Origin of the sequence: Herbiconiux daphne, assembly GCF_024979295.1 — a bacterium.
GTDB classification, from domain to species: domain Bacteria; phylum Actinomycetota; class Actinomycetes; order Actinomycetales; family Microbacteriaceae; genus Herbiconiux; species Herbiconiux daphnes.
Window position 1 is genome coordinate 171,154 of sequence record NZ_JANLCJ010000005.1, and the last position, 111,582, is coordinate 282,735.

Annotated in this window: 114 protein-coding genes, 2 tRNA genes and 2 pseudogenes (2 of these 118 cut by a window edge); 68 read left to right on the forward strand and 50 right to left on the reverse strand. The window is 68.4% G+C overall.

Going from position 1 to position 111,582, the window contains the following annotated elements; translation table 11 throughout:
- A protein-coding gene (locus tag N1032_RS14445; RefSeq protein ID WP_259539853.1) for a sensor histidine kinase crosses the window boundary here: on the forward strand, positions 1-558 show its end. Its footprint begins 936 nt before the window's first position; only the last 558 of its 1,494 coding nucleotides appear in the window; the start codon falls outside the window, past its left edge; the stop codon is at positions 556-558.
- 95 nt (positions 559-653) lie between these two features.
- On the opposite strand, the gene N1032_RS14450 is transcribed toward N1032_RS14445, so the two are convergent.
- Complete coding sequence (locus tag N1032_RS14450; RefSeq protein ID WP_077055322.1) at positions 654-902, reverse strand: WhiB family transcriptional regulator; 249 nt, start codon at positions 900-902, stop codon at positions 654-656.
- Positions 903-1,092: 190 nt separating this feature from the next.
- On the opposite strand from N1032_RS14450, the gene N1032_RS14455 reads away from it, so the two are divergent.
- Positions 1,093-1,542, forward strand: coding sequence for a hypothetical protein (locus N1032_RS14455; protein WP_259539854.1), 450 nt, complete (start codon positions 1,093-1,095; stop codon positions 1,540-1,542).
- A gap of 44 nt (positions 1,543-1,586) precedes the next feature.
- Here the strand turns inward: N1032_RS14455 and bcp are convergent, their stop codons facing one another.
- Entirely contained in the window at positions 1,587-2,069 is a 483-nt protein-coding gene (gene bcp / locus N1032_RS14460) for a thioredoxin-dependent thiol peroxidase (RefSeq protein WP_259539855.1), read from the reverse strand.
- Between the two features lie 94 nt (positions 2,070-2,163).
- On the opposite strand from bcp, the gene N1032_RS14465 reads away from it, so the two are divergent.
- Positions 2,164-2,236: transfer RNA gene (locus N1032_RS14465), tRNA-Lys, on the forward strand.
- Between the two features lie 100 nt (positions 2,237-2,336).
- Here N1032_RS14465 and N1032_RS14470 read toward each other — a convergent pair.
- From N1032_RS14470 to N1032_RS14490, 5 genes are all read right to left on the reverse strand, one after another.
- The gene (locus tag N1032_RS14470) at positions 2,337-3,473 is read right to left on the reverse strand and encodes a site-specific integrase (RefSeq protein WP_259539856.1); all 1,137 of its coding nucleotides are present in this window, start codon (positions 3,471-3,473) and stop codon (positions 2,337-2,339) included.
- 701 nt (positions 3,474-4,174) lie between these two features.
- A complete protein-coding gene (locus tag N1032_RS14475) occupies positions 4,175-7,738 on the reverse strand; it encodes an SIR2 family protein (RefSeq protein ID WP_259539857.1) in 3,564 nt (1,187 codons plus the stop codon).
- A 34-nt stretch (positions 7,739-7,772) separates the two neighbouring features.
- Positions 7,773-9,065, reverse strand: coding sequence for an ApeA N-terminal domain 1-containing protein (locus tag N1032_RS14480; RefSeq protein WP_259539858.1), 1,293 nt, complete (start codon positions 9,063-9,065; stop codon positions 7,773-7,775).
- Positions 9,062-9,349, reverse strand: a complete 288-nt coding sequence (locus N1032_RS14485) for a hypothetical protein (RefSeq protein WP_259539859.1) — start codon at positions 9,347-9,349, stop codon at positions 9,062-9,064. Before N1032_RS14485 ends, N1032_RS14480 begins: the two co-directional genes overlap by 4 nt.
- A 15-nt stretch (positions 9,350-9,364) precedes the next feature.
- Positions 9,365-10,120: a hypothetical protein gene (locus N1032_RS14490; protein ID WP_259539860.1), complete on the reverse strand. Its 756-nt coding sequence runs from the start codon at positions 10,118-10,120 to the stop codon at positions 9,365-9,367.
- A 1,103-nt stretch (positions 10,121-11,223) separates the two neighbouring features.
- Between N1032_RS14490 and N1032_RS14495 the strand changes: the two genes are divergently transcribed.
- The 5 genes from N1032_RS14495 to N1032_RS14515 all read left to right on the forward strand — a co-directional run bounded on the left by N1032_RS14495 (position 11,224) and on the right by N1032_RS14515 (position 20,210).
- Entirely contained in the window at positions 11,224-12,678 is a 1,455-nt protein-coding gene (locus N1032_RS14495) for an Hsp70 family protein (protein ID WP_259539861.1), read from the forward strand.
- A 168-nt stretch (positions 12,679-12,846) separates the two neighbouring features.
- Entirely contained in the window at positions 12,847-14,292 is a 1,446-nt protein-coding gene (locus tag N1032_RS14500) for a flavin monoamine oxidase family protein (protein WP_259539862.1), read from the forward strand.
- Positions 14,293-14,344: 52 nt separating this feature from the next.
- The gene (locus N1032_RS14505; RefSeq protein WP_259539863.1) at positions 14,345-15,727 is read left to right on the forward strand and encodes an NAD-dependent succinate-semialdehyde dehydrogenase; all 1,383 of its coding nucleotides are present in this window, start codon (positions 14,345-14,347) and stop codon (positions 15,725-15,727) included.
- Positions 15,728-15,916: 189 nt separating this feature from the next.
- Positions 15,917-18,616 carry a helix-turn-helix transcriptional regulator gene (locus N1032_RS14510; protein WP_259539864.1) on the forward strand — a complete coding sequence of 900 codons (2,700 nt, stop codon included), beginning with the start codon at positions 15,917-15,919 and terminating at the stop codon, positions 18,614-18,616.
- Between the two features lie 217 nt (positions 18,617-18,833).
- Positions 18,834-20,210, forward strand: coding sequence for a glucose-6-phosphate dehydrogenase (locus N1032_RS14515; protein WP_259539865.1), 1,377 nt, complete (start codon positions 18,834-18,836; stop codon positions 20,208-20,210).
- A 51-nt stretch (positions 20,211-20,261) separates the two neighbouring features.
- Here N1032_RS14515 and N1032_RS14520 read toward each other — a convergent pair whose 3' ends face one another.
- Positions 20,262-20,822 (reverse strand): hypothetical protein, encoded by a 561-nt coding sequence (locus tag N1032_RS14520; RefSeq protein WP_259539866.1) that lies wholly within the window; start codon positions 20,820-20,822, stop codon positions 20,262-20,264.
- A gap of 161 nt (positions 20,823-20,983) precedes the next feature.
- On the opposite strand from N1032_RS14520, the gene N1032_RS14525 reads away from it, so the two are divergent.
- Positions 20,984-22,195, forward strand: a complete 1,212-nt coding sequence (locus N1032_RS14525) for a mechanosensitive ion channel family protein (RefSeq protein WP_259539867.1) — start codon at positions 20,984-20,986, stop codon at positions 22,193-22,195.
- A 27-nt stretch (positions 22,196-22,222) separates the two neighbouring features.
- Here the strand turns inward: N1032_RS14525 and N1032_RS14530 are convergent, their stop codons facing one another.
- Both N1032_RS14530 and N1032_RS14535 read right to left on the reverse strand, forming a co-directional pair.
- Complete coding sequence (locus N1032_RS14530) at positions 22,223-22,708, reverse strand: hypothetical protein (RefSeq protein WP_259539868.1); 486 nt, start codon at positions 22,706-22,708, stop codon at positions 22,223-22,225.
- Positions 22,708-22,902 carry a hypothetical protein gene (locus N1032_RS14535; protein ID WP_259539869.1) on the reverse strand — a complete coding sequence of 65 codons (195 nt, stop codon included), beginning with the start codon at positions 22,900-22,902 and terminating at the stop codon, positions 22,708-22,710. Before N1032_RS14535 ends, N1032_RS14530 begins: the two co-directional genes overlap by 1 nt.
- A 136-nt stretch (positions 22,903-23,038) precedes the next feature.
- Between N1032_RS14535 and otsA the strand changes: the two genes are divergently transcribed.
- From otsA to ilvC, 6 genes are all read left to right on the forward strand, one after another.
- Positions 23,039-24,643: an alpha,alpha-trehalose-phosphate synthase (UDP-forming) gene (gene otsA / locus N1032_RS14540; RefSeq protein WP_259539870.1), complete on the forward strand. Its 1,605-nt coding sequence runs from the start codon at positions 23,039-23,041 to the stop codon at positions 24,641-24,643.
- A complete protein-coding gene (otsB, locus tag N1032_RS14545; protein ID WP_259539871.1) occupies positions 24,640-25,422 on the forward strand; it encodes a trehalose-phosphatase in 783 nt (260 codons plus the stop codon). Before otsA ends, otsB begins: the two co-directional genes overlap by 4 nt.
- A gap of 1 nt (position 25,423) precedes the next feature.
- A complete protein-coding gene (ilvD, locus tag N1032_RS14550) occupies positions 25,424-27,118 on the forward strand; it encodes a dihydroxy-acid dehydratase (RefSeq protein WP_259539872.1) in 1,695 nt (564 codons plus the stop codon).
- 68 nt (positions 27,119-27,186) lie between these two features.
- Positions 27,187-28,986 (forward strand): acetolactate synthase large subunit, encoded by a 1,800-nt coding sequence (locus tag N1032_RS14555; protein WP_259539873.1) that lies wholly within the window; start codon positions 27,187-27,189, stop codon positions 28,984-28,986.
- Positions 28,987-28,989: 3 nt separating this feature from the next.
- Positions 28,990-29,499, forward strand: a complete 510-nt coding sequence (gene ilvN / locus N1032_RS14560) for an acetolactate synthase small subunit (RefSeq protein ID WP_259539874.1) — start codon at positions 28,990-28,992, stop codon at positions 29,497-29,499.
- 22 nt (positions 29,500-29,521) lie between these two features.
- A complete protein-coding gene (gene ilvC / locus N1032_RS14565) occupies positions 29,522-30,580 on the forward strand; it encodes a ketol-acid reductoisomerase (RefSeq protein ID WP_259540177.1) in 1,059 nt (352 codons plus the stop codon).
- A 55-nt stretch (positions 30,581-30,635) separates the two neighbouring features.
- Here ilvC and N1032_RS14570 read toward each other — a convergent pair whose 3' ends face one another.
- Positions 30,636-31,010, reverse strand: coding sequence for a hypothetical protein (locus N1032_RS14570; protein ID WP_259539875.1), 375 nt, complete (start codon positions 31,008-31,010; stop codon positions 30,636-30,638).
- Positions 31,011-31,093: 83 nt separating this feature from the next.
- On the opposite strand from N1032_RS14570, the gene N1032_RS14575 reads away from it, so the two are divergent.
- Positions 31,094-31,609: a hypothetical protein gene (locus tag N1032_RS14575; protein WP_259539876.1), complete on the forward strand. Its 516-nt coding sequence runs from the start codon at positions 31,094-31,096 to the stop codon at positions 31,607-31,609.
- A complete protein-coding gene (locus tag N1032_RS14580) occupies positions 31,606-31,935 on the forward strand; it encodes a hypothetical protein (protein ID WP_259539877.1) in 330 nt (109 codons plus the stop codon). The genes N1032_RS14575 and N1032_RS14580 overlap by 4 nt, the downstream gene beginning before the upstream one ends.
- A gap of 114 nt (positions 31,936-32,049) precedes the next feature.
- Here N1032_RS14580 and N1032_RS14585 read toward each other — a convergent pair whose 3' ends face one another.
- Positions 32,050-32,448: a DoxX family protein gene (locus N1032_RS14585; RefSeq protein ID WP_259539878.1), complete on the reverse strand. Its 399-nt coding sequence runs from the start codon at positions 32,446-32,448 to the stop codon at positions 32,050-32,052.
- 63 nt (positions 32,449-32,511) lie between these two features.
- On the opposite strand from N1032_RS14585, the gene serA reads away from it, so the two are divergent.
- The 6 genes from serA (at position 32,512) to N1032_RS14615 (ending at position 38,982) form a co-directional block, all read left to right on the forward strand.
- Complete coding sequence (gene serA / locus N1032_RS14590) at positions 32,512-34,104, forward strand: phosphoglycerate dehydrogenase (protein WP_259539879.1); 1,593 nt, start codon at positions 32,512-32,514, stop codon at positions 34,102-34,104.
- A gap of 95 nt (positions 34,105-34,199) precedes the next feature.
- The gene (locus N1032_RS14595; protein ID WP_259539880.1) at positions 34,200-34,577 is read left to right on the forward strand and encodes a YciI family protein; all 378 of its coding nucleotides are present in this window, start codon (positions 34,200-34,202) and stop codon (positions 34,575-34,577) included.
- On the forward strand, positions 34,577-35,929 hold the full coding sequence (locus N1032_RS14600; RefSeq protein ID WP_259539881.1) for an RNA polymerase sigma factor: 1,353 nt from the start codon (positions 34,577-34,579) through the stop codon (positions 35,927-35,929). Before N1032_RS14595 ends, N1032_RS14600 begins: the two co-directional genes overlap by 1 nt.
- A 69-nt stretch (positions 35,930-35,998) precedes the next feature.
- The gene (locus tag N1032_RS14605; RefSeq protein ID WP_259539882.1) at positions 35,999-37,072 is read left to right on the forward strand and encodes a 3-isopropylmalate dehydrogenase; all 1,074 of its coding nucleotides are present in this window, start codon (positions 35,999-36,001) and stop codon (positions 37,070-37,072) included.
- 13 nt (positions 37,073-37,085) lie between these two features.
- Positions 37,086-38,198, forward strand: a complete 1,113-nt coding sequence (locus N1032_RS14610) for a branched-chain amino acid aminotransferase (RefSeq protein WP_259539883.1) — start codon at positions 37,086-37,088, stop codon at positions 38,196-38,198.
- 7 nt (positions 38,199-38,205) lie between these two features.
- The gene (locus N1032_RS14615) at positions 38,206-38,982 is read left to right on the forward strand and encodes a fumarylacetoacetate hydrolase family protein (RefSeq protein WP_259539884.1); all 777 of its coding nucleotides are present in this window, start codon (positions 38,206-38,208) and stop codon (positions 38,980-38,982) included.
- Between the two features lie 33 nt (positions 38,983-39,015).
- On the opposite strand, the gene N1032_RS14620 is transcribed toward N1032_RS14615, so the two are convergent.
- A complete protein-coding gene (locus tag N1032_RS14620) occupies positions 39,016-39,471 on the reverse strand; it encodes a MarR family winged helix-turn-helix transcriptional regulator (RefSeq protein WP_259539885.1) in 456 nt (151 codons plus the stop codon).
- A 98-nt stretch (positions 39,472-39,569) separates the two neighbouring features.
- Positions 39,570-40,421, reverse strand: coding sequence for an alpha/beta hydrolase (locus N1032_RS14625; RefSeq protein ID WP_259539886.1), 852 nt, complete (start codon positions 40,419-40,421; stop codon positions 39,570-39,572).
- A 157-nt stretch (positions 40,422-40,578) separates the two neighbouring features.
- Between N1032_RS14625 and N1032_RS14630 the strand changes: the two genes are divergently transcribed.
- Positions 40,579-41,022 (forward strand): SRPBCC domain-containing protein, encoded by a 444-nt coding sequence (locus tag N1032_RS14630; RefSeq protein WP_259539887.1) that lies wholly within the window; start codon positions 40,579-40,581, stop codon positions 41,020-41,022.
- A 154-nt stretch (positions 41,023-41,176) separates the two neighbouring features.
- On the forward strand, positions 41,177-42,721 hold the full coding sequence (locus N1032_RS14635) for an MDR family MFS transporter (protein ID WP_407933040.1): 1,545 nt from the start codon (positions 41,177-41,179) through the stop codon (positions 42,719-42,721).
- A gap of 167 nt (positions 42,722-42,888) precedes the next feature.
- Here the strand turns inward: N1032_RS14635 and N1032_RS14640 are convergent, their stop codons facing one another.
- On the reverse strand, positions 42,889-43,617 hold the full coding sequence (locus tag N1032_RS14640) for a response regulator (RefSeq protein ID WP_259539888.1): 729 nt from the start codon (positions 43,615-43,617) through the stop codon (positions 42,889-42,891).
- Positions 43,614-44,639 (reverse strand): sensor histidine kinase, encoded by a 1,026-nt coding sequence (locus N1032_RS14645; protein WP_259539889.1) that lies wholly within the window; start codon positions 44,637-44,639, stop codon positions 43,614-43,616. The genes N1032_RS14640 and N1032_RS14645 overlap by 4 nt, the downstream gene beginning before the upstream one ends.
- Before the next feature lie 191 nt (positions 44,640-44,830).
- Between N1032_RS14645 and N1032_RS14650 the strand changes: the two genes are divergently transcribed.
- Entirely contained in the window at positions 44,831-44,959 is a 129-nt protein-coding gene (locus N1032_RS14650) for a hypothetical protein (RefSeq protein WP_259539890.1), read from the forward strand.
- On the opposite strand, the pseudogene N1032_RS28415 reads toward N1032_RS14650, so the two are convergent.
- Positions 44,902-45,336: pseudogene (locus tag N1032_RS28415) on the reverse strand (histidine kinase); the annotation flags it as partial. The gene N1032_RS14650 and the pseudogene N1032_RS28415 sit on opposite strands and share 58 nt — an antisense overlap.
- A gap of 191 nt (positions 45,337-45,527) precedes the next feature.
- Here N1032_RS28415 and N1032_RS14660 point away from each other — a divergent pair.
- From N1032_RS14660 to N1032_RS14670, 3 genes are read left to right on the forward strand one after another with little or no spacing between them, the layout of a single operon-like run.
- Positions 45,528-47,021 carry a cation:dicarboxylate symporter family transporter gene (locus N1032_RS14660; RefSeq protein WP_259539892.1) on the forward strand — a complete coding sequence of 498 codons (1,494 nt, stop codon included), beginning with the start codon at positions 45,528-45,530 and terminating at the stop codon, positions 47,019-47,021.
- Positions 47,022-47,056: 35 nt separating this feature from the next.
- Complete coding sequence (locus N1032_RS14665; protein ID WP_259539893.1) at positions 47,057-47,410, forward strand: MmcQ/YjbR family DNA-binding protein; 354 nt, start codon at positions 47,057-47,059, stop codon at positions 47,408-47,410.
- Positions 47,411-47,467: 57 nt separating this feature from the next.
- Complete coding sequence (locus N1032_RS14670) at positions 47,468-47,752, forward strand: hypothetical protein (RefSeq protein WP_259539894.1); 285 nt, start codon at positions 47,468-47,470, stop codon at positions 47,750-47,752.
- Here the strand turns inward: N1032_RS14670 and N1032_RS14675 are convergent.
- Positions 47,731-49,221 (reverse strand): MFS transporter, encoded by a 1,491-nt coding sequence (locus N1032_RS14675; RefSeq protein WP_259539895.1) that lies wholly within the window; start codon positions 49,219-49,221, stop codon positions 47,731-47,733. The two genes, N1032_RS14670 and N1032_RS14675, sit on opposite strands and share 22 nt — an antisense overlap.
- Before the next feature lie 138 nt (positions 49,222-49,359).
- Between N1032_RS14675 and nadE the strand changes: the two genes are divergently transcribed.
- A complete protein-coding gene (gene nadE, locus N1032_RS14680) occupies positions 49,360-50,190 on the forward strand; it encodes an ammonia-dependent NAD(+) synthetase (RefSeq protein WP_259539896.1) in 831 nt (276 codons plus the stop codon).
- An 11-nt stretch (positions 50,191-50,201) separates the two neighbouring features.
- Here the strand turns inward: nadE and N1032_RS14685 are convergent, their stop codons facing one another.
- The 6 genes from N1032_RS14685 to N1032_RS14710 form a co-directional block, all read right to left on the reverse strand.
- The gene (locus N1032_RS14685; protein ID WP_259539897.1) at positions 50,202-51,272 is read right to left on the reverse strand and encodes a BMP family lipoprotein; all 1,071 of its coding nucleotides are present in this window, start codon (positions 51,270-51,272) and stop codon (positions 50,202-50,204) included.
- Between the two features lie 271 nt (positions 51,273-51,543).
- Entirely contained in the window at positions 51,544-52,350 is an 807-nt protein-coding gene (locus N1032_RS14690) for a VOC family protein (RefSeq protein ID WP_259539898.1), read from the reverse strand.
- Positions 52,347-54,011, reverse strand: a complete 1,665-nt coding sequence (locus N1032_RS14695; protein WP_259539899.1) for an amidohydrolase family protein — start codon at positions 54,009-54,011, stop codon at positions 52,347-52,349. The genes N1032_RS14690 and N1032_RS14695 overlap by 4 nt, the downstream gene beginning before the upstream one ends.
- A 549-nt stretch (positions 54,012-54,560) precedes the next feature.
- Positions 54,561-54,938, reverse strand: a complete 378-nt coding sequence (locus N1032_RS14700; RefSeq protein WP_259539900.1) for a hypothetical protein — start codon at positions 54,936-54,938, stop codon at positions 54,561-54,563.
- 75 nt (positions 54,939-55,013) lie between these two features.
- A complete protein-coding gene (locus N1032_RS14705) occupies positions 55,014-55,682 on the reverse strand; it encodes a hypothetical protein (protein WP_259539901.1) in 669 nt (222 codons plus the stop codon).
- 93 nt (positions 55,683-55,775) lie between these two features.
- Complete coding sequence (locus tag N1032_RS14710) at positions 55,776-56,237, reverse strand: winged helix-turn-helix transcriptional regulator (RefSeq protein WP_259539902.1); 462 nt, start codon at positions 56,235-56,237, stop codon at positions 55,776-55,778.
- 131 nt (positions 56,238-56,368) lie between these two features.
- On the opposite strand from N1032_RS14710, the gene N1032_RS14715 reads away from it, so the two are divergent.
- Positions 56,369-56,971 carry an NADPH-dependent FMN reductase gene (locus N1032_RS14715; protein ID WP_259539903.1) on the forward strand — a complete coding sequence of 201 codons (603 nt, stop codon included), beginning with the start codon at positions 56,369-56,371 and terminating at the stop codon, positions 56,969-56,971.
- 34 nt (positions 56,972-57,005) lie between these two features.
- On the opposite strand, the gene N1032_RS14720 is transcribed toward N1032_RS14715, so the two are convergent.
- Positions 57,006-57,971, reverse strand: coding sequence for an oxygenase MpaB family protein (locus N1032_RS14720; RefSeq protein WP_259539904.1), 966 nt, complete (start codon positions 57,969-57,971; stop codon positions 57,006-57,008).
- 184 nt (positions 57,972-58,155) lie between these two features.
- On the opposite strand from N1032_RS14720, the gene N1032_RS14725 reads away from it, so the two are divergent.
- Positions 58,156-58,929 (forward strand): ABC transporter ATP-binding protein, encoded by a 774-nt coding sequence (locus N1032_RS14725; protein WP_259539905.1) that lies wholly within the window; start codon positions 58,156-58,158, stop codon positions 58,927-58,929.
- Positions 58,914-60,494 carry a transporter gene (locus tag N1032_RS14730; protein WP_259539906.1) on the forward strand — a complete coding sequence of 527 codons (1,581 nt, stop codon included), beginning with the start codon at positions 58,914-58,916 and terminating at the stop codon, positions 60,492-60,494. The genes N1032_RS14725 and N1032_RS14730 overlap by 16 nt, the downstream gene beginning before the upstream one ends.
- A 9-nt stretch (positions 60,495-60,503) precedes the next feature.
- On the opposite strand, the gene N1032_RS14735 is transcribed toward N1032_RS14730, so the two are convergent.
- Both N1032_RS14735 and N1032_RS14740 read right to left on the reverse strand, forming a co-directional pair.
- Positions 60,504-60,959: a DUF1801 domain-containing protein gene (locus N1032_RS14735; protein ID WP_259539907.1), complete on the reverse strand. Its 456-nt coding sequence runs from the start codon at positions 60,957-60,959 to the stop codon at positions 60,504-60,506.
- Complete coding sequence (locus N1032_RS14740) at positions 60,956-61,765, reverse strand: DUF1206 domain-containing protein (RefSeq protein ID WP_259539908.1); 810 nt, start codon at positions 61,763-61,765, stop codon at positions 60,956-60,958. The genes N1032_RS14735 and N1032_RS14740 overlap by 4 nt, the downstream gene beginning before the upstream one ends.
- A 70-nt stretch (positions 61,766-61,835) precedes the next feature.
- Here N1032_RS14740 and gltX point away from each other — a divergent pair, with 70 nt between their 5' ends.
- Positions 61,836-63,350 (forward strand): glutamate--tRNA ligase, encoded by a 1,515-nt coding sequence (gene gltX / locus N1032_RS14745; RefSeq protein WP_259539909.1) that lies wholly within the window; start codon positions 61,836-61,838, stop codon positions 63,348-63,350.
- 11 nt (positions 63,351-63,361) lie between these two features.
- A complete protein-coding gene (locus tag N1032_RS14750; RefSeq protein ID WP_259540179.1) occupies positions 63,362-64,321 on the forward strand; it encodes an NAD(P)/FAD-dependent oxidoreductase in 960 nt (319 codons plus the stop codon).
- Between the two features lie 55 nt (positions 64,322-64,376).
- On the opposite strand, the gene N1032_RS14755 is transcribed toward N1032_RS14750, so the two are convergent.
- On the reverse strand, positions 64,377-65,051 hold the full coding sequence (locus N1032_RS14755; protein ID WP_259539910.1) for a hypothetical protein: 675 nt from the start codon (positions 65,049-65,051) through the stop codon (positions 64,377-64,379).
- A gap of 41 nt (positions 65,052-65,092) precedes the next feature.
- Here N1032_RS14755 and N1032_RS14760 point away from each other — a divergent pair, with 41 nt between their 5' ends.
- The 3 genes from N1032_RS14760 (at position 65,093) to N1032_RS14770 (ending at position 67,276) form a co-directional block, all read left to right on the forward strand.
- Positions 65,093-65,809 carry a DedA family protein gene (locus tag N1032_RS14760; protein ID WP_259539911.1) on the forward strand — a complete coding sequence of 239 codons (717 nt, stop codon included), beginning with the start codon at positions 65,093-65,095 and terminating at the stop codon, positions 65,807-65,809.
- An 83-nt stretch (positions 65,810-65,892) separates the two neighbouring features.
- A complete protein-coding gene (locus N1032_RS14765) occupies positions 65,893-66,411 on the forward strand; it encodes a hypothetical protein (protein WP_259539912.1) in 519 nt (172 codons plus the stop codon).
- A 25-nt stretch (positions 66,412-66,436) separates the two neighbouring features.
- Positions 66,437-67,276: an aldo/keto reductase gene (locus N1032_RS14770; RefSeq protein WP_259539913.1), complete on the forward strand. Its 840-nt coding sequence runs from the start codon at positions 66,437-66,439 to the stop codon at positions 67,274-67,276.
- A 23-nt stretch (positions 67,277-67,299) separates the two neighbouring features.
- Here the strand turns inward: N1032_RS14770 and N1032_RS14775 are convergent, their stop codons facing one another.
- Positions 67,300-68,493, reverse strand: a complete 1,194-nt coding sequence (locus N1032_RS14775) for an ROK family protein (protein WP_259539914.1) — start codon at positions 68,491-68,493, stop codon at positions 67,300-67,302.
- A gap of 179 nt (positions 68,494-68,672) precedes the next feature.
- Here N1032_RS14775 and N1032_RS14780 point away from each other — a divergent pair, with 179 nt between their 5' ends.
- From N1032_RS14780 to N1032_RS14855, 16 genes are all read left to right on the forward strand, one after another.
- Positions 68,673-69,833 carry a Gfo/Idh/MocA family protein gene (locus tag N1032_RS14780; RefSeq protein ID WP_259539915.1) on the forward strand — a complete coding sequence of 387 codons (1,161 nt, stop codon included), beginning with the start codon at positions 68,673-68,675 and terminating at the stop codon, positions 69,831-69,833.
- Positions 69,830-70,879, forward strand: a complete 1,050-nt coding sequence (locus tag N1032_RS14785; protein WP_259539916.1) for a Gfo/Idh/MocA family protein — start codon at positions 69,830-69,832, stop codon at positions 70,877-70,879. Before N1032_RS14780 ends, N1032_RS14785 begins: the two co-directional genes overlap by 4 nt.
- Before the next feature lie 28 nt (positions 70,880-70,907).
- Positions 70,908-72,458: a sugar ABC transporter ATP-binding protein gene (locus N1032_RS14790; RefSeq protein WP_259539917.1), complete on the forward strand. Its 1,551-nt coding sequence runs from the start codon at positions 70,908-70,910 to the stop codon at positions 72,456-72,458.
- Positions 72,442-73,479 carry an ABC transporter permease gene (locus tag N1032_RS14795; RefSeq protein WP_259539918.1) on the forward strand — a complete coding sequence of 346 codons (1,038 nt, stop codon included), beginning with the start codon at positions 72,442-72,444 and terminating at the stop codon, positions 73,477-73,479. The genes N1032_RS14790 and N1032_RS14795 overlap by 17 nt, the downstream gene beginning before the upstream one ends.
- Entirely contained in the window at positions 73,476-74,507 is a 1,032-nt protein-coding gene (locus tag N1032_RS14800) for an ABC transporter permease (protein WP_259539919.1), read from the forward strand. The genes N1032_RS14795 and N1032_RS14800 overlap by 4 nt, the downstream gene beginning before the upstream one ends.
- 81 nt (positions 74,508-74,588) lie before the next feature.
- Positions 74,589-75,644 (forward strand): substrate-binding domain-containing protein, encoded by a 1,056-nt coding sequence (locus N1032_RS14805; protein WP_259539920.1) that lies wholly within the window; start codon positions 74,589-74,591, stop codon positions 75,642-75,644.
- 68 nt (positions 75,645-75,712) lie between these two features.
- Positions 75,713-76,765 carry a substrate-binding domain-containing protein gene (locus tag N1032_RS14810; RefSeq protein ID WP_259539921.1) on the forward strand — a complete coding sequence of 351 codons (1,053 nt, stop codon included), beginning with the start codon at positions 75,713-75,715 and terminating at the stop codon, positions 76,763-76,765.
- A gap of 22 nt (positions 76,766-76,787) precedes the next feature.
- On the forward strand, positions 76,788-77,627 hold the full coding sequence (locus tag N1032_RS14815; RefSeq protein WP_259539922.1) for a sugar phosphate isomerase/epimerase family protein: 840 nt from the start codon (positions 76,788-76,790) through the stop codon (positions 77,625-77,627).
- Positions 77,628-78,497: a sugar phosphate isomerase/epimerase family protein gene (locus tag N1032_RS14820; RefSeq protein ID WP_259539923.1), complete on the forward strand. Its 870-nt coding sequence runs from the start codon at positions 77,628-77,630 to the stop codon at positions 78,495-78,497.
- Positions 78,494-79,501 (forward strand): sugar phosphate isomerase/epimerase family protein, encoded by a 1,008-nt coding sequence (locus N1032_RS14825; RefSeq protein WP_259539924.1) that lies wholly within the window; start codon positions 78,494-78,496, stop codon positions 79,499-79,501. Before N1032_RS14820 ends, N1032_RS14825 begins: the two co-directional genes overlap by 4 nt.
- A gap of 16 nt (positions 79,502-79,517) precedes the next feature.
- Positions 79,518-81,152, forward strand: coding sequence for a GMC family oxidoreductase (locus N1032_RS14830; protein WP_259539925.1), 1,635 nt, complete (start codon positions 79,518-79,520; stop codon positions 81,150-81,152).
- Positions 81,149-82,015, forward strand: a complete 867-nt coding sequence (locus N1032_RS14835) for a sugar phosphate isomerase/epimerase family protein (protein WP_259539926.1) — start codon at positions 81,149-81,151, stop codon at positions 82,013-82,015. The genes N1032_RS14830 and N1032_RS14835 overlap by 4 nt, the downstream gene beginning before the upstream one ends.
- Entirely contained in the window at positions 82,015-82,464 is a 450-nt protein-coding gene (locus N1032_RS14840; protein ID WP_259539927.1) for a GlcG/HbpS family heme-binding protein, read from the forward strand. The genes N1032_RS14835 and N1032_RS14840 overlap by 1 nt, the downstream gene beginning before the upstream one ends.
- Positions 82,465-82,554: 90 nt before the next feature.
- Entirely contained in the window at positions 82,555-83,391 is an 837-nt protein-coding gene (locus tag N1032_RS14845) for an aldo/keto reductase (RefSeq protein WP_259539928.1), read from the forward strand.
- 137 nt (positions 83,392-83,528) lie between these two features.
- Positions 83,529-83,732 carry a hypothetical protein gene (locus tag N1032_RS14850; protein ID WP_259539929.1) on the forward strand — a complete coding sequence of 68 codons (204 nt, stop codon included), beginning with the start codon at positions 83,529-83,531 and terminating at the stop codon, positions 83,730-83,732.
- Positions 83,729-84,406: a DUF1345 domain-containing protein gene (locus N1032_RS14855; RefSeq protein WP_259539930.1), complete on the forward strand. Its 678-nt coding sequence runs from the start codon at positions 83,729-83,731 to the stop codon at positions 84,404-84,406. Before N1032_RS14850 ends, N1032_RS14855 begins: the two co-directional genes overlap by 4 nt.
- 5 nt (positions 84,407-84,411) lie before the next feature.
- Here N1032_RS14855 and N1032_RS14860 read toward each other — a convergent pair whose 3' ends face one another.
- Together N1032_RS14860 and N1032_RS14865 are read right to left on the reverse strand one after the other, a co-directional pair.
- On the reverse strand, positions 84,412-84,978 hold the full coding sequence (locus tag N1032_RS14860) for a YbhB/YbcL family Raf kinase inhibitor-like protein (RefSeq protein WP_259539931.1): 567 nt from the start codon (positions 84,976-84,978) through the stop codon (positions 84,412-84,414).
- Positions 84,979-85,062: 84 nt separating this feature from the next.
- Positions 85,063-85,629: a TetR/AcrR family transcriptional regulator gene (locus tag N1032_RS14865; protein ID WP_259539932.1), complete on the reverse strand. Its 567-nt coding sequence runs from the start codon at positions 85,627-85,629 to the stop codon at positions 85,063-85,065.
- 99 nt (positions 85,630-85,728) lie between these two features.
- Here N1032_RS14865 and N1032_RS14870 point away from each other — a divergent pair, with 99 nt between their 5' ends.
- The 3 genes from N1032_RS14870 to N1032_RS14880 are packed head-to-tail and all read left to right on the forward strand — an operon-like array spanning position 85,729 to position 87,726.
- Positions 85,729-86,763 carry an alpha/beta hydrolase gene (locus tag N1032_RS14870; RefSeq protein WP_259539933.1) on the forward strand — a complete coding sequence of 345 codons (1,035 nt, stop codon included), beginning with the start codon at positions 85,729-85,731 and terminating at the stop codon, positions 86,761-86,763.
- Complete coding sequence (locus N1032_RS14875) at positions 86,760-86,933, forward strand: hypothetical protein (protein WP_259539934.1); 174 nt, start codon at positions 86,760-86,762, stop codon at positions 86,931-86,933. The genes N1032_RS14870 and N1032_RS14875 overlap by 4 nt, the downstream gene beginning before the upstream one ends.
- A gap of 1 nt (position 86,934) precedes the next feature.
- On the forward strand, positions 86,935-87,726 hold the full coding sequence (locus tag N1032_RS14880) for an SGNH/GDSL hydrolase family protein (RefSeq protein WP_259539935.1): 792 nt from the start codon (positions 86,935-86,937) through the stop codon (positions 87,724-87,726).
- On the opposite strand, the gene N1032_RS14885 is transcribed toward N1032_RS14880, so the two are convergent.
- On the reverse strand, positions 87,666-88,067 hold the full coding sequence (locus N1032_RS14885) for a VOC family protein (protein ID WP_259539936.1): 402 nt from the start codon (positions 88,065-88,067) through the stop codon (positions 87,666-87,668). The genes N1032_RS14880 and N1032_RS14885 overlap by 61 nt on opposite strands.
- Positions 88,068-88,126: 59 nt before the next feature.
- Between N1032_RS14885 and N1032_RS14890 the strand changes: the two genes are divergently transcribed.
- Entirely contained in the window at positions 88,127-89,377 is a 1,251-nt protein-coding gene (locus N1032_RS14890) for an MFS transporter (RefSeq protein WP_259539937.1), read from the forward strand.
- Here the strand turns inward: N1032_RS14890 and N1032_RS14895 are convergent.
- Positions 89,339-89,548: a hypothetical protein gene (locus N1032_RS14895; protein WP_259539938.1), complete on the reverse strand. Its 210-nt coding sequence runs from the start codon at positions 89,546-89,548 to the stop codon at positions 89,339-89,341. The two genes, N1032_RS14890 and N1032_RS14895, sit on opposite strands and share 39 nt — an antisense overlap.
- Positions 89,549-89,677: 129 nt before the next feature.
- On the opposite strand from N1032_RS14895, the gene N1032_RS14900 reads away from it, so the two are divergent.
- Together N1032_RS14900 and N1032_RS14905 are read left to right on the forward strand one after the other, a co-directional pair.
- Complete coding sequence (locus N1032_RS14900) at positions 89,678-89,902, forward strand: ribbon-helix-helix domain-containing protein (protein WP_259539939.1); 225 nt, start codon at positions 89,678-89,680, stop codon at positions 89,900-89,902.
- Positions 89,899-90,261, forward strand: a complete 363-nt coding sequence (locus N1032_RS14905; RefSeq protein ID WP_259539940.1) for a type II toxin-antitoxin system PemK/MazF family toxin — start codon at positions 89,899-89,901, stop codon at positions 90,259-90,261. The genes N1032_RS14900 and N1032_RS14905 overlap by 4 nt, the downstream gene beginning before the upstream one ends.
- Positions 90,262-90,364: 103 nt before the next feature.
- On the opposite strand, the gene N1032_RS14910 is transcribed toward N1032_RS14905, so the two are convergent.
- Positions 90,365-91,195 carry a helix-turn-helix domain-containing protein gene (locus N1032_RS14910; RefSeq protein ID WP_259539941.1) on the reverse strand — a complete coding sequence of 277 codons (831 nt, stop codon included), beginning with the start codon at positions 91,193-91,195 and terminating at the stop codon, positions 90,365-90,367.
- A gap of 100 nt (positions 91,196-91,295) precedes the next feature.
- Here N1032_RS14910 and N1032_RS14915 point away from each other — a divergent pair, with 100 nt between their 5' ends.
- Complete coding sequence (locus tag N1032_RS14915) at positions 91,296-91,688, forward strand: nuclear transport factor 2 family protein (RefSeq protein ID WP_259539942.1); 393 nt, start codon at positions 91,296-91,298, stop codon at positions 91,686-91,688.
- Here the strand turns inward: N1032_RS14915 and N1032_RS14920 are convergent.
- Positions 91,682-92,812, reverse strand: coding sequence for an epoxide hydrolase family protein (locus tag N1032_RS14920; RefSeq protein ID WP_259539943.1), 1,131 nt, complete (start codon positions 92,810-92,812; stop codon positions 91,682-91,684). The genes N1032_RS14915 and N1032_RS14920 overlap by 7 nt on opposite strands.
- A 7-nt stretch (positions 92,813-92,819) precedes the next feature.
- Positions 92,820-93,170, reverse strand: a complete 351-nt coding sequence (locus N1032_RS14925; protein ID WP_259539944.1) for a VOC family protein — start codon at positions 93,168-93,170, stop codon at positions 92,820-92,822.
- Positions 93,171-93,324: 154 nt separating this feature from the next.
- Between N1032_RS14925 and N1032_RS14930 the strand changes: the two genes are divergently transcribed.
- Positions 93,325-94,806 (forward strand): cell wall-binding repeat-containing protein, encoded by a 1,482-nt coding sequence (locus N1032_RS14930; RefSeq protein WP_259539945.1) that lies wholly within the window; start codon positions 93,325-93,327, stop codon positions 94,804-94,806.
- 124 nt (positions 94,807-94,930) lie between these two features.
- On the opposite strand, the gene N1032_RS14935 is transcribed toward N1032_RS14930, so the two are convergent.
- From N1032_RS14935 to N1032_RS14960, 6 genes are all read right to left on the reverse strand, one after another.
- Complete coding sequence (locus tag N1032_RS14935) at positions 94,931-95,059, reverse strand: hypothetical protein (RefSeq protein WP_259539946.1); 129 nt, start codon at positions 95,057-95,059, stop codon at positions 94,931-94,933.
- 229 nt (positions 95,060-95,288) lie between these two features.
- Positions 95,289-96,533: a sensor domain-containing phosphodiesterase gene (locus N1032_RS14940; RefSeq protein ID WP_259539947.1), complete on the reverse strand. Its 1,245-nt coding sequence runs from the start codon at positions 96,531-96,533 to the stop codon at positions 95,289-95,291.
- 156 nt (positions 96,534-96,689) lie between these two features.
- On the reverse strand, positions 96,690-97,529 hold the full coding sequence (locus tag N1032_RS14945) for an alpha/beta fold hydrolase (RefSeq protein ID WP_259539948.1): 840 nt from the start codon (positions 97,527-97,529) through the stop codon (positions 96,690-96,692).
- Positions 97,530-97,678: 149 nt separating this feature from the next.
- On the reverse strand, positions 97,679-98,650 hold the full coding sequence (locus tag N1032_RS14950) for an SDR family oxidoreductase (RefSeq protein WP_259539949.1): 972 nt from the start codon (positions 98,648-98,650) through the stop codon (positions 97,679-97,681).
- A 139-nt stretch (positions 98,651-98,789) separates the two neighbouring features.
- The gene (locus N1032_RS14955; protein WP_259539950.1) at positions 98,790-99,629 is read right to left on the reverse strand and encodes a helix-turn-helix transcriptional regulator; all 840 of its coding nucleotides are present in this window, start codon (positions 99,627-99,629) and stop codon (positions 98,790-98,792) included.
- A 96-nt stretch (positions 99,630-99,725) separates the two neighbouring features.
- On the reverse strand, positions 99,726-101,045 hold the full coding sequence (locus N1032_RS14960; protein WP_259539951.1) for an alpha/beta hydrolase family protein: 1,320 nt from the start codon (positions 101,043-101,045) through the stop codon (positions 99,726-99,728).
- Between the two features lie 118 nt (positions 101,046-101,163).
- Between N1032_RS14960 and N1032_RS14965 the strand changes: the two genes are divergently transcribed.
- The 4 genes from N1032_RS14965 (at position 101,164) to N1032_RS14980 (ending at position 102,907) form a co-directional block, all read left to right on the forward strand.
- On the forward strand, positions 101,164-101,403 hold the full coding sequence (locus N1032_RS14965) for a hypothetical protein (RefSeq protein WP_259539952.1): 240 nt from the start codon (positions 101,164-101,166) through the stop codon (positions 101,401-101,403).
- Positions 101,404-101,505: 102 nt separating this feature from the next.
- Positions 101,506-101,736 (forward strand): PLDc N-terminal domain-containing protein, encoded by a 231-nt coding sequence (locus N1032_RS14970; RefSeq protein WP_259539953.1) that lies wholly within the window; start codon positions 101,506-101,508, stop codon positions 101,734-101,736.
- Positions 101,737-101,808: 72 nt separating this feature from the next.
- Positions 101,809-102,378, forward strand: a complete 570-nt coding sequence (locus tag N1032_RS14975; protein ID WP_259539954.1) for an RNA polymerase sigma factor — start codon at positions 101,809-101,811, stop codon at positions 102,376-102,378.
- Positions 102,368-102,907, forward strand: a complete 540-nt coding sequence (locus tag N1032_RS14980) for a hypothetical protein (RefSeq protein WP_259539955.1) — start codon at positions 102,368-102,370, stop codon at positions 102,905-102,907. The genes N1032_RS14975 and N1032_RS14980 overlap by 11 nt, the downstream gene beginning before the upstream one ends.
- A gap of 82 nt (positions 102,908-102,989) precedes the next feature.
- On the opposite strand, the gene N1032_RS14985 is transcribed toward N1032_RS14980, so the two are convergent.
- Entirely contained in the window at positions 102,990-103,496 is a 507-nt protein-coding gene (locus N1032_RS14985) for a DUF2000 domain-containing protein (RefSeq protein ID WP_259539956.1), read from the reverse strand.
- 100 nt (positions 103,497-103,596) lie between these two features.
- On the opposite strand from N1032_RS14985, the gene N1032_RS14990 reads away from it, so the two are divergent.
- The gene (locus tag N1032_RS14990) at positions 103,597-104,052 is read left to right on the forward strand and encodes an Lrp/AsnC family transcriptional regulator (protein ID WP_259539957.1); all 456 of its coding nucleotides are present in this window, start codon (positions 103,597-103,599) and stop codon (positions 104,050-104,052) included.
- Between the two features lie 30 nt (positions 104,053-104,082).
- Here N1032_RS14990 and N1032_RS14995 read toward each other — a convergent pair whose 3' ends face one another.
- Positions 104,083-104,676 (reverse strand): DJ-1/PfpI family protein, encoded by a 594-nt coding sequence (locus N1032_RS14995; RefSeq protein WP_259539958.1) that lies wholly within the window; start codon positions 104,674-104,676, stop codon positions 104,083-104,085.
- A gap of 88 nt (positions 104,677-104,764) precedes the next feature.
- On the opposite strand from N1032_RS14995, the gene N1032_RS15000 reads away from it, so the two are divergent.
- Positions 104,765-104,839, forward strand: a tRNA-Gln gene (locus N1032_RS15000).
- 661 nt (positions 104,840-105,500) lie between these two features.
- On the opposite strand, the pseudogene N1032_RS28420 reads toward N1032_RS15000, so the two are convergent.
- From N1032_RS28420 to N1032_RS15030, 6 genes and pseudogenes are all read right to left on the reverse strand, one after another.
- Positions 105,501-106,751: pseudogene (locus N1032_RS28420) on the reverse strand (recombinase family protein); the annotation flags it as partial.
- A gap of 195 nt (positions 106,752-106,946) precedes the next feature.
- Positions 106,947-107,765, reverse strand: coding sequence for a replication-relaxation family protein (locus N1032_RS15010; protein ID WP_310795952.1), 819 nt, complete (start codon positions 107,763-107,765; stop codon positions 106,947-106,949).
- A 178-nt stretch (positions 107,766-107,943) separates the two neighbouring features.
- Entirely contained in the window at positions 107,944-109,245 is a 1,302-nt protein-coding gene (locus tag N1032_RS15015) for a type IV secretory system conjugative DNA transfer family protein (RefSeq protein ID WP_259539960.1), read from the reverse strand.
- 1,217 nt (positions 109,246-110,462) lie between these two features.
- On the reverse strand, positions 110,463-110,657 hold the full coding sequence (locus N1032_RS15020) for a hypothetical protein (protein WP_259539961.1): 195 nt from the start codon (positions 110,655-110,657) through the stop codon (positions 110,463-110,465).
- Between the two features lie 15 nt (positions 110,658-110,672).
- Positions 110,673-111,239, reverse strand: a complete 567-nt coding sequence (locus N1032_RS15025; protein ID WP_259539962.1) for an MT-A70 family methyltransferase — start codon at positions 111,237-111,239, stop codon at positions 110,673-110,675.
- A 252-nt stretch (positions 111,240-111,491) separates the two neighbouring features.
- Positions 111,492-111,582 carry the final stretch of a hypothetical protein gene (locus N1032_RS15030; protein WP_259539963.1) on the reverse strand. It continues 656 nt past the right edge of the window, so 91 of the gene's 747 nt are visible here — the last part of the coding sequence; its start codon lies beyond the right edge, outside the window; it ends in the stop codon at positions 111,492-111,494.

A 111,582-nucleotide genomic window follows, 5' to 3' on the forward strand; every position in this document is an offset into this window, starting at 1 on the left:
ACCGTCGCGTCGCTGCTGCGCATCCAGGCCCGCCGCACGCACTCCGACGAGGCGCGCGAGGCGCTGACGCAGGCCATGCGCCGCGTGGCGGCCATCGCAGTGGTGCATGACACGCTCTCCGAGGGCCTCAACCAGCGGGTCGATTTCGACACCGTGTTCGACCGGGTGCTGCTGTTGGTCGCCGAGGTCGCCTCGGCGCACAACACGACTGTGCACCCGAAGTCGTCGGGCAGCTTCGGTGTGCTGCCGAGCGAATACGCGACGCCGCTCGCCCTCGCGCTCACCGAGCTGGTCACGAACGCCGTCGAGCACGGCCTCGCCGGTCAGGAGGGTGAGGTCGAGATCGTGGCCACCCGTTCCGAGGAGACGCTGACGGTCGAGGTGCGCGACAGCGGCACCGGTCTGCCCGAGGGCAAGGTCGGCTCAGGGCTGGGCACGCAGATCGTGCGCACGCTCATCCAGGGCGAACTCGGCGGCACGATCGACTGGCACACCATGGTCGGCAGCGGAACGGTCGTGACGATCGAGATCCCGTTCCGCTGGCTCAAGAAGCCATGACGAAGGCGGGAGTCGACGATCGTCGACCGTGGGTGACGGCGGGTAAGTCCGTGGGTAAGCGGTTTGCTAGGGGTGTCTCGAGAGTCGGGGGAGTCTCAGGAGGCGCGGCGCGCGCGCGCGGCACGGCGCTTCAGCGCACGACGCTCGTCTTCGCTCAGGCCACCCCACACTCCGGAATCCTGACCGGTCTCCAGTGCGTACTGGAGGCAGACCTCGGTGACGGAGCATCGGGCGCAGACGGCCTTTGCCTTATCGATCTGATCGACGGCCGGGCCGGTGTTTCCTACGGGGAAGAAAAGTTCCGGGTCAGCGGTCAGGCAGGCGGCTTTGTCGCGCCAATCCATAGCGGGAGCTCCTTAAATAGCAGGGTGCTTTGGTCGAACGACCTAAAGGATTCGGGTGAAGGTCAATGGCACGGTGGACGCTGCAACCAGACTTGGGTTGCACCCGCTCACGTCACTGTGAGCAACATTGACCTCAAATATGGTCGCATACTGGTATTTGCAAATCAAGGCTTTTGTATGGAGTGCTGCAGTGACTGACGATCTGAACGACCGGCGAACAGCAGCTGAACGCGCGGCAGACCGCCGGCGCGAGTTGCCGAGGCGCCCGGCGCTGCTCGTTCTGCTCGCCGCGATCGTCGGCGCCGAGGCGCTCGTGATGGCCGGCGTCGTGGTGTGGCTGACCGTCGAGTTGCTCACCGAGCGCCCGGCCTCTTACGAAACGGCGCTCGCCATTCTGGTGCTGTCGGCCATCGCCGCCGTCTTCCTGGCGTTCGTGGCCGTGCACACGCTCCGCGCGCGCCCCTGGACCCGCGCGGCGACGTTCACCTGGCAGCTGCTGCAGGCCGTCATCGCGATCGGCTGCTTCCAGGGGATCGTCGCCACGCCGACTATCGGCTGGTACCTGCTGGTGCCCGCGGTGCTGGCGCTCGTGCTGCTGTTCGCGCCCTCGGTGGTGGCGGCGACCCGTCGCGAGGTGTGAGTCGCAAGGTGTGACCGGGGCCGAGCGGATGCCGCCCCTCGCGCTCAGGCGTCGATCTTGAGCTTCTTGCGCAACGAGGCCACGTGCCCCGTGGCCTTGACGTTGTAGAGCGCGAGTGTGACGACGCCCTCTTCGTCGATGACGAAGGTGGAGCGCAGCACCCCGATCACGGTCTTGCCGTAGAGCGACTTCTCGCCCCAGGCGCCGTAGAGCCCGTGCACGGCGGCATCCGGGTCGGACAGCAGGGTGAAGTTGAGCCCCTGCTCGTCGACGAAGCCGCGGAGCTTCGCGGGCTGATCGCGCGAGACGCCGAGCACCGTGTAGCCGGCGCTCCTCAGCGAGTTGAGGTTGTCGCGGAAGTCGCACGCCTCGGTGGTGCACCCCGGCGTGCCGGCCTCGGGATAGAAGTAGAGGATGACGCGCTCACCGCGGTAGTCCGACAGCGATCGTGACTCGCCGTCCTGGTCGAGCAGGGTGAAATCGGGGGCGGTCCGGCCCGCTTCGATGCGGTCGCTCGTGTCTGTCATGGCTCCAGTATTTCGCATCCTCACGGCTCCGCGCCCGTGTTCGCGAGACGCCGACGAGCATGCTAATGTTGACGACTGGCTCGCCAAGAGCCATGCACCTCTAGCTCAATCGGCAGAGCAACTGACTCTTAATCAGTGGGTTCAGGGTTCAAGTCCCTGGGGGTGCACCCATCGGCGAAGGCCCTTGGCCCTGCGTAACTGCTGGGATCGGGGGCCTTTCTCAATTACCGGGTCAGAGCGTTTGCCCACACTTTGCCCACAAATGATCTACGCGACTGCCTCGAGGAGCTTCCGCTCCCATTCCGGATCGGCCGCCGCCGACCGGGCCGCCTCGTCGAGCTTGGCGGCCACCGACTCGAGGTCGTCGTCGAAGAGGTCGGCGTAGGTGTCGAGAGTCATCGAGGCAGACTGGTGGCCGAGCATACGTTGCAGCACCTTAACGTTCGCGCCTGCCCGCACAGCGAGGCTGGCGGCCGTGTGGCGCAGATCGTGGGGTGTGACCCGGGGGAAGGTCGGATCGATCATCTGAGCGCGGGAGACGGCGCCCTCGAACCAACCCGTGCCGTTCTCTACACGGCGTAGGTGGGCGCCATGGGGGCCGGGGAAGAGCAGCGTCGCGGTTTCACGCGCGCCGGCCGCCTGGGCGATCTCAGGCTCAATGAACGCGGGATAGGGCACCCAGCGGTCTTCGGCGCCCTTGAGAGTCCCGACGTGGACGATTCCGTTGACCGTGACCGCGTTCTCCTCGGCGTGAAGGCGGCGACGCAACTGGTCGACATCTCGAATGCGGAGCGCGGTCGCTTCTCCCCATCGGAGGCCTGTCAGGCCGAGGACGCGAACGAGCGTGGGTCGGCTTGAACAGCGGGCCAGGAGTTCGAGCTGCTGGAAGGTCAGGTACGAGCGACCCGCCTTCTTCTTCGGCTTGCTCGGCCGGTTTTTGACGTTTCGGGCAGGGTTGCGTTTGATTCGTCCATCGTTGACCGCCATGTCGAGGATGCCGGCGAGGACACCGAGTGCGCGAAGAGTCGTCGCTGCCGAGCGAAGCGCATGAATCTCGGCGACCCACTCCTGCACTTCTGAGGGTTCGATCGAGCGGATCTCGCGAGACGCCCACCGAGGTGCGACATGGTTCCTCCACGCTCGCGGCAGCGGATCATAGGCGGAAGGCTTCAAAACCTTCTTCCCGGCGAGCCAACGATCGACCAGCTGTCCGACAGCGACCTTCGACAGCGCCGGGTCGATGTACTCCCCGGTCGCCTTCGCGATCTCGACTGTCGCCGCGAACAGCTCGGCTTCGCGCTTGGTTTTGAACCCACGTTTATCCGTTTGCGAGTGGTCCGGCTTGCGATACCTCACCCGGTATCGCTTCCCAGCGTTCGTCTCGTACGGCGTGATCGTTGCCATATGTGCTGTCGTCCCTTCCCCTGCTATCGATTCCATTTTCCACCGGCTAGGGGTCCACAGAATGGTCCCCGTAGGGGGCGAGTCTTTGACCCCCTAAGGGGACCAAAAACTTGTCAATCAGGGGACCACTCAGTTGCCCCCTTAACAAGAAGAGAACAGGAAGGAGCAGAACAGGAGCAGTACGCGCGACGCGCGTTAGCGTCAGATTTGAGCACGATATGCGGGCGTCAACACCTCGCTGAGCGGGTATTCCGTTGACTCTTCCCTAGGCGGGAATGGGTAACGGAAGGGTTTGTCCATCTCATTGCCTGCGCCACCGCCACCCCCGAGCGGTGCTCGCTTTCCAACCTCCCCCAAAATTCGTTGCAGTCTGGCGGAGGTTGGAAAGTAAAGGGGTGGCGGTGGCGCAGGCAAGAAGAAGGACAGACAAGAAGCGCGAGAATAGAGGGCCGATAGGACAGGGGCGCGTGAGTTGCCCGATGAACTTGACGAGCAAAAGGCGATCGGGGCGACCAGGGGTAACGCGGCGGGATGGTGATTCGAACGAGCCGCTGAATCCGGTCGATGGCTACGCGCGGGAGTGTCACAGGCAGCCAGCCTCGTGGTGCAACTACCCGCCTCCTGGCTCGATATCGGGTTCGTGCATCCTCACGCGGCCGAGCTCCTCGAGGAGAGCGAGATCCCTCTATTCGAGGTTGTCTTCAATCTGCGAGAAATCCCTTCTCTGTCGCCGCTTCGACCAGCGGCTTGGCGATAGTGTCGCCGACCGCTCCTCGTATCGTCTCGACCAATTTCCGCACGCGGTAACTCACCATATGGTCCGGGCCCATCGTGCTCCGGACCCGCTCGGCAAAAAAAGTAACGAGTTCAGGGCCATAGGCGGCAAGGACGCCGTCCGGAAACTCCCGATTGAAGAACCGCTCGCCGAGACCGATGCTGTGCCCGCCGAGAAGAGTCGCCGCGGCGGGGACAAACTCACCGACGACAGGGACAACGTCCGCCCAGCGTGAAAGCTCCTCGGCGGATGCGACTCGAGGCCGTCCGCCGAGGCGGCGTTCCAAGTGCTTGCCGAGCCACCGGCGCCACACCTCGGCACCATCTACGCCGTCCTCACGCAGGAAGCGGGCCACGGCCTCAGCGAAGCCGGCGGCATGCGAGCCACCTGACGCGAGCACCGTGTGATCGAGCAGACGCCTCCGGTCGGCACTCGTAATGCCGGCGTATGACACCACGGATGTAGTGAACCCAAGAAAGATGTGACGCAGATTCTGGTCTGACAACTCGTCGAGACGGCTGAGCTCGGCGACCAAGCTGTCGAACAGCCCGGCCGCGAGGATCCGGTCATTCCACCTGGCATGGTGCAGGAAGGGGTTCCAGCCAAAGGCATGCCGCCGCGGGTCGTTGAAGAGCGGCAGCAGGTGTGCTGCCGCGAAGACTGCATCTGCGGCGAAGTGGAAGAACAGCTCTCCGGCAATCGCAGGTTGAGTAGCATCTAGCGCATGTTCGCTGCCGTTCAGCAGCGCGACGAGCGCATCCGACTCCTCGTCACTTAGTCCAGCCCACTCCGCACGCGAGTGCCGCCAGCGACGATCGACCTCACTGTTCCAGTACTGAGCCAAGAACCCCGGCCACGAGTTCATGTACAGCGGCGCGAGCGACAAGGGGGTCGAGTCCTCCGGGTGCGTGAATCCTGTGCCCTGCTCTCGCCAGAGTGCTCGCGCCAGTTCGCGCATGGACGCGAGCACCGGCGATTCATGTGCGTCGATCTGCTGTCGAATCTGATCGAGCAGGAAACGCCCGATCGCATGGGCGGAGCCCTTGTCCCGCGGCAGCGTGCTGAGGCGCTGGACAGCCCCGAGTCCCGAATCACCGAGTTCGGCTTTCCCCCAGCCTTCCGCGATCGCCCGCCATAGGTCGAACTGCTTGTCGTCAGTTTCGTCGCGGTCGAGGATGGCGTCCCAGAGCAGCACGCCTAGGTTTGGGCGGCGCTCTGCGGCCTGCTGCACGAGCCCGAGCGCATCTCGCCACTGAGGCTGATCGAAGTGGCGTTCGGAGTAGTCGTGGGCCAGCAGGTCATCGAGTGCAGCGCTCGGGTTCTGAGCGAGCGCCTGAATGAACTCCTCGAAGTCCATCGGCGGTTGACCACCCCAGGTTCCACTCGTCATCCAGCTATCGAAGTCAGGATGCTCTCGCACCTCGAAGTCGGGGTTCTCAGCTTGAGCCGCGTCGAACGCGAGCTGCGCCTCAGCCCAGTCAGGGTCGGCCTGCGTCAGCCATGCGAGCAAGTTGTACTTCGCGTACGCGAAGTGGCCGTCACGATCAGGAACCTCTTCGGGGTAGTCGGGTCCAGCGGCGGCGGCGTCCAAGATCCGCTGTTTTAGCGACGGCGCCGCGGTACCGACCGCGGCGGCTAGCACCTGATAGGTTTCGTGCTTCAGATGGTCTGCATAGAGCCCCGTGCGATCGAGGAGCCACGAGAGCTTGTCGTCCGCACTCCGTGCCGGATCGTCGGATACCAGATGCACGGCCAGCCGTTGCATTAGTGCTCGGCCAAGGCTCCACCATCGATCAGGCAGGCCCGGCCAAACGGGCAGCGCCTTCATCCCGTATTCCCGGAGGCCATCGATGATCGCATCGAGCGGCTCCCGCATTTCGTCCTGGGCGTGCGGCTCGATCGCAGATCGGTGATGCGCGAGCGGATCCCAGCCTCGGTCGCCGTGATACGCGCCGAGCAGGTCGTACGCCGCGACGATGGCTTCCTCAAGGACGCCCCCGAGCGAGCGATCCCCGGGGTCGGATGCCTGTATGACGAGCTGAACATGTTGCGTCAGCGTGTATTCCTCGGAGTTCCAGGTGACCTTCGCATCGGGATAGTTCGTGCGCTCCTCGGGCTCCTCGCGGAACCAGCGCCGTTCCAGCTTGAGGAAAGGGCGCAGCGCCGTCCGCAGCACAGCCACGCTGCGCACCGTTGATTCGGGTAAGAACGGCATGAGGAGGTCGGTTTCTAACGGCGCCGACTGTCCATAGATCGAGGTAGCGAGGAGCGCCTGCCACCTTTCTCCGGCAGACGCATCGTGCTTGCCTAGGTCGTTGGCGAGCCAGGTGGCCGTCCGATAGAGCGAGGGCGTCATCGACTGCCCGAGTCGTTGCATGGTCTGGAGCGCTGCACCGTTCAGGGTCGTCGACTCGATGAAGATTCTTGCGAACCAGTTGCCTAGGACCGCCGTCGCGTCCGGCACCTCATGGAGCGAGAACAGAGCCTTGAACTCCGGGAAATCCTCCAGCCATGTCAGCCATTCGAGTTTGTCTTTGTCGGGCAGCGATCCAGTCGCAACCGCGAAGTCGCGGGTGCCGTCCGTAGTCCGGAGACGAGCATGGAGGTAGTCGCGGTCGGGCAGTGGCATCGCGGTTCCGCCGCCGATGATCGCCTGTACGCGCGATTGGTGGTCGGTCTGTCCCATCTTCGCGCGGTCCGCCCACACGGTAAGAGCCGCCACAAGCGCTTGATGATCACGCCTGACGACCGGGTAGGTGATCGGCTGGATCCCTAGGTAGCCCCACTTGCTGTTCGACGGGTCGTTTGTGAACGCGAACCGTTTGGGGCCAACGGCCTTGCCGCTCGACGGCAGCCCGAGCGCGAGGTATCGCATGATCACGTCGTCGTGGCTGTAGCCGATGAACACTACGGTGTATCGATCGAACATGGGGAGGAGGAACCGTGCTGCCCAGGCATCGGTGATGTATGCGTGGCCGAAGTCTCGGTCAGTGAGAATCATCTCCTCCTTCCGGCGCTGTACTGAGCCATGCAGGTGGACGAGTCCAGCGAAGTCGCGCCCGAGTGGCAACGCCGGGGCGTACCAGATGTCCGGGACCGCGATCGATCCGCTGCGCGCAGCAGAAGCAAGGTGATCGTCGTAATTGGTCGTCACAACACGGAATGCCCCTCCGATCCCCGCGAGGTCAACAATCGCATCATGGAGTGAATTGAATTTCGACTTCGGATTGGAGATCAGGGTGTGTGCGTGGTGATGCGCGTCAAACCCCTGTGGCAGCGACTCCAGCTGCCCGATGAAGAAGTCCAGTCCGCCGCGCTTCGAGAATGGGTGCGACGCCAGTCGAGCAAGCTTCCTCGCGAGGCTGTCAAATAGGGGAAGATTCGAAGGCTTACCCAGCGAAGCCCCTGCGCCGACAAAGAACACGAGCTCGCCGCGCTCGTGGGCATCGAGGATTTCGTCGGGTAGCTCGACGTCGCCAGTGATCCACATCAGGCCGCGCCCTCGGTACGGCCGTTTGGTGTCTTCACCGACGCGCCCCCGTCCGCACCTCGTCAAGTCGCTTGCGCAGCAATGTCTTGCTGACCCCAAGCTCCAGCGCAAGCCAACACCGAATGAGGACGAACCCCTGCCGCGCCCGCTCGATCGCCTCGTTCGACGTGACTGCAGCGTTATCGGCGTGCTTCGCGCCCTTGAATGCTCGATTGAAGCGATCGCGCCACAGATCGGCGCGCTTCGCCTTTCCGTACGTAGCGGCACTCGCGATTCCGACCGCATCGGTCACGACCTTCAACAGGTCGGGATAGCTCGGTGCCTTCTTTGAGGTCGGATGCGCCTGCCGCCAGATTGCATAGCCCAGCGCCTCCAGTGCCACCCCGATCTGCAACAACTGGGATTCGACGGTCGAGTTACGTTGGAACAGCGTGGTGACTGCGATCCAGGTAGGACGCGACCACTTCTGAAATCCAGTGAGCCACGCGGAGACCCGGGCCGGGTCAGTTTCGTCGAGGTAGAACAACGGCTCGCGATCATCGAGTGAGTCGTGCAGGCCGTCGCCGCGCCCGAACGTTGGCTCGAAGGCGTCTGGCCACCAGCGTCGCTTATCTTTCCTGATGTCCATTGGCTGATCGTCGTGGCGCATCGCCGACCTCATCACTGCAGCGCACGGGAACGCGTAGGCGAGACTCATGAGGTCCTGGATCATTCGATGTTGAGCGGAGTGATCATTCCAGGAACGCCTGCTGCGAGTGCGGGTCTCCACCGTCAGCCGGTCGGTAATGGTGAAGACACCATTCTTCGGTTGTGGCTGATGTGAGTATGACGTAGTGAGCCGGAGGTCGAAGGCGCCGCCAAGGACGTGATCGGGCTGGTTCTTCGCCAACAGCTCCAGACCGGTCACTCCTTCCCCGTCTTTGAAGTGGAGTCGAGTTTCCACGCTCGTCATCCTCGTCCAGCGGGCAAGGCCCTCGACTTCAGTGCGTAGGCCGTTGATCTTCGAGTAGTCCACATCGTTCGACCCGGCTGCGATCGCGAAGCGATAGCGAATGCATTGCTCAGAGTGGGCCAGCGTTGAGGCGGAAGCGCCGGCTGACCGCCCCTCCTGCAATGTTACCCAGCCCTGTCCGTCCCGAGCGACGAGGGGATCGGGTAGCGGCAGCTTCGAGTTGAGATCGAACGCATCGGCGAAACCCAGCGCTCGCGGCCAAGTCACTTCAGCACCGCGGTCGTCGAGTGCGACGACAATCACCTCGTCCGTCCCAGCCGTTCCCGACCGGCTGTGCATGATGCGGGTCACGCCTAGCGCCAGCTTCTCCGTCATGCCATCGCCTCCATGGTTTCTCTGAGGAGGACGAAGTTGGACATGGGTAGTTGGACGAGGTCGTCCCGAGAGCCGGACAATTTGGCCATCTCCCTTCGTATAGCGACGATTGCCTTCCAGACCGCCTCGAAGCCGGCATCGAGCGCAGGGCGCGCATTCGCAGGCGAAACCTCGGCTGGAAAGGCGGCGACGTGCTCCCACGAGGCGCAGGTCATCATGGCGCCCCCGTTGCTTTCAACGGCAAACTCCGTGAAGTCGGGCCGGCCCACGATCCCACGGCGCATCGTCCAATTTCGGCCTCAAGTTTCCTCGTCCGTGAGCATCAGTTCGCCAGCATAGATGGGGCATTGCTCGATGCGGTCGGAGATTTGGCTGTGCTCCCGGAGCCACGACTCGAGGTCCTTATTGAGAAAGCCGGCGAGCTCGATGATCGAGGCATGTGCGGTCATCAGGGGGAGACGGAGAGGCTCACCATCTGCGGTGGACCCTCCAGCAATCGGAACGCCCCAAACAATGTGTTCGTGGTGTGCAATGCGGTTTCGCAAGGCCTGCACACGCCGCGCGACGCCCTCAACTCGCTGGCGATCGAGGTCGTTCACTTGAGGGAAGGCGCGGCGCACAGCAGCCTTCCAGATGACGGTGTCGTAAATGCGACGCTGACGTTCTCCGTCGACCTCGGCATATTGTCCGCGACCAAGCAACTTGACCCAGAAGCCGAAGGTCAGCGATGCAACAAGTTTCCCATGAACGACCTGTGGGTCATCGGGCAGGCTCCCAAGACGGGTTCGACTCATTGCTTCCTCGACCAGATGAGTCGCCTGCTGATCGAGGATGGTTCGATCTCTGTACCAGACGAGCCCGTACGAACTTGCAAGCTCTCTCGCCATGGCGGACCGCATCGCAACCTCCACATGGGCAAGGTCATCGAAAACGGCGAGAGCGACGGCACTTGCCCACCGGTAGAGCTCAATCCCATCGACATCTGGGTCGAAGCGGCAGGCGGCGTCGTACCTCTGCATACGAGCCTCTGGGATGTTTGCTCGAAGACGGTCCATGTGGCTCCTAATTGCATGGCAACAGTATTGGATCTAGACTAGGAGACAGCCCCCGACGCAGCGCACCCAGTGTGACGGTCGGGGTTCCTTTTTTATCCTCCGGCGCGAACGTGAAGGCTGTGCAGAGACGCTCTGCGGCACGACGTTCGCCCCCTACGGCAAAGCGGTGTCGGATGCCACTGCGACAATGTAGCTGCGCCGACATGGAGCCTGCGCTAGTCGGGCCTCCAGATGTGGTCACCGTGCTGCTTGCTGACCGCGATAGGCGAATCTACTCGGCATAGCATCGCGCAAATCCCGCGTCAACAGCGAGATGTTGCGCGTGTATGGCAGATCGGGCGTGCATCCTCGACAGGCAGACGCAGTAGGGACAGTGTTTCAGGGAGATTGAACGGCTCGCGCATGATCCCCAGCGGTCGTTCCCCAATCTCAGTGATTCACGTGCCAACTTCAATGACATGAGGGATTTCGCCGGAACCTGGGACGATGCAATTGTCCAACAGGCTGTTGGCCAATTGCTGTGGGGTCCTAGTATCGTGCTCTTGTCAACACTCAAGGACGCGGAGACAGTCAGCCGCTCGGCATAGCGAGTTTCAGCTTCCGGAGGCGCTGCCGGACCAGTTGCAGACGGCGCTGCCGACCATCGAGCAGATCGAGCGCGAACTCGGGGAGGCTGCCGAGTGACGGGGCATCAGCGATAGCCCACTCGCCTCTTCTGAGTGCGTCAAGGGTGAGTTCAGACGGGTACCCGTGCCCACACTTTGCCCACACTTGGGCGCCAGGGATCATGATTCACCACCGTCTGTGTGATCGAAGAGTCTCGGAAATATGCGGGACTCGCGACTTCGCACCGGCCTTCTCGACCGGGAAAGCGGGTTCAAGTCCCCGGGGGTGCACCACGAAGAGGGCTCCTGCCCAGCGATTGCGCTGAACAGGGGCCCTTTCCCATTGGCCGACCCGAGTGGTACCCTCAGCCAGGGGCGAGCGCGGAATGGGGCCTTCCGTCGTTCAGAACTCCTAGCAGTGCGACTCTTTCACCTGGAAGGTGCGGCTGCGGCGCGCCAGGGCGCGCGCGATCGATGACGACTGCTGCTAGGGGACTCATGTCATACGTTATTGCGATCGACCTCGGCGAAGGAATCGCGGCGGCGGCGGTCATCGATCTCGTCGACGGATCGTCGCACCGCAACGGCGACGTGCGCTCCGTGGCCCTGTCGCGCACGGAGCCCGCCGACGGCACCGTCTGGATCGGTGACGACGGCTACGCCTACTTCGGCGACGAAGCCGCCGAGCGCAGCCTGGCGCAACCCGAACGCGCGCTACGCGGCGTGCTCGACCGGGTCGGCGAACCCGAGCCGGAAGCGGAACCGGGCACGACGCCGGAGATCCGGCCCGAAGAGGTCGTCGCCGCGCAGGTGGCGTGGATCGTCGACGTCGCCATCGAGCAGGAGGGCCACGAGCCCGAGGCCGTGGCGCTCGTGCATCCCGACACCTGGGGGAGTCGCGAGATCGAGCTGATGACCGCGGCGCTCGCCGTGGAGGGGCTCGACGACGTCGAGCTCTACAGCGAGCAGGAGGCGTTCGCGGCATCCGAGGCCTGGGAGGGCACCCCGGAGCACGGCGCCGGCCTGCTGCTGGCGTCGCTGTTCGTCATGAGCCCCGCCGTCGAGCCGGTCGCCGCGGTGACCGCGGTCGCTCCGATCGGGCGCGACGAAAGCCTCGCGCCCGGAAGCGCCGCCGCCGGGAAGGCCGCGTCGATCGCCGCGCCTGCCTCTGCCGTCGGCGTCGTGGGCGCGCAGTGGAACCGCATGATCCACGGCAGCCGGCGCCGGCTCGTGCTGGCCTCTGCCGTCGCCGCCGCGGTCGTGCTCGCCACCACCGCCGGCGCGGTGGGTCTCGGCGGCCTCATCCAGACCCGCGACCCCGCCTCGGCGACCTCGGCGAAGGCATCCGTCGGCGACTCGGCAAGCGGCTCAGGCTCCGCTAGCTCCGGAGATGCGGATGCCGCCAGCCGGGCCAAATCGCCGACCATCGAGAAGACCGGCGACACCACCGAAGCCCCCGTGGTCGGCACTCCGGCGCCGACCAACGGTTCGCAGACGCCGCCCACCGCCCCGGTCGCTCCCCGGAGCCCCTCGAACCCCTCGTCGCCCAGCCGGCCCGTCGCCCCCACCAATCCCGCGAATCCGCCCGCGCCCAGCAGGCCGGCCACGCCCGCGAACCCCACCACGCCGTCGCGCCCGACCACTCCCACCAGCCCGACCCGGCCCACGACACCGTCCACACCGTCGCCCACGCCCACGCCGACTCCCACACCCACCCAGCCGCCCGTCGTCACGCCGACGCCCGATCCGGTGCCCGTCGACCCTGCGCCAGTCGATCCCGCGCCGGTTGACCCGGCGCCGGTCGACCCCGCTCCGGTCGATCCCGCGCCGGTTGACCCGGCGCCGGTCGATCCTGCTCCGGTCGATCCCGCGCCGGTCGATCCGGCGCCGGTCGACCCCGCTCCAGTCGACCCCGCGCCGGTCGATCCGGCGCCGGTCGACCCCGTGCCCTGACCGTCGATCGAATCCGGCTCGGACGCGACATCCGGTCTGCACCCGCGAGACAGCGTGCGCTGATCGTGGGCCGCTCCGCCGCGCCGACTATCGAAAAGTGCCGCGCCAATGACACTATGGTTCTGACTTCCTCACTGCGAGGTCGATTCGGCCACGGAAAGAGTTGTTGTGGAACGGTTGGAGCGAGACGTCGTCATCGTCGGCGCCGGAGTGACGGGGCTGACCGCGGCGGTCACGCTGCGTGAGGCCGGATGCAGCGTGATCGTGCTCGAGGCGCGCGACCGCGTCGGCGGCCGGGTCTGGACCGATCACGTCGACGGCCAGCTCTACGAGATCGGCGGCCAATGGGTGTCGCCCGACCAGACGGCGTTGCTCGAGGTGCTCGACGATCTCGGCCTCGACACCTACGAGCGGTATCGCGACGGCGAGAGCGTCTACATCGGCGCCGACGGGGTCGCCAAGCGCTTCACGGGCGGCGTCGTGCCGACGAACCCGCACACCGAGGCCGAGATCGAACGGCTCATCGTGCTGCTCGACCAGCTCGTGGCCGAGACCGACCCGGCCGCGCCGTGGGAGCATCCGAACGCCGACGAGCTCGACCGCATCTCGTTCTCGGCCTGGCTGCGGCAGCAGAGCGACGACGCCGAGGCACGCGAGAACATCGCCCTGTTCATCGCCGACGCCATGCTGACCAAGCCCGCGCACTCCTTCTCGGCGCTTCAGGCACTGCTCATGGCCGCCAGCGCCGGCAGTTTCAGCCATCTGGTCGACGCCGACTTCATTCTCGACCGGCGCGTGGTCGGCGGGCTGCAGCGGGTGCCGCTCGCGCTGGCGGCGACGCTCGACCCGGTTGACCTGCGCCTCGGGCAGCCGGTGCGCGGCATCCGCTGGTCGTCGGCCGCGCTGCCCGTTGAGGCAGTGCCCGCCGACGCAGAGCCCGCCGACGCCGAGCCCGCCCGCGCCGAGCCCGCCGAGTCGGTCGAGGTCTCGACCGACGACCTCGTGGTCACCGCGAAGCGCGTGATCGTGGCCGTGCCGCCGAACCTCTACAACCGCATCGACTACGCACCCGCCCTGCCGCGCCTGCGCCAGCAGTTGTCGCAGCACCAGTCGCTCGGCCTCGTCATCAAGGTGCACGCCACCTACGACACCCCTTTCTGGCGCGAGGAGGGGCTGTCAGGCACCGCCTTCAGCCCTTACCGCGTCGTGCACGAGGCCTACGACAACTCGAATATCGGAGAGACCCGGGGCACGCTCGTGGGCTTCGTCTCCGACGAGAAGGCCGACGCCCTGCTCGCGCTGCCCGCCGCCGAGCGCCGGCATCGCATCCTCGAGTCGCTCGCTGCCTACTACGGGCCGAAGGCGCTCGAGCCGGTCGTCTACTTCGAGAGCGACTGGGCCGCCGAGGAGTGGACGCAGGGTGCCTACGCCGCGAGCTTCGACCTGGGGGGCCTCACCCGCTACGGGGCGCTGCAGCTCGAACCGGTGGGGCCCCTCCGCTTCGGATCGAGCGACCTCGCCGCCGAGGGCTACCAGCACGTCGACGGCGCCATTCGGGTGGGGCGCCGGCTCGCCGCCGAGACCATCGAGAGCATCGAGAGCCTCGGGGCGTAGGCTTCCGCGCATCCGGCCCGACCAACCCCCACACCGACCGAGGAGACACCGAATGACCAGCCACTACGCCGTCATCAACCCCGCCACGGGCGAGACCCTGGCCGAATACCCCACCATCACCGACGCCGAGCTGCAGGATGCGATCGGGTCGGCCGCGGCGGCCTTCGAAGGCTGGTCGCGACGCGTGCCGGTCGCCGACCGCACCGCGCTGATCGCGCGCGTGGCCGAACTGCACACCGAGCGGCGTGACGAGCTGGCCGAGATCGCGGTGCGCGAGATGGGCAAGCCGCTCGACCAGGCGCTCGGCGAGGTCGACTTCGCCGCCGCGATCTACCAGTACTACGTCGACAACGGTGCCGACTTCCTCGCCGACGAGCCGATCGACCTGGCCGAGGGCTCGGGCTCGGCGTTCATCCGCCGCGGCGGCCTCGGCGTACTGCTGGGCATCATGCCGTGGAACTTCCCCTACTACCAGGTGGCGCGGTTCGCCGGCCCGAACATCGTGGCGGGCAACACCATCCTGCTGAAGCACGCCCCGCAATGCCCCGAGTCGGCCGCGGCCATCGCCCGCATCTTCGACGAGGCGGCCGCGTCGGTGGGGGCACCCGCCGGCGTCTACGTCAACATCTTCGCCAGCAACGACCAGATCGCGACGGTCATCGCCGACCCGCGCCTGCAGGGCGTCTCGGTCACCGGTTCCGAGCGGGCCGGAGCCGCCGTCGCAGAGCTCGCCGGCAAGAACCTCAAGAAGGTCGTGCTCGAGCTCGGCGGCTCCGACCCGTTCATCCTGCTCTCGACCGACGACCTGGATGCCGCGGTGCAGGATGCCGTGAACGCGCGCCTCGACAACAACGGGCAGTCGTGCAACGCGGCCAAGCGCTTCATCGTGATCGACTCGCTCTACGACTCCTTCGCGTCGAAGTTCGTCGAGGTGTTCACCGCCGCGCAGCCGGCCGACCCGATGGCCGAGGGCACCCTGCTCGGGCCACTCTCGTCGGCGGCCGCCACCGAACGGCTCGAGGAGCAGCTCGGCCGAGCCCGCACACAGGGCGCGACCGTGCTGGCCTCCGGAACCCCGTCGGGCAACTTCTTTCCGCCCGCCGTGCTGGCCGACGTCACCGACGCGATGGATGCCTACCGCGAGGAGTTCTTCGGCCCGGTGGCCGCCCTCTACAAGGTGTCGTCGGAGGAGGAGGCCGTGCGGTTGGCGAACGACACGCCCTTCGGGCTGGGTTCCTACGTCTACACCACCGACGAGGAGCAGGCGCTGCGGGTGGCCGACGCGATCGACGCCGGCATGGTGTGGATCAACCTCGTGCTCGGCGACGCCGCGGAGCTGCCGTTCGGCGGTGTGAAGCGCTCGGGCTCCGGCCGCGAGATGGGCCGTTTCGCCATGGAGGAGTTCGTGAACAAGAAGCTCATCCGCGTCGCCTGAGCGGCACGCACTCCCTTCGGCGGGGGCTACGTACTCCTGCCGCCGTCACTACGTACATGTTCTTCAGTCGAGCGATTTCGACGTCGAGAGTGAGTAAAACCTACTCATGGCCACCCCGTGGCCGTAGACATCTTGGCCCGAGATGCCGCGACCCACCCCGTCGCGGCGTGAAGAGAAAGCACTCGACGAATGCCATCGCAGAAGAACAGTCCCACCCTGCCCGACGGCCGGCGCCTTCGCGGGCGCGACCGCCCGTTCAAGCAGGCACTCCTCCGGCTCGAGCTCGCCGAGCGGCGAACGCTCGTGCTCGTCACCGGCAAGCCCGGCTGCGGCCGCACGGCGTTCCTCGACGCCCTCTGCGCCGCTCTGCCGGCCGACCGCTGCGTCATCACCGTGCGGGGTCACGCCGACCTCACGGCCGTTCCCCTCGGAGCCCTCGCGCCGGTGATGGCGACCTTCCCCGGCGACGACGCCGGCGAGCCCGCCATCGTGCAGTTCCACCGCGCCGTCAACCGTCCCGGGGTCGTGCTCGTGGTCGACGACTCCGAGCTCCTCGACTCGGCGAGTCTCGGTGTGCTCGAGCAGGTGGCGCACGCGGGCGTCGCCACGATGCTCGTAGCACGGGCGATCCGGGGGGTGTCCGAGGGGCAGCCGGCCGCGGCATCCGGTCTCGCCCGACAGGCCTGCCTCGCGGTCGACCTGCCGACGCTCTCGGCCGCCGACGCCCACGCCCTCATCAAAGACCGCCTCGGCCCCAGCGTGGGCGAGCTCGCCGCCGACGAGATGGTGCGCCTCTCGGCCGGCAGCGTTCGCACGCTGGCCGAGATCGTCGAGGCCGCGATCGGCGCCACCGATCTCTGCGACGACGTCGGTCACTGGCGGGAGCGTTGGTCGTACGTCAGCGAGGGCATGGTCGCGTCGCTGCCGGCGAACCCCATCTCGGCTCCGCCGCTCGTGGCCGACCTGCTGACCGTGCTCGCGGTCGCGGGCGACCTGCCGGTCGAGCAGGCCGGCACCTCGGGCGTCTCCGAGGGCGCGACGCAACGCGCCGAGGCCGCCGGTTTCGTGACCACCCGCCGCCACGACGGCCGCATCTGGGTGTCGCTCGCGCATCCGCTCTACGCCGCCGTCATGCTCTCGACCGTCTCGAGCTCGTGGGAGTCGAGCTTCTGCGCCGCAGGCGCCGACATGCTCGACGGCTACCCCGACCACCGGGTGCGGCGCACGCTGCTGCAGCTGCGGGCCGGCCAGCAGGTGCAGCCGCGGGTGCTGCTCGACCTCGCCCGGCACGAGCTGAGCCGTCAGCGCTACAGCACGGCCATCACCCTCGGCGAGCACGCGGTGCGCGGAGCGGGCGCCGACGCGACCCTGCGCGCCGCGGGGGAGTACGTGCAGGCGCAGTCGCACTCGCAGGTGGGCCGCTCGGCCGCCGCCGGCCGGCACTTCGCCGCCGCGTGGGCCGCGGTCGACGACGTCACCGGAGCCGGTGGAGAGCCGGGCGACGACTTCGTGGCCGTGCTCGCGCAGGCCGAGGGCAACCACCTGGCGTTCCGCGAGCTGCGGCCTGACCTCGCGGTCGGCCGCGTGGCTCCCGTGCTCGACCGCATCGGCGACGACGGCATGCGCGCGCTCGTGGAGTCGGATCTCACGAAGTGGCGCCTGATGTCGGGCGAGGGGCTGCCCGTCGACCTCGACGAGCTCGTGTCGCTCGGCCCGGTCGAGACCGCGGGCGACCTCAACCTGCTCATCATGACGGCGATGCTGCACACCATGGGCGGCAACCTCGCGCTCGCCGATCGCGCCGTGCAACGCGGGCTGGCGGAATGCGACCGGTTCCGCGACGTGCTTCCGAACGCCCGCGATCTGCTGCAGCTCTCGGAGGTGCTGGTGCTGTCGTTCACCGGCCGGTTCGTCGAGGCCCGCGGCGCCGCGACCTGCAACCTCAGTCGCGCCGAGACCGCCAACCCCAGTGCTCGGGGCATCTGGAAGTTCGTGCTCGCCATGATCGAACTGCACGCCGGTTCTCCGTCGCGCGCCTGGAAGCTCATCTCCGAGGGGCGCCGCGATCTGGTGTGGCGGGATGTCGCGGGCCTGCTGGCCTCGGCCGATGCCCTGTCGGCGGCAATCGCCGCCCGCACCGGACGGTTCGCGATCGCGAGGAGCTGGCTCGACCAGCTGACTCCGGCCGAGGTGAGCGACCCGAAGGTCGAGCTGTATGCGTCGCTCGCCCGGGCCTGGGTGTCGGCGGCGTCGGGGCGGCCGGGTTTCGCCATCCGGAGCCTCGCACCGGCCTTGAAGACGGCGATCGACGGCGGGCACCTCTACCTGGCGGCCCTCACCGCCTACGAGGGACTGCGCATCGACCCGGCCATCGGCGCCTCGGTGATGCTGCCGCACCTGACCGCGGCGGCCCAGGCCTTTCCGCTCTGCGAGGCGCACGCGCGCGCGATCGTCGCGCGAGACGACGTGCTGCCCATCGCCCGGCAACTGGCCGAGGCCGGCCTCCTCGGGCCGGCGATCGACGCCGCCCGGTGGGTGGCCGACCAGTCGGGCGCCGACCTCGTTCGGGCCTCGCACGCGCACCGTCTGGCCGACTCGTGGACCGTGCGGGCCGGTGTGGCCATGGGCTCGCGACGGTCGCCGTCGCAGCCGCGGGTGATGCCACTGACCGATCGCGAGTGGCAACTGGCATCCGGGGCCGCAGCCCACCGCACGAGCGCCGAACTGGCCGACGAGTTCGGCATCTCGGTGCGCACGGTCGACAACCATCTGGCCCGCATCTACAAGAAGCTCGGCATCACCGGCCGCCGTGAGCTGTCGGCGGAACTGACCGAGCTGAGGCTCGCCAGCCCCTACGAGGGCTACGGGACCGAGTCGGCGAGCAAGTAGAAATTACTCATAACGCCCTGTGCCGGCAGTCGACCAGACTCGGTATCGGCACAGCGCCAGATCATCCACTGCGACGGTGTCAGTTCCACTGGTGTCTGTCACCAGAGCGGGTTCACTCGTCAGTTCCCGCTGCTGACACACGCGCGATGATCTCAGAACGGGAGCAGCCTTCGGGTGGCTGCTCCCGTTCTTTTCCCCTCCCAGTACTGTGATCCTTATGACCCAACGCGTCGACACGCTCATCATCCTCGGTGCCACCGGCGACCTCACCGCCCGCCTTCTTCTTCCCGGTCTCGGCCAGTTGCTCACCGAGCAGTCCGACCGGCGGCTCGAACTCATCGGGTCGGGCCGCATGGCCTGGAGCGACGAGGAGTGGCGCGCCGTGGTCACCAAGTCGTTCGGTGAGGTGTCGGCATCCGGAGCCGCCATCGACGCTCTGCTCGAGTCGACCCGTTACATCGCCGCGGATGTCACCGACCCCGACGATCTCGGCAAGGTGCTCGCGGCCGCGAAGGGCACTCCGGCCATCTACTTCGCGCTTCCGCCCGCCGTGGCCGTGAACGTGGTCGCCGCGCTCGGCAGCGTCGACTACCCGGCCGACATGGCGCTGGCCCTCGAGAAGCCGTTCGGAACGGATGTCGCCAGCGCCGAAGCCCTCAACGCGGCCCTCATCAAGCTCGTGCCCGAGAACCAGATCCACCGGGTCGACCACTTCCTCGGCCGCTCCACCGTGTTCAACATCATGGGCATGCGCTTCGCGAACCGCATCTTCGAGCCGGTGTGGAACTCCGACCACATCGCGTCGATCGACATCGTCTACGACGAGCAGCTCGCTCTCGAGGGCCGCGCGGGCTATTACGACCAGGCGGGGGCGCTGGTCGACATGATCCAGAGCCACCTGCTGCAGGTGATGGCGGTCGTGGCCATGGAGCCGCCGGCCACGCTCGGCCAAGACGACGTGCGCGACGCCAAGGAGCTCGCCCTGCGCGCCACCCACGTCTGGGCCGACGACCCGACGACGTCGAGCCGCCGCGCCCGCTACACGGCCGGCACGATCGACGGCAAGACCCTGCCGAGCTACGTCGACGAAGAGGGGGTCGACCCGGCCCGCAAGACCGACACGCTCGCCGAGGTCACGCTCGAGATCAGCACCTGGCGCTGGAAGGGCGTGCCGATCACCCTGCGCTCGGGCAAGGCGCTCGGCGCCCGCCGCCGCGAGATCGTGGTGACGTTCAAACCCGCCCAGCAGCTGCCGGTGGGGCTCAAGGGCGCGAACGAGCCGACCGTGCTGCGCATCTTCCTCGGCCCCGACGCCATGGCGCTCGAGATCGACATCAATGGCCCCGGCGACCCGTTCGAGCTCGAACGCGCGAGCCTCGAGGCGACGTTCGGCGAGGGCCAGCTGCTGGCCTACCGCGAGGTGCTCGCCGGCATCCTCGACGGTGACCCGAGCCTCAGCGTGCGCGGCGACTCGGCCGTGGAGGGCTGGCGCATCCTGGCTCCCGTCATCGCCGCGTGGGCGGCCGACGAGGTGCCGATCGACGACTACCCCGCTGGCAGCGAAGGCCCCGAGAGCTGGAAGCCGATCGGCTGAGCGCCGCCGCGCCTGGCAGCTCGCCCTGGCTCGGGCGGTTGACCCCTCGGGTCAGATCGCGATGCCGGCGCCGCCCGCGGCCTGGCGCTGCGCCACGGCCTCGGTGACCTCGGCGTGGTGTGCGACCAGGGCGCGGAGCGCGTCGTCGTCGCGCGGGTCGGGCCCGTCGATGACCGGTGCGGCACCGATGGCCACTCCGGCCGCGATCGACGGGTAGGCCGGAACCGGCACCGCGACGGGAAGGCGGACGGGACGGGTCACGGAACGCTCCACAGGAGCGGCGGGCGCGACCGCGGCCGACACCGCCCGCGCGAGCTGGCGGGAAACCGGCACCGACTCGACCGGGGCGAGGGGAGTCGTGCTCGCGTGGCCGACCGTGGAACGCACGGTGATGCCGTGCTCGGCGAGGTTCGTGACGATGTCGTGCGCCACCGAGCGGGCGAGCGCGGTGTGGAAGATGTCGTCGGTGTCGGCGGCGCTTCTGCGGGTGATCGCGAACGACCCGAGCGGCCCGAAATTCTCCATCAGGGTCTGGCTCACGAGCTCGTAGAGCCTCTCGGGGCTGACCGTGCTCTCTCGTGCCGCCTTGGCCCGCCGTCTCCAGCCGATCATCGCAATGTCCCTCCGCTGCCCCGTCGTGACAACAGTGTGCGTGCTGGGGCCGTGCAAGCGGCAATCGACACGCCGGGATGCGGGATGCAATGGGCTGATTAGGCTGGAATTTCGCACCCCCCGCCGAACCGCCGCCCGATCGGGCGCGAAAGAAGGACATCATGCCCGTCGAGAAGACCTGGCTCGCATTCGCGATCGCCGCCGTGCTCGCGCTGCTGATCGCCATCGCGGTGACCGCGATCGTCACCCTGATCATCCGTCTGGCCGCCCGGCGCCAGCAATGGCCGAAGGCCCTCGTGCGCCGGGCGCGCATCCCCTTCCGGGTGTTCCTCGTCGTGCTGCTGCTCTGGCTCGCGACGACTCTCACGATGCCCGAGGGCGACTGGCAGCCGCTCGTCGACCAGGCCTTCATGATCGTCGCCATCGCGACGGGGGCCTGGCTCGTGTGTGCTCTCGCCCTGTTCTTCGAAGACGTGGCGCTCGCCCGCTACACCATCGACCGCCCCGACAACCGCATCGCCCGGCGGCTGCGCACCCAGGTGCTCATCCTGCGGCGGCTGGCGATGGCGGTAGTGATCGTGGTCGCGCTCGGTGCCATCCTGCTCACGTTCCCGGGCGCCCAGGCGGTCGGCACGAGCGTGCTGGCGTCGGCCGGCGTGGTGTCGATCATCGCCGGTCTCGCTGCGCAGTCGACGCTGTCGAACGTGTTCGCCGGGATGCAGATCGCGTTCAGCGACGCGGTGAGGGTCGACGACGTCGTCATCGTCGAGAACGAGTGGGGCCGCATCGAGGAGATCACGCTGACCTACGTGGTCGTGCACATCTGGGACGACCGGCGCATGGTGGTGCCGAGCACCTACTTCACCTCGAAGCCGTTCCAGAACTGGACCAGGCGCAACTCCGAGCTGCTCGGTTCGGTCGAGTTCGACCTCGACTGGCGGGTGACGCCCGGCGAGATGCGGGCCGAACTCGAGCGGGTGCTCGCCCGCACCGATCTGTGGGACAAGCGCGTCTCGGTGCTGCAGGTGACCGACGCCGTGGGCGGCTACGTGCGCGTGCGCATCCTTGTCACCGCCATCGATGCGCCGACCCTCTTCGACCTGCGCTGCTTCATCCGCGAGGAGATGATCGCCTGGCTCTACCGCTCCAGCCCGCAGTCGATCCCACGCACCCGCGTGCGGGTGATCGACGAGGAACCGGATGTCTCGCACCGGGCGCGGCGAGGCGACCCCGAGGCGTCGGGGCTGTTCCACGGCGACAGCGGCGCCGAGGGGCGCGCGAGCCTGTTCACCGGCCCGATCGAGACCACGGACCGCGCGGCCGGCGGATTCGACGCGCCGCGCGCACCACGCGAGACCGACCGAGACCGGTAGCCGCGGGCGTCGGCTGCGGAGACGTGCTCAGACGGCCGGCGGCGACTTCGGCTTGCGCGGCGCCCGCGCGGGCGGCGGCGGGGGAACGGATGCCGCGTTCGGCAGCACCTCGGTAGCATTCGTGTCGCCGCTCACGGGCGCAGGCGCAGGCGCGGTCGTGTCGGGCGCAGCAGCGGCCGACTCGGGGGCGGGAGCCCACGACGCGGGCGCCGGGGCACCGGGAGCCGCGGCATCCGGAGCCGTGCCCTCCGGGGCCGTGCTGTCCTGAGCCGCACCCTCCGGCGCCGGCTCTTCCGGGCCCACCGGCCGCACCGGCCAGGTGAACCGGCCCGACTCGCCGTTCTTCACGAGGTAGACCTGCGCGGCGCGGGTGCCGAACCAGAGGAACCGCACGAGCAGGAAGAGCACGCCGAGCACCACGACGAGCACGATCGCGCCCGCGAGAACCGAGACGACGCTCGAGAGGATGCCGAGCAGGATCGGGAACAGGCCGCCGCCACCGCCGTAGAACATCAGGAGTCTCCGAGCTCGCGTGCTTCGTCGTCGTCTTGCAGCACGCTGCCGATGGCCAGAGCGAGCGTGATGCCCCAGCTGACCCACATGAGGATGAGCCGCCAGTCGCGCGGGCCCTTGCGCGTGGCCTGGATGGCCGAGAAGCCGCCGATGGCCGCGCTGATGATGCTGCTGTTCAGAATGAACTTGCGCACACTGTCCCCGTTCTGTTCTGTCGTGACGACTACGCTACCCGTTCCGGCCCGCACTCGCCCTGGTAGACTCGGGGCTGGAATTCCGGGCTGTATTCGAGCGAAGCCGAATGGTGGTCCGACTCAGCCGAACGGACCCATGCCTTCCTCAGACAGCACCTCTTCCCCTCGATTCGGCGAGTTCGAGTTCGTCGTCGTCTCGAACCGCCTTCCGGTCGACCGCGTCGTCGACGCCGACGGGAACCCCTCGTTCCGCACCTCGCCCGGTGGCCTCGTCACGGCGCTCGAGCCCGTGATGCGTGAGGCCGACGGAGCCTGGGTGGGCTGGACCGGCAGCCCAGACGACGAGCCGGAGCCGTTCGAGAACGACGGCATCCACCTCATTCCCGTGCCGCTCTCCAGCGACGACATCGAGCTCTACTACGAGGGCTTCTCGAACGACACGCTGTGGCCGCTCTACCACGACGTCATCGCACCGCCCGCCTACCACCGCGAGTGGTGGGAGCGATACGTCATCGTCAATCAGCGCTTCGCCGACCGGGCCGCCGAGATCTCGGCCGAAGGCGGCACCGTCTGGGTGCAGGACTACCAGTTGCAGCTGGTGCCGCGCATGCTCCGCGAGCAACGACCCGACCTCACCATCGGCTTCTTCAATCACATTCCGTTCCCGGCATACGGCATCTATTCGCAGCTGCCCTGGCGCACGCAGATCATCGAGGGCCTGCTCGGCGCCGACGTCATCGGCTTTCAGCGCACCGCGGATGCCGGCAACTTCTCGCGTGCCGTGCGCCGGCTCCTGGGCTACCAGGCCCGGGGCACCGTCATCGACGTGCCGATCGAGCAGGAGGCCGAGGTCGCCAGCGCCAAGCACCGCATCTCGACCGTGGGCGACAACAAGCTCGTGCGCACCGTGGTGGCGAAGGCGTTCCCCATCTCGATCGACGCGGCCAGCTACGAAGAACTCGCGCGGCGGCCCGACATCCAGGCCCGGGCGCGCGAGATCCGCGAGGGGCTCGGCAACCCGGCGGTCGTGATGCTCGGCGTCGACCGACTCGACTACACCAAGGGCATCGGCCACCGGCTCAAGGCCTTCGGCGAGCTGCTGGCCGACGGCACGATCGACGTCGAAGACGTCACCCTCGTGCAGGTCGCGAGCCCGAGCCGCGAGCGGGTGAGCGCCTACCAGCAGCTGCGCGACGAGATCGAGCTCACCGTCGGCCGCATCAACGGCGACTACGGCACGATCAGCCACACCGCCATCAGCTACCTGCACCACGGCTACCCGCGGGAGGAGATGGTGGCGCTCTACCTGGCGGCCGACGTCATGCTCGTCACGGCCCTCCGCGACGGCATGAATCTGGTGGCGAAGGAATACGTCGCCTCGCGGTTCGACAACGACGGCGTGCTGGTGCTCAGCGAGTTCGCGGGTGCCTCCGACGAACTGCGCACGGCGCTGCGCGTCAACCCGCACGACATCGAAGGCCTGAAAGAGGCGATCCTCAAGGCCAAGTCGATGCCCCGCAGCGAGCGCGCGCGCCGCATGCGCGCCATGCGCAAGCGGGTGCAGGAGAACGATGTCGCCCGCTGGTCGTCGTCGTTCCTGAAGGCCCTCACCACGCCGTCGCACGATCTCGCGCTGCCGAAGGCTAATGGTCCCCAAATCAACGGGTCCCAGAGCACTCGGCCGCAGATCACCCGCGCCGAGGCCCGCGCCGAGGAGCGCGCGACGGAGGAGGCCCGATGAGCGTCGTCGACCTCGACGCCGGCCTGCTGCAGGCGGTCGACCGTCTCGCGGCTGTTCCGAGCCTGCTCATCGCTCTCGACTTCGACGGCACCATCTCGCCCGTGGTCGACTCGCCCGAAGCGGCGCGTGCCCTTCCCGAGGCCGCCGACGCGCTCCGGCGGCTCGCGGCCCTGCCCGGCACCCGGGTGGCGCTCGTGTCGGGGCGCTCGCTCGAGAGCCTCGAACGGGTGTCGGATGCCGCCGCCGACACGCTGCTCGTGGGTTCGCACGGCGTCGAGGTGCGCCTCGACGGCGCGGCCGAACTCACCCTGACGCCCGAGGAACGGCAACGGGCCGATGAGCTCCGCGAGGCCTTGGAGCAGGCGGCCGACCCGTTCGACGACGTCTGGGTCGAGGTGAAACCGGCCGGGTCGGCGCTGCACACCCGGCGGGCGACCGACGACGTGCGCGAGCGCGCCGAACGGGCCGCCTCCGCCGCCGCCGAACGATTCGCCGGGCTCACCACGCGACGCGGCAAGAACGTGCTCGAGTTCGCGGTGCGCAGCGAGACCAAAGGCCAGGGCGTCGAGCGGTTGCGCGAGGTCACGGGAGCCGACGCCGTGCTCTTCGCCGGCGACGACGTCACCGACGAAGACGCCTTCCGGGTGCTGGGCGAGACCGACCTCGGGCTGAAGGTCGGCGAGGGCGACACGGCGGCCGCCTACCGCGTCGACGATCCGCAGAGCGTGGCCCGCGTGCTGGAGCGACTTGCAGACCGTCGGGCGGCTCTAAACTCGTAACATGCCCGAAATAGACATCAAGCCGCGGAGTCGCACCGTCACCGATGGAATCGAAGCCCTGACCTCTCGCGGAATGCTCCGCGGCGTCGGAATGGGCGACGGTGACTGGGAGAAACCCCAGATCGGCATTGCGAGCTCGTGGAACGAGATCACGCCCTGCAACCTGTCGCTCGAGCGCCTCGCGCGCGCGTCGAAGGAGGGGGTGCACTCGGGCGGCGGTTACCCGCTGCAGTTCGGCACCATCTCCGTCTCCGACGGCATCTCGATGGGCCACGAGGGCATGCACTTCTCGCTCGTCTCGCGCGAGGTCATCGCCGACTCCGTCGAGACCGTGATGATGGCCGAGCGGCTCGACGGCTCGGTGCTGCTGGCAGGCTGCGACAAGTCGCTGCCGGGCATGTTGATGGCGGCGGCCCGTCTCGACCTGGCATCCGTGTTCCTCTACGCCGGATCGATCGCGCCCGGCTGGGTGAAGCTCTCCGACGGCACGGAGAAGGACATCACCATCATCGACTCGTTCGAGGCCGTCGGCGCCGTGCGCGCCGGCCGCATGTCGATGGAAGACGCGCACCGCATCGAGTGCGCCTTCGCTCCGGGCGAGGGCTCGTGCGGTGGCATGTACACCGCGAACACCATGGCGAGCGCCGCCGAAGCCATGGGCATGAGCCTGCCGGGCTCCGCGAGCCCCGCTGCGGCCGACCGCCGCCGCGACTACTTCGCCCACCGCTCGGGCGAGGCCGTGGTGAACATGCTGCGTCTCGGCCTCACGGCACGCGACATCATCACCAAGAAGTCGCTCGAGAACGCGATCGCCGTGGGCATGGCCTTCGGCGGCTCGACCAACCTCGTGCTGCACCTGCTCGCCATCGCCGCCGAAGCGGAGGTCGACCTGACGCTCGCCGACTTCAATCGGGTGGGCGATAAAGTGCCGCACATCGGCGACCTCAAGCCGTTCGGCCGTTTCGTGATGAACGACGTCGACCGCCACGGCGGCGTGCCGGCCGTCATGAAGGCGCTGCTCGACGAGGGCCTGCTGCACGGCGACGCCATGACCGTCACCGGCAAGACGATCGAAGAGAACCTCGCCGAGATGGACATCGCGCCGCTCGACGGCGAGGTGCTGCGGCCGTTGTCGAACCCGATTCACGCGTCCGGAGGCATCACGATCCTCAGCGGTTCGATGGCTCCGGAGGGCGCGGTCGTGAAGTCGGCCGGCTTCGACGCCGACGTGTTCGAGGGCCCCGCGCGGGTGTTCGAGCGCGAGCGCGAGGCGATGGATGCCCTCACCGAGGGCCGCATCGACGCCGGTGACGTGGTGGTCATCCGCTATGAGGGCCCGAAGGGCGGCCCCGGCATGCGCGAGATGCTCGCCATCACCGCCGCCATCAAGGGGGCGGGGCTCGGCAAGGATGTACTACTATTGACCGACGGCAGATTCTCAGGCGGCACAACCGGCCTGTGCATCGGCCATATAGCACCCGAAGCGGTCGACGCTGGTCCGATCGCCTTCGTGCGCGATGGTGATCTAATACGGGTCGATATCGCAGCTCGCTCGATCGACCTACTTGTCGAACCCGCTGAGCTAGCAGCTCGCCGAGACGGCTGGGCTCCACTTCCTCCGCGCTATACCCGTGGCGTTCTCGCGAAGTACTCCAAACTGGTGCATTCCGCCGCTGTCGGCGCCATCACCGGGTAGTGCTCGCGCATCCATCAATCGCGCTCGATCTCTCGGCGCTCCACTCCTCTCCGTTCAAGGAAGCCCACATGTCCACGGAATCCATCCCCGTGCCAACCAAGAAGAGCCCACCGACGGCGCAGCCCGAGATCCTCACCGGCTCGGGAGCCGTGCTCCGCTCGCTCAAGCACCTCGGCGTCACCGATGTGTTCGGCCTGCCCGGCGGCGCCATCATCCCGTTCTACGACGAGCTGATGACGCAAGACGACATCCGTCACATCCTCGTGCGCCACGAGCAGGGCGCGGGTCACGCGGCCGAGGGCTACGCGGCCGCGACCGGCAAGGTCGGCGTCGCCATCGCGACCTCCGGCCCCGGGGCCACGAACCTCGTCACCGCGATCGCCGACGCCTACATGGACTCGGTGCCGCTGCTCGCGATCACCGGTCAGGTGTTCTCGCACCTGATGGGAACCGACGCCTTCCAGGAAGCCGACATCGTGGGCATCACGATGCCGATCACGAAGCACTCGTTCCTCGTCAAGCGCGCCGAAGACATCCCGGCCACCATCGCCGCGGCCTACCAGATCGCCTCGACCGGCCGGCCCGGCCCGGTGCTCGTCGACATCACGAAAGACGCGCAGCAGGGCTCCGCGCCGTTCATCTGGCCGCCGAAGGTCGACCTGCCCGGCTACCGCCCCATCACGAAGGCGCACGGCAAGCAGATCCAGGCCGCGGCGCAGCTGCTGGTGGAGTCGAAGAAGCCCGTCTTCTACGTCGGCGGCGGCGTCATCCGGGCCGAGGCCACCGAAGAGCTCGCGGCGCTCGCGGCGGCCACCGGCGTTCCGGTCGTCACGACCCTGATGGCCCGCGGCGCCTTCCCCGACTCGCACCCGCAGCACCTCGGCATGCCGGGCATGCACGGTACCGTTCCGGCGGTGCTCGCGCTGCAGGAGAGCGACCTGCTCATCTCGCTGGGCGCCCGCTTCGACGACCGCGTCACCGGCAAGGCGAGCGAGTTCGCGCCCAACGCCAAGGTCGTGCACGTCGACGTCGATCCGGCCGAGATCTCGAAGATCCGCATCGCCGACGTGCCGATCGTGGGCGACGCCAAAGACGTGATCGCCGACCTCCTCCGCGCCTACGCCGACGTGTCGGGCGGCTCGACCCTCGAGCTCGACGAGTGGTGGGCCTACCTGCGCGGCCTGCAGGAGAAGTTCCCGCTCGGCTACTCCGAACCCACCGACGGCCTGATGGCGCCGCAATACGTCATCAAGCGCATCGGCGAGCTCACCGGTCCCGAGGCGATCTACGCCGCCGGCGTGGGTCAGCACCAGATGTGGGCGGCCCAGTTCATCAAGTACGAGCGGCCGCACGCCTGGCTGAACTCCGGCGGCGCCGGCACCATGGGCTACGCGGTTCCCGCCGCCATGGGCGCCAAGGTGGCCGAGCCCGAGCGCACGGTGTGGGCGATCGACGGCGACGGATGCTTCCAGATGACCAACCAGGAGCTGGCGACCTGCACGATCAACAAGATCCCGATCAAGGTCGCCATCATCAACAACTCCTCGCTCGGCATGGTGCGCCAGTGGCAGACACTGTTCTACGACGGCCGCCACTCGTTCACCGACCTGAACACCGGGCACGAGACTCAGATGGTGCCCGACTTCGTGAAGATGGCCGACGCCTATGGTGCGCTGGGCATCCGGGTCACCCGTGCTGAAGACGTCGACGCGGCCATCAAGCTCGCCCTCGAGACCAACGACCGCCCGGTCGTGATCGACTTCGTGGTGTCGGCCGACGCGATGGTGTGGCCGATGGTTCCGCAGGGGGTCAGCAACAGCTTCGTGCAGTACGCGAAAGACCACGCGCCCGAGTGGGATGAGGAGTAGGCCATGTCGACACACGTTCTGAGCCTTCTCGTCGAAGACAAACCCGGTCTGCTCACCCGGGTCGCGGGCCTGTTCGCCCGTCGCGGGTTCAACATCGAATCGCTCGCCGTGGGGCACAGCGAGATCGACGGCCTGTCGCGCATCACGGTCGTGGTCGATGTCGAAGACCTCCCGCTCGAGCAGGTGACCAAGCAGCTCAACAAGCTCATCAACGTCATCAAGATCGTCGAGCTCGACCCGGCGCAGTCGGTGCAGCGCGAGCACCTGCTCGTCAAGGTGCGCGTCGACAACACGACCCGTTCGCCGGTGCTCGAGGCGGTCAACCTCTTCCGCGCCCGCGTGGTCGACGTGTCGACCGACGCCCTGGTGATCGAGGTCACCGGCGACTCCGGCAAGACGCAGGCGTTCCTGCGCGTTCTCGAGCCCTACGGCATCAAGGAGATCGCCCAGTCGGGTCTGCTCGCCATCGGCCGTGGCGGCAAGAGCATCACCGAGCGCGTTTTCAAGAACTGAGTGCGGGCATCCGTTCGCCTCGATCAGACAGCACAACAACAAGGAGAAAAATCACGTGACCGAGATCTTCTATGACCAGGACGCCGATCTGTCCCTGATCCAGTCCAAGAAGGTGGCCGTCATCGGCTACGGCTCGCAGGGCCACGCCCACGCGCTGAACCTTCGCGATTCCGGCGTCGAGGTCGTCGTGGCGCTAAAGGAGGGGTCGAAGTCGACCGCCAAGGCCGAGGAGGCGGGATTCACCGTTCTCTCCGTGGCCGAGGCCACCTCGTGGGCCGACGTCATCGTCATCCTGGCTCCCGACCAGCACCAGCGCGGCATCTACGCGCAGGACATCCAGCCCAACCTCAGCGATGGCAAGGCCCTGCTCTTCGGGCACGGCTTCAACATCCGCTTCGGGTACATCCAGGCGCCCGAGGGCGTCGACGTGATCATGGTCGCCCCGAAGGGCCCGGGTCACACCGTGCGCCGCGAGTACGAGGCCGGCCGTGGCGTTCCCGTCATCGTCGCCGTCGAGAACGACGCCACCGGCAGCGCCTGGGAGCTGGCCTGGAGCTACGCCAAGGGCATCGGCGGCCTGCGCGCCGGCGGCATCAAGACCACCTTCACCGAAGAGACCGAGACCGACCTGTTCGGCGAGCAGGCCGTGCTCTGCGGCGGCGTCTCGCAGCTGGTGCAGTACGGCTTCGAGACCCTCACCGAGGCCGGCTACCAGCCGCAGATCGCCTACTTCGAGGTGCTGCACGAGCTGAAGCTCATCGTCGACCTGATGTGGGAGGGCGGCATCGCCAAGCAGCGCTGGTCGGTCTCCGACACGGCCGAGTACGGCGACTACGTCTCGGGCCCGCGCGTCATCGACCCGCACGTGAAGGAGAACATGCAGGCCGTTCTCGCCGACATCCAGTCGGGTGCCTTCGCGAAGCGCTTCATCGACGACCAGGATGCCGGTGCGCCCGAGTTCTTCGCCCTGCGCGAGAAGGGCGCCTCGCACCCGATCGAGGCCACGGGCAAGGAGCTGCGCGCTCTGTTCGCCTGGAAGCAGCAGGACGAGGACTACACGGATGGCTCAGCTGCGCGCTGATCGACCGAACCACCGGAGGGGCCTCGCGGCGTGAGCTGCGGGGCCCTTCTGCCGTTCAGGCCGTGCGCACGGCGTCGGTGAGGATGCCGGCGGCCGCGAGTCGTGCCGACACCACGGTGTCGAGCTCGCCGAACACCGCGTTCGCGCGGTTGATGCCGATCGCTCCGCCCATGAGCCCGGTGCCGGGGTCGCGCGCGAACCGTGCCACCAGCCTTCCCTCGGCATCGAAGAAGCGCACGCCGTAGACGAGGCGCTGCCGGCTGCCGGCGAGGCCGCCGAAGAGCACGGTCATGGCCTGCGAGCCGCGCGCGACGGTCCACTGCCCGGTCGCCTCGGGCGTCACGGTGAAGCCCTGGCTCTGCAACGCCTCGGCGAGCAGTGACCGAGCGGCCTCATGGTCGCCCGAGAGGAAGTAGTCGACGCTGGGCATGCAGGCATCCTCTCGCTCGCGAACCGGCGTGAGCCGCTCGGAACGAAGCCTACTGGCCGCCGCACTCCGGATAGGGTGATGGCATGAGCGACTCCCGCGACGACGATGCCCTCGGCTGGGCGGGCGACGACGATCCGACGTTGTCGCCGGTCGGGGTTCCGGAGCGCGACGCGGCCCCCGCGGCGGCCCCCGGGCCTTCGCCCGCCTCCGCGCCCACCCCCGCCCGCCGCACCGTGCTCGACGAGGCCGAAGACGCCGAAGACCGCGCCGCCGAGAAAGAGCTCGCCGAGGCCGAGGCGGCCTCGAAGCAGCTCAGCTCGGCTGCGCTCATCGGTCTCGGCGTGCTCGGCGGCATCTATCTGCTCTACACGATCGGCTGGATCGTCAGCTTCGGGCGCTACGTGACCCCGGCGGAGATGTCGTTCGGCGTCTTCTCCGACCTGATCGCGCGAACGCTCGCGATCGCCGCGCCGCCGTTCTGGTTCGTGGCGACGCTGCTGATCACCCAGCGGCGCGACGTGCGCTACCGGTTCCTGTGGCTCGTGATCGGTGTGCTCGTCCTCGTGCCCTGGCCGTTCCTGCTGGGAGGCGGCGCATGACCGCGGTCGCGCCGGCGAAGCGCGGCTTCCGCCGCTACGGCAAGGGCGGCTGGACCGTCGCCATCGTGTTCGCGTTCCTCTACGCCTATCACCTGTGGGGCGGCATCGCGAACCTCATCGGCGTGGTCTCGCTGCTCAACATCTACGGCACGGCGCCCGACGGCGGGCTCTGGGCCCTGATCGTCGGCTACGCGATCGTGCCGGTCGTCGTGTATGCCGCGGCGCTGCTGGTCGGCCGCACCCTGCGCACCTGGGAGCGAGCCGTCGTCTTCGCGGTCGGCTTCGCCGTGGTGTCGACCATCTCGCTCAGCCTCCTCTCCCTCTAGCCCCTCACACCCCAAGCTCCCTCCCCACCTCTCGCCGAGTTGCGCCAAAGTGCCCCATAGGGGCCCCGGGGTGGTCACTTTGGCGCAACTCGGCGAGAGGGGAGAGAGAGGGGGTTAGAGGAAGGTGGCTGCCAGGACGAGGGCGGCCAGGGCGATCTGGGCGAGGAGGCGGGGGATGAAGGGGATCGCGAGGGAGCCGAACCGGTCGCGGCGGGTCGACGCGTAGGCGTTGGCCGGAAAGACGCAGGCCAGAAAGACCACGAGCGCGACACCCGCGATCACGCGGGTCGGCGGGAACAACAGCCCGAGGCCCCCGGCGATCTCGCACACCCCGGTGATGTACACCAGCGTCAGCGGGGTCACCCTCCCGTCGGGCCGCAACCACGGCGGGATCATCGCCGCCATGGTGCGCGCCGAGCGCGGCACGAAGTGGTTCACCCCCATGCCGATGAACACCACGGCGATCACGATGCGCAGAACCGTGATGATGACGGCAAGAGTCTCGGCGGGCATCCCTCCAGTCTGCCCTGCACTACAGTTGAGTGGTTCCCGCCCCAGAACCAAAGGACCCGATCCGTGTCGAAACCGGTCGTGCTGATCGCCGAAGAACTCTCTCCCGCCACCGTCGACGCTCTCGGGCCCGACTTCGATGTGCGCACCGTCGACGGCACCGATCGACCGGCTCTGCTGGCGGCGCTCGCCGACGCGAACGCGGTGCTCGTGCGCTCCGCGACGAAGGTCGACGCCGAGGCCATCGCCGCGGCTCCCCACCTGCAGGTCGTCGCCCGCGCGGGCGTCGGGCTCGACAACGTCGACATCAAGGCCGCGACGACCGCGGGCGTCATGGTGGTCAACGCCCCCACCTCGAACATCATCTCGGCCGCAGAGCTCACGGTCGGCCACATCCTGAGCCTCGCCCGTCACATCCCGGCCGCGCACGCGGCGCTCGCGCAGGGCCAGTGGAAGCGCTCCGCCTACACCGGCGTCGAGCTCTTCGAGAAGACCGTCGGCATCATCGGCCTCGGGCGCATCGGCGCGCTGATCACCGCTCGCCTGCAGGCCTTCGGCGTGAACGTCATCGCCTACGACCCCTACGTCACCAGCGCCCGCGCCCAGCAGCTCGGCGTCACCTTGGTGACCCTCGACGACCTGCTCGCCCAGGCCGACTTCGTCACCATCCACATGCCGAAGACCCCCGAGACCACGGGCATGATCAGCGACGAGCAGCTCGCGCTGATGAAGCCGACGGCGTTCATCGTCAACGTCGCCCGTGGCGGCCTGATCGACGAAGACGCGCTCTACCGCGCCCTCAGCGCCGGCGTGATCGCGGGCGCCGGGCTCGACGTGTTCGTGAGCGAACCGCCGAAGGAGTCGCCGCTGCTCGGCCTGCCGAACATCATCGTCACCCCGCACCTCGGCGCCTCGACCGACGAGGCGCAGGAGAAGGCGGGGGTCTCGGTGGCGAAGTCGGTGCGGCTCGCGCTGTCGGGCGAGTTGGTTCCGGATGCCGTGAACGTCGCCGGTGGGGTCATCGACCCCTACGTGCGCCCCGGCATCCCCCTGGTCGAGAAGCTCGGGCAGGTGTTCTCCGGTCTCGCGCAGAGCCCGCTCACGTCGATCGACGTGGTGGTGAAGGGCGAGCTCGCCGACTTCGACGTGAGCGTGCTGAAGCTCGCCGCGCTCAAGGGCGTGTTCACCAACGTCGTGAGCGAGAGCGTCTCCTACGTCAACGCGCCGCTGCTCGCCGAACAGCGCGGTGTGACGGTGCGGCTCATCACCGAGCCGGTGTCGGAGGAGTACCGCAACGTCGTCACCCTGAGCGGCGCCCTGAGCGACGGATCGCAGATCTCGGTCTCGGGCACCCTCACCGGCACGAAGCAGATCGAGAAGATCGTCGAGATCAACGGCTACGACGTCGAGGTGCCCTTCGCCCGGCACCTGATCGTGATGCTCTACACCGACCGGCCGGGCATCGTGGCGGTCTACGGCAAGGAGTTCGGCGAGGCATCCGTCAACATCGCCGGCATGCAGATCGCGCGCCACGAGGCCGGCGGCAAGGCGCTCAGCGTGCTGACCGTCGACTCGCCCGTGCCCGACGGCCTGCTCGAGAAGCTGCGCGTCGACATCGACGCCGACACGATGCTCGAGATCGACGTCACCGAGGAATAGGTCGAGAAAGTTTTCTTCGCGGCTGTCGATTCCGGCCGCTACCGTTCGTCGTAGGGATGTCGCATGACACACGTCGAACCGTAGGAGAAGACATCATGACCAAGGAATACATCATCCTCATCCGCGAGCCGGAGTGGGACTCGTCGCAGGTCAGCGAAGAGCAGTGGGCCGCGGCGATGCAGGAGCACGGCGCCTTCATGCAGGCCGTGGCCGCCGCCGGCGCGCAGCTGCTCGGCGGCGACGCGCTCGAGTCGAGCGCGAAGGCCGTGCGCATCCAGCCCGCGCGCGACGGACAGCCCGCGGTCTACACCGACGGCCCGTTCACCGAGACCAAAGAGGTGGTCAGCGGCTTCTACAAGATCGGCGCCGAGAGCGACGAGCAGGCCCGCGAGCTCGCGGCCCGCGTGCCCACCGGCGGCTGGGTCGAGCTGTTCCCGGTGATGGACACGAACGGCCAGGCCAACCCGTCCTGATGGGCGATCATCGCGAGCTGGAGGTCGCGTTCCGTGAGGAGTGGCCGCGCATCCTCGGAAGCGTGCTGCGGTTCACGGGCGACCTCCAGCTCGCGGAGGACTGCGTGCAGGAGGCGTTCGCCCGCGCGCTCACGGCCGCGCAGACCGAGACGCTGCGCAACCCGGCGTCGTGGATCACCACGACCGCCAAGCACCTCGCCGTCGACCAGCTGCGACGCGAAGCGAGCCTGGCCCGCAACTTCGGCAAGCTCGCCGCGGATGCCGCCGACGCCTCCGCCCGGGCCGCCGACGCCGTGGGCGCCGACTCGTTCGCGGTGTCGCTCGACGACGACCGCCTGCAGCTGATCTACCTCACCTGCCACCCCGGCCTGAGCGAGGAGGCGCGGCTCTGCACCGCCCTGCGCGCGGTCTGCGGTGTGCCGACGGCCGAGATCGCCGACCTCTTCCTCGTGAAAGAGGCCACCATGGCCGCGCGGCTCACCCGCGCGAAGAAGCGCATCCAGAACGGCGGAGCCCCTGGGGGAGTGGGCGATGCCGCGGGCGCTCCGCCGCGCATCCGCCTCGAGATGCCGGATGCCGCCGAGCTCGCCGCGCGCACAGACGACGTGCTCACGACCGTGTACCTGCTCTACACCACCGGGCACACCGCACCGGCGGGTCACGAGTTGAGCCGATCGGTCACGACCTCGGCGGCCCTCGGGCTCGCACGCTCGGTGGTGCGGCTCGCCCCGCGACACCTCGAGGCGCGCGGGCTGCTCGCGCTGCTGCTGCTCTCGGAGGCACGGGCACCCGGCCGCGTCGACGCCGACGGCGCCGCGGTCAGTCTCGAAGACGCCGACCGTTCGCTCTGGAACCGCGACCTGATCGAGGAGGGCCTCACCCAGGCCACGATCGCCCTCGCCGGGCGCGGCCGCTTCGCCCTGCAGGCCGGCATCTCGGGGCTGCACGCCGACGCCTCGGCCTGGGAGGCCACCGACTGGGTGTCGATCGTGTCGCTCTACGACGCTCTCGCCGCCCGCTGGCCCTCGCCGGCGGTGCTGCTCAACCGCATCGTCGCGCGCAGCTTCCTGCACTCCGTCGGGCCCGAGGCCGCGCTCGCCGAACTCGACGCCTTCGAGCGCGACTCGCCGCCCGCGGCTGCGCCGGCGTTCGCCGCGCAGCTCGCGGCCGCCCGCGCCGACCTGCTGCGCCGCGCCGATCGCCCCGCCGAGGCATCCGCCGCCTACCGCGTCGCCGTGGCACTCGAGGCCAACGGTGCCTTGCGGGCTTTCTTAACCCAAAAACTGGAGGCCCTGACACTCCCACAACCCCCTCGAGAAGTCACAGATCGGTCGAAAAAGGGCTCGGGATGACCCAAAAGTGACTTCTGGGGGTGAGAGAGCGAGCCAGACCAGGTGAGCCCGGGCGGCTAATGTTTATACATGGCACGCACGATCAAGCTCGCACTCATTCCCGGTGACGGGATCGGCCCCGAAGTCGTCACCGAGGCCGTCAAGGTGCTCGACGCGGTCACCGCGGGCAGCGACATCGAGTTCGCGAAGACGCACTTCTCGCTGGGCGCCACGCGCTATCTCGAGACCGGTGACGTGCTCACCGACGACGATCTCGCCGCGATCAGCGCCCACGACGTCATCCTGCTCGGCGCCGTCGGGGGAGTGCCGGGCGACCCGCGGCTCGCCAACGCGAACATCGAGCGCGGCCTGCTGCTGAAGCTGCGGTTCTCGCTCGACCACTACGTGAATCTGCGCCCCACCACCATCTACCCCGGTGTGCCGAGCCCGCTCGCGAGCCACGGCGACGTCGACTTCGTGGTCGTGCGCGAGGGAACCGAGGGCCCCTACGTCGGCAACGGCGGCGCCATCCGGGGCGGAACGCCGCACGAGATCGCGAACGAGGTGTCGGTCAACACCGCCTTCGGGGTGGAGCGGGTGGTGCGCTTCGCATTCGCCGCGGCATCCGCTCGTCGCAAGAAGCTGACCCTCGTGCACAAGACCAACGTGCTCACCTTCGCCGGCGGCCTCTGGAAGAGGCTCGTCGACGAGGTGGGGGCCACTTTCCCAGAAGTGGACGTCGACTACCTGCACGTCGATGCCGCGACCATCTTCTTGGTGACCGACCCTGCTAGATTTGACGTGATCGTCACAGACAACCTCTTCGGCGACATTCTCACCGACCTCGCCGGCGCAATCAGCGGCGGAATCGGATTGGCGGCCTCGGGCAACATCAACCCCGACGGCACCTACCCTTCGATGTTCGAACCGGTCCACGGATCCGCTCCCGACATCGCAGGCCAGCAGAAGGCCGATCCCACCGCAGCGATCCTCTCGGTCGCGATGCTGCTCGACCACCTCCAGCTGACCGACGCGGCCACCCGCGTTCGCGACGCCGTGGTGGCCGACATCGCCACCCGCACCGACTCTTCGCGCACCACGTCGCAGATCGGTGACGCGATCGCCTCCGCGCTGGCCGCACCGGCCCTCACTCAGACCCTTTGACGAAAGACAGACCATGACTCTCGCTCCGACCTCCACTTTTCCGCTGCAGTTCGACCTCACGCCGTCACAGGATGCGCGTGCCGAGGCCGAGCGCGAGGTCATCCTCGCCGACCCCGGCTTCGGCAAGCACTTCACCGACCACATGGTGAAGATCGACTGGACGGTCGACGAGGGCTGGCACGACGCGAGCGTCATTCCCTACGGCCCCCTGCTGCTCGACCCGTCGGCAGCCGTGCTGCACTACGCGCAGGAGATCTTCGAGGGGCTCAAGGCCTACCGTCACGCCGACGGCTCGATCTGGACCTTCCGGCCCGAGAAGAACGCCGAGCGCCTGCAGCGATCCGCCCGCCGCCTCGCGCTGCCCGAGCTCTCGGTGGAGGACTTCGTGGAGTCGCTGCGCCAGCTCGTCGCTGTCGACGGATCGTGGGTGCCGTCGGCGCCCGAGACGAGCCTCTACATCAGGCCGTTCATGATCGCGAACGAGTCGTTCCTCGGCGTGCGGCCCTCGCAGAAGGTCGGCTACTACGTGATCGCGAGCCCGGCGGGCGCCTACTTCAAGGGCGGCGTGGCACCGGTGTCGATCTGGCTGTCGACCGAGTACTCCCGCGCCGGCCGCGGGGGCACCGGGGCCGCGAAGTGCGGCGGCAACTACGCGGCCTCGCTGCTGCCGCAGCAGGAGGCCTACGAGAACGGATGCGCCCAGGTGCTCTTCCTCGACGGCGAGACCGGCGAGCACGTCGATGAGCTCGGCGGCATGAACGTGTTCTTCGTGCACCAGGGGGGCACGATCGTCACCCCGCGCCTCACGGGCACCATTCTCGAGGGCATCACGCGCGACAGCATCATCCAGCTCGCCCACGATCGCGGGCTGACCGTCGAGGAGCGTGACGTGACCATCGACGAGTGGCGCGACGGCATCGCCTCGGGCGAGATCACCGAGGTCTTCGCGTGCGGCACGGCCGCTGTGATCACGCCCATCTCGGCGCTCAAGTCGCCCGACTTCACGATCGGCGACGAGAACGCGCCGGCGGGCGAGCTGACGATGTCGATCCGGCAGGAGCTCACCGACATCCAGTACGGCCGGCGGCCCGACCGCCACGGCTGGCTGACCCGTCTGGACGCGTGAGCCGGCGATGAAGATCGCACGGTTCAGCCACAAGGGCGCCATCAACTTCGGCATCGTCGACCAGAGCGACACCGGCGCCACCGAACTGGTGGTGCTGAACGGCGACCCGATGTTCGCCGGCTTCGACACAACGGGCGAGCGGGTTCCGCTGGCCGACGCCCCCATTCTGGCCCCGGTCATTCCGCGGTCGAAGGTGGTGGCCGTGGGCAAGAACTACCGCGACCACGTGGCCGAGATGGGCGGTGGCGAGGCGCCGTCGGAGCCCCTGCTGTTCTTGAAGCCGAACACCTCGGTGATCGGGCCCGGCGACCGCATCGTGCGGCCACCCCAGTCGTCGCGGGTCGACTTCGAGGGCGAACTGGCGGTGGTGATCGGGTCGGTGGCGAAGAACGTCGCCGAGGCCGACGCCGCCGGCGTGATCTTCGGCTACACCATCGCCAATGACGTGACCGCACGCGACCTGCAGCGCAGCGACGGCCAGTGGGCCCGGGCGAAGGGGTTCGACACCTTCTGCCCGCTCGGCCCGGTGATCGAGACCGAGTTCGATCTCGCGGCGTCGAACCTCGAGACCCGTCTCAACGGGGTGCTGAAGCAGAGCGCGCCGCTGACCGACATGATCCACTCGGTGCCCGCGATCGTGGCCTACGCCTCAGCCGTGTTCACCCTGCTGCCGGGCGACGTCATCCTCACCGGAACGCCGGCCGGCATCGAGCAGATGGAGTCGGGCGACACCGTCGAGGTCGAGGTCTCGGGCATCGGCGTGCTGCGCAACACGGTGGTCTGAGCGCGACCGTCGTCTGAGCACCACAGGCGCGGGCTAGGCCCTCACGTCGGCCGCGGGCGAGAGCCCCGCGGCGGCGTCGAGCGCGTCGAGCGCCGCGGCCAGCGAGTCGATCTGCTCGTCGTCGAGCTCGTGAAACAGCTCGAGCACCCGCCGTGCCCGCTCGGAGCGCGCACGCAGAATGGCCTCGTCGCCCGCCTCGGTCGACTGCACGAAGAACGAGCGGCCGTCGTCGGGGTCTGACGTGCGCGACACGAGCTTGCGGGTCTCGAGATCGGCCAGCAGCCGGGTGATGGTGGGTGCCGCCACCCGCTCGACGCGCGCGAGGTCGCCGGGCCGGATGGGGCCGTCGCGCACGATCGTCGACAGCGCCGACACCTGCCCCGGCGTCAGGGTGTCGCTGGTGGCCCGGATGCGCCGGTTGAGGCGCCCCACGGCGAGAGCGAGGCGCGCGGCGACCTCGGAACGGTCGGGGCCGGAATGGTTCGTCATCGAGTTGGGCTCTCAGTCACCGGGTGGAAGGGTAGGGACGAGTCTTCCACATGCCGCTGACGTTCGCGCCGACCGAACGCGCGAGTGCGGCGAAGTCGTCAGTCGTTGCCCGTCTGCTTGGTGAGGAACACCAGCACCTCGTCGGCCACCTCGCGCCAGCCGTGATCGATCGTCAGCGAGTGCCCGCGATCGGGGATCTCGAGGTACTCGGTCGTGCCGGGGTTCTTCGACTGGATCTTGTAGGCCGCCTCGACCATCGCGGGCGGCACCGTGTTGTCGGCCGCGCCGGCGATCAGCAGCAGCGGGCCGCGCTCGGGGTTCTTCGAGTCGACCTTGGTCTGGGTGAACGGGTTGAAGTTCGCCGTGGCCGCCTGGAACAGGGGCACACCGGATGCCGCCACGTGATAGGTCTTCCACAGCTCCTCGGCCTCGTCGGCGTCGAGTGCGTTCGCCCACCCGAAGGTGAACTGCTCGAGCGTGAGCGAGACCGCGCGGCCGAAGTTGAGCGGGTTGGCCAGCACCGGAGCCGACGACTTGAGCGACGAGGCCGGCAACGGCAGCACACCCTGGAAGGGTGCCGGATCGATGGCGACGGTGGCCTCGCTCGCCCCTTCGCCGGCGATCTTCTGCGCGATCAGCCCGCCGAACGAGTGCCCGACGACAGCCGGGGTGAGGGTCAGGCCGTCGATGGCCTCGAGGTAGTGCTCGGTGACCTGTTTCACCATCTTGTGCGCGAAGACGTCGGGGTCTTTGCGGGCCTCGTCGACGCTCGCGGGGTCGTCGGGCCAGCCCGGGGCGATGGTGGTGAACCCGTTCTCTTCGAACAGGGCGCGCCAGGCGTCCCAGCTGCTGGAGAGCAGCCAGAGGCCGTGCACGAAGACGACGGGCTGCAGACCGGTGGCGTTCGCACGCTCGATCTGCTGGAGTTCGGTGTCGGTGAGGGTGGTCACGGGACGTCCTTTCCGGGGGAGGAGGCGAGACTGCGCGGTGATCCAGTCGGTTGTGATCGAGACGCTAGTGGGAACGCTCTCACGGGCGCAAGGGACATCCGTCGCGAATTCCGCCGCGTGCGTAGACCGGCCGGGCCGGAGCGCCCAGAATGAAGGCATGGAGTCGAACGAGACGGTCACGCGGGAGTTCACCATCGTCATCGAGGCCGAGCCGTCTCGGGTCTGGACGGCGCTCACCTCGCCCGAGTACACCACCGAGTGGTGGTTCGCGAACACGGTCGAGTCGACATGGCAGGTGGGGGCGCCGATCACCTTCGTCGACGAGCTCGGGCTGCCGAACATCCTCGGTGAGGTGCTGGTGTTCGAGCCGCCGTCACGGCTGTCGACGACCTTCCTGCCGGTGTGGTCGAACGAGGTGCAGCAGAGCGGGGCCACGCGCGTGGACTGGCAGCTCTCGGCCTTCGACGACATCGGCGACGCACAGAGCACCCGGGTGAACCTGACCCATTCCGGGGTCGAGCCGGGAAGCGTGCTCGACCGGGAGACGACCCCCGGGTGGGAATACCTGCTCGAGAGCTTGAAGAAGCTGCTCGAACGGTGACCGCCTGGCGGCGCCGGCCGCCAATGTGTACACTGTCTACATCGGTGTTCCGGTTCAGATGGAATACCACGCACCATCCTCGGTGTTCCCCTTGAGAACCTCTTCTCCTCGGCGTCGCCGCCAGCCCTCTCGCCTTCTTCTGAACAGGACTCTTGTGACCGACAGCTCATCGCCCGCGATCACCGACACCCCCGCGGCCTCGGTGCCGGCATCCGCCGCGCCCGGCCCCGACAGCGACCGGCTCGCACGGCGTAACCGCCTCGTCATCAACCTGCTGCTGGTGGCGACGTTCGTCGTCATCCTCAACGAGACCATCATGGGTGTCGCGATTCCGCACCTGGTGGTCGATCTCAACATCACTGAGGTCGCCGCCCAGTGGCTCTCGACCGCGTTCATGCTGACCATGGCCGTCGTGATTCCGATCACCGGGTTCCTGCTGCAGCGCTTCAACACGCGGCCGGTGTTCATCGTGGCGATGTCGTTGTTCTCACTCGGCACGCTGATCGCGGCGATGGCCCCCGGCTTCGAGGTGCTGCTCGTCGCCCGCGTGGTGCAGGCCAGCGGCACGGCCATCATGATGCCGCTGCTCATGACCACCGTGATGACTCTGGTGCCGCCCGCGACGCGCGGCCGCACCATGGGCAACATCTCGATCGTGATCTCGGTGGCGCCCGCCATCGGGCCGACGATCTCGGGCATCATCCTGAGCACCCTGACCTGGCGGTGGATGTTCATCCTCGTGCTTCCGATCGCCATAGGCGCCCTGGTGCTCGGGGCGATGCGGGTGCAGAACGTCACCGAGCCGCGAGCGGTTCCGATCGACGTGTTCTCGGTCATCCTGTCGGCGTTCGGTTTCGGCGGGCTGGTCTACGGCCTCAGCAACATCGGCGGGGCGAGCGCCACCTTCCTGTCGAGCTGGTTGCCGCTGATCGTGGGTATCGTGGCGCTCGGCGCCTTCGTGATGCGGCAGCTCGCGCTGCAGCGCACCGACCGCGCGCTACTCGACCTGCGCACGTTCCGCTCGCGCACCTTCACCGTGGCCATCATCCTCATGGCGATCAGCATGATGGCGCTGTTCGGCACCATCATCGTGCTGCCGTTCTTCATGCAGAACGTGCTGCAGCTCGACGCCCTCACCACGGGCCTGCTGCTGCTTCCGGGCGGCATCGTGATGGGAGTGCTCGCGCCGTTCGTGGGCCGCCTCTACGACCGCTTCGGGCCGACCGTGCTGCTGGTGCCCGGCGCCGTGATCGTGAGCGGGGTGCTCTGGGGCCTCACCATGGTGAACGAGAACACCTCGATGTGGTGGGTGCTGGCCGCCCACGTCACGCTGAGCATCGGCCTGGCGCTGATGTTCACGCCGCTGTTCACCGCCGGTCTCGGAGCGCTGCGGCCGCGGTTGTACTCACACGGCTCCGCCATCGTGGGCACGGTGCAGCAGCTCGCGGGCGCCAGCGGAACCGCCCTGTTCATCGCCGTGATGGCGGGCGTCACGCTGTCGCAGCAGACGGCGGGGGCGTCGGCCATCAGCGCCTCGGCCGCCGGCATCCAGGCCGCGTTCCTCTGCGGCGCGATCATCTCGACCTTCGGCATCGTCGCCGCGTTCTTCGTGCGGCGCCCCGCGGTGTCGCCCGAAGACGAGCAGCTGCTCGACGAGGAGGCCGGCGCCGCGTCGGAGGGCGCGGTGTTCGGGCACTGACCCGGGGCCTGGGCCCGATGACCCCGGATGCCGCTAGAACTGCGGCGGCTCCGGCGGCGCCTCGGGCGGATCGGTCGGTGCGCCGGGCGGGGGAGCGGGCTGCTCGGGCGGAACGTAGGGCGGTGGCTGAGTCGACATGCAGCCGACCCTACTCGCGTGACGCGGGATCAGGCACCTCGAGCGGGGCGGTACTCCACCTCGGGGCGGCCCGGCGCGCCGTGGCGCTGCACGCGATCGGCAGCTCCCGCGTCGCTGAGGTGCTCGAGGTAGCGGCGGGCGGTGACGCGCGAGAGCGAGAGGCGTTCGGCGAGCTCGCCCGCGGAGAGACCCGCCGGGGCGGCCGATCGCAGCGCCGAACGCACCCGGTCGAGGGTCTCGGTGGTCAGCCCCTTGGGCAACTGCGAACCCGACCCGCGGCGGAGAGCGGCGAACGAGGAGTCGACCTCCTGCTGGTCGGTCACCTGTGACCCCGCCAGGCGGTCGTGGAAGTCGCGATAGGCGCCGAGTTTCTCGGCGAACGCGGCGAAGCCGAACGGCTTGATCAGGTAGTGCACGATGCCGAGCGACACGGCCGAGCGCACGACCGCGGCGTCGCGCACCGCGGTCACGGCGATGACGTCGGTCTCGATGCCGGCCGCGCGCAGCCCGCGGCACAGATCGATGCCCGAGGTGTCGGGCAGGTTCATGTCGAGCAGAATGAGGTCGACTCCGGATGCCGGCCCCTCGCGCAGCACCCGGATGGCCTCGTGCCCCGAGTGGGCGATGGCCGCGACGGCGTAGCCGTCGAGCCGGCCGACGTAGGCGGCGTGCGCCTCGGCGGTGAGCGGCTCGTCGTCGACCACGAGCACCCGGATGGGCACGCGCGTCGGCGAACCGATGGACGCGGCGGCGGTCACGGCATCACTCCCGCCGTCGCCGTGCTCGCCGCCGCCACTCCCGCAGCCGCCGTGCCCGCCGCCGCCACTCCCGCAGCCGCCGAGCCCGTGGCGGCGACCGGCACCCGCACCGTGAAGCGCGACCTCTCGACCTCGATCGTGCCCCCGAGCCTCGCGACCGCCTGGCGCACGAGCGCGAGCCCGATGCCGTGGTGGCCCTCGGCCTTCGTGGTCACCCCGAACTCGAACAGCGACCGGGTGGCCTCCGCGCTCGGCCCCGGTCCGCTGTCGCCCACGGTGATGCGCAGAACGCCCCGCGCCCGGCGCCCATCGGCTTCGGCGGTCGCGGGTTCGGAGGGTGCCTCGAGGTCGACCTCGACCGTGACCCGTGCGGTGTCGGGCGACGCCGCGGTGGCGGCATCCAGGGCGTTGTCGAGCAGGTTGCCGACGATGGTGATGAGCTCTCGCGTCGGGATGGCATCGCCCGGCAGCCGCGACGGCAACGACACGTCGAGAACCGCGCCTCGCTCGGCGGCCTGGGCCGACTTACCGAGCAGCAGCGCGAGCAGCACCGGCTCGTCGACGGCGGTGAGCATGCGGTCGGCCAGCTGCTGGCTGAGCGTGAGCTCCGACGTGGCCAGCTCGGCGGCCTCGGCGGCGCGGCCGAGCTCGATCAGGGCGATCATCGTGTGCAGACGGTTCGCGAACTCGTGCGCCTGCGACCGCAGGGCGTCGGAGAGGGTGGTCAGGGTGGCCAGTTCGCCGGTCAGCTCCTGCAGCCGGGTGTGGTCGCGCAGGGTCGTCACCGTGCCGACGAAGTGCGAACCGCCGCGTCGGCCCTCGGGCCGCTGCGACACGATACGGTCGCGGTCGACCACGATGACGTGGGTCGGAGTGATCACGATCTCGTCGACCGTCACCTCGTCGCGGAACAGCACCGCCGCGGTGGCGGCCGGCACCCCCAGCTGCTCGAGCGACACCGGTTCGGTGGTGGCCGGCGCGGTGATGCCCAGCAGCTCGGCGGCGCGGTCGTTGTAGAGCACCACCCGGCGCCGGGTGTTGCAGCACGAGGCCTTCGCCGATGGAGTGCAGCACGCCCTCGTAGTAGGCGAACATGCGGCTCATCTCCTCGGCGCCGCGGCCCCGGGTGACCCGGCGCAGGTAGCGGCTGAGCGCCCACGAGGCGACGGCGCCGACGACGAGCGCGAGCCCCGCGGCCGCGAGCACGGTCGAGATGCGGGCGCCGAGCGCCACCTGCGTCGCCGACACGGTGATGCCCGCCGACACCAGGGCGGTCACCCGGCCGGCGGAATCCTCGATCGGCACCACGGCCCGCACGCTCGGCCCGAGGGTGCCCGTGTAGGTCTCGGTGAACGGCTCGCCAGCAAGCGCCCGGTCGATCGTGCCGAGGAACGTCTTGCCGATCTGCGCCGGGTCGCGGTGGGTGTATCGCACGCCGTCGGTCGACATGATCGTGATGAAATCGACCCCGGTGGCGTCCATGATCGCCACCGCGTAGGGCTGCAGCGTCGCGCTCGGGTCGTCGCCCGCCACCGCGCCGGCGACGAACGGATCCTGCGCGATCGTCTCGGCCACGGCGAGGCTGCGTGCGGCGGCGTCGCGTTCCACGTCGGCGCGGGCGTCGGCCCAGATGAGCAGCACGGCCGCGAGCGTGAGCGCCAGGATCACGATGAACTGCAGCGCGAAGAGTTTCGTGGCGATGCTCCACCGTCGAATCATCCGTCACCCCCGCTCCGTCGCCTGGCCCGTCGTCTCACTGTAGGCATTCGACCGGCCGGCCCCCAACCGTCGCCCGCGAACACTATGAACACAACGACGACGAACGGATGCCGCACCCGCAGGCTGTCGGCAATGCATCAGGTCGAGGCCACCCGGCGTTCGACCCGTCGATCTCACGGAAGAGGGCAGCAATGGCGCTCCAGACCCCCACGACCACCGGCCGCACACGGCGCCGGCGGCTCGAATCGTCGCACTATCTCTACATCGCCGTCATCGTGGCGGTTGTCTCGGGCGCCCTCGTGGGCCTGGCGGCTCCCGAGTTCGCGGTGAACCTCAAACCCGTCGGAGACGCGTTCGTGGCGCTGATCAAGATGATGATCGCCCCCATCATCTTCTGCACCATCGTGCTCGGCGTCGGCTCCATCGCCAAGGCCGCCACGGTCGGCAAGGTGGGCGGGCTCGCTCTGCTCTACTTCATCGTGATGTCGACCTTCGCCCTCGGCATCGGGCTCGTCGTGGGCAACCTCATCCACCCCGGGGAGGGGCTCGACATCGCGGCCTCGAGCTACGACGCGGCGAGCACCGAGGCCGCGACGCCCACGGAGTTCCTGTTGGGCATCATCCCCACGTCGCTGCTGTCGTCGCTCACGGCCGGCAACATCCTGCAGGTGCTGTTCGTGGCGCTGCTGGTCGGGTTCGCGCTGCAGAAGATGGGGGCCAAGGGCGCGCCCATCCTCGGGGCGATCCGCCAGATCCAGGCGCTGGTGTTCCGCATCCTCGCCATGATCATGTGGGTTGCACCGATCGGCGCCTTCGGCGCGATCGCCGCCGTGGTGGGCAACACCGGGTTCGCCGCGATCGTGAGTCTCGGCACCCTCATGGTGGCGTTCTACATCACCTGCGCCCTGTTCATCGTGGTCGTGCTCGGGTCGCTGCTCTGGGCGGTGGCCCGGGTGAACATCTTCCGGCTGATGAAGTACCTCGCCCGCGAATACCTGCTGATCGTGTCGACCTCGTCGAGCGAGGTGGTGCTGCCGCGGCTCATCGCCAAGATGGAGCACGTCGGCGTCTCGAAGCCCGTCGCCGGCATCACCATCCCCACCGGCTACTCGTTCAACCTCGACGGCACGGCGATCTATCTCACGATGGCGTCGCTGTTCATCGCCAGCGCGATGGGCACCCCGCTGGCGCTGGGCGAGCAGATCTCGCTGCTGGTGTTCATGATGATCGCCTCGAAGGGCGCCGCCGGCGTCACCGGCGCCGGCCTCGCCACCCTCGCGGGAGGCCTGCAGGCGCATCGACCCGACCTGGTCGACGGCGTCGGCGTGATCGTGGGCATCGACCGGTTCATGTCGGAGGCCCGGGCGCTCACGAACTTCACCGGCAACGCCGTCGCGACGCTGCTCGTGGGCACCTGGACGAGGCAGATCGACCGCGAGCAGGTCACCGAGGTGCTCGCCGGGCGGCGCCCCTTCGACGAGTCGACGATGAGCGTCGACGACCACCTGGGCGCCGACGAATCGGCCGAGATCGCCCGGGAGGCCGGCCCGACGGTGGCCCCGGCCCGCACCACGCCGAACGGCGACGGATCGCGCCCGTCGACCGCCGCGCTCGCCGCGATCGTCGGCGACCTCGACGACGACAGGGCTCCGGCGCCCCGCGGCGGCTCCCGTTCGGGGGCGTGACGGGCCGCCGGCTGCCGGCGGAGTAGCCTCGTGCCATGAAGACGACGCTGACCCGAGAACAGGTGTTCGAGGTGTGCGCGGGGTTGCCCGCGACCACCGACGAGCGGCCGTTCGGGCCCGAGACATCCGTGTTCAAGGTGGTGGGAAAGGTGTTCGCCCTCACGAATCTCGACGAGGAGCCGTGCACGGTGACCTTGAAGGCCGCGCCACCGCACGCCGAAGCGCTCGTGCGCGAGCACGACTGGATCATTCCGGGCTACCACATGAACAAGAAGCACTGGATCACGGTGACGCTCGGGCCCTCGACCGACGGCCGGCTGGTCGAAGACCTCGTGGTCAACTCCTACGACCTCGTGGTGGCCGGCCTGCCGCGCGCCAAGCGCCCCTGACCCGGGCTGCGACCCGCTAACGTGGTGGAGCCCACTTCGAGCAGCAAAGGACCGACCATGTCAGACGCCACCAGCCCCGACCACCTGAGCCAGCACCACCGCACCACGCTCGCCCACATCGAGGCCCACCCCACGTCGCACAACCTCGAGTGGAAAGACGTGATCGCCCTGCTCGACGAGGTGGCCGACGTCACCGAGGAGCACGACGGCAAGTTCGTCGTGAAGCTCGCCGACGACCGTCTCGTGCTCACGAAGCCCAAGCACAAAGACATCGACGAGCAGACCGTGGTGGACCTGCGGCGTCTGTTCACGAACGCCGGCTACATCCCCACCGGCAAGTAGTCGCCCTCTGATGCCGTGGTCTTCTCCGGCGCGGGCTTGCCCACCCGGATGAAGATCACGGCGATGGCGGCCGCGGCCACCATGGCGACCGCGGCCGCCACGAAGGTCGCCGAGTAACCGGCGGTGAAGGCCGAGAGCTGGGTGGCGGCATCCGTCACCGTCACCCCGGCGACCGCGGCGGCGTAGATGGCCGTGAACACCGACAGGCCGATCGAGCCGCCGATCTGCATGGCCGAGTTGGCGGTGGCGGATGCCGCGCCCGCGTCGTGCGGGGCCACCCCCGTGAGGGCGAGATTCTGCAGCGGCACGAACACCAGCGCCATGCCGACGCCCATGATGACGAGCCCGGGCAGCACCTGCACGAAATAGTCGCCGTCGGCGGTGATGCGGCTGAGGTAGAGCAGCCCTGCGGCGACGATCAACGGGCCGGCGATCATGAGCGGGCGCGGTCCGATGACCGGCAGCGCCTTGGTGGCGAACGGCGCCACGATCATGATGGCGACGGTGAGCGGCAGGTTGGCCAGGCCCGCCTCGAGCGGTGGCAGGCCGAGCACGATCTGCAGGTGGAAGGCGAGGTAGAGGGTCGCGCCGATCATCACGCTTCCGGCGATGGCCTGGATGAGGAACGCCCCGCCGCGCACGCGGTCGAGCACGACGCGAAGCGGCAGCAGCGGCTGCGCGACGCGGGTCTCGATGAACACGAACAGCACGAGCAGGCCCACGCCGAGTGCGAGGAAGCCGATGGTGTCGGGGCTGCCCCAGCCGTGCTCGGCGAGGCTGAAGCCGTAGACGAGCGAGCCGAGGCCGAGGGTCACGGTGATCGCGCCCAGCACGTCGTAGCGGTTGTCGCCCTCGGCCTTGCTCTCGGTCACCAGCAGCATGCCGCCGATGAGTCCGACGACGATGAAGAACACGTTCACCAGCAGGCACCAGCGCCAGTCGGCGTATTCGGTCAGCACCCCGCCGAGCACCAGTCCGACCGCCGCGCCGGCGCCCGCGATCGTGCCGAACACGGCGAAGGCGGTGTTGCGGTCACGGCCGTGGGTGAAGGTGACGGTCAGCAGGGCGAGTGCCGCGGGTGCGAGGAGCGCCGCGAACGCACCCTGCAGGCCCCGCGCGACGATGAGCTCGACACCGTTCTGCGCGAGGCCGCCGAACGCGGAGGCCACGCCGAAGCCGAGCATGCCCACGAGGTAGGTGCGTTTGCGGCCCCAGTAGTCGGCGATGCGGCCGCCGAGCAGCAGCAGCGCGCCGAAGGCCAGCGCGTAGGCCGTGACCACCCACTGCCGCTGGCCGTCGGTGAGGTCGAGCTCGAGCTGCGCCTGGGGAAGCGCGATGTTGACGATGGTGCCGTCGAGCACGACGACGAGTTGGGTGAGGGCCAGCACGCCGAGAGCGAGCCAGCGATTGGGTTTCGTGCGGGTGCGCGTGCGCGGCGGTCGCGCGGGGCGAGAAGGGGATGCAGACACGGGGAGACCTCCGGGCAGGAACGGGTGCCGGAGGTTTCCAGCCTCGGATCGACTGCGGCGCCGTGAGCGCGGGAGCCGACCACACCAACCGGGGGTTGGTCAGGGCTCGAGTTTAGCGCACGCGCTACGGTGAAGAGCATGCGAGACCTTCAGAGCCAGATCATCCGCGACCTCCATGTGCTCCCGAGCATCGACCCCGCCGAGGAGGTCGAGCGGCGCGTGAAGTTTCTCAAGGACTACCTGCGCCGGGCGGGGGCGCGCGGCTTCCTGCTCGCGGTGAGCGGGGGGCAGGATTCGTCGCTCGCCGGCAAGCTCGTGCAGCGGGCGGTCGACGAGCTGCGCGCCGAGGGCGATGACGCCGTGCTCTACGCCGTGCGGATGCCGCACCGCGTGCAGGCCGACGAAGACGACGCGCAGCTGGCACTCGAGTTCATCCAGCCCGATCTCCGCATCGTGTTCAACATCGCGCGTGCCGTCGACGGATTCGACGACGAGTTCACCGATGCGACAGGGGAGCCGATCCGCGACTTCACGCGCGGCAACGTGAAGGCGCGCTCGCGCATGGTCGGGCAGTACGCCATCGCCGGCCAGCACGGGCTGCTGGTGGTGGGCACCGACCACGCCGCCGAGGCGGTGATGGGGTTCTTCACGAAGTTCGGCGACGGCGGTGCCGACCTGCTTCCGCTCACGGGTCTCACCAAGCGGCAGGGGCGCGCGCTGCTCGAGCACCTGGGCGCCCCGGAGCGGCTCTGGCTGAAGGCGCCGACCGCCGATCTGCTCGACGAGGATCCGGGCCAGACCGACGAGGCGAACCTCGGCATCGGCTACCGCGACATCGACGACTTCCTCGAGGGCCGCGAGGTCGACCCCGCGATCGCCGAGCTCATCGAGCAGCGCTACCGCGCCACCGAGCACAAGCGGCAGCCGCCGGCGACCATGTTCGACGAATGGTGGCGCGCCGGCGACTGACCGCGGCCGGCCTAGGGGGCCGAGGGCGTGTCGATGGTGATGTCGCCGGCGATGATGCCGGCCTGGATGTCGTCGAGCTCGCCCTGCAGGGTGGGCGCGACCTTCGACTCGAAGTCGTGGAACGGGCTCATCAGCACGCCGCCGTTGTCGAGGGTTCCGACGTACTCCTCGTTCGAGAAGTCACCGGCTGCCGAGGCCTGGATGACCTCGGAGATCGACTTCGGCATGTCGCGGGCGATCGACGTGAACCAGATGTCGTCGTAGTCGGGGTCGCTGACGTACATGTCGGTGTCGACGCCCACCAGCGCGACCGGGTTGGCCGACTCGCGGATGGCCTGCGCGGCGCCCTGGTAGATCGGTCCGCCGACCGGCACGATCACGTCGACGCCCTGCTCGAGGATGCCCTGCGAGAGCACCTTCGCGGCGTTGATGTCGCTGAAGTTGCCGGTGAACTGGCCCTCCTGCGTGTCGGGGTTCCAGCCGACCACCTGCACGTCGGTGCCCTTCTGCTCGTTGTGGTAGTCGACGCCGCGGGCGAAGCCGTCCATGTAGAGCGTGACCGGCGGAATCTGCGCGCCACCGTAGGTGCCGACCTTGCCCGTGGTCGTGTAGTCGGCCGCCGCGTAACCCACGAGGAAGCCGGCCTGCGAGGTGTCCCACACCACGCCCTTCACGTTGTCGGCGGTGATGGTGTTGTCGTCGACCATGATGAAGTCGATGTCGGGGTTCGCCGTGGCGGCCTCCTCGGTCGCGGCGGCGAGCAGGTAGCCCATCGTCACGATCGTGGTGCAGCCCTGCTCGACGAGGCTCGCGATGTTCGGCGCGTAGTCGCTCTCGGTCTCGGACTGCACGTCGATGTGTTCGGTGCCGAGCGTCTCGGCGGCGTCGGTGACGCCCTCGAGGCCCAGTTGGTTGAACGACTGGTCGTCGAAACCGCCCTGGTCGCTGACGATGCAGGGCAGGAAATCGGATGTCGCGGCCGCCGTGTCTGACGACGTCGCGTCGCTCGGGGCGCTGGCACAGCTGACGAGCGCCAGTGTGCCGGCGAGAGCCAGGGCGCTCGCGGCGGCCAGGCGGCGCACGGGCCGGAGGCGCGGGGTGCGCGGGAGGGAACGGGGGAGGGGGACATGGGTGCTCCTTGATCGGTGGGACGTGGATGGGTGCGGGGTGGGGCGGTGGTGCCGGGTGGAACGGTGGTGCCGGTGGTGCGGGGTGGAACGTCGAGGGGCGCTCGCCATAGGCGAGACGCGGGGGAGGGGCGTGGGGGCTCGAGGCGTGGGGCCACGGTGCGTGCGGCGGCGGTGCGTGGGGGCCGGCCGGCCCGCTCGGCGCCGGGACCCGCGGTCGCGCGCGTCATCGCGGCTCCTCGACCCAGGCGTAGATCTCCCAGATGTAGCCGTCGGGGTCGACGAAGTAGGCCGAGCGGGCGCCCCACTCATAGAGGGCGGGCTCGCCGGAGTCGGCCAGGCCACGCGCCTTCAGATCGGCGTGCAGGGCGTCGACCGCCTCACCCGAGTCGAGTTCGATGGCGAGCATGAGGTGACCGCCGTTGCGGCTCCACGAGGCGAACTCGGCGGCCGAGACGGCGGGCGCCCCGCTCGCGTCGGCCGGCACGCTCGCGGCGGCTTGCACGGTCGCGTCGGCCTGCACGATCGTGAGCTTCACGTTGCCGCCGTCGAAGTGCAGCCGGCCGTCGGCCGCGACGGGCGTGAAGCCGAGCCGCTCGAGGAAGTCGTAGGTGCGCACCACGTCGGTGACCGCCAGCTCGATCTCGGCGATGCGCGGCCGGCCGGTGGCCGAGGCCACGAGCACGCTCGTGAACCCGTCCGGGTCGGTGACCGCGTAGGCCGCCGAACCCGAGGCCCGGCGGGGCGCCAGACGCACGGCACTCGGCACGCGAGCGGATGCCGCGTCGAGAGCGGCGGCATCCGGCAGCTCGATCGTGACCCGGAACGGCAGCCCCGGCGCCGAGGGGAACGCGGCGCCGACGGTCTCGGCGATGCTCGGTCGCATCCACATGGCCAGGCGTGGGCCGGTGCCGATGACGAAGTCGGCGAAGCGCACGTTGCGCATGCGCCGTTCGAGGCCCACGCCCTCGCGGTAGAAGTCGTCGGACGCCGTGACGTCGGCATTGACGAGGCAGATGTCGTCGAGTCTCATGGGGTGGTGTCCTCTCGGCGGGCGGCTCGGTGGTCGGTCTCGGGGTGCGGGGCGGATGCCGCCGCGGCGGCGGCGCGGGCGGCGGGAGGCTGGGTGGCCGGATCGGCCGACCAGGTGCGGCGGTAGGCGTCGCGCACGAAGGGCTCGAGCTCGTCGCGCAGGGCCTCCCACTGCGGCAGGTCGACCAGGTAGCGGGCCGCCTCGACCCGGAACTCGGCCAGCAGGGCGTCGGCATCGATCAGCGTGCACCGTCCGTCGCTCACCACCAGGCGGCCGTCGATCCAGACCTGGGCGATCGAGGCACCGTTCTCGGCGAACACGAGCTGCCGGGCGGCGTCGTTGAGCGGCGTGAAGCTCGTCGACGTGGTGAGGTCGAACACCACGAAGTCGGCCTTCAGACCCGGCGCGATCGAGCCCACCTCGCCCGCCCGTCCGGCCGCTCGGGCACCACCGGTGGTGGCCGCTCGCAGCACCTCCTCGACCCGCGGCCAGGCGCGGTAGTCGGGCTCGGTGAGCGTGTGCACGAGCGCCGCGGCCTTCATCACCTCGAGCATGCGCAGCGAGTCGTTGCTCGAGGCGCCGTCGGAGCCGAGCGCCACCCGCACACCCGCGTCGTGCATCGCCCGCCACGGCAGCACGCCCGAGCCGAGCTTGAGGTTCGACAGCGGATTGTGCACGACCGTCGCGCCCGACCGCGCGAGCAGCGCGAGGTCGTCGGCGGTGAGCCAGATGCCGTGGGCCAGGGTGACGTTCGGGCCGAGGACTCCCAGATCGTCGAGGTGCTGCACGATCGTGCGCCCGTCGTAGCGGGTGCGCGCCACCTCGGCCTGCAGCTTGGTCTCGAGCAGGTGCATGTGCAGCACCTCGCCGTGCCGACGGGCCTCGGATGACGCCCGCAGCAGCAGCTCGTCGGTCGACCGCTGGGGCGCACTCGGCGCCACGGCGAACCGGATGCGCCCGCTGCCGCCGGCATGCCGGCTCGCCGCGGTGCGGGCGGCGTCGCAGAACGCGAAGTACTCGTCGTGGATCTCGGCGGAGGGCCGCATCGCCTCGCGGCTCGCGGCCAGCACGTCGGCCGGCAGCACGTCGTCGGCGAACGGCAGGCGGTCGACCATCGGCACGTCGACGACGGTTCCCGTGCAGGTCGCGCGCAGCCCGGCGTCGTCGTAGGCCGCGAACACCGCATCGATGCTCTCGAGCGTCTGACGGGGCAGTTCGCCGACGTCGTCGAGCACCGTGGTGGTGCCGCCGAGCAGCGACTCGATCGCCGCCACCATCGTGCGCAGGTAGACGAGCCGCTGCGGCACCGGGGCGACCCCCACGGGCGGGTAGCTCAGCAGCGTCCAGACCTCGAGCGGCACCCGGTCGCTCGTGCCGCGCAGCAGCACCTCCCAGGAGTGGGTGTGCGCATTCACGAGGCCGGGCACGAGCAGCAGACCCGAGGCGTCGACGACCGTCGTCGTGTCGGCGGCGTCTCGTTCGTCGCCCGCGGAGGCGCCGATGTCCTCGGGGCCCGGGCCCGGTGCCGGGGCGGCGGCCTCGTCGACCGCGCGCACCGACACGAAGTGGTCGCCGTCGACGAGCACGTCGGCGCGGAACGGCTCGGCGCCGTGCGCGTCGTCCATGGCGATGACGAGGGCGTTCTGCCAGAGAGTGGCCACGAAGAAGACCTTCTGTTCGGAGCGCGAAGAGGCGCGGGAGAGGGCAGGTGAATGCGTTTCGCAGGGTCGCCGAAGGGATGCGGGTGCAGGGTCGGCGCCGCCGGCGCCGCCCGTGCTGGGTGATCCTCCACGGCCGACGGAGATCTTCGACGGCCGACGGAGGTCGCCGGCCGGCGCCGGAGGTCACCGCCGAGCGACTCCGAGGGTCACCGGATGCGCGGGTGGCGACATCCGGTCACCGTCGGTGCGGCGGCGCGCAATCGCGGAACGATGGAGGCCCGGGTCTGCCGGCCGTCGATGAGAGCCGGTCGAGCGGTCGACGCGCGCCGCCCATCAGGCGGTCGCAGACACACTCCTGCCCCGGAGCGGGGCGTGGCTACGAGTTGAAGGAGAAGACAGAGGTGTTGTGGTGGCCGCTCTGGCGGCGCAGGCAGAACCACTGGCAAAAGCCACTGGATTCGTGCGACAACCTCATGCTGACGACGTTACGTCAGTCGTGTGACGCTGATGTTTCGGCAACCGAACATCCGCGTTTCACGATCGCTGAGGTCAGCTGTACCAGACCTTGACCTTGCCGACCGTGGCGTAGAGCGGCGAGAGCAGTGCGACGAAGGGCACGAACATGCGCAAGAAGTAGACCAGCGCGGTGATCTCGAGAAAGTCGCCGAGCGCGAACAGCCCGAGCGCGAGAAACCCGAAGGCCAGGGTGTTGCGGAAGGGGCGCAGCCAGGTGATCGACTGCGCGGCGAAGCCGACCGACGCGAACACGATTCCCGAGTCGATGAGGAAGGCGCCCCAGCGCGGGTCGGTCATGTGCGGAGCGATGATCCAGAGTGCGAGGGCCACCAGCCAGAACAGCACGAACACGCCGCCCTTGAGGGGCTTGGCCAGCTCTTTGCCCGGCGACTCCGGCAGCACAACAGTCACGTCGAACGCTCCTTCTTCGATTGCGCGACCTGAGCGCGGTCACGCGTGTCTCACGAAACTCTACCGGCTGACGACTCAGCCCGTGGGCAGCACCTGCAGAACCGCACTCAGCACGCCGCCCGCATCGGAGGGCGCGGCGAACTGCGGCCCGGTGATCGACACCCAGTAGCCGTCGCTCGTGAAGATCTCGGCGTCGCCGACACCGTTGACCACGGTGAAGTAGCCCGAGCCGTCGACGGTGCGGCCGAAGTCGGAGGTGGGGTCGCTGGATGCCGCGATCGCGGCCTCGTAGGAGGCGAGGGAGGCGGCATCCGGTTCGCCGATCGCGACGGTGAGCCGATCGTCGTCGGCGTTCAGCCACCCGCACGCGGTGCCGTCGACGACGAGCACGTCGGCGGCCAAGGAGCCCGCGGCGGGCACGTAGCCGGCCTCGGGCGAGAAGCCCGGGGCGAGTGAGTCGAGCGCGGTGGGGTCGAGGATGCTCGTGCAGTCGTATTCGAGCGCCGTTCCGGTCGGCGACACCGGCGGCAGGGGAGCCGGGGCGGGGGAGGGCGCGGCCGGGGTGGCCGTCACCGTGACCGTCGCGGTCACCGTGGCCGCCGGAGCCGGCGAGCTCGCGCAGCCGGCCAGTGCCACGAGCAGGGCGCCGGCGCCGGCGAGCAGCGCGACGGATGCAGCCGGGCGGCGTGGGCCGGCGGGTGCGGTCATGACGTGTCCGATCTCGGCCCGGGGGCCGGCGTTCATCGATGACGCGCCCAGACGGTGCGCCCCCTCGTGAACTGTAGGGGGTGGCGGGAGCCGGCCGCATCCCCCGCTAACGAGGGTGGTGCGGCATCCTCACCCGTCGTAGCGGGCGCGGCTGACGATGATCTCGTGCTCGTGCTCGTGGGTCCATGCCACGAAGGCGCGCACGGGTTCGAGCAGCGTGACGCCGAGCGGGGTGAGCGCGTACTCCACGCGCGGTGGCGACTCGGGGTAGCTCGTGCGCGAGAGCATGCCGTCGCGCTGCAGGCCGCGCACCGTGCGGGTGAGCATGCGGTGTGAGACGCCGTCGACCGCCTTCATCAGGTCGGTGAACCGCAGCGGCCCGTCTTCGAGGGCGCGGATGACGAGCATCGACCACTTGTCGGCGGTCATCGTGAACAGGTCGCGCACGAGGCCGCGCGTCTCGGGAACGGAGCAGGCCTGCTCGATGCCGGCCCCGGTGTCGGCTCCGGAGCCGGGGCGGGCGTCGGAGCCGGCGTCGCGGCGGCTGTCGGAAAGGGCGTCGATCATGATCCGAGGAGGCACGGTCGTCATCGCGCAAGACTTCCCTTCGTGTTCGTGGGGCACATAGAAGTGCGTGGCCCGAGACGGGACTAAATCGGCGTCTGGACTGTTTCGCACTACTGACAACGCGCAAGACGCACGAAAAGTTCCTAAGGAGAACAATGACCAAGATCGGCATCATCCTCGGCAGCACGCGCCCCGGCCGCAACGGAGAAGCAGTCGCGAAATGGGTGCTCGAGATCGCATCGCGTCGCGACGACGCCCAGTTCGAGCTGATCGACCTCGCCGACTACCCGCTGCCGCACCTCGACGAGCCCGGCTCGGCCGCCTGGGGCAACTACCAGAACGACCACACCAAGGCCTGGTCGGCGAAGATCTCGGAGTTCGACGGCTTCGTGTTCGTGACCCCCGAATACAACCACTCCACCTCGGGCGTGCTGAAGAACGCGCTCGACTACCTCTACAAGGAGTGGAACAACAAGGCCGCCGCCTTCGTGAGCTACGGCGGTGTCGGCGGGGCCCGCGCCGTCGAGCACCTGCGCCTGATCGCCTCGGAGCTGCAGCTCGCCACCGTGCGCGCGCAGGTCGCGATCTCGCTCGTCACCGAGTTCGAGAACTTCTCGGTCTTCACCCCCGGCGACTACCTCGAGCCCATGGTCGACACCATGCTCGATCAGCTCGTGGCGTGGTCGAAGGCGCTCGAGCCGCTGCACGCCCCCAGCGTCAGCACCGAGGAGCTCGACGACGAGTCGGTCGCCGCGTAAGCGGAACCGAACCCGACCGTCGCGGCGAGCGACGTCACACGGATGCCGCCGGCTCGGTGGCCTTGCCCTCGGCCTCGAGCCGGCGCACCCGTGTCATGGCGGCATCCTCTGACGACGAGGCGCTGCCCATGAACCAGCGCACGACGGCGAGCACCCGCCCGGTGGCCCAGATCACCGGCAGGGGCGAGCGTCGCAGGCCCAGCAGGCGGCGGTACTCTCTAGGCAGCGACGCTACCGCCCCCGCGAACATCACCCGGTAGGCGGGCATCATGCCCCGCGCGAGCGGAGGGCGGCGGATGAAGCGCACCGCCTCGGCGACCCGCTCGTCGCTCACGAGGGTGCCGGCCCGCCGGAAGCCCTCGAGCTGCTCGTGCAGCTCGGCGGCACTGCGCGGCGGATTCGGCACGCCGATGAGGTCGCCGGCCACCGTCCACTCGCGCACGTAGGCGTCGGCGCCACCGGGAATCGGGGCGTCCCACAGGGTGTGGCTGGCGAGGAACGCGTCGGTGAACACCACGTGCACCCACGAGAGCAGCTCGGGGTCGCCGGCCTGATAGGCGCGCTCGACGCCGGAGGCGTCGGTGTAGGTGCCGCGAACCCGCTCGTGGAACCTCGCCACCCGCCCCGACTCGCGGCGGGCGATCGTGGTGTCGGCGAAGGTCACGGTGACCAGCCACCGGATGGTGCCCGAGAGCCGGCCGAGCGGGTCTTCGCGGTAGCGCGACCAGTCGTGCACGCCCGCCATCGCGCCGGGGTGCAGTGTCTGCATCAGCAGGGCCCGGATGCCGGCCACCATCGTCGCCATGCCCCCGTGCACCGCCCAGGCGGCCGACCCGGGGCCGAAGAACCCGACGTCGTCGCCGGTCACCATGTCGCCGACCCACTCCGGCCGCCCGTCGTCGCGACCCGAGAGCGTCGACAACAGGTGCGAGCGCCAGCGGGCGGCGAGCGTGCCGCGTTCGCGGCGTCGGTCACGCGTCACGGCGTCATCAGCGGTCATGCCCTCAGCTAACTCCTCGCGTGCGGCGCGGGCATTTCGCGCAGGGAGTTCACGGCGATTTGCGCGATTGCGGCGTGCACGGTTGTCGATCTGCGCGGCAGCCACCAGAGTGGAAGGGCGGTGACGGCATCGGTCAGGTCGTCGCCGCTCGTGACACACGACACACAGGTGAGGGGACATCCGCATGTCGATTCCAGCCGGCGAGACGCAGCCCGCGCTGCAACTCAACCGCCTGACGAAACGGTTCGGCGAGAAGGTCGCGGTCGACGACCTCAGCCTGACCGTTCCGGTCGGGTCGTTCTACGGCCTCGTGGGCCCGAACGGCGCCGGCAAGACGACGACGCTCTCGATGGCCACGGGACTGCTGCGACCGGATGCCGGTCAGTCGCTCGTGCACGGCGTCGACATGTGGCACGACCCGATCAAGGCGAAATCGCTGATCGGCAATCTCTCCGACGGGGTGAAGCTGTTCGACCGCCTGACCGGCGAGCAGCTCGTGACCTACAACGGCCTGCTGTTCGGCCTCGAGCGCGCCGAGGTGGCCGAGCGGGTGGCCGATCTGCTGAAGCTGCTCGACCTCGAGGAGGCGGCGGGAACGCTCGTGGTCGACTACTCGGCCGGCATGACGAAGAAGATCGCGCTCGCGTGCGCGCTCGTTCACGCTCCCCGCCTGCTCGTGCTCGACGAGCCGTTCGAGTCGGTCGACCCGGTGTCGGCGGCGAACATCCGCGACATCCTCACCGGCTACGTGCAGAACGGCGGCACCGTGATCGTGTCGAGCCACGTGATGGACCTCGTGCAGCGCATGTGCGACCACGTCGCCGTGGTGGCCGCCGGGCGCGTGCTCGTGGCCGGCACGGTCGACGAGGTGCGCGGTTCGTCGACCCTGGAAGACCGTTTCGTCGAGCTCGTCGGCGGTCGCACCCACGCGGAAGGGCCGGAATGGTTGCGACGCTGATCGCCCTTCGCTTCCTCGTTCTGCGCAACTCGCTGCGCCGGAGCACGTGGCAGCTGGTGGCCACGATCATCGGGGCGCTCTACGGGCTCGCCATCCTGGGGCTCGCGGTGGTCGGCCTGATCTTCCTCGGCTTCGCGCCGGTCGATTTGGCGTCGACGATCCTCATCCTCGCCGGGTCGGCGCTCATCCTGGGCTGGATCCTCGTGCCCCTCGTCGCCTTCGGCATCGAGCAGACGCTCGACCCGGCACGGCTGATGGTCTTCCCGCTGCCGATGAACAAGCTGCTGGTGGCGTTGACGCTGGCGGGCGTGCTCGGGGTGCCGGGCATCATCACGTCGATCGCCACCCTCGCGACCGTGGCCACCTGGCTGCGGTCGCCGGCCGCCGCCGTGGCCGCCGTGATCAGCGGGGCGGTGGCCGTGCTGATCTGCGTGGTCGGGTCGCGCACGGTCGCGGCGCTCTCGACGAGTCTGTCGTCGAAGCGGCGGTTCCGCGAGTTGAGCGGCATCCTGATCTTCATTCCGATCATTCTGCTGGGGCCCCTCATCGCGGGCCTGTCGCAGGGCATCGCGACCTCGGCCGACGCACTGCCCGGCCTCGCGCGGGGGCTCAGCTGGTCGCCGCTCGGGGCCGCGTGGTCGGTGCCGGCGGATGTCGCGATCGGTGACTGGGGGCCGGCCGCGGCGAAGTTCGCGATCGCGCTCGCGACGCTCGCGCTGCTCGTGGTGGTGTGGCGGTGGAGCCTCGGGGTGGCGCTTGTGACCCCTCCCTCGTCGTCGGCGAAGCGGGTGGCGAAGGGCAAGACCGGGCTGTTCGGCGTGCTGCCGGCGACGCCCGCCGGAGCCATCGCGGCGCGTTCGCTCACCTACTGGCGGCGCGACCCGCGCTATGCCCGGCAGCTCATCATCGTGCCCCTCGTGCCGGTGCTGCTGTGGTTCTATTCCAACAACATCGGCTCGCCCGTGCTGTTCAACCTCACCGGGCCCCTCATCGCCTTCTTCCTCGCGCTCGGCATCTACGCCGACATCTCCTACGACGGCACCGCGTTCGCGGCGCACATCGCCGATGGGGTGCGCGGCATCGACGACCGGCTGGGCCGCGTGTGGGCACTGGCCATCATCGCGGTGCCGCTCGTGGTGCTCGGCACGGTCGTGCCGGTGGCGCTGACCTCGTCGTGGAGCGTGCTGCCGCTGCTGTTCGGGCTCGCCGCCGCGGCGCTGCTCGGCGGCTTCGGCGTGGTGAGCATCTCGTCGGCGCGCATCATCATCCCGGTGCCGCAGGCGGGTGACAACCCGTTCAAGTCGGCGCCCGGAGCCGGGTTCACCACGGCGCTCTCGGGCTTCGCGACCTGGGGCGTGTCGCTGCTGCTGGTGCTGCCGGCCACGGTGCTCGCGGTGCTCAGCCTCGTGTTCGACTCCGCGCTGCTCGGCTGGCTCACCCTCGTGGTGGGCGTCGTGCTCGGCACCGTCTTTCTCGTGCTCGGCCTCCGCATCGGCGGCGCGCAGCTCGACCGTGCGGCCCCCGACCTGCTCGTGCGCCTCAAGTCGCAGCGCAGCGCCGCCTGAGCCTCCGAGCTACAACTGGGCGATCCACTGCCGCAGCACCGCGATGAAGTCGTCGCGCCCGGCGTCGATGTCGGCGAGCGTCGAGAAGGAGACGAGGGCGCGGTTGTGGCCGAGCCACGAGAGCAGGCCCGAGGGGTCGTCGATGGCGACATCCGGATGCCCCGGGTCGGCTTTCGCGCCCGTGTGCAGCACCACGCGCACCGCGGTGGGGCGCAGGTTCATCGTGGCGAAGTCTCCGCGCGCCGTGGCGTAGCTCGGCGAGTTCCACTTGACGCTCTCGGTGATGCGTGCGACGGGCTCGGCGCCTGTGTCCGTGTCGGCCCCGGCGTCGGCCCCGGCTCCCGCCGCTAGGATGATCGCGCGCAGCGCCTCGATCTCGGCCCGCCGCGGGTGCGCGAGCGCGTCGAGGTGCGCGTCGACCGAGGCGGAGGCGGCACCGGCCCACGGTGACCCGGCCGAGGTCACAACCGGGCCAGGCGTGCGCGGGCGAACAGGAACAGCCCGTAGGCGATGAAACCGATGCCCACCGCGATGAGGATGGCGATGCCGAACGGCAGATCGGCGAGGGCCTTAAGCGCACCGTCAAGCCCGGAGGCCTTCTCGGGGTCGACCGTCACGGCGGCCACGACGAACAGCACGCCCACCACCGCCATCGCCACGCCCTGCGCGATGTAGCCGGCCATGCCGAGCCCCACGACGGTGCGGCCCGCGGCGCCCGGCGGCACCGTGATCAGCTTGCGAAAGCGCTTTTGCGCGCCGATGAACACGAAGCCCACTCCGAAGCCGAACACGGCGAGCCCGACCGCGATCACGAGGAACACACCGCCCGGCGTGGCGAGCGCCTGCGCGCTGAACGACTGGCTCGAGTCGGACGAGTTCGTCGACCCGCCGAGCGCGAACACGAGCGCCGTGCCGCCCAGCACGAAGTAGACCGCACCCTTGCCGGCCTCGACGGCCCGCTTGCCCCACTTCTTCTTCGCGTCGGGATTCGAGACGAGAACGACGGTCACCACCTGCCAGAGGCCGAGGGCGAACAGCCCCACCACCGCGAGCCAGAGCACGATGAGGCCGCCCGGCGTCTGCGCCACCTGCCGCAGCGCGCCCGACTGGTCGGCCTCGCCGCCGGAGCCCCCGGCCACGCCGATGCCGATGGCGATGCCGCCGATGAGAATGTGCAGCAGCCCGTTCACGGCATAGCCCGAACGGGCGAGGGTGCGGAAGACGCGGCTCTGGCTGACGTCGCGCGCCGCCCGCTTCGGGGTCGTGGTCATGTCACAAGCGTGGCATGACCACGGGGCATCCGGGACGCCCGGGGCACACAGCCCCTAGAATTGGCGGGTCATGAGCGCAACTTCCCCGCATCCGTTTTCCTCCGCCACCGGCTCCGACGTTCGCGTGAGGTTCTGCCCGAGCCCCACCGGCACCCCGCACGTCGGCCTCGTGCGCACCGCCCTGTTCAACTGGGCCTACGCCCGTCACACCGGCGGCACGATGGTCTTCCGCATCGAAGACACGGATGCCGCCCGCGACTCCGAAGAGAGCTTCGAGCAGATCGTCGACGCGCTGACCTGGCTCGGCCTCGACTGGGACGAGGGGGTCGGCGTCGGCGGCCCGCACGCTCCCTACCGCCAGTCGGAGCGCTACGACATCTACCGCGAGATCATCCAGACCCTCCAAGACGCCGGCCACGTCTATGAGAGCTTCTCGTCGGCGGAAGAGATCGACGCCCGCAACGAGGCCGCGGGCCGCGCCAAGCAGCTCGGCTACGACAACGGCGACCGCGACCTCACCGACGCGCAGAAGGCGGCCTTCCGCGCCGAGGGCCGGCAGCCGGCCCTGCGCCTGCGCGTGCCCGACGACGACCTCTCGTTCGACGATCTCGTGCGCGGCGAGATCACCTTCCCGGCCGGCTCGTTCACCGACTTCGTGATCGTGCGGCCCAACGGGCATCCGCTCTACACGCTCGTCAACCCGCTCGACGACGCCCTGATGGGCATCACGCACGTGCTGCGTGGCGAAGACCTGCTCTCGTCGACACCGCGGCAGATCGCGCTCTACCACGCGCTCATCGACATCGGCGTCACCACCTTCGTGCCCCGCTTCGGGCACCTGCCCTACGTGATGGGCGACGGCAACAAGAAGCTCTCGAAGCGCGACCCGGAGTCGAACCTGTTCCACCACCGCGACCGCGGCTTCATTCCCGAGGGTCTCGTGAACTACCTCGCCCTGCTCGGCTGGTCGCTGGCGCCCGACCGCGACGTGTTCTCGCTCGACGAGATGGTGGCCGCGTTCGACGTCGAAGACGTGCTGCCGAACCCGGCGCGGTTCGACCTGAAGAAGGCCGAGTCGATCAACGGCGACCACATCCGCCTGCTCGCGGTCGACGATTTCGCCGCGCGGATGGTGCCCTACCTCGAGGCCGCCGGCGTCGTGACGGTGCCGCTCGACGACGGCCAGCTCGAGACCCTCGCGGCCGTGGCGCCGCTCGTGCAGACCCGCATGGCGTTGCTCGGCGAGGCCCCCGACCTGGTGGGCCCGTTCTTCGTGACGACCGAGGCGCTGACCTACACCGACGACGCCCTCGCCACCCTGCCCGACAACGTGGGGCTCGTGCTCAACGGCGCCATCAACGCGCTCGAGGAGATTCCGCTGTCGGAGTGGGCGCACGACGCGATCCAGACCGCGCTCGCCACGGCGCTCGTCGACGGCCTGGGCCTCAAGCCGCGCATCGCCTACGGCCCGCTGCGGGTGGCCGTGGCCGGCCGCAAGGTGTCGCCGCCGCTGTTCGAATCGATGGAGATCCTCGGCAAAGAGGAGACCATCGCGCGACTCGCCAAGCTCGTGAACCGCCGGTGAGCGACGATCGGATGAGTTCCGAGGTGCTGACGCCCTACGGCGGCGACCGGTTCGAGGCGATCATCATCGGGGGCGGCCCCGCGGGGCTCTCCGTGGGCCTCAACCTCGTGCGGGCGCGACGCCGGGTGCTGATTCTCGACAGCAACCGCCCCCGGCACTCGGCCACGCTCATCTCGCACGGCTTCCTCACCCGCGACGGCGTCTCGCCCCTCGAACTGCGGGCGCTCGGCCGCGAGGAGTTCTCGGCCTACCCCGACGCCGAGTTCCACCAGGGGCTCGTCGACTCGATCACGCCGCCGGAAGGGGATGACGCGGGCGGCGACTTCCTCGTCGTGTCGCGGGGGGTGCGCGGGTCGGCCGATCGCCGCGTGACCGCGCCGGTCGTGGTGCTGGCGAACGGGCTCAGCGAGACCCTCCCGGCGCTGCCCAGCATGCGCGCCTACTACGGCACGAGCCTGCACAGCTGCATCGAGTGCGATGCCTACGAGAAGGCCGGCGAGCCGCTCGCGCTGATCGGCGAGACCGCCGATCTGGCTGAGCGTGCGCTGCTCATCTCGCAGGTGACAGGCGACCTGATCGTGTTCACCAACGGGTCGGATGCCGTGACCGCAGCCGAAGAGGCCGGGCTCGGCGCCCGCGGGGTGGCGGTCGACCGCCGTGAGATCGCCGATGTCGTGGGCGACCGCTCGGGGCTCACCGGCGTCGCCCTCGCCGACGGCACCGTGGTGCCGCGCACCGGCGGATTCGTGCGGCCGATCTGGTCGGTGCCGCTCGGTTTCGCGTCGCAGCTCGACCTCGTGCTCGACGGCGACGGCTTCGTGGTGGTCTCCGACGGGGGAGCGACCTCCGTTCCCGGCGTGTTCGCCGCCGGAGACATCACGCCGCCCGGGCCGCAGCAGCTGATCGTGGCGGCCGGGGCGGGGGCACGCGTGGCGGCATCCGTGAACCGTCACCTGCTGGGCGCGCTGTAGCGGCATCCGGAATCCGGCGCGCGGCATCCGGCGCGCGGCTCGCGAATCGCCGTCGTCAGGCTTCGCCGCGCACGCGACGCAGCCAGGCGCGGCGGCCTTCGAGGTAGGGCTCGACGTCGGTGACCCGCCGGAAGGCCACGTCTTCGAAGGGCACGTCGCGCGCCGACACGGCGAGGGTGCGGCCGCCGAGCGTGGTGGCGGCCCACCAGACCGCGCCGCGCACCCACACCTCGAAGGGCTCGCGACGGCCGTCGACCTTGATGTCGACGATGCGGTCGGGCAGGTGCTCGGTGGGGTAGACCGGGCGGTACCAGGCGGTGTTGCGGGCCTCCAGGGCCGATTCGCGGCGGCGGAGCTGTTCGACGACGGCGCGGCTCTCGCCCACCCGCCAGTGCACGTGCACGTCGAACGGGTCGGGCACCGGGGGAGCGGGCGGGCGGTCGCGGGGGTCGAGCGCGGCGGCATCCGGAACCCCGTCGCCGACGGTCTCGGGGGCCGCGGTGGTAGCAAAGGGGGCCGTGCTGGCCGTCGGAATCGTGGCAGGCATCGCGCGGGCGAACGAGATGACGCGGGTGTGGCCGCTGTCGTCCCACTCGGTGACCATCGAGAACCCGGGCCAGCGGGCGAGCCCGTACGCCTCGATCGGAGCGAAGGTCGAGCGCAGGCGTTCGTCGGTGTCGTCGACGTGCTTCCAGAACTCGTCTGGGGTCAACCGGCGGTCGAACTGCATACGTCCAGAGTGCCACTCCGCGGGGCAGTAATGTCGACCCCATGGCCCCGACCGACATCTTCAACCTCGAGAGCACGATCGAGGGCGCAGGAGCGTGGGGGCTGCTGGTGGTGTGCGTCATCATCTTCGCCGAGACCGGGTTGCTGATCGGGTTCTTCCTGCCGGGCGACACGCTGCTGTTCTTCGCCGGGCTGCTCACCTACACGGGTGTCATCCCGTTTCCGTTGCCGGTGGTCATCCTGTGCGTGTTCGCGGCGGCTTTTCTCGGCGATCAGGTCGGGTTCCTGATCGGCCGGCGGGCGGGGCCCGCGATCTTCGAGCGGCGGGACTCGGGCTTCTTCAGCCGCAAGAACGTCGATCGCACGCAGGCGTTCTTCACCCGGTTCGGCGGCTGGGCGGTCACGATCGCCCGGTTCGTGGGGGTGGTGCGCACCTTCGCGCCGGTGGCGGCCGGGGTGGGCAAGATGAAGTACACGCACTTCATCGGCTACAACGCGCTGGGTGCGGCGATCTGGGCGTCCGTGATCATCGGTCTGGGCTATGCCCTGGGGTCGATTCCCGAGGTGGCGGATGTCGTGCAGCGCTACATGGAATGGGTGCTCATCGGCATCGTGGTGCTGACCGTGGGATCGGCGCTGGTGGCCTACCTGCGGCAGCGGGCGGCGGCGCGGCGCGAGGGCGCGGCGGATGCGTCCGCGGGTTCGGCGGCCTCATCGGGCGCGGGCTCGGGCTCGGGCTCGGGATCGAGCGACGAATAGTCGCCGTCAGGATTCGGGGCGCGGGCGTTCGCATTCCGTGAGGAGTGGTCGATCGACGCGGTGAGCGGCGTAGACCTCTAGTCGTGAGCATGATCCACAGCCTCAACTGGTATCGCCGGCACCACCTCGAGCACCCTGACCTCGCGTTGTGGCCGCGCGCTGCCGCGGTCACCCGCGACGACGTCACCATCGCCGGGGAGTCGATGGCCGGCATGGCGCGCGCAGTCGGCACGCCGTGCACGCGCGTGAGCGAATCCGCCGTCGGCTCGTGGTCTGCGGCCACGCGCGACCGGCACTGCGCCATCGTCGTGACCGCTGTCGAGGCCGTGACCGTCGCCCCGGATGGTGACGGGTACGACCTCTGGCTGGATGCGGAGCTCGACGGATGCGAGCCCCTCGAGAGCACGTTCCGCCTGATCGGCCGGGAATCGCGGGCGCAGGACGCCCTGTTCGTGGCGCGGCCGTGCCGCCGTTACGGCGACCTGCAGTGCGTGCTGCCCCTCGACATCCGGGCCGGCGACCTGGTCGCATTCGTGATCGCCCGGCCGGTGGCGCTGCACGACATCCGTCGCCGCTCGCAGCATCCGGAACGGCTCTCCTGAGGTCGACCGGAGTAGCGTAGGGCGCATGACTGAGCTTGCACCCGAACTCGCCCTGAATGACGGCCATCACATCCCGGCGCTGGGCTTCGGCACCTACCCACTTCGCGGCAACGACGGGGCTGACGCGATCGCCTCCGCCATCCGCATCGGCTACCGGTCTGTCGACACCGCGTTCAACTACGACAACGAAGGTGCCGTGGGCGAGGGCATCCGTCGTGCGGGAGTTCCCCGCGACGAACTGTTCGTCGCGTCGAAGCTGCCCGGCCGCTACCAAGGAGCGTTCACCCTCGACACGGTGCAGGAGTCGCTGTGGCGCCTGGGCCTGGACTACCTCGATCTCTACCTCATCCACTGGCCGAACCCGAGCGTGGGCGACTACGTCGAAACGTGGCAGCGCCTCGTGGATGCTCGCGAGCAGGGTCTGGTGCGTTCGATCGGCGTCAGCAACTTCACGGGTGCCCACCTCGCGGCCGTCATCGAAGCGACCGGTGTGACCCCCGCCGTCAACCAGATCGAGATGCATCCCTCATTTCCGCAGGTGGAGCAGCGAGCGATCAACGCTGAGCTCGGCATCCTCACGGAAGCGTGGAGCCCGCTGGGCAAAGGCAGCGCGCCCTACGAAGAACCGCCGGTCGTCGCCGCATCCCGCGCGCACGGTGTGACGCCTGCCCAGGTCATCTTGCGCTGGCACGTGCAGCTCGGCAGCGTGCCGATCCCGAAGAGCGGCACACCCTCGCGCCAGGCCGAGAACCTCGATGTGTTCGATTTCGAACTGAGCGACGACGAGGTCGTGGCCATCACCGCTCTCGGCCGCCCCGACGGCCGCCTCTTCGGCGGCGACCCCGACACGCACGAAGAGCAATAGCCGGCGCGTTCAGCGGGCCGGGATCACGCCGATCGCGATTGCTGTGAGGCGCCCACGAGCCGATCGATGTTCTCGGGCAGAAGGGCGTATTCGACGGCCATCGAACTCGCGCCGATGATCGCCGATTCCGGTCCGCTGCGGGACTGGGCGATGGTCAGATGCTGGGTAGCCAACGGCATCGCCCGGGAGTAGACGACCTCCCGGATGCCGGCGATGAGGTGTTCCCCGGCCTGCGAGATGGAGCCACCGATCACGATGACCTGTGGGTTGATGATGTTGACGCACATGTTGAGCATCTCGCCGATGTCGCGACCCGCCTGCCGGATCGTTCGAATCGCGTCGAGATCGCCGTCGGCGACCAAGGACACGACGTCGGCGCCGGTCTGTGCGTCGAGACCTTTGGCCCGCAACGCCGCGGCGATCGCCGGCCCGCTCGCCACGGCTTCGAGGCATCCGGTGTTGCCGCAATGGCAGACCACCCCGGCGCCACGCGACACCGGGATGTGCCCCACGTCGCCGGCCACGCCGTCGCTGCCGCGCTGGAGGACGCCGCCGCTGATGATTCCGGATCCGATGCCCGTTGCGACCTTCAGGAAGATGAAATGAGACACGTCGGGCCAGTTCAGTGAGCGCTCGCCGAGCGCCATGATGTTGACGTCGTTGTCGACGAGCACCGGCACGTCATAGGAGCGCCGCACGAATTCGGGCACGTCGAAGCCGTCCCAACCCTGCATCAACGGCGGCTTGACCGGAATTCCGCTCGAATGCTCGACCGGGCCGGGTAGCCCGATTCCGATGGCGACCAGATTTCCCCGCCCGCGGTCGACCTGCTCGAGAAGAGCGCCGATCGCACGGGTGAGGTATCCCAACACGACCTCTGGTCCGGAGTCGATGGTGATGGTCGAGCGGTCCTGAACCAGGATGTTGCCGGCCAGATCGGTGATGGCGACCGTCGCATGGGTGGCCCCGAGGTCGGCCGCGGCGACGAGTCGCGCGTTCGGATTCATCACCACGAGGGCAGACGGGCGTCCGCCGGTGGAGATGCCGTCGGCGAGCGGGAGCACGAGCCCGCTCTCGAGCAGGGCGTCGACTCTCAGCCCGATGGTCGAGCGCGAGATGCCGGTCATCGACGCCAGCTCCGCCCGCGTGCGAGGGTGTCCATCGCGAAGCAACTGGAACAACTCCACTGCGCCGAATCCGCTGGGTGCTTTCGGCACGATGACCTCACTCTCTCCTCGACCGCGATTGTCGCGAATCGTTGTGCTCAGATTCGGACGAGGCCAGGCATTAATCTCAATGCGACAACTTATCACGCCCCTACAGAGGGATATGTTGCGGAATCGTCGACTTAAACTTTTATTTGACAAAAGGTGTCGAGATGCGATCAGATTGCGACATGACAACGAACGTCAGCCGTTTCGGCGCAACGAAGCTCGGATCGGCATTCGTCGGTGGTGGGTTCATGGCCGAAGTGCACAGCCGAGCCGCCCGATCGGCGGGTGGACGTTTGGTGGGGGTCTCATCGTCCAGCCTGGCGAGCGCCGATCGCGCCGCGTCGAGGATCGGCGCCGAGAAGGCGTACGACTCGTTCGATGAACTGTTGTCCGACCCGGCCGTCGACGTCGTGCACATCTGCACCCCCAACACCACGCATGCATCGCTCGCCGCCGCGGCTCTCCGAGCCGGCAAGCACGTCATCTGCGAGAAGCCGCTGGCCACCAGTGTCGCCGACGCCCTCGCCCTGGTCGAACTGGCCGCCCTTTCGGACGCGGTCGCGACCGTGCCATTCGCCTACCGGTTCCACCCCATGGTCAGGGAAGCGCGGGCTCGGGTGCGCAGTGGCGCCTCGGGTCGGGTGCTCAGCGTGCAGGGCTCCTACCTGCAGGACTGGCTGCTGTCGAGCGATGACGACGACTGGCGGGTCGATGAGCGTCTCGGCGGCCCGTCGCGAGCGTTCGCCGACATCGGCTCGCACCTCTGCGACCTGATCGAGTTCGTGCTCGACGACCGCATCGCGAAGCTCGCGGCGCTGACGCGCACCGTCTTCGGTGACCGCGCCCATCACAAGGAGATCACCACCGAAGACATCGTGTCGGTGGTGTTCGAGACCCGGGCGGGTGTCGTCGGAACGCTGATGATCAGCCAGCTCGCCCCGGGCCGGAAGAACCGGCTGGCGATCGAGATCGGCGCCACCGTGGAGAGCCTGGTGTTCGATCAGGAGAACCCCGAATACCTGTGGATCGGCAAGCGCGTGGGCTCGCAACTCGCGCTGCGCGACGAGGCCGCGCTCGACCCCTCCGCCGCGCGGTACTCCGTCGTTCCCGCGGGGCACGCGCAGGGCTACCAGGATGCGTTCAACTCCTTCGTCTCCGACACCTACTGCGCGGTGCGAGGCGAAGAGGTCGACGGACTGCCCGTGTTCGCCGACGGACTCCGGGCGGCCGTGCTGACCAAGGCGATCCTCGACTCCAACGCGCTCGGCGAATGGGTCAGCCTTCCGGAGCACGTGACCGACCTGGCGGGATCGTCGCGGAGCGAAGAGGGGATTCCCGCATGAGCGACCTCAGGCTGTTGCAGGTCGGGATCGGGTCCTGGGGAAGCTCGTGGCTCGATGTCGTGCAGAAGAGCGAGGGCTTCACGCTGGCCGGGATCGTCTCGCAGCATTTCGAGGCGACGACCGAGGCCGCGGAGCGCACAGGCGCCACGGCGTATCCGACCATCGAGGCCGCTCTCGAGGTTCGCGACGAGTTCGACGCGGTTCTCGTCGTGACCCCGCCGGAGAACCACGCACCGGTCGCGATCGCGAGCCTGGCGGCCGGACTCCCGGTGCTGATCGAAAAGCCTCTCGCACCCACCCTCGACGACGCCCGCCGCATCATCGCCGCTTCCGAGGCCTCCGGGGCGATCGCCATGGTGTCGCAGAACTACCGCTTCAAGAGAGCCCCGCGCACGGTTCAGAGATTGATCGCCGAGGGAGTGATCGGCGAGGTGCAGCAGGTCTTCGTCAACTTCCAGAAGGCTCCGCATTTCGAAGGGTTCCGCGTCGAGATGGAGGAACCGCTCATCGTCGACGGAATGGCCCACCAACTCGACCAGATCCGCGGCGTCGTCGGGCTGGAGCCGACCGTGCTGCGGGCTCGCAGCTGGAACCCGTCCTGGTCGGAGTTCGCCGGAAACGCCTCGGTCGCTCTCGACGTGGAGTGCGCGGGCGGCGCCCGCGTGCTCTACACCGGGTCGTGGGCGTCTCGCGGTGAGACCACGAGCTGGGACGGCGACTGGGACATCCAGGGCGAACGCGGTGCCATCGCGTGGCGCAACAACCAGATCACCATCACCTTCACCTCGCTCTTCGACACCGTCTTCCTCGCCGGTGCGCTCGAGAACGCCGGAGTGATGCAGGTGTCGCTCGACGTGCTCGACGTCGAAGAACGCCTGGGTGTGCTGGCGGAGTTCCGCCGGGCCATCGTCTCCGGGCGCTCCCCGGAGACCGACGTGCGCGACAACATCGGCAGCCTCCAGCTGATCCTGGCCACCCTCGAGTCCGCTCGCCACGACGGCGATCCGGTCACCCTCCAATCCGCCGCAGCGCTGCTCGCCGGCTGACGCCCCCGATTCGAACAGGAAGACGCACATGACAGTGATCCCGGGCGAGACGCCCACCATCGCGACGCAGGGCGAGCTGCTGGTCAGCGTGTCCGGCCTCGTCAAACGGTTCGGCGGCGTCACCGCCATCAAGAACGGGTCGATCGATCTCTACCGGGGCGAGGTGCACGCGCTACTCGGCGAGAACGGCGCCGGAAAGAGCACCCTGGTCAACATCCTCGCCGGTATCGTTCGGCCGGATGCCGGAACGATCATCGTCGGGGGAGAAGAGGTCACGATCGCGAATCCGCGGCAATCGCGGGCGCTCGGAATCTCGGTGGTGCACCAGCATCCGGTGCTCTTCCCCGACCTCACGGTGGCCGAGAACATCATGTTCGCCGATGCACCGCCACACAACCGCGCCGGCCTGCTGAGCTGGAAAGGGGTCGAGGCGAACGCACTGCGGGCGATGACCCGGTTGAACGTGCACCTCGACACGAGCGAACTCGTGAAGAACCTCTCGAGTGCAGAACAGCAATTGCTCGAGATCATCAAGGCCCTCTCGGACGACACGGCGTTGCTCATTCTCGACGAGCCCACTGCGGCCCTCAGCAAGCGCGAGGTCAAGAGCCTGATGGAGGTCATCGCGCGACTGAAGTCCGAGGGTGTGGCCATCTTGTTCGTGGGCCACCGTCTCGACGAGGTGTTCGCGCTCGCCGACCGCGTGACCGTGTCCCGTGACGGAACGACCATCGTCACCGGCCCGGTCGCCGACTTCACTCCGGAATCGGCCGTGACCTACATGGTGGGCCGAGCATTGGATTCGGTCTTCCCGAAGGTCGATGTCGTTCCGGGTGCGGTGCACCTCGAGGTCAAGGGCCTGACGCGTGAGGGCAGCTACGAGAACGTCCACTTCTCGGTGCGCAAGGGCGAGATCCTCGGCCTCGCCGGACTCGTGGGCGCCGGCAGAACCGAGATTGCGAGAGGCATCTTCGGACTGGACGCGATCGATGGCGGCGAGATCATCATCGGCGGAACGCCCGTGACGATCCACTCGCCCGCCGACGCGATGCGCCACGGGGTCGCCTATGTTCCCGAGGACCGCACCCGCGAGGGCGTCATCCTCGACCAGTCCATCCAGTTCAACCTCTCGCTCGCCGTGATCGACACGCTGACACGGCTCGGGCTGATTTCGCCGACCAAGGACCGGGGGCTTTCGACCTCGTTCATCGAGCGGCTCGGCATCCGAACGAGTGGCCCGGCTCAGGACGTGTCGGCGCTGTCGGGGGGAAATCAGCAGAAGGTCGTTCTGGCCAAGTGGCTGTCGACCGACCCCGACATCCTCATTCTCGACGACCCCACCAAGGGCGTCGACGTGGGGGCGAAATCGGAGGTCTACCGGATCGTGTCGACGATGGCGCAGGCAGGGCTGACCATCGTGCTCATCTCGAACGAACTCGAGGAGCTGCTCGCCGTCTCCGACCGCGTGATCACGTTCTACCGCGGCCGGCAGGGCGCGGAGTTCACCGAGCGGCCGTTCGACGCGGAGAAGGTACTGGCCTCAATGACGAGAGAGGTGAGCGATGTCAACGCTCGATGACACCAAGCAGGCCCCGGAAGAGCTGGAGGTCGTGCACCGCAAGAGCGGGCTGCGCCGCATCTTCGAGCGTCGCGAGACCAGCCTCGTGCTGGTGCTGGTCGCGCTGGTCGTGCTCTTCTCCATCCTCAGCCCGCGATTCGCGAGCGCCGCGAACTTCGGCCAGATCGTCACCGACATGTCGATCGTGGTCATCGTCGGAATCGGCGTCGCCATGGTGCTCTTCACCCGCAACATCGACGTGTCGACCGGCTCGATGGTGGGGCTGACGGCGTTCTTCGCCGCCGACTTGTCAGCCAAGAACCCCGATCTGCCGCTCATCTTCGTCGTGCTGGCATCCTGCGCGCTCGGCGGTGTGCTCGGCGCCATCAACGGCGGCATCGTGGCGACGCTGAAGGTTCCCTCGATCATGGTGACGCTCGGAACGCTCTACATCTATCGCGGAATCGACTCGGCGTTGGCGGGAGCGAACCAGGTCACCGCGCAGAACCTGAGCCCCGAGTACAACACCATCGCCTCGTGGACGATCTTCGGATTTCCGGGCATCTTCGTCTACGCGCTGATCATCGCGGGGATCGCGCACGTGTTCATCCGCCACACCTACTCCGGGCGCAGTCTGTTGGCCCTCGGCAGCAACCCCCTGGCCGCGGAGAAGATGGGTATCGCCTCCAAGCGATGGATCTTCGGAGCCTTCGTGCTGAGCGGCGTGCTCAGCGGCTTCGCCGGGGTGCTGTGGGGTGCTCGCTACGGCACCGTCGACTCCTCGGTCGCGACCGGATTCGAGCTCGTGGTGCTCGCAGCCGTCGTCGTCGGTGGTGTCAGCGTGAACGGCGGCAACGGCAGCATCCTCGGCGTGATCGTCGGGGCGGCGATCCTGAGCGTCATCGCGATCGGACTCGCCCTGCTCAACGTCTCGCAGTTCTGGCTGCAGGCGATCCAGGGCCTCGTCATCGTCGCGGCCCTGGTCTTCGACATATTCATCCGCCGCCGCGTCGAGGCCCGCAGGAAGGGAGCACGTTCATGACCGTGGACACGCGCACGAAGCCGGCAGACTCACCCGTCGCCGAACCCGCGAAGAAGAGGTTCAGCCTTCCCGGCTGGTTCGGCCCCTGGGAGTTCGCGCTCCTCGGCCTGGTCGTGATCGTCATGATCGCCGGCGCGGTGACCTCGCCGTTCTTCGCCACCGGCGAGAACTTCGCCATCACCGCGGCGGGCGCCGTCGGCCTGTCGCTCATGGTCGTGCCGATGGCGTGGCTGATGATCGCCGAGGAGATCGACCTCTCGATCGCATCGGTGTTCGGCATGTGCGGCGTCATCTTCGGCCTGTCGATCGAGAACGGGATGCCTCTGGCCCTCGCGATCATCCTGGCGGTCGTCGTCGGGGCGATCGCAGGCCTCATCAACGGCTTCCTCACCGTCGACGTCGGCCTGCCGTCGCTGGTGGTGACCGTCGGCACGTTGGCGCTGTTCCGAGGGATCGCGTTCATCCTGCTCGAGAGTCGATCGGTCAGCGATCTGCCGCTCGAGTTCACGCAATTCGCGCAGGGCAACATCCCGGGCACTCTCATTCCGAACGGCTTCATCGTGTTCCTCGTCGTGGCCATCGTCGCGGGAATCGTGCTCGCCCGCGGCTCCGCCGGCAGAAAGACGTATGCCGTCGGGTCGAGCGTCGAGGTGTCCCGGTTCTCCGGCATCCGGGTCAAGCGGGTCAAGCGCGGGTTGTTCATCTTCTCGGGCTCCGTCGCCGGTCTGGCCGGAGTGCTCTACGCGGGCTACGTCTCGAGTGCCAGAGCGAACAACGGTACGGGCCTGGAACTCAGCGTGATCGCCATCGTGCTCATCGGTGGAGTCAGCATGTACGGCGGCAAGGGGTCGTTCATCGGCGTCATGCTGGCGCTTCTCCTGGTCACCACCCTGACGAGCTGGATGACCCTCGGCTACGTGCCGACGAACATCCAGTACACCGTCATCGGCCTCCTCATGATCGGCGCAGTGGTACTGCCCGCTCTCATCTCGAAATTCAAGAACGCCGTGTTGAGGAGGCGAGGTTAGACAACGGCTCGACGTTCAGCAGCATCGCAAGACCCTTCTTTCCAGCACCGAATTCCTCATCAACGAAGATTGGAACAAACCATGATCAAGCCCAAGCTGCTCGCGGTTTCCGCGATAGCGCTGCTCGCCGTCGCCATGTCCGGCTGTGCGTCGACGACTCCCTCCTCGACCGAAGGCGCCGGCGCAGACCGCACCATCGCCGACTGCACGGTCACCATGATCCCCAAGTCGACCGACAACCCGTACTTCGCGGCCGTGCACACCGGGTTCATCCAGGCATCCGAAGAACTGGGCGGCAAGCTCGAGTACGTGGGCCCGGCGGCCGGTGAGGTCACCGCGCAGATCCAGCGGATCCAGAGTGCCGGACAGCAGAAGTCCTGCGCGATCGGCATCGCGGCCCTGGATGCCACGGCTGTGGCCCCGTCGCTCGACGCCGCGGCGAAGACCGGAACCAAGATCGTCGCGTGGGACGGCGATGTCGCTCAGGGTTCGCGGGGCATCTTCGTGAACATGGCCACCGCCCAGGCGCTCGGTGAGTCGCAGTTCGAGATCCTCGCCGACGCGATGGACGACACCGGCGAGTGGGCGATCATCTCGTCGCAGAGCACCGCCGATTCGAAGAACCTCTGGATCGACGCCATGAACGAGATGGCGAAGGACCCGAAGTACTCGGGCATGGAACTCGTCAAGACCACGTTCGGTGACGACGACTCGAAGAAGAGCTACGACCTGGCCGTCTCGCTCATCCGCGCCTACCCCGAGCTGAAGGGCATCATGGCTCCGACCCCGGTGGCCCTCGAGGCTGCCGTCAAGGCCGTCAACGACCTGGGCGTGCAGGATCAGATCGTGGTGACCGGGCTCGGAAACCCGGGCAACGACGCCGAGCTCCTCACGAGCGGACAGGTTCCCGCCTATGTGCTGTGGAGCCCGGTCGACCTGGGCTACCTCACCTACTACGCGACCGCCGCCTACATCGAGGGCAAGATCACCGGCGCCGAGGGTGAGACCTTCGACGCCGGGCGCCTCGGTGAGAAGACGATCGGCGCCAACGGCGAGATCATCATGGGCGACCCGGTCGTCTACACCAAGGACAACGTCGAGGCCGCGATCGAGAAGGACTTCGAGGCCACGAACTAGTCACCCGGGCGGGCCGGGGACAATCGCCCCGGCCCGCCTCAGATCTTCCATCACAAAGGACACGTCTCATGCACCACAAACTCATCCCAGCCGCGGGAGCGGTGATCGTCTTCGCGCTGGCGCTCGCCGGATGCGCATCGTCCACGCCGTCGGCGACCGACTCGGATGCCGCCGCGGGATCGCTCGCGGATTGCGACATCAGCCTCATTCCGAAGAGCACCGACAACCCGTTCTTCGCGTCCATCCGTGTCGGGGCCGATGAGGCCGCGGCCGAACTCGGCGGCAAACCGGTGGACTTCGTCGGAACCGCGCAGGCCGACGTGCAGGGCCAGATCCAGCGCGTGCAGAACGCGACCCTCCACAAGGCGTGCGCCATCAACATCGCGGCGCTCGATCCCGATGCCACGGCTCCCGCACTGACGCAGGCGCTCGACCAGGACACGAAGGTCGTGGCGTTCGACGCCGACGTGCAACCGGATGCGCGCACGCTTTTCATCAATCAAGCCGACGCCACCGCGCTCGGGGTCGCCATGCTCGACATCCTGGCCAAAGACATGAACTACACCGGCACCTTCGCCATCCTCTCCGCGCAGAGCACCGCGCAGAATCAGAACTCCTGGATCGCGGCCGTCGAAGAAGAGCTGACCAAACCGGACTATGCCGACATGACCCTGGTGAAGACGGTCTACGGCGACGACGACTCGAAGAAGAGTTACGACGCCGCGGTCTCTCTCATGCAGGGCTACCCTGACCTCGGCGGCATCCTGTCGCCCGAACCGGCGGGGCTGGAGGCCTCGGTCAAAGCTCGCGACGATCTCGGCACCAATCCTGATCTCGTGCTGACCGGTCTCGGCTGGCCGCCTTCGGACGCCTCGCTGCTGAAAGACGGCAAGGTCTCCGCGTTCGTTCTCTGGAGCCCCGTCGATCTCGGGTACCTCACCTACCACGCCACTGCGGCGCTGGTGTCGGGGCAGATCACCGGGGCCGAGGGAGACACGTTCGACGCCGGACGGCTCGGCGAGCGCACGGTCGGCGCGAACGGAGTGGTCGTGCTCGGCGACCCGGCCGTCTACACGGCGGACAACGTCGATGCCGCACTCGACGACTTCCGCACCGAATAGCAGCACCAGCAGAAGGAGAACGATGTTCCGCTACACCTACAACACCCTGGTCTACGGCCACGAGCCCATCAGTGAAGGCATCGCTCGTGTCGCCCGGTTCGGTTACGACGGAGTCGAGCTGGTCGGCGAGCCCAGCGAGAACGACGCGTCGAGCATCAAGACGGCCTTGACCGAGAACGGCGTCGTCGCCTCGAGCATCATCAGCATCTTCACGCCCGAACGCGACATCGTGAGCTCGAACCCGGACATCCGCCGGAACGCCGTGAACTACCTGTTCGAGAACGTCGCGTTCGCCGCCGAGGTGGGGGCGGATGTCGTGACCTTCACCCCGACGGCGTGCATGAAGATCAGCCCGGAGGTCGACCTCGCCCAGGAATGGGCCTGGGCCGTCGAGGCGGCATCGGCCGTGGCCGGTCGCGCGGCGGATGTCGGTGTGACGATCGCCGTCGAGCCGTGGAATCGCTACGAGACCTACCTCATCAATCGCGTCGGGCAGTCGGCAGCGTTCGTCGACGAGGTAGGGCTGCCCAACATCGGGGTCATGGCGGACACCTTCCACATGAGTCTGGAGGAGGGCGACATCGCCGAGGAGATCCGGAAACTGGGTTCGAGGCTGGTTCACGTGCATCTGGCCGACAGCAACCGCGCTGCTCCCGGGTTCGGTCACACCGACTTCACGCCGATCGTGCAGGCCATCAGCGACGTCGGCTACCAGGGCTGGGTGTCGTACGAGCTGCTCCCCGCCGCGGGTGACGTCTGGGGCGTGCTCTCCGGTGCCGGAGCGCCGGAGTTCCTCGACCCGTACACCGAGGCGGCGATCACCCACACCAAGAACATCGAAAAGCAACTCGGGCTGGTCTGAATGGCTGACAACCTGCTGGGTCTCAGCACCTTCGTGCTGGCGTCGCCCTTCTCCGATTCCGATTCCGCCGCGTTCCGGCGCGTCGCCGAGTTCGGCTACGACGTGATCGAGGTGTGCATCGAGGACCCGGCGATCGTCACCGCGGAGTTCTTGAACCGTGAAGCCGCTGCGAACGGTCTGACCGTGGGCATCTGCGGAGCGTTCGGGCCCGACCGCGACGTGTCGCACGAAGACGCCGACCGGCGCGCGCTCGGCATCGCCTACCTGAAGACCTGCATCGATCTCGCGCAGGCGGTCGGTTCGCCCCACGTGGCCGGCCCGATGTACTCCGCCACCGGCAAGACCCGCATGCTCGACCCCGAGGGCCGGCGGCAGCAGCGGGCGTGGGCCGCCGAGAGCCTGCGCGAGGTGGCCGACTACGCGGGGGAGAGGTCGGTGGCCCTGGCCATCGAACCCCTGAACCGATTCGAGACCGATCTGGTGAACACGACCGAGCAAGGACTCGGCCTGTGCGACCTCATCGGGCGCAGCAACGTGGGTCTGCTCATCGACACCTTTCACATGAACATCGAGGACAAGAGCCTCGGCGACGCCGTGCGACTGGCGGGTGACCGGGTGTTCCACGTGCAGGTCTCCGAGAACGACCGTGGAACCCCCGGCTCCGGCCATGTGCCCTGGGCCGAGTTCTTCGAAGCGCTCCGCGACATCGACTACCGCGGGCAGATCGTGGTCGAGTCGTTCCTGCCCACCGTCGTGGAGATCGCGCGGGCGGTGTCGCTCTGGCGCCCGGTCGCTGCGTCGATGGACGCGCTCGCTGAAGACGGGCTGGCCTTCCTGAGGTCCGAGCTCAGCTCGGAGGCGCGGGCGTGACTCGACCGGTGACCCTGTTCACGGGGCAGTGGGCCGACCTGCCACTCGAGGAGGTTGCACAGCTGGCGAGCCGCTGGGGCTACGACGGCCTGGAGATCGCCTGCAGCGGTGACCATCTCGACGTGTGGCGGGCCGCCGAAGACGAGGCCTACCTCCGTTCGAAGAGAGAGCTGCTCGACCGGCACGGCCTGAACGTCTGGGCCATCTCCAACCACCTCAAGGGCCAGGCCGTCTGCGACGATCCGATCGATTTCCGGCACCAGGCGATCGTCGGGTCGCGGGTCTGGGGCGATGGTGAAGCCGAGGGCGTCCGGATGCGAGCGGCCGAGGAGTTGAAGCTCACGGCCCGCGTCGCGAGAAAACTCGGGGTCGACACGGTGGTGGGGTTCACCGGGTCGAGCATCTGGCCCTACGTCGCCATGTTCCCGCCCGTGCCCGCCGGCGTGATCGACGCGGGCTATCAGGACTTCGCCGATCGATGGAATCCGATCCTCGACGTCTTCGACTCCGAGGGCGTGAAGTTCGCGCTCGAGGTGCATCCGTCGGAGATCGCCTACGACTATCACACCGCCGTGCGCAGCCTCGAGGCGATCGACCACCGAGAGGCCTTCGGCTTCAACTGGGACCCGAGCCACATGATGTGGCAGGGCATCGACCCGGTCGGCTTCATCGTCGACTTCGCCGACAAGATCTACCACGTCGACTGCAAGGACACCCGTCTTCGCGCGCCGAACGGGCGCTCCGGCGTGCTGGGTTCGCACCTGGCCTGGGGCGACCCGAGGCGCGGGTGGGACTTCGTCTCGACCGGGCACGGCGACGTGCCCTGGGAGGACTCGTTCCGCGCGCTGGATTCGATCGGCTACGCCGGGCCGATCTCGATCGAATGGGAGGACGCCGGGATGGATCGCCTGCACGGTGCCGAGGAGGCCGTCGCGTTCGTGCGGTCTCTGCTCTGGAAGCGCCCCGAGGCATCCTTCGATGCGGCGTTCGCCAATCAGGAATGACTAGGAAGGACTGAGAATGGGCGAGAAGTTCGATGTCGTCGTCGTGGGCGGTGGCACGGCCGGATGCATCCTGGCCGCGCGGCTGAGCGAGGACGCCCAGCGCACGGTGCTGCTGATCGAGGCCGGACACGACTACCCGAGCGTTTCCGAGACCCCGGTCGGGGTGAAGGACGCGCGCTACGTGCCCATGCGCGGGCACGCTCCCGAGTTCGACCCCGACCACGACTGGGGCCTCAACGCGATCGGCAACGCCGATTCCCTGATCGCCGTGCCGCAGGCGCGCCTGATCGGCGGCGGCTCGGCCATCAACGGCATGATCGCTCTTCGCGGAGCGACCGCCGACTACGACGAGTGGGTGGCTCTCGGCAACCCCGAATGGGACTGGCCGCACGCGCTCGCGGCGTTCCGTGCCATGGAAGACGACACGGCCCCCGACCTCGCCATCCACGGCCGTGGTGGCCTCGTCACGATCTCGAGATCGGACGAGCACGAGTACGCGCCGCTTCAGAAGGCGTTCGTCGACTCCTGCCGGGGCCTCGGCCACCAGGAGGCGTGGGATCTCAACGCGCCGAACGCCGAGGGATTCGGGCCCGCGCCCATGACCCGCGTCGGCACCCGGCGACTCTCGACCGCGGCGAGTCACCTCGATGCAGCGCGCGGCCGCCCGAATCTCACCATCCGGGCCGAGACCGTCGTCAATCGAATCGTGCTGCAGGGCACGGTCGTGACCGGGGTGGAGCTGGTGGGCGGCGAGGTCATCGACGCAGGCGAGGTGGTGCTCACCGCCGGCGCCATCATCACGCCGGCGATCCTGCAGCGCAGCGGAATCGGCCCGGCAGACCTTCTCGACAGCCTCGGCATCCCGGTGGTCTCCGACCTGCCGGTCGGCTCGAATCTGGGAGATCACTTCTCGGTGCCGCTGCTGGCGCCGCCCCGCGAGGGATCGTGGCACCTCGACGATTTCAGCCTGCAGACCGTGCTCAGGGCGTCGACGTCGGTGCAGCCGGGGTCGCTCGACGCTCAACTCACGATGTTCTCCTACCTGAACGTGCGCACGACCGCTGAAGGCACGCGCGGTCTCGCCGGCGAAGGGTCAGTGGGGCTCGAGAACGTCGCCGGCATGGGCTGCGTGCTCAACAAGCCGCGCTCGGTGGGCACCGTTCGCATCGTGTCGACGGATGCCGCAGACCTGCCCGCGGTGAACCCGAACTACCTCGGCGAGCAGATCGACCGCGACGCCATCCGGGAGATCGTGCGGTTGGGCTGGAGCGTGCTGACGAGCGAGCCGCTCGCGTCGATGCTGCTCGAGCCGATCGGCCTCGACGCGGAGACGGTGGCCGATGACGCCGCACTGGATGCCGCCATCGAGAACAAGACGGCGTCGGGCTACCACTTCACCGGCACCTGCCTCATGGCCGCTCCTGATCGGGGCGGGGTCGTTGACCAGCACGGTTCGGTGCACGGCATATCGGGTCTGAGGGTGGCCGACGCGTCGGTGGTGCCGACGACCCCCGCAGCGAACAGCATGCTGACCACGATCATGACCGCCGAGCGCATCGCGGCGTTCGCACGAGGCCGCGAGTTCGCGCCGGTGGACGCAGCCGAGGCCGACTCCGGATCCCGGCGCGTGTTCGCGGAGGCTGCACTATGAAGCTGGGGTATCCGACCATCACCTGGGGCGGGGTCGTCGGCACTCCCGAAGGCGTGACGAGCGTCGCGAGTTCGTTCTACCGCACCAACGGCTCGACAGCCGATGCGCTCAGAGACATCGCGGCCGCCGGCTTCACCGGCACCGAGGTCTTCGACGGCAACCTGCTCGATTTCGAGGGCGGCGCATCCGCTTTCTCGAGGGTTCTCGAGGAGACGGGCCTCGAACTCGTCAGCGTCTACACCGGGGCCAACTTCATCTTCGAGGAGATCGCGGCGGAGGAGTTCGCGAAGATCAGCCGCGCCGCGCAACTGGCGGCGGAGTTCGGCGCCTCCCGGCTCGTCGTCGGGGGTGGAGCCCAACGCGCGGGCGGCCCGGCAGACGGCGATCTTTCGCGGCTGGCGCGGGGCCTCGACCGATCGGCCGAGATCGCGGCCGAGCACGGCTTGCAGGCGAGCTACCACCCGCACCTCGGCACGCTCGTCGAGACACCCGAGGCCCTGAGCGAGCTCATGCCGCTCACCACGATCGCCTTCTGCCCCGACACGGCCCACCTCGCCGCCGGTGGAGGCGACCCGGCACACCTGATCCGGGAGTACGGCGACCGGCTCGCGCACGTGCACCTCAAGGACTGGAACTCCTCGACCAAGAGGTTCCTGCCGCTGGGCCAGGGAGAACTCGATTTTCCCGGCATCATCCAGGCGATCCGCGAGACCGGTTACGACAGCTGGCTGATGGTCGAGCTCGACTACTACGACGGCGATCCCGCGGATGCCGCGCGCATCAGCCGGCAGTTCCTGGAGCAGGTGCTCGCCGACCAGTCTTTCCACGAATCCCGACCATCACGACAAGTAAAGGAACACTGATGTCCCAGCTTCTGCAACCTCGCTCCATCAACCGCGAGCTCGCGCGGGTCGCCATCGACACGGCGGTGGCCGCTTCCATCGAGCGGAACTGCCTCACGTGTATCGCGGTTCTCGATCCGTCGGGGCATCTGGTCTCCTACGACCGCATGGATGGTGCGCCCTTCCAATCCGCGCAGCTGGCGCAGGACAAGGCGTACTCGGTCGCCGGCAACGGCAAGGCCACGCACGAGTTCTGGCAGATGATCCGCGACGAGGCCTGGCTGGTGCACGGCGTCGGCAAGGTGGAAGGACTGGTGTTCCTCGGCGGCGGCGTTCCGATCTATTTCGAGGACGAGCTGATCGGCGCCATCGGCGTCTCGGGCAAGAGCAACATGGACGAGGACCGGGCCATCGCCGAAGCGGCCGTCGACGCCGTGCTCGAGCGACTCAGTGCTGTCGCCGTCAGCTGACCTTCTCGTCACGCCGTGACGCTGACCCGTGCCGTTGCGAGCATCATCGCCCAGTACAACCGCAATCTCTTCTACAGACTAGGAATCCCCATGAATGCCCAGACCACAGTCCCCCTGCTCCGCCAGAACGACGGCCGGGAGATCCCGCAGATAGGCCTCGGAATCTACGGACCCGACGACTCAGGAACCGCTGACGCCGTCGCCGCGGCCATCGAGATCGGATACCGCAGCATCGACACCGCCGCGCTCTATCAGAACGAGGTGGGGGTGGGTGACGGCATCCGTCGCTCGCAGATCGATCGCGCGGAGCTGTACGTCACGACCAAGCTGGCCGACGACAGCCACGGGTACGACAGTGCCCTGAGGGCGTTCGACACCAGCCTCGACAAGCTGGGCCTCGACTACGTGGACCTCTATCTCATTCACTGGCCGCTGCCGGGGGTGGACAAGTACGTCGACACCTGGCGTGCGTTCGAGAAGCTTCAGCGAGACGGACGCGCGAAGTCGATCGGTGTGTCGAACTTTCAGCCCGCTCACCTCCAGCGACTCTTCGACGAGACCGACATCAGGCCGGTGCTCAACCAGATCGAGCTGCACCCCGGCCTGCCCAACGTGGCGGTCAGGGAGTTCAACACGGCCAACGGCATCCTCACCGAAGCCTGGTCACCTCTCGGTCGCGGGCGCGTCTTCGGGAACGCCGCCCTGGAGGGAGTCGCCCAGAAGCACGGAAAGAGCGTCGCCCAGGTGGTCATCCGCTGGCAGGTCGAGCAGGGCAACGTCGTGATTCCCAAGTCGATCACGCCAGAGCGTCTTGCCGAGAACATCGACGTCTACGACTTCTCGCTCGATGACGAAGACCGAGCGGCCATCGCGACCCTCGAGAACGGGCAGCGCACGGGAGACGACCCCGACACCTACAACGGCTAGCCAGCCCCGCACGATGCCGGCTCGGGAGGTGGACCCTGCGCGTCAGCGCCGCCTCTCGAGCCGGCCGCCCCGATGGTCTAGGCGGCGCCGCCCCCGGTCATTACGATCGGTGGAGGTGCCCCTACCGAAGGAATCCGATGATCAGGAACGTAGGAACGATTCTTCTGGCTGTGGGCTTCGTTCTGCTCGCCGTGGCCGTGCTTCTGCGTGATCCGGTCGCACTCGACGCGAACATCGGCGCCGGCATCCTGTCGCTCGCCGGGCTGGCCCTCGGTGGCGTCGGCCTTGTGCTCGTGGTGATCGGTGCCGTCGTGGGTCGCCGGAGAGGGCCCGCGGGGTGAGCTCGTCGGCCGAGCCCCGCCCGCGGCCTCCCCGGCGGGGCGACGAGCTGGCGAGCATCGCCGTCGCCACGGTGATCTCGATCCTGGCGATCGTCTACGTCGTGGTTCCGGCGCTGCCCGTTCTCATCGCGTGGGAGGTCGTCGCCGTCGTCTACGTGGTGCTCGTGCTCACGAGGTTCCGGAATCGATCCACCCGCCGCGCCCCGGCAGGCAGCCGCCCGGTGCCGGCGAGAGTTCTGGAGTACCTGTCCTGGATCGTGCCGATCGCCGCCAGCGGAACCGGTGTGGCCGCCGCCGTCACGCTCCTCACCGAGGCGTCGCCGACCCCCGGTCAGGGCGGAGCGGTGCTGGTGGGCGTGCTCGGTTCGGTCGGGGTGATCGTCGCGTGGGTGCTGCTGCAGACCGGTTTCGCCGAGATCTACGAGAGCGTCTACGAGCGCCTGCCCGAAGCGAGCATGATCAGTTTTCCCGGCATCGACGACGACCCGACTCTGGGCGACTTCTTGTATCTCTCGTTCACCGTCGGCACCTCGTTCGCGGTGTCGGGGGCGACCATCGCATCCCGAAAGGTGCGGCGCGTGCTGGTGCTGCACAGCGTGACGAGCTTCTTCTACAACGCCTTTCTCATCGCGGTCGCCATACAGGTCATCCAGGGCGTCATCGCCGGCCGCTGACGCCGTCAGCGGATCTCGTAGGTGCCGTCGAGTCGCGCGCGGCCGATGACGTGCCCCGCGAGGGCGTGGAGGGTGTCATCGAGGGTGAACGGGTCGGCCAGGGTGAGGTTCTGGTCGAGGGCGAACAGCTGGAACGCGTAGGTGTGGGGCCCGTGCGAGCGGATGGGGAGAGGGCCGGAGTAGCCGCGTCGGCCGAGTCCGCCTCTGCCGTGGCGGAGTCCGGGGAGGGGGCTCGGCTGACGGAGTCCGTTCTCGGGGATGCCTGCGATCGTGGGGTCGATGCCGATCGTGAGGGCGTGCGAGGCGGGGGTGCCGAACGGCACGTCGGGGTCTTGCACGATGAGCACGAGCTCGCGGGTGCCGGCGGGCGGGGTGGTCCACTCGAGGGCGGGTGAGATGTTCTGGCCGCGGATTCTGCCGCGGTGCTTCTCGGGAATGGGCGTTCCGTGCTCGAACGCGGGGCTGGTGAGGGTGAAGTTCTCGGGGGCCAGGAGGGCGGGGTTCGCCCAGGCGAGCGTGTCGTCGCCGGCGCGGCGATTGCGCAGCAGGCGTCCGAGGGGGTTTGCGGGCACGGTCGGGTTCCTCTGCTGGTGGTCGTGGGTCGTGGGTCATGGGTGAGGCGAGCGGCGCGCGTCGGCGGGATGTCGGCGAGGTGATCAGTCTGTTCCGAGCGCGGCCCTCACGCGAGCGAGCACCTCGGCGGTGACGTCGTCGAACGGCTCGATGCGCTGTTCGGCCCGGCTCATCAGCACGGCGCCCTCGGCCGCGGCGATGAGCAGGGCGGCGAGGGCGGGGGCGCGACGCTCGGGGATGCCGCCCTCGGCCAGCAGCAGGGCGAGCTCTTCACGCCAGGTACGGAACACCGTCGCCGTGCCCTCCCGCACCTCGGCCGAGTCGGTGGAAGTCGTCACCGCGGCGACCGCGCAGCCCGCGCTGAAGTTCGTCGCCGTGAGCAGCATGCGCCAGGCGGCGAGGAAGCGTTCTGCGATCACGTCGGCGGGCTCGCCTCGCCAGGCCCGGATCAGGGCGATCGACCGGGCGCCCGACAGGGCCACGGCCTCTGACACGAGCTGGTCTTTGCCCTCAGGAAAGTGGTGGTAGATCGATCCGCGCGGGGCGCCGGTGTGCTCGAGCACGGTGGCGAACGAGGTCTGCTGCATGCCGCCGCGCGCGAGCAGGTGCACCGTTCCGTCGATCATCTGCTGACGGGTGTCCTTGGCCATCGTGACTCCTCGATCGACTCCGAGCTCCTCGCGGCGCGGATATGTGTTTCAGCATAAATCAGCTTGACTATGCAAACCTGCATAGTCCAAGCTGACACGATGGTCGTGCGACGAGAGAAGGCGAACGCGGGGCGCTGGATGCGTCGGCTCGCATTCGTGGCGACGGCGGTGCTGCTCGGGCTGGCCGCGGCGTTCGGCACCTACGGCGTGTCGGTGCAGCCCGGCGCCGCGCTCGTCGAAGCGGTGTTCGAAGCGAAACCCGAAGTGACTCCGCCGGCCGGCTTCGACGCGGTGGAGGCCGCCGTCACGGAGAGCGACCCCATCACCCTCACCTCCAGCGCGACCCCGGACGCCGGCCTCACCATCACCACGCCGGTCGGGGCGGCCGCCACCCCGGGCGCTCTGCCCGTGGTGCTGTGGATTCACGGCGGCGGCTTCATCTCGAGTTCGGCCGACACCGTTCGGGACTACGTCGTCATCCTCGCCGGTCACGGCTACCTGGTGGCGAACCTCGACTACTCGCTGGCGCCCGGGTCGCGGCATCCGGTGCCGGTGCGCCAGGCGAACGCGGCGCTCGGCTACCTCAGCAAGCATGCCGCCGACTACGGGGGCGATCCGACCCGCATCGTGCTCGGCGGCGACTCCGCCGGTGCGCAGATCGCCGGTGAGGTCGCCGCCCTGCAGACCAACCCCGCGCTGGCCGAGACGCTCGACATCGCTCCGGCACTGGCGCCGGGTCAGCTGCGGGGAGTGATCCTGTTCTGCGGCCTGTATGACCTGCGCACCGTGGCCGCCACGGGGTTCCCGGCGCTCCGCACCTACCTCTGGGCCTACACCGGATCGCGCGACTGGACCGATTACCCCGAGATCGACGCGCTCTCCACCACCGAGACGGCGACGAGCGCTTTTCCGCCCACCTTCCTCAGCGTCGGGGATGCCGACCCATTCCGCACGCAGGCGACCGAACTCGCCGCCACGCTGCAGAGCCGAGGCGTGCCGGTGACGACCCTGTTCTGGAACGGCACGCAAGACGGCCTCGGCCACGAGTACCAGTTCGACTTCTCGGTGCCGCAGGCGCAGACCGCACTCGACTCGACCCTCGATTTTCTCGGCTCTCTGGAGGGAACACCGTGACGAAAAACACCGCCACGACCAACCCCGTGACGACCAACACCGTGACGACGCCCCTCGACAGCACGCGCAAACGCCCCCTCCGGCGCGCCCTCCTCGTCGCGGCCTGGCTGCTGCTCGCCGCCGTCTCGGCCGCCGTCGCCTACACGCTGCTCGTTCTGGGCGGGCGCTGAGATGCAGATCCCACCGGGCAGCGAATACGTGGCGATGGGCAGCTCGTTCGCGGCCGGCCCGGGGCTCCGCCCCCGCAGCCCCGGCGCACCGCGTGCCTCCGGCCGTTCCGACAGCAACTACGCCCATGTCGCCGCGGCGCACCTCGGGCTGGCCCTGAACGACGTGACCTTCTCGGGCGCGACCACGACCGACATCCTCACCGCATCGGCGGGTCGGTCGGCTCAGATCGACGCGGTCACGGCTCGCACTCGCCTGGTGACCCTGACCGCCGGCGGCAACGACGTCGGCTACCTGCCCGCACTCACCCTGGCGAGCCTTCCGTGGCCCGTGCGCGACCTCGCACGGTTTCGCGATCGGGTCGCTGCGGTGACGGATGCCGCGACGACCGACGACCGGTTCGGTGCCCTGACTGCCGGCCTCACCACGATCGTGAGCGAGGTGCAGCGCCGTGCGCCCGACGCGCGCGTGGTGCTGGTGGACTATCTGACCATCCTGCCGCCCGATGACGCGTCAGGTCGGGGGCCGGATGTTCTGCGCCGCCACCGCGGCGGCGACCTGGTCGAGTGGGGGAGGGGCGTCGCCACGAGACTGACGGAGACCTTCGCGTCGGTGGCCGCGGCCGAGGGCTGCGATTTGCTCGACGTCGGTGCTCGGTCGCGGCACCACGACGCCTGGTCGGCGGAGCCCTGGACCCGCCGGTTTCACCTCACGCTGCGCGGCGGCGCGCCCTTTCACCCGAGTGCGTCGGGGATGGCTGCCGTCGCGCAGATGCTGATCGAGCGCATCCGCTGACCCGACGACGGCGGCAACGCGACGGCGGGTTCGGCGCCGCCGCTAGCTCGTCGTGAGATCGGGCCGTGGGGCAATCTGCTGGAGCGCCCACGAATTGCCGTCGGGGTCGGCGAAGTAGGCGTAGCGAACCCGCCGCCCAGGTCGGAGACCGGCGACACGTCGACACCGCGCCCCCGCAATTCGGCGCGGGCCGCGTCGATGTCGTCGACCACGAGGTGGATGCCCTGCACGGGAGCCGCGTCGGCAGCCGACATCCCGGTGCCGATGACGATCGAGCAGGCCGAACCCGGAGGCGTCAGCTGCACGATGCGCATGCCGTTGCCCGGCGACACGTCGTGCACGACGCTCGCGGCCCCCGCGGATCATCGCGATGTCGCCCGCACACGAAAGACTGACCCTCATGACTAGCTCGTCCTACCCGGTCGTCTCGGTGCTGCGCGCCCCGCACACCGGGTATCTGCTGTTCACCTCGTTGGTGGGGCGTCTGCCCGGGGCGATGGCCGCCCTGGCGATCGTGCAGCTGGTGCGTTCCACGAGCGGCGACTTCGGTTTCGCCGGGCTCGTGACCGCGGTCTACGTGGTCGCCGGCGCTGTGGGGCAACCCCTGCTCGGCCGGCTGATCGACCGGTTCGGCCAGGTCGCGATTCTGACCGTCAGCGGCATCCTGAGCTTTCTCGCGTTCACCGGCATGGCTCTGACCCTCGAGCCGGTGCCGGCCCTGGCGGTGGCGCTCGCCGCCGCGGCCGGAGTGTTCACGCCGCCGCTCGAACCGGCCCTGCGGGCGTTGTGGCCGCGACTGGTGAGCCCGGGCCCGCACCTCAAAGCGGCGTTCAGCCTGGATGCCGGCGCCCAGGAGATCATCTTCATCATCGGCCCGCTGCTCACCGTCGCCGGCATCGCCGTGTTCGGGCCGGTCGGCAACCTGCTGTTCGCCGGAGGCCTCGGTCTGGTCGGGGCGCTAGCGTTCGTCGTCAACCCCGCACCCCGTGCCGCTTCGGTTCGACGGCATCCGGATGCCGCTGCCCGCCCCCGCGTAGGCACGCCCATCCTCATTCCGGCCGTCGCCCGCATCGCCGTGTGCACGTTCGGCATCGGCGTGCCCGTCGGCGCGCTGACCATCGTCGCGACCGCTTCGGAAGTGGCGCGGAACAGCGACGGGCTCGCCGGGTGGATTCTCGCGGTCAACGCGCTCGGTGCGCTCATCGGGGCCACCGTGGTCGGCATCCGGCCGCTCGGCTCCACCCCGGCGCGCCTGCTGACCGCGTGCGGAGCTCTGCTGGCCGTCGGCTATCTGCCGCTCGCGGCGACCGCGCTGCCCACCTGGGCCTACGTCGTCGCGGCCGGCATCTCGGGCCTGATGCTGCCTCCCACGCTCGGTCAGGTGTTCGAGCGCATCGCGCAGCTGAGCCCCGCCGCCGCTCTGACGGAGGCGAACGGGTGGGTCGTCAGCGCCATGACGCTCGGCGTGGGGGCCGGCACGCTCGTCGCGGGAGCGATCGTGGGGGCCGCGGGCACCCCGGTGGTGACATGGATCGTGGTGGGCGCGTCGGCGGTCACCGCAGGTCTGGCGCTCGCCGCCCTACCAGGCCGCGCCGAGGTCGGTGAGGCGCGGTCAGACCCCGCCGCCCGCGCCGAAACCGGTTCGGTCTGAGAAGCGTCTGGCCGTCTCGATGCGCGCGTCTTGCGAGCTGTCGGGCCGGTCTGCGGGGTCGACCTTCGGGTGGTAGTCGTTGGCTCGAAGGCGGTGACACACGACGAAGAAGACCACGATGAGTGCGATCGCCAGCACTGCTGCGATCACGTCGATCCAGAACGGTTCCACGATGGGCCCCTCTCACGCTCGATGGGTGATGGTCGGTCTCCTTCGATCATCTACGGTTGTCGCGCAGGTGGGTTGAATGCACACGGGACACTCAGCCGCGTGACCGTCGCACCGCGGTAGCATTTCGGTATGACCACGAAGCTGAGCGTCAGTCTCTCCGAGAGCGATCTGGAGTTCATCGACGAGCTCGCCCGCGCGCAGTCGGGCAATCGTTCGGCCGCCATCCACGACCTCGTGCGGATTGCTCGGGAGCGCGCGGCCGTCAGCGACTACGCGAGGGCGAACGACGAGTGGATCGATTCCGGCGAGTCCCGTGCGTGGCAGGCGGCGGACGCCGACGGCCTCGCCCGGTGAGGCGAGGCCAGGTCGTCGCCGTGCGCCTCGACTCCGCTGAACCCGGAGAGGCGTCGAAGACCCGGCCGTGCCTCGTGGTCAGCAACGAAGGTGCCAATGAAGCGGCCACCATGACGGGCCGGGGAACCATCACCATCGTGCCGTTGACCACGAACGTGTCGAACGCGCGCGGCGAGTTCCAGGTGCTCGTCGTCGACGGGGAGGCCCTGGAGTCGATGGGCTTGACCAGCACGTCGAAGGTGCAGGCGGAACAGGTGCGCACGGTCTCGGTCGAGCGGGTCGCCGGCATCCGGGGCTCGGCGCCCGGGTGGGTGATGCAGCAGGTCGACCACGCGCTGCGCTTCCACCTGTCGCTCTGACGGCGTGCTGATGCACTGACGGCGTGCTGTCGCTCTGCCGACGTGCGGTCGCTCTGCCGACGTGTGGCGGGCGACGGTCGTGGCCGGCCACGGGGGAGTCCGGTCAGCGCGCGGCCCGGCGGGTGGCGTCGATGGTTCCGAGCAGGGCGAGGGCGTCGGCGCTCGATGATCCCGCGGGAGCGGTGGCGACGGTGAGCTGCTGGCCCGGGGCGTCGCGCACGTCGAGGGTCTGGTAGGTCAGTTCCAGTCGGCCGACCTCGGGGTGATCGATGATCTTCTCGGTGATGTTCAGCCCGGCGACGGTGTGATCGGCCCACAGTGACCTGAAGTCTGCGCTGTTCTGCTGCAGGCGTTCCACCAACGGCGGCACAGCGGGATGCGGGGCGGCGAAGCCCGCCGCGAATCGCAGTGCGCTGACCGAGGCCCGGGCCACGACGTGCCATTCCACGAAGTAGTCGCGCGCCGAGGGCTCCAGGAAGATGTATTCGAGCCCGCCCGCCGCGAGCTGCGTCGGACCGAGCAGCGCACGGGCCGTGGCGTTGGTGGCGATGACGCGGAAGGCGGGGTCGACCACGTAGGCCGCCGCTCCGGGGAACGCATCCATCAACTGCAGCAGCTCGGCGCTCACCTCAGCCGGCGGCGGCTCGAACCGCGGGGCGAGCCGAGCCAGCCGATAGGCGTGTTGACGGGCATCCGGGCTCAGCTTCAGCGCAGTGCTGAGGGCGTCGACCACCTGGGCCGACGGCGTGCGCTCCCGGCCCTGCTCGAGGCGGGTGTAGTAGTCGACGCTCACGCCGGCGAGCACGGCGACCTCTTCGCGGCGGAGGCCACCGACGCGGCGTCCTGCGATCTGGGGCAGGCCGACCGCCGCCGGGGTGACGCGGCCGCGCTGCGCTCGCAGAAACTCTCCGAGGGCGTTGGGCTGGTCGGTCATGCCTTCACGTTAGCCGCTGCCGGTGAGCCGAGGCAGGGTGCGGTGCACCCCCGGTGGGCCGCCCTTCTTCGCGCCGCGGTGCCCTCCCAGACTGGGATGCATGCAGACACCAGACATCCAAGCCCCAGCCATCCAAGCCCCAGACGTCCAAGCCCCGGACACCCACGCCGCCGTCATCGCCGAGTGGATCGAGGCGGCGAACGCGTTCGATCTCGACCGCTACCTGAGCTTCTTCACCGACGACGCGATCTTCGACGACCCCTCCGTCGGCCGCGCCTTTCCGGGCAGGAGCGGCATCGCGGAGTACTTCACCTCGTACTTCGTCGGCTACGACACCCGCACCCGCCTGGTCGCGCTCGAGGCGCGGGGCGAGAAGGTGCACGTCGACGTGGAGTTCACCGGCACCTTTCCCGGGGGCCGCATCGGAGGCACCTTCGACCTGACGTTCGCCGGCGGCCGCATCGAGCACGTGCTCGCCGATCTGAGTCACTGAGGGGGCGCTCCCGCGACGCGCTCGCCGTCGCCGCTCAGCTCCACCGCCGACCGCACGCCGCGCACGTATGACGCGGGTTGCTCCCAGGCCGCGAAGTGCCCTCCCGCGGAGAACTCCTGCCACTCCCACACGGTGAAGAAACGATCCGCGAACTCGCGCGGAGCGTTCACCAGATCGCGTGGGAACACCGTGAAGGCGGCCGGCGCCGGGATGCGCCCCCAGGGCTTGATGCCGCCCTCGGCATACGGGGTGAAGGAGGTGCCGATGCTGTCGGTCACCCAGTAGGCGGTGATCCAGGTGAGCAGCTCGTCGCGGGTGAACACCGACGCGAGGTCACCGCCGTTGTCGGTCCACGAGCGCAGCTTCTCGAGAATCCAGGCCGCGAGACCCGCCGGGGAATCTCCGAGGGCGGCGGCGATCGTCTGCGGCTTCGTGGACTGCTCGTGCATGTAGCCGCCCTCGGCGGCCTGCCAGTGGTGCCCGTGACGCACGTACTCCTGCTCGGTTCGAGACAGGTCGTCGGGTGGGTCGACGAGAAAGTGGTACTGCGAGACGTCGGTGAGGTGCAGCGCCGACACGCGCTCCGGATGCCGCGCGGCCAGCGCCTCGGCGACGTCGCACCCCACGTCTCCCGCCGAGATCAGGTAGCGGTCGTAGCCGAGCTCGGCCACGGCGTCGGCGACGGCATCCGCCATCCGCAGCGACGACAGCCCGCCCTCGGCGATCGGCAGCGCGAACGGGAACCCCGGCAGCGCGGGCACGATCACGTTCAGGTCGGTCAGCAGCGGCAGCACGCGCTCGAACCGCAGCACCGAGTCGGGCCAGCCGTGCAGCAGCACCACCGCCGTCGCGGCGGGATCATCCGCCCGTTGGTGGATCGCCCGCAGCGGCCGGTGCTGCCCGGCCTGCACCCAGGGCAGGCTCCGGATGCGCCGCTCGTGCACCGCCCAGTCGTAGTCGGTCGCCCAGTAGGCGACGAGGTCGCGGAGGTAGTCGGCGTCGACGCCGCGGCTCCAGGGGGCGGCATCCGCTGTCGCGACCGTGCGGAAGCGGCTGAGGCGCGACCGGAGGTCGGCGAGGACCGAGGCGGGGGTAGCCGGCGGCGCCGAAGAGGGCGAGGTCATCCGGCGGTCAGGCGTCGTGTGCGGGGATCTTGTCGTAGAGCCCGATCAGGTTGCCCTCGGAGTCGCGCACGTAGACCCAGCGCGAGTTCTCGTCGAGCGGCTGGATGTCGCCCAATTGCTCACCGCCGTTCTCGACGACGAGGGCGATGGTGTCTTCGATGCGATCCACCGTCATGACGACGGTCGGATGCGGCGCGGCGCCGCGCAGATGCAGGTCGCCGTCGATGCCGCCGCCGGTGCGCAGCATGCCCATCTCGTCGCCCCAGGGTTCGTAGCCGAAATCGAACACCGCCCGATAGAAGGCGCTCGCCCGGGCGATGTCGTCGACGGGAATCTCGAAATGCTCCACGGATGCCATGCTCGATTCTCGCGAGCGGCGGCGCCGGGGGTCAAGGCTTCTGACACCGAGGGCAGCACTCAATGCGGCGACCACCCTGAGATTGGGGGCAGCGACCGCTCCTCGTTGTCCCTAGTGTTCAGGTGTCGGCCTCACCTACAGGAGTAGACCAGTCATGCCCAAGCTCTTCACCGTCATCACGACCGCCGTGCTCGCGACCGTCGTGCTCTGCCTCGGCGCCCCGATGGCCGCCAACGCGCAAGGTCCGGCTGCTCCCTCGCTCGCCCCGAACGGGAATGTGCCGGTGCGTCTCGCGCCCGCACCGACGTTAGGGCCGCGCGACTGGGTGGCGCCGGCGATCACCGACCTGAGCTTCGTGAGCACCGACACGGGCGTCACCGTGGAGTTCGACTACGCCTCGGTGCCGAGCCCCACGATCCCCGATCTCTTCTACGGCGGCGACGTGACCTTCCTCGCGTTCGAAGGAACTGCTGACACCCCCGTGCGCCCCAGCCCCGTCATCGGCTCACAACCCGAGTTGCAGGAATGGCTCGATCTTGATCTCGCCGCGCAGTCGCCGACCCGTGAGACCGGTCACTTCACCGGATCGTTCCCCCTCGACCGCTCGAAGTCGCTCGTCGTCGCGCTCTACCAACTCGAGAGCTGTGACAACGTGCCGGGAGCAGGAGTGGGCTGTGGCGGGTCGGATCGATTGTTCGCAAGCGGGGTGCTCGACGACGCCGATGACGACGGCAGGATCGTCGACCGGGTGTCGGGTGCCGACCGATTCGAGGTCGCGGTGAACATCTCGAAGCTCGCGTATCCGCAGACGGCCGACGTGGTGTTCGTCGCCACGGGCGCCAACTACCCCGACGCGCTGTCGGCGGGTCCTGCCGCAGCGAAACTCGGTGGGCCGCTGCTGCTCACGACCACCGACTCCCTGTTGCCGCAGGTGGAGGACGAGATCGAACGCCTCGACCCCGATCAGATCGTCGTGGTCGGCGGCGTCAACTCGATCGCGCCCGCGGTCTTCGACAAGCTGAAGGCGATCCAGCCCGACACCGTGCGGATCGGTGGCGCGGACCGCTACGAAGCCTCCCGCAACCTGGCCGACTTCGCCTTCGGGGAATCCGGTGCGAGCACCGCGTATGTCGCGACCGGCGTGAACTTCCCCGATGCCCTCAGCGCGGGTCCGGCGGCAGCCACCCGAGGGGGCCCGGTGGTTCTCGTCGCCGGTGGGTCGCCGACGCTCGACGCGGCGACGGCGTCCACGCTCACCGACCTGCATGTCACCGACGTGGTGATCGCGGGAGGCCCGAACTCGGTCAGCGCGGGCATCGAGACGGGGCTGAAGACGATCGCCACCGTGGCGCGGGACGGCGGTGCAGACCGGTTCGCGGCATCCGTGAACATCAACACGCGCGCCTTCCCGACGGCGTCCCGGGCGTTCCTGGCCACGGGCCTGAAGTTCCCCGACGCGCTCTCCGGTTCGGCGTGGGCCGGGGCGATCGATGCACCGCTCTTCGTGTCGAACACGGCATGCGTGCCGTCCGCTGCTCTCGCCGCGATCGATGGCGAGGGCGTCACGCACGTCACCCTCCTCGGCGGCACGGCCACCCTCACCTCGAGCGTTCAGGCGCTCACTCCGTGCGGATGACCAGAACGAGGATGGCCCGGGAGCGAGTGGCCGAACGCGGGTGGCCCGAACGCGGCTGACCTGAACGCGGCAGAAGCGGCGATTCAACGGCTGAACACGATCCGGTGCGGGGTCGTGCCCTGAGTCAACCGATGCGGTCGAAGATCCTGTCCAGGGCCTTGAGTTCGGACTGCACCCGGGTCTTGATCCGCTGGAAGAGGTTCGCGCGAGGGGTGCGGCGACGCGCCAGGTGGATGCGGGGGTAGACGGTCACTTCGAACTCTCTGCTGGGTGGTGCGGAGTCCCGGTCGGGCTGCACAGGGTGCGCCCGACCGGGCGGGTTCGCCGAACGGGTGGGGGCCTGTTTCAACGAACTCCGCTGAGCGTAGGCACGTGTCGGCCGGTAGCGGGGGCCGGACGCAGAGGTGTGCGCGAAGCGTGCGGGTTACCGCGCCCGCGCCCGGTGCGCATTGCGGTTAACCGCACAAATCGAGGTCTGAGCCTCAGCTCATCAAGGCCCTGGCCGCCCTCGTCACGAGGGCTCGGTCGGTGGTGAGCACGAAGTCGTACAGACCCTCGGTGTGGCGGCCGGGATCGACCTCGCGGGCGGTGAGTGCGGCGGCTCGATCGGCGGTGAGCACGATGACGTCCCACTCCGCCGCCAGCGCCTCGTCGGGGCCGATCACGTGGGACTGCGCCTCGTCGGGAAGACCGGTCGGGGGGCCGACCGTGAAGACCGCGAGCAGGCATCCGCTGTCGATGAGCCGTCGGTAGCGACGGGCGGTGGCGGGCGTGACGTTGGAGGTGTGCTGGAAGGTCGCCAGCACGAGGGCGCTGTCGCCGCTGGCCACGGCTTGCTCCTCGAGGAAGGTGCTGACCTGCACGAGCAGGGCCCGGTTGGCGCGCCGGGGCTCGACCGCCGCGCCGACGATGTCGAAGGGGGTCTCGGGCGACGGGGGCGCAGACCGTGTGGACCGGGCCAGGCGTGCGCGGAAGTCGCCCCCGACGTCGAGGCCGGGTTCCGCCACGCTCGGCGACGTCGCCGGCGCCGCCGTCCTGTCCCGCGCGGCCTCCGCGGGTCGTGGCCTGCCGTAGTGCCAGCCCTGGCCCAGCGTCGCCCCCAGCGCCTGCGCCATCACCTCGTGCTGCTCGTTCTCGATCCCCTCGGCCAGCACGAGGGCGCCCGAATGCGCCACGTGATCGGCGATCGCGGTCATGATCCTCGCCGCATTGCGGTCGGGTTCCTGCCTGATGAGACCCATGTCTAGTTTGATCACGTCGGGCGCGATCAGGGGCAGCAGCGCGAGGGTCGCCGGCTGTGCCCCGAGGTCGTCGACGGCGATCGCGTGGCCGAGCTCGCGCAGCCGGCCGATGGCGGCGAGCAGACGACGGATGTCGCGCCCGAGTGCCCGCTCGGTGATCTCGACCGTGAGGGGCGGCCCGACCGTGAGACCCCGGGGGAGCACCGTGCGCCAGAGGGTCGACGGTTCGACGTTCACGAACAGCTCGTGTGGCCGGCGGGCCCCCATCCGGGCCGCGGAGTCGACCGCCAGCCCGATGCACTCGGCATCGACGTCGTCGACGGAACCGTCGGAGTAGGCCCGACGGAACGCGATGTCGGGGGCGACCGCGCCGGCCGCATCGGCGAACCGGGAGAGCGCCTCGTGCGCCACCACCTTCTTCGTGGCGATGTCGACGATCGGCTGGAACTCGGTTGCGACGAGGACGATGTCGTCAATTGGCGCCATGCTTGATTATCGGGCCTCCAGCCCCTCTCCGTTCCCACGCGCCGGCGACTCGACGCCCTGCGGGCCGCCCGGTAAGACGAAAGGCGCACCCCGGGAAGCCCCGGAGTGCGCCTTGCGACGAACGCGATCGCGAACGCGAACGTGAACGACCGCGAACTACGACGACTTGATGAACGCGAGCAGGTCGGGGTTCAGCACATCGGCGTGGGTGGTGAGCATGCCGTGCGGGTAGCCCTCGTAGATCTTGAGGGTCGAGTTGCTGAGCAACTCGTGCTGCTTGAGCGACGCATCCTTGTAGGGCACGATCTGGTCGTCGTCGCCCTGGGTGACGAGCACCGGAACGGTGATGGCCTTGAGGTCGTCGGTCTGGTCGGTCTCGGAGAACGCCTTGATGCCCTCGTAGTGCGCCAGCGCGCTGCCCGTCATGCCCTGGCGCCACCAGTTGCGGATCACCGGGTCGGAGACCTTGGCTCCGGGCCGGTTGAACCCGTAGAACGGGCCGGATGCGACATCCTGATAGAACTCGGCACGGTTGGCGGCGAGAGCGCTGCGGAATCCGTCGAAGACCGAGATGGGCGTTCCGTCGGGGTTGGCGTCGGTCTGCACCATGAGAGGCGGCACCGACGACACGAGGATCGCCTTGGCCACGCGCCCCTGCGGCTCGCCGTACTGGGCGACGTAGCGCGCGACCTGGCCGCCACCCGTGGAGTGACCGATGTGGATGGCGTTGTGCAGGTCGAGGTGCTCGACCACGGCGGAGGCGTCGCTCGCGTAGTGGTCCATGTCGTGGCCGGTGCCGATCTGCGACGACCGCCCGTGGCCGCGTCGGTCGCTCGCGATCACCCGGTAGCCCTGGGCGAGGAAGAACAGCAGCTGCGCGTCCCAGTCGTCGGACGACAGCGGCCACCCGTGATGGAACATGATGGGCTGGGCGTCGGTGCTGCCCCAGTCTTTGTAGTAGATCTCTGCGCCGTCGTCTGTGGTCACAAATGGCATGGTCGACCTCCGTGTTCACGTCGAACGAGGCCAGGCCTCGGAACGACTGTTGGCTATTCCCGCGCCTCGGTGGGGGGCGAGTGGCTCAACCGTAACGCCGCCACGATGCCCTGAGGGGCGGGGTTCGCGATGTTCCGACACCTGTTCAATCAGGCGCGGTTCTGCCCCGTCTCGTCGCCTGCATTTCCCGACCGTTCGTCGATGTTCAGACCGACGAGGCGCTCGGAGACCTCCCAGAGCCGGCGAGCGTCGGCCATGCTGCGCAGCGGCTGCCAGAATTCCTGCTCGGTGGGCGGGCCGCCCGCCGTGCGCTTGGGGCCGAAGAACTGGTCGCCGCGCGACGCGGGGCCGGTCGCGGCCAGCAGAGCGGGCAGGGCAGCGCTCTGAACGGTTCCGGCGATGCCGACCCTCGAGAGCAGGCCGATGAGACGGCGCTCCGGCGGCACCCGGTCGCGACCCATGCCGGGCTGCGCGGCCAGCAGGTTGGTGGGCGAGATGCCGGGGTGGGCGAGGTTGCTGCTGACACCCCAGTCGCCCGCACGGCTGCGGGCGTCGAGTTCGCGGGCGAACAGGCCCACGGCGATCTTCGAGGCGCCGTACGACGTCATGACGTCGTAGTCGGTGTCGGCGTTCAGGTCGTTCCAGTTCAACGCGCCCCGGCGGGCGGCGACGCTGGTCTGGTGGGTGACGCGTGCCCGGCCCTCGCGCAGCAGCGGCAGCAGGCCGAGGGTGAGCGCGAAATGACCGAGGTGGTTGGTGCCCCACTGCAATTCGAAGCCGTCGGCCGTCACCTGCCGGTGCGGCGGGCGCATGACCCCGGCGTTGTTGACCAGGATGTGGATGGGCCGGCCCTCCGACGCGAGGTCGGTGGCGAGTGCGGCCACCGACTCCAGCGACGAGAGGTCGAGCGCCCGCGTGCTAACGGTGGCGCCGGGAACGTCGTCACGGATGCGCCGGGCCGCGGCCTCGCCCTTCGCCGCCGTGCGCACCGGCATGATCACCTCGGCTCCTGCCTCGGCCAGTCGGGTGGCGATGACCGTGCCGATGCCGTCGCTGGCGCCCGTGACGACGGCGAGCCTTCCGTGCAGATCGGGGATGATGAGGTCGGGGGTGCGGGGCATGAGGATCCTTCGTCGAGGTCGGTGATGCACACATCCTCGAACGGGCGCGTGGCGGCATCCAGGGCCTGTCGATCCACGGCTGCGGAAGCCGCGGTCGCTCTACGACGAACTCAGACTCTTCGAGAGCTCTTCGAAAAGCTCAGAGCGCGATCGACTCCGCGCCGATGACCGCGAGCAGTTGCAGCTTCGCGGCGCTCTCGCTGCCGGGCTCGGCCGTGTAGACCAGCAGGCGGTGCGACTGATCGGGGTCGAGGAGTGTCTGGCAGCTGAGGTCGATGCTCCCGACCGACGGATGCGCGAACCGCTTGACGTCGGGCGGCCGGATGCCCACCTCGTGCGCGTTCCAGACGCGGCGGAAGTCGTCGTCGTCGAGCAGCAGTGCGACGAGCTCCGCGGCCCGTGACGCCGGCCCGCGCAGGGCGACGAGTTCGCGCAGACCCGAGGCGTAGAGCCGGGAGAGTTGCCGGCGCTCGTCGTCGGAGTAGGACTCTCGCGCCGCGGGGTCGGTGAACCAGCGGTAGCCGATGCTGCGGCCGGGGCCGGTGCGCTTCGTCGCGTCGCCGGTGAGGGCGACGCCGAGCGGGCTCTGGCGCAGGGTCTCCCCGAGCTCGGTGATGATCTCGGCCGGGGTGTCGTCGAGTCGGTCGAGGATGCGCAGGAGCCCGGGACTGACGTGCTCACTGGTGGTGCCCCGCGCCGGCGGGCGATGCCCGGCCAGCCGGAAGACGTGGTCTCGTTCGTCGAGCGTCAGGTGCAGGCCCTGGGCGATCGACGCGATCATCTGCTCGGAGGGGTGCGGGCCGGTGGCCCGCTCGAGCCGGGCGTAGTAGTCGGTGGACATGTGGCAGAGCGCGGCCACCTCTTCGCGCCGCAGGCCGTGGGTTCGCCGGCGCTCGCCGCGCGCGAGTCCGACGTCTTCGGGCTGCAGCGCTTCGCGGCGGTGGCGGAGGAATGCGGCGAGGCCTTCGCGATCGAGCACGGCGTGCTCCTTCCTGATGGGGTCGGGCTTCGTTTGTACCGCGTCGGGGCCGCGGCATCCACGGCCCGTCGATCCACCCCTCCGGCGAGGCGCAGGTCAGGCGACCTCGGGGAGCACGGTGTCGAGCCAGTCGAAGACCGCGGCATCCCAGACCCTCTGGCCGAGGCCGCCGCAGTGGCCGCCGGCACCGCTCTCGGCAGAGAGCGAAATGCGGGTGGTGGGGGCCGTCAGCGCGGCGGCCAGGGCGTCAGCGCCGCCGCCGGCGGCGAGCGGGTCGCCCTCGCACTCGACCAGCAGGGTGGGGCAGGTGATCTGGCCGGCGACCGGGGTCATGTCGAACGTGCGCAACGTGGCGAAGTACTCGGCCACGTCGGTGAGACCGTGCGTGGCCATGCGCGCCCCGAAGAACTCGCGCTTCTCGGCGCTCAGCCGCATCTCGAGGTCGATGGTGGGTGCGGCGATGCGCTCGGCGATCCCGTCGGGGAGGTGCGAGCCCAGGTTCGGGTCGGGCGGATCGCAGACCAGGGCGGCGATGCGGTGCTCGAAGGCGGCCGCGCGCGGTGCGAGGTAGCCGGCGAACGAGCGCCCGAAGAGCACGAGTCTCTCGACGTCGACGGTCGGCCGGGTGTGCAGCCAGTCGACCACGGGGGTGAGCACCGCTTCGAAGTCGGGTCGCATGAAGAGGTGTTCGCGGTAGAGCGCGCGGCCTTGGCCGGGACCGTCGAAGGTGACGACGTTGTAGCCGCGCTCCAGGGCGCCGATCACGTAGGCCAGGCCGTCTTCGGCCGTCGAGTCGTAGCCGTCGGGCGAGATGACGGTCGGGCGGGGCCGGGTGGCGGCATCCGGAGCGAAGAACCAGCCGTGCAGGGTCGTGCCGTCGTAGGGGATCTCGACGGCCTCGGCTCTCGCCGCGCGCAGGTGCGGTGCCGCCGCTTGGAAGGTGCGCACGTGATCGGCGTAGGCGTCGAGCACGCGCGGGTCGTCGATGTCGTGCCGGATGAAGAAGAACGCCTGCCGGTAGTACTCCGCGGCGCGCAGGTAGGCCCCGGAGGTGGTCGCCGAGTGGCCGGCGGCGTCTGCGGCCGCCGCCGCGGCATCCACTCGTCGGGCGAGGGCCAGCCAGCCGGTGTGCCAGCTGTCGGGGGTGGCGCGGGCGCCGATGGAGCGGGCTGCCGAAAAGGCCTCGCCGAGGTCGGAAGCGCCGGCGTAGACGGCCGCGAGCGTTCGGGCGAACTGGTCGTCGAACAGGTGGTCGTGAAAGAAGATCGTCGGCGTCGTCGCCATCGGATGCCTCGTCTCAGGGTGTGGGGGTTGAGGTGGGGTGGAGGTGCCGGTGGGGATGCCGGCGCCTGCGGCTGCGGCGACCGCTTCGCGGTGCACGCGCGCCGAGTAGGACTCGAGACCTGACAGTAGCAAGGGGCCTCGAGCTCCGGTCGCAGCCGCCGCGGTCTGGCGCACCCTCGATGAACAATCGTCGATCAGAGGGGTCTGGCGCGGCGAAGCACTTCGTTGATTGCGCCTTAAGGTGGTCACGATGGGCAGCACGATCGTGATGATGATTCTCGGCGTTCTCACGTGCACGTCTGGTGCGCTGATCGTCGCCTTCCGCACGCGATTGACGAACTGGCAAAACGGCATGAACCGCGAGTTCGGGTGGAACCCGCGGGGGAGACAACAGGTCGTCAGCGTCGGCGGGATGACCGTCATCGGGTGCATAGGAATGGTCTGCGGTGCCGTTCTGGTGACCAACGCGTTCATCCGGATTCTCGGCTAGCGCGAGTAGGCGAGGCAAGGCGTCGAGCGGGAGCTATGATTCGAGGCCGCCGCGCGAGCCGATTTCTTTCGCAAGTGCGGGCGGATGGCACAGGATGGAGTGATGGTCTCCTCTTTCAACATCTGGCATCTCGTCATCATCCTCGTGGGAATCGCGGCCTTCGTGCTCTTCATCGCGGCGCTGGTGAGCATCGCGCGGGCACCGCGCGCGTCCACGGGCGAGAAGGTGATCTGGATCGTGGTGGTGCTGATCCTTCCGCTGCTGGGGTCGATCGTGTGGTTCGCGGTCGGGCGGCGGTTCGCCACGGCCGGAGACCCGCCGGCCCCGGTCTGACGCCGACCGGAGGTGGGAGCCGCGGCACGGGTTCGACGAGTTCTGTGACCTTTCGCCGTTCCGGGACATCTCATGAGTGAGGGGGTGTTCATGGGGCGAACGGATGCGCGTGACGCGGCGCTGCTCGACTCGGCCCTTGTCGATGCGGCGGGGTCGGGCGACGACCGGGCACTGTCGGCGCTTTACGACCGGCATTCTCCGGCGGTCGCCCGATACGCGTGGGCGCTCGCCGAGAACCGGCACGACGCCGAGGAACTCCTGCAGGACACGTTCGTGACGCTCTGGCGCAGCGCTCGCCGCATCCGGCTCGTCGACAGCTCGGTGTTGCCGTGGCTGCTGGTGACCTGCCGCAACCACGCTCTCAATCAGCGGCGCAAAAGCAGCCGTCACCGGTCTGTGCCGCTGCCCGACGACCTCGGCGCGATCGACCACTCCGACGCCGCCGAGCAGCTGCGGTGGGTGATGGCGGAGATCGGATGCCTCGACCCCGTCGATCGGCAGGTCTGCCAGTTGTGCCTGATCGAGGGCCGGCCCTACGACGAGGTCGCGGCCACCCTCGGAACGAGCGTCGGCGCCGTGAAGCAGCGGGTGGCCCGAGCCCGCGCCCGACTCCGCAAGGTGGTGATCGACGATGAGAACTGACCCCCCTGAGGGCGACGACCTCACGACCATGCTCGTCGCGGTGAAGGGCCGCGTGCTGAAGCAAGCCTCCGCGACCCGCCAGAAGCGGCGCCGATTCGGGCTCGCCGGCTTGCTGCTCGGCGGGGCTGCGATCCTGGTCATCGGCGGCGCCGGAGCCGCGGTCGCCACGGGCTACGTGACCGGGGTGTTCCACACCATCCCGCACTCGACGAACCGGCCGTCCGATCCGCCCCTGCCCGCCGACTACGACCAGAGCACCAACAACCAGCTGCAGCCCGGCGAGGCGTCGCTCGGGCAACTCTGGGCGCTCGCCAACTCCGAGTTCGACGGCACTGCCAGCGGCGGAAGCAACCTCGGTGCCGGTCTCACCGATTTCGCCGCGGCGATCACGGCCCGCTGCTATCCACTGCTCGACGAGACGGAGGTCGCCGAGCTCGAACAGCTGCAGGCGGCCTATAAGGCCGGCGGCGACGACGTGGCCGACCAGGCGCGCGCCTACTTCGTGCGCGCGACCGAGCTGTGCATGTGATGCGAGCTGTGCATGTGATGAGGGAATGGGGACGCGACGAGGGGCACAGCCCCTGACGAGGCGCGCATCGGGGGCGCGCGAGCTAGAGCAGTCGCAGTTTCTTCACGATCGCGTCGACCGCCGCCCGCGGGCCGACCAGGCTGAGCGCGCAGACCGCGAGGTCGGCCGGATCGGTGGCCGCGAGCTCGCGGAGGTAGTCGTCGTAGACCCGGGTGGTCTGCGCGCTGAGGGGCATGTCCGCCATCCAGACGCCCGGGGCCGCGACCGCTTTCGCGTGCACGGTCGCGAGCCTCTCGGCCGAGGCTCCGAGCACGGTGCAGCCCGCCCAGGGGAGTCCCGGATGCTCGTGGCCGGCGGCATCCGCACCGCTCGGTCCTTCTAGTCCTGCGATCGCGAGCCCCGTGGCCGACGCGACGCAGGCGACGGCGTTCACCGTGCGCCCCGGCTCCAGCGCGGTGTCGACGACGACGACCCACTTGAGGCGGGCGTCCCGGGTCGACTCACCGGTGCGGATCTCGTCGGGCGAGTAGCCGGGAACATCGGTATCGGTGCCCGGGTCAGGGACACGGTCTGGGTCGGTGTCGGTCATGCGCTTCCTGTCTGTTCGGAGGTCGAGCAGAATGATAAGCACTGATTCGACGTTGGTTCAAACCATCCGTACTTCGTGCGGCAGAGAGGGCGATATCGCGATGCTCGACGAACTTGATACGGCGATCCTGCGCCAATTGCAGGCCGACGCACGGCGCACCAATCGTGATGTCGCGGCGGCGGTCGGCGTCTCTCCGACCACGGCGCTCGATCGCACCCGTGCCCTGCGCGCGCGGGGCGTCATCCGCGGTGCCCGTCTCGACGTCGACCTGCCGGCCATCGGTCGCCCGGTGCAGGCGCTCATCGCCGTGCGCATCCGGCCGCCGTCGCGGCGCAACATCGAGGCGTTCCGCAACTGGGTGAGCGAGCTGCCCGACACCCTCGGCGTGTTCGTGACGTCGGGGTCGGAGGACTTTCTCATCCACGTCGCCGTGCCCGACAACGAGAGCCTCTACGCCTTCGTGATCGACCGGCTCACCGAGCGCCCCGAGGTGGCCGACGTGCGCACATCCGTCGTCTACGAGCACCTGCGCAACGACCGCATCGCGCCCGCGTGAGGGGACCCGACCTTTGCTCCGGCGGCCCGCTCAGACCGGCGGCGCGGGGTCGTACTGGATGCCGCGGCGCACCTCGACGGCGCGCTCGCGCCCGGCGAGCCGATCGACGAGATGCAGCGCCATGTCGATGCCCGCAGACACGCCCGACGCGGTGATGACATCGCCGTCGTCGACGAACCGCGCGTCGGGCCGCAGCTCGATGCTCGGGTCGAGCTCGGCGAGCAGATCGACCGACTGCCAGTGCGTCGTGGCCGGCCGACGGTTCAGGATGCCGGCCGCTGCGAGCACGAGGGCGCCGGTGCACACGCTCGTGATCAGGGGCACGGTCTCGCGCTGGCCGCGCAGCCAGTCGAGCTCGGCTGCATCCTCGAGTCTCGGCCGCGTGCCCTGACCGCCCGGGTAGATGAGCACGTCGAGCGGGGGAGCGTCGGTGAGCGTGGTGTCGGGCAGCACGCGCAGGCCTTTGGCGCAGCGCACCGGGTCGAGCGAGTCGGCGAGCATGCGCACCTCGTAGCCGTCTTCGGGGTGTTTCAGGGTCCAGAAGGAGAGCACTTCCCACGGACCGAAGGCGTCGAGTTCTTCGACGTTCTCGAACAACAGGATGCCGATCGTCTTCACAGTCATGCCAGCAACGTTAGGCCCTCGCCGATTTGAGTGGTGACCGCTCGATGGGCTACAGTAAACAGTCGGCTCGGGCTTCGGTGCGGGCCATTGGGGTATGGTGTAATTGGCAACACGGCTGATTCTGGTTCAGTTGTTCTTGGTTCGAGTCCAGGTACCCCAGCCAGATAGTTCTTATTCGAACCAACAGCGCGAGTGAACCAGTTATTCGGCTCAGTAGCCCCTTCGGCAATTACGTCAAAGGGGCTTTGTTGTTTACGTTGGCCCGTAATGCCCACGGTGCGCTGAACTGATCGAACTGCATAATTTGCTTCGGTGCGCTCTCCCGAGATGACCAGTAGTTCCTGCAGCGTTTCCTCTGGGTCATCAATGACTTCGATGTTCAAACGCTCAAAGAACGCTCCGATCAAGTCTCTTCGCACGTTGTCTGGGGCCTGAGCGTAGAGCTTGCCGGGGTCTCGAAGGAGTTCTAGGTAAGCGGTCGCCTTCTCGGCGCCGTAAGTTAGCCGTTTTTCGGTCTGGGCTAACTTCTCGTTTATGGCACCTCTCTGCAGTTGAGTCTGTTCCAGTCTTTGTTTGAGGATAGGAATATCAACCGTGCCATCGGCGGCAAGGTCGACCAGGCGTGATTCCTGCGCTGTCAGCTTGTCGAGCTGTTTGTGAAGACTCGCTTTCGCTGCTTTATCGGCCTCAAGGAGATCGTCGATCGCGCTTGCAATGAGGTCTTGGATTTCGTCCACCTCGGGAGTACTTAGCTGTTCCGCTGCCATCCTTTCTGCGACAGCAGCCTCGACCAACTCCACGCGGATGAAGCCAACCGGGCACACATTGCGCTGACGCCCCGTGCACACAAAATATTCATATGTACCGCCGTTGCCCGTGTGCTGGGTGAAGATCATTCGGCTGTTCCGGCCGGCTGCCTTGCAGGCGGCGCAGTAGATAAGGCCTTTGAGATAGTGGAAGTGGGTGCGGTCTCGGTCACCCTGCCGGTGGCGCTGGTCGAGTACCGCCTGGACTTCCAAGAACAGCTGCTTAGAGATGAGAGGCTGGTGGCGACCGCCGTGCAGCTTTCCCTTATACCGAATGATTCCCGTGTAATACGGGTCACGCAGCATCTGTGCCAGCCGACTCTTGGAGAGCGCTGCAGCCGGTCGCTGCCTAGATGGACGGGTCGTGAGCCCGTGCTCTTCGAGAAGAGCACACAACTGCGCAATCGAGTAGTTGCCGGTGGCGTATTGTTCGAATGCCCATGTGACCAGTGGAGCTCGATGCTTGTCCACTTCAATGGTGTTGACGAGGTTGCCGTTGAAGTCCTTCCGAGCGTTGAGGTAGCCGATCTTGGCGCGTCCGACGCTGCCGCCTTGAGCGACCTTGTGTGCCATCTTGACGGCGATGTCCTCCCCACTTTGACGGACTTGGACCTCGTTCATGATGTCGGTAATGGCTTCCATCGCGTCGCCCATATAGCCATCACCGAACTGCTCTTTGGCGGAGACAAGGCGAACACCTTTTGCGAGCAGTTCGCGCTTTGTGACGGCTGCATCGGTGAAGTTGCGGAACACCCGCGAGCGCATATAGATGATGACGTGGCTGACTTCGGGGTGCTGGTCTACGTACTCTAAGAGACGGCGAAATTCCGCTCGTTTGGCGATCGTCTGGGCGGACTGACCGGGCTCTACGAACTCGGCCACGATTGAAGCGCCAAGCTCGAGAGCCTTGGCCTGTACCCATTCCCGCTGGGTGGCGATGCTGTTGCCATCCTCGTCGACATCCGCTGCGGTCTGTAGTTGTCGCACTGTTGACACGCGAAGGTAGACGACGGCGCGAGCAACCGTAAATTCAGTGTCCGGTCCTTCCACCACAGCGTCTGTTGCGAGATGCTCCAGGCCGTCGATGGGAGTGATCTGTATCTCTCTGGCTTCGGGTGCTTCTATGGTCGTCGTTGTTGCGACTGAATTGTTGATGATTCCCCCTGCCATAATTTCGGGTGCAAGGGACTGCGCGATAAGTTGGGGACCCGGATCTAGTCCTTCGTCGCTTGTCATCGATGCAGTGGGCGGAATTATGTACTGGGTCATTACTAGATCCTCCTTTCTAGAGTGGCGGCCCGTGGGCTGAAACGAGGGCCAGATGGGCCTCCTGAAAATAGCTCAGAAGGTGTGTTCAGTCGAGGTAAAGCTGGCCAAATCTGGGTCGTCGTTGTTGTTAACACGACAACGACCCCGAGGCACGTGGTTGGTGTGGTTTTTACAACGGATTTCGCCATCTCGCCCCTAGTTCGCCGCCGCTGGTTCGGACGAAAGCGCCCCAGAAAGCCGATCCGGAGTGGAGATGAGGAATAGGTCATTCCGCATTGAAGAGTCTGCCGAGAGCGCCTGACGAAGCCTTTGGCGGCGTCTCTCGTCGCCGAGCAGCCACACCACTTGAGGGAAGACACCTGTCTTGGCTTGTTCGATGCCGCTGTCGTAGTACTGCTGGTAGCTCCTGCACTTGTCGATCAGCCGATGAATTGGTTCTGTGCCGAGATCTACTTCCCAGAAGTGAAACAACTCCTCATCTCCGATCGCGGAGACTGTCGTGAGATCTGGTTTGAGCGTCAGCAATCGACCACTCCGACCTGTGAACTTTCGCCAGTTGTGTGGTTCGGGCTGTACATCGAGAAGTTCAAGCTCTCCGGCGCGAGCGTGTTGCTCGAGAAGAACCCTGAGATCGGCGATCGCGAGGGTGTGGCTCAAAAACATTAGCGTCGGCTCGAAGCTTCGTGAGCGGCCCGCCGGCTGGTCGGGGCTTCCTGATCGAAGCAGTCGGTCACCGGCCGGCCCGACGCTCCACACAGTGGATGTTGAGCCGCCGCCTGTGCCGCCGACCGAGCGCGGGAGGCGCGTGATGAATCGGTGAGACTCCAACCGCGTGAGTACTCGAGTGCATGCTCGGATGCCTGAGACGTAGCTAGCGTGGAGGGCGAAATGAAGTTCGTAGACATGCCTGGTCGTGAGGAACTTGAAAGCCCGGATGCTGCGAATGATGGCAAGATCTCTCTCGTTGGCGTGTTCCCGAAGTCTCGTCAATCCCATGCGGCCACTGGTGCTCATGACACTGGACTCCCGGCTCGGGAGACCGAAGGCACGTACACCCTGGAGAGGGTGTTAGTCGTATCCCTAGAAGGGGCATGACCGTTGGTTTTGGGGGGATTGAGCATGGTTGAGGACGGGCCGATCGGGTGGGCGACCGGCGGAGTGTTCTGAGGGATCTTTTCGGAGTCTCGTCGAGTCATGAGCGACGCCTCCGTCGTCCGATCGGTGCTTCAGTGACTGGCCTCGTTGCCGTCGGTCGACTCGTCGTTCGGCTTCCGCCGAAGCGCGCCAGAGAGTGAGCGACAAGCTCGGCCGGGTCGTTCACGCGTGGTCGCGGCGGCAGCGTCTCGGTCGAGAACCATCCAGTACTCCTGCCCCCGCTCATGAGATCGACGTAGGCGTTGTATGGCGGTAGCGCTTTGAAGTCCTCGGCGGTGAGCTCAGGTATGACGCCGGCCAGTAGTTTGGCGTCTGCGGGACTCGGAGCCATCACCACCTTGCTCCGGGCATTGGCGTCTAGAGCGTCGAGAGTCTCCCGGTTCATCTGACTCCGATGCTGGTGCGCGACGTGGACTGAGACGCCGAGCGAACGCGCGCGAGCCAAGAAATCGGCTAAGTCTGCGCCGCTCGATCGCACGAAGACCTGCGCCTCATCGATGAAGATGCTGACCGGGCGACGCCGTTCCTTAGGTTGGGATGCACGTGCCAGGGTGAGGTTCCAGAGAAGCGATACGAGCATGCCGCCTACGAGGGCGGCGCTCGATTCACCGAGCAGGCCGGCATTCATCGGAGCGAGCAGGATTCGCTGCTCGCCGTTGAACAGGTCCGAGAGCGTGAAGCGAGGATCAGGCTGATCGAGGGTGCGTCGAAGCCCGGGGCGCAGCAGAAACTGATTCACGCGTGATAGTGCCGGCGCGATCGCTTGAGCGCGCTGTGCATCGCTCAACGAGTCGAAGCCGCGCCAGTACTCCTGTAGGAACGGATCAAGCGAACGCGTGGCATCACGCCGGAATTCGAAGTCGGTCAGCAAGCGAGGGAGATCAACCAGTGTTGAGTCTGGTCTGTGAGCCAGGGTGATGAGAGCGGCGTGCATGACCTCGCTCACCCGCGGCCCGAACGCATCCGGGAACAAGTCCTTCATGATGGCCAGAACGCCGTCGGCGACGAGTTCGGGCCGGATCCCCGGAACGGAGAACGGGTTTAGACCGACAGGTTCAGGTTCGCCCTCCGCGCCCGGATCGAGGACCACGACTTTGTCCCAGTGTTCGCGGGGCAGCACCGATTCGATGTCAGTAGCAAGATCGTTCTTGGCATCCAATACGATCACCGTTTGCCCCTCGTCTATCGAGCCCAGGATGAGAGTCTCGAGCACGTTGGACTTTCCCGCGCCGGTTGCGCCGGTGATGTGGGCATGGAACTTGGAGTCTTCAACTGAGAGGCCGATGTCGCGCTTAGCGCCTGGGGCGGTAGTTGTGGCGAAAGTCCTTTCAGTGGTCATCTTGGAGGCCCGAAGCAACAACTGCTTCGGGTGGGGCGGGGGCATACCTGGGAGCTCGACCGCGTCAAGTGGCCACCCCAAGAGCGCGAGCGTCTCGGAGACCGCGAAAGGGATCCATCCGCTTCGAGGGCGCCTCTCGAGCGCACCTTGGCCACCGACAAACCCCAACCTCGTACCCGCGCTCTCTACGGTACGGAAGGCGGCGAGGAGACCCTGGAGAAGGGTACGTCGTCGTCCTACGGAGTTGGCGCATACGACGACACGGACTGCTAGACGGAGGCTTGGCTCACTCTGCTTTGTTCGAAGCCGAGACAGGATGTCCCCGCTAGCGGGCTGGGTTCCTCTCAGCAGCCTCTGCATAAGAGGCTGTGTCGGATCCGCGGGGCGCAGTGTCAGCGAACCTCCTCTGCTCTGCCCAATCACGACCTGCAGGCGGATCCGCTCGCCTCTAAAATGGGCTTGCGCCAGCGCAGCGAGAACGGCGCGTGAACTGTCGGCCGGTTGCGCGATCACCAGTGGAAGCTCTTTCCCTTTCATGGACAGACGTACCGAGACGTTGTCGGGGGAGCCCGGGAGTTGGGTGTCAGCTTCGAGAACGAGTCCAGGAACCAGGTTGGTTAGGAGATCGCTCAGGCTGCGAACTTGGCTGGCCTCAGTTCCGACGAAGTGCTCTACCTGGCCGTCGGCAGCCCGAGCTTCAAAGACGATGTTTTCGCGGCGCCGATCACTGGCTACGCTCCGTATGAAGCGAAGTGCGACGGAGCTCTCCAGCGGGACAGGCCAATGCACTTGTTGCCAGATCATCCGGCCGACGCTATTCATGGTCACCTCCCTCCGGGGGCAAAGCCCGTTGTTGGTCGTGGGCGGCCTGTGCGTCGGCCTCGGCCTTAGCTTCGCCCAGTGCCAGGATGGCTCGTGATAGCTTGTGCGCGTCAACGGTTGGTCGTCGAGAGCCATAGGCGACTACACGGCGATCACGCCGTGTCGCTCGTCGCTGCTTCTTTTCTGCCCCACCTTTCATCGCATTCTCCTCAGCACGATGAGCAGACCTGGTCTGCTCGACTCGCCATTTGAATCTGTGCTGCCTTTACTTGTGAACGATCTGGCCTTCTGAGTCAAGGCTGAAATTTGCGATCGGTGGAGCGATCGGGTGGGCACCACCTCGAGTGGAGCGGAGGTGATAAACGGAGGGGTCCGAAGGACGACTTGAGCGCCGGTTACCAGCGGTCGCGACGGGAGCGGATCCAGAAGCAGGTCACGACCACCGCGCCAATGAGCCCAGCGGCCAGGAGCAACCACCCCCAAACTGCGGCCAGGACTTGGCTGAGGAGCCAGATCGCGATAACTCCGAAGATGACGAGCCAGACGATGCTCCACAGCCGGCTGATCAGGGGTGGTTTCGATTCGGGCATTTCTTATTCCTTTCATCAGCGAGTTCCCTCTTCCTTGGTGAAGTCGGATGGCACGGGCCATCCGGGGATGGTGATGGTGCTTTCTACCTCGTCGCCCCATACGTCGTCCCATTCAGGACGGTGCTGGCGGGCGAAGAGTTCCAGACGCGGTGACGGAGATATCGCGGTGATCAGCTCATATGCCGCCCCTGGCTTATCCGAATGTGCGCCTACAGGCGCGTTGAGCCACGTCGGCGTCGAGTGGTTTCCGAGCTCGAGCTTCCCCTTGGTGGCGAAGAGGAGATGCTCGGTGGAGTTGCGGAGGCTGTACCTGCCAGAAAGCCCCAGGCGGAATTTCACCCATGTCAGTGGTGATCTCACGGTCAGGCCGGCCGCCTCGAGAATCTCGTACGACTCCTTCAAGTATCGATTCGTCGTCCAGAACCAGACGTGACATCCGGTGGGGTCGACGAGGTCTTTCAATGGGAAGCGGCGGAGTCGGTCGAGGGGTTCTGTGTTGTAGTGCTTGTCCCCGCCTTGGCCGGGCCATGGAAAGTCGAGCAAGATCGTCCTCCAGGTGTCTTGTTGGTGTGTTTCGGTCATTTGGGGGAGTCCCTCCTTCTGGTTTCCGCGCTTCGTGGGGAGCGAGTTGCTCCGGGAAACACTCGTAGTGAAAACGATGTGAAGATGTGGGTCGATCCGCCGATCGTTTGCGGTGGGGCTCGATCGGCGGATCGACCAGACGGGTGCCCAAAGGGGCTCTCGCCGGGTTTCTGGCGGTGCGGAAGGCCGTTGTGCGAGCGTTGTGGTTTTTGCCACACTGAGCGCCCCCGTGCGCCATTCAGGACGGTCTGGTTAGGCGGGGTTGCCCGGCGAAAGTGGTGGGATCGACGGGTACGTTCGGCTCTCATGTTGAGGTGACAGCCGCCGACCTCGTCGAGTTGCC

Excerpts from the sequence above, each read along its gene's own strand:
- N1032_RS14450 (WP_077055322.1), bottom strand. The coding sequence starts at position 902 with ATGGATTGGCGCGACAAAGCCGCCTGCCTGACCGCTGACCCGGAACTT.
- bcp (WP_259539855.1), bottom strand. The coding sequence starts at position 2,069 with ATGACAGACACGAGCGACCGCATCGAAGCGGGCCGGACCGCCCCCGAT.
- N1032_RS14470 (WP_259539856.1), bottom strand. The coding sequence starts at position 3,473 with ATGGCAACGATCACGCCGTACGAGACGAACGCTGGGAAGCGATACCGG.
- N1032_RS14475 (WP_259539857.1), bottom strand. The coding sequence starts at position 7,738 with ATGTGGATCACTGGCGACGTCGAGCTACCCGACGAAATCCTCGATGCC.
- N1032_RS14480 (WP_259539858.1), bottom strand. The coding sequence starts at position 9,065 with ATGACGGAGAAGCTGGCGCTAGGCGTGACCCGCATCATGCACAGCCGG.
- N1032_RS14485 (WP_259539859.1), bottom strand. The coding sequence starts at position 9,349 with ATGCGCCGTGGGATCGTGGGCCGGCCCGACTTCACGGAGTTTGCCGTT.
- N1032_RS14490 (WP_259539860.1), bottom strand. The coding sequence starts at position 10,120 with ATGGACCGTCTTCGAGCAAACATCCCAGAGGCTCGTATGCAGAGGTAC.
- N1032_RS14495 (WP_259539861.1), top strand. The coding sequence starts at position 11,224 with ATGTCATACGTTATTGCGATCGACCTCGGCGAAGGAATCGCGGCGGCG.
- N1032_RS14505 (WP_259539863.1), top strand. The coding sequence starts at position 14,345 with ATGACCAGCCACTACGCCGTCATCAACCCCGCCACGGGCGAGACCCTG.
- N1032_RS14510 (WP_259539864.1), top strand. The coding sequence starts at position 15,917 with ATGCCATCGCAGAAGAACAGTCCCACCCTGCCCGACGGCCGGCGCCTT.
- N1032_RS14515 (WP_259539865.1), top strand. The coding sequence starts at position 18,834 with ATGACCCAACGCGTCGACACGCTCATCATCCTCGGTGCCACCGGCGAC.
- N1032_RS14520 (WP_259539866.1), bottom strand. The coding sequence starts at position 20,822 with ATGATCGGCTGGAGACGGCGGGCCAAGGCGGCACGAGAGAGCACGGTC.
- N1032_RS14525 (WP_259539867.1), top strand. The coding sequence starts at position 20,984 with ATGCCCGTCGAGAAGACCTGGCTCGCATTCGCGATCGCCGCCGTGCTC.
- N1032_RS14530 (WP_259539868.1), bottom strand. The coding sequence starts at position 22,708 with ATGTTCTACGGCGGTGGCGGCGGCCTGTTCCCGATCCTGCTCGGCATC.
- otsA (WP_259539870.1), top strand. The coding sequence starts at position 23,039 with ATGCCTTCCTCAGACAGCACCTCTTCCCCTCGATTCGGCGAGTTCGAG.
- otsB (WP_259539871.1), top strand. The coding sequence starts at position 24,640 with ATGAGCGTCGTCGACCTCGACGCCGGCCTGCTGCAGGCGGTCGACCGT.
- ilvD (WP_259539872.1), top strand. The coding sequence starts at position 25,424 with ATGCCCGAAATAGACATCAAGCCGCGGAGTCGCACCGTCACCGATGGA.
- N1032_RS14555 (WP_259539873.1), top strand. The coding sequence starts at position 27,187 with ATGTCCACGGAATCCATCCCCGTGCCAACCAAGAAGAGCCCACCGACG.
- ilvN (WP_259539874.1), top strand. The coding sequence starts at position 28,990 with ATGTCGACACACGTTCTGAGCCTTCTCGTCGAAGACAAACCCGGTCTG.
- N1032_RS14570 (WP_259539875.1), bottom strand. The coding sequence starts at position 31,010 with ATGCCCAGCGTCGACTACTTCCTCTCGGGCGACCATGAGGCCGCTCGG.
- N1032_RS14575 (WP_259539876.1), top strand. The coding sequence starts at position 31,094 with ATGAGCGACTCCCGCGACGACGATGCCCTCGGCTGGGCGGGCGACGAC.
- N1032_RS14580 (WP_259539877.1), top strand. The coding sequence starts at position 31,606 with ATGACCGCGGTCGCGCCGGCGAAGCGCGGCTTCCGCCGCTACGGCAAG.
- N1032_RS14585 (WP_259539878.1), bottom strand. The coding sequence starts at position 32,448 with ATGCCCGCCGAGACTCTTGCCGTCATCATCACGGTTCTGCGCATCGTG.
- N1032_RS14595 (WP_259539880.1), top strand. The coding sequence starts at position 34,200 with ATGACCAAGGAATACATCATCCTCATCCGCGAGCCGGAGTGGGACTCG.
- N1032_RS14600 (WP_259539881.1), top strand. The coding sequence starts at position 34,577 with ATGGGCGATCATCGCGAGCTGGAGGTCGCGTTCCGTGAGGAGTGGCCG.
- N1032_RS14605 (WP_259539882.1), top strand. The coding sequence starts at position 35,999 with ATGGCACGCACGATCAAGCTCGCACTCATTCCCGGTGACGGGATCGGC.
- N1032_RS14610 (WP_259539883.1), top strand. The coding sequence starts at position 37,086 with ATGACTCTCGCTCCGACCTCCACTTTTCCGCTGCAGTTCGACCTCACG.
- N1032_RS14615 (WP_259539884.1), top strand. The coding sequence starts at position 38,206 with ATGAAGATCGCACGGTTCAGCCACAAGGGCGCCATCAACTTCGGCATC.
- N1032_RS14620 (WP_259539885.1), bottom strand. The coding sequence starts at position 39,471 with ATGACGAACCATTCCGGCCCCGACCGTTCCGAGGTCGCCGCGCGCCTC.
- N1032_RS14630 (WP_259539887.1), top strand. The coding sequence starts at position 40,579 with ATGGAGTCGAACGAGACGGTCACGCGGGAGTTCACCATCGTCATCGAG.
- N1032_RS14650 (WP_259539890.1), top strand. The coding sequence starts at position 44,831 with ATGCGGGCGCCGAGCGCCACCTGCGTCGCCGACACGGTGATGCCCGCC.
- N1032_RS14660 (WP_259539892.1), top strand. The coding sequence starts at position 45,528 with ATGGCGCTCCAGACCCCCACGACCACCGGCCGCACACGGCGCCGGCGG.
- N1032_RS14665 (WP_259539893.1), top strand. The coding sequence starts at position 47,057 with ATGAAGACGACGCTGACCCGAGAACAGGTGTTCGAGGTGTGCGCGGGG.
- N1032_RS14670 (WP_259539894.1), top strand. The coding sequence starts at position 47,468 with ATGTCAGACGCCACCAGCCCCGACCACCTGAGCCAGCACCACCGCACC.
- nadE (WP_259539896.1), top strand. The coding sequence starts at position 49,360 with ATGCGAGACCTTCAGAGCCAGATCATCCGCGACCTCCATGTGCTCCCG.
- N1032_RS14690 (WP_259539898.1), bottom strand. The coding sequence starts at position 52,350 with ATGAGACTCGACGACATCTGCCTCGTCAATGCCGACGTCACGGCGTCC.
- N1032_RS14705 (WP_259539901.1), bottom strand. The coding sequence starts at position 55,682 with ATGAACGCCGGCCCCCGGGCCGAGATCGGACACGTCATGACCGCACCC.
- N1032_RS14710 (WP_259539902.1), bottom strand. The coding sequence starts at position 56,237 with ATGACGACCGTGCCTCCTCGGATCATGATCGACGCCCTTTCCGACAGC.
- N1032_RS14715 (WP_259539903.1), top strand. The coding sequence starts at position 56,369 with ATGACCAAGATCGGCATCATCCTCGGCAGCACGCGCCCCGGCCGCAAC.
- N1032_RS14720 (WP_259539904.1), bottom strand. The coding sequence starts at position 57,971 with ATGACCGCTGATGACGCCGTGACGCGTGACCGACGCCGCGAACGCGGC.
- N1032_RS14725 (WP_259539905.1), top strand. The coding sequence starts at position 58,156 with ATGTCGATTCCAGCCGGCGAGACGCAGCCCGCGCTGCAACTCAACCGC.
- N1032_RS14730 (WP_259539906.1), top strand. The coding sequence starts at position 58,914 with ATGGTTGCGACGCTGATCGCCCTTCGCTTCCTCGTTCTGCGCAACTCG.
- N1032_RS14740 (WP_259539908.1), bottom strand. The coding sequence starts at position 61,765 with ATGACCACGACCCCGAAGCGGGCGGCGCGCGACGTCAGCCAGAGCCGC.
- gltX (WP_259539909.1), top strand. The coding sequence starts at position 61,836 with ATGAGCGCAACTTCCCCGCATCCGTTTTCCTCCGCCACCGGCTCCGAC.
- N1032_RS14750 (WP_259540179.1), top strand. The coding sequence starts at position 63,362 with ATGAGTTCCGAGGTGCTGACGCCCTACGGCGGCGACCGGTTCGAGGCG.
- N1032_RS14755 (WP_259539910.1), bottom strand. The coding sequence starts at position 65,051 with ATGCAGTTCGACCGCCGGTTGACCCCAGACGAGTTCTGGAAGCACGTC.
- N1032_RS14760 (WP_259539911.1), top strand. The coding sequence starts at position 65,093 with ATGGCCCCGACCGACATCTTCAACCTCGAGAGCACGATCGAGGGCGCA.
- N1032_RS14770 (WP_259539913.1), top strand. The coding sequence starts at position 66,437 with ATGACTGAGCTTGCACCCGAACTCGCCCTGAATGACGGCCATCACATC.
- N1032_RS14780 (WP_259539915.1), top strand. The coding sequence starts at position 68,673 with ATGACAACGAACGTCAGCCGTTTCGGCGCAACGAAGCTCGGATCGGCA.
- N1032_RS14785 (WP_259539916.1), top strand. The coding sequence starts at position 69,830 with ATGAGCGACCTCAGGCTGTTGCAGGTCGGGATCGGGTCCTGGGGAAGC.
- N1032_RS14790 (WP_259539917.1), top strand. The coding sequence starts at position 70,908 with ATGACAGTGATCCCGGGCGAGACGCCCACCATCGCGACGCAGGGCGAG.
- N1032_RS14795 (WP_259539918.1), top strand. The coding sequence starts at position 72,442 with ATGTCAACGCTCGATGACACCAAGCAGGCCCCGGAAGAGCTGGAGGTC.
- N1032_RS14800 (WP_259539919.1), top strand. The coding sequence starts at position 73,476 with ATGACCGTGGACACGCGCACGAAGCCGGCAGACTCACCCGTCGCCGAA.
- N1032_RS14805 (WP_259539920.1), top strand. The coding sequence starts at position 74,589 with ATGATCAAGCCCAAGCTGCTCGCGGTTTCCGCGATAGCGCTGCTCGCC.
- N1032_RS14810 (WP_259539921.1), top strand. The coding sequence starts at position 75,713 with ATGCACCACAAACTCATCCCAGCCGCGGGAGCGGTGATCGTCTTCGCG.
- N1032_RS14815 (WP_259539922.1), top strand. The coding sequence starts at position 76,788 with ATGTTCCGCTACACCTACAACACCCTGGTCTACGGCCACGAGCCCATC.
- N1032_RS14820 (WP_259539923.1), top strand. The coding sequence starts at position 77,628 with ATGGCTGACAACCTGCTGGGTCTCAGCACCTTCGTGCTGGCGTCGCCC.
- N1032_RS14830 (WP_259539925.1), top strand. The coding sequence starts at position 79,518 with ATGGGCGAGAAGTTCGATGTCGTCGTCGTGGGCGGTGGCACGGCCGGA.
- N1032_RS14835 (WP_259539926.1), top strand. The coding sequence starts at position 81,149 with ATGAAGCTGGGGTATCCGACCATCACCTGGGGCGGGGTCGTCGGCACT.
- N1032_RS14840 (WP_259539927.1), top strand. The coding sequence starts at position 82,015 with ATGTCCCAGCTTCTGCAACCTCGCTCCATCAACCGCGAGCTCGCGCGG.
- N1032_RS14845 (WP_259539928.1), top strand. The coding sequence starts at position 82,555 with ATGAATGCCCAGACCACAGTCCCCCTGCTCCGCCAGAACGACGGCCGG.
- N1032_RS14850 (WP_259539929.1), top strand. The coding sequence starts at position 83,529 with ATGATCAGGAACGTAGGAACGATTCTTCTGGCTGTGGGCTTCGTTCTG.
- N1032_RS14865 (WP_259539932.1), bottom strand. The coding sequence starts at position 85,629 with ATGGCCAAGGACACCCGTCAGCAGATGATCGACGGAACGGTGCACCTG.
- N1032_RS14870 (WP_259539933.1), top strand. The coding sequence starts at position 85,729 with ATGGTCGTGCGACGAGAGAAGGCGAACGCGGGGCGCTGGATGCGTCGG.
- N1032_RS14880 (WP_259539935.1), top strand. The coding sequence starts at position 86,935 with ATGCAGATCCCACCGGGCAGCGAATACGTGGCGATGGGCAGCTCGTTC.
- N1032_RS14890 (WP_259539937.1), top strand. The coding sequence starts at position 88,127 with ATGACTAGCTCGTCCTACCCGGTCGTCTCGGTGCTGCGCGCCCCGCAC.
- N1032_RS14900 (WP_259539939.1), top strand. The coding sequence starts at position 89,678 with ATGACCACGAAGCTGAGCGTCAGTCTCTCCGAGAGCGATCTGGAGTTC.
- N1032_RS14910 (WP_259539941.1), bottom strand. The coding sequence starts at position 91,195 with ATGACCGACCAGCCCAACGCCCTCGGAGAGTTTCTGCGAGCGCAGCGC.
- N1032_RS14915 (WP_259539942.1), top strand. The coding sequence starts at position 91,296 with ATGCAGACACCAGACATCCAAGCCCCAGCCATCCAAGCCCCAGACGTC.
- N1032_RS14920 (WP_259539943.1), bottom strand. The coding sequence starts at position 92,812 with ATGACCTCGCCCTCTTCGGCGCCGCCGGCTACCCCCGCCTCGGTCCTC.
- N1032_RS14925 (WP_259539944.1), bottom strand. The coding sequence starts at position 93,170 with ATGGCATCCGTGGAGCATTTCGAGATTCCCGTCGACGACATCGCCCGG.
- N1032_RS14930 (WP_259539945.1), top strand. The coding sequence starts at position 93,325 with ATGCCCAAGCTCTTCACCGTCATCACGACCGCCGTGCTCGCGACCGTC.
- N1032_RS14940 (WP_259539947.1), bottom strand. The coding sequence starts at position 96,533 with ATGGCGCCAATTGACGACATCGTCCTCGTCGCAACCGAGTTCCAGCCG.
- N1032_RS14945 (WP_259539948.1), bottom strand. The coding sequence starts at position 97,529 with ATGCCATTTGTGACCACAGACGACGGCGCAGAGATCTACTACAAAGAC.
- N1032_RS14950 (WP_259539949.1), bottom strand. The coding sequence starts at position 98,650 with ATGCCCCGCACCCCCGACCTCATCATCCCCGATCTGCACGGAAGGCTC.
- N1032_RS14965 (WP_259539952.1), top strand. The coding sequence starts at position 101,164 with ATGGGCAGCACGATCGTGATGATGATTCTCGGCGTTCTCACGTGCACG.
- N1032_RS14970 (WP_259539953.1), top strand. The coding sequence starts at position 101,506 with ATGGTCTCCTCTTTCAACATCTGGCATCTCGTCATCATCCTCGTGGGA.
- N1032_RS14975 (WP_259539954.1), top strand. The coding sequence starts at position 101,809 with ATGAGTGAGGGGGTGTTCATGGGGCGAACGGATGCGCGTGACGCGGCG.
- N1032_RS14980 (WP_259539955.1), top strand. The coding sequence starts at position 102,368 with ATGAGAACTGACCCCCCTGAGGGCGACGACCTCACGACCATGCTCGTC.
- N1032_RS14985 (WP_259539956.1), bottom strand. The coding sequence starts at position 103,496 with ATGACCGACACCGACCCAGACCGTGTCCCTGACCCGGGCACCGATACC.
- N1032_RS14990 (WP_259539957.1), top strand. The coding sequence starts at position 103,597 with ATGCTCGACGAACTTGATACGGCGATCCTGCGCCAATTGCAGGCCGAC.
- N1032_RS14995 (WP_259539958.1), bottom strand. The coding sequence starts at position 104,676 with ATGACTGTGAAGACGATCGGCATCCTGTTGTTCGAGAACGTCGAAGAA.
- N1032_RS15010 (WP_310795952.1), bottom strand. The coding sequence starts at position 107,765 with ATGAGCACCAGTGGCCGCATGGGATTGACGAGACTTCGGGAACACGCC.
- N1032_RS15015 (WP_259539960.1), bottom strand. The coding sequence starts at position 109,245 with ATGACCACTGAAAGGACTTTCGCCACAACTACCGCCCCAGGCGCTAAG.
- N1032_RS15020 (WP_259539961.1), bottom strand. The coding sequence starts at position 110,657 with ATGCCCGAATCGAAACCACCCCTGATCAGCCGGCTGTGGAGCATCGTC.
- N1032_RS15025 (WP_259539962.1), bottom strand. The coding sequence starts at position 111,239 with ATGACCGAAACACACCAACAAGACACCTGGAGGACGATCTTGCTCGAC.